The sequence below is a fragment of the Burkholderia sp. Bp8986 genome (assembly GCF_003854225.1).
GTDB lineage: Bacteria > Pseudomonadota > Gammaproteobacteria > Burkholderiales > Burkholderiaceae > Burkholderia.
Genome location: NZ_QTQM01000011.1, coordinates 56,932 through 166,372, shown reverse-complemented (window position 1 = coordinate 166,372; position 109,441 = coordinate 56,932). Strand labels below are relative to the sequence as shown.

98 protein-coding genes and 1 pseudogene are annotated in these 109,441 nt (G+C 66.2%); 39 read left to right on the top strand and 60 right to left on the bottom strand.

The features are described from left to right. Both DID99_RS13500 and DID99_RS13495 read right to left on the bottom strand, forming a co-directional pair. The coding region (locus tag DID99_RS13500; RefSeq protein ID WP_409362697.1) for a porin at window positions 1-359 on the bottom strand (359 nt) is incomplete at its 3' end. 677 nt (window positions 360-1,036) lie between these two features. Then, window positions 1,037-2,008 carry a LysR substrate-binding domain-containing protein gene (locus tag DID99_RS13495; protein WP_044847779.1) on the bottom strand — a complete coding sequence of 324 codons (972 nt, stop codon included), beginning with the start codon at window positions 2,006-2,008 and terminating at the stop codon, window positions 1,037-1,039. A 136-nt stretch (window positions 2,009-2,144) separates the two neighbouring features. On the opposite strand from DID99_RS13495, the gene DID99_RS13490 reads away from it, so the two are divergent. From DID99_RS13490 to DID99_RS13480, 3 genes are all read left to right on the top strand, one after another. Next, the gene (locus tag DID99_RS13490) at window positions 2,145-4,445 is read left to right on the top strand and encodes an NADP-dependent malic enzyme (RefSeq protein ID WP_124521810.1); all 2,301 of its coding nucleotides are present in this window, start codon (window positions 2,145-2,147) and stop codon (window positions 4,443-4,445) included. 124 nt (window positions 4,446-4,569) lie between these two features. Next, entirely contained in the window at window positions 4,570-5,298 is a 729-nt protein-coding gene (locus tag DID99_RS13485; protein ID WP_124666930.1) for a transporter substrate-binding domain-containing protein, read from the top strand. A gap of 403 nt (window positions 5,299-5,701) precedes the next feature. Beyond that, window positions 5,702-6,334, top strand: coding sequence for a hypothetical protein (locus tag DID99_RS13480; protein ID WP_124666929.1), 633 nt, complete (start codon window positions 5,702-5,704; stop codon window positions 6,332-6,334). Between the two features lie 59 nt (window positions 6,335-6,393). Here the strand turns inward: DID99_RS13480 and DID99_RS13475 are convergent, their stop codons facing one another. Together DID99_RS13475 and DID99_RS13470 are read right to left on the bottom strand one after the other, a co-directional pair. Further along, window positions 6,394-6,693 carry a hypothetical protein gene (locus DID99_RS13475; protein ID WP_124666928.1) on the bottom strand — a complete coding sequence of 100 codons (300 nt, stop codon included), beginning with the start codon at window positions 6,691-6,693 and terminating at the stop codon, window positions 6,394-6,396. 13 nt (window positions 6,694-6,706) lie between these two features. After that, window positions 6,707-7,789: pseudogene (locus DID99_RS13470) on the bottom strand (IS630 family transposase). A gap of 239 nt (window positions 7,790-8,028) precedes the next feature. Between DID99_RS13470 and DID99_RS13465 the strand changes: the two are divergent. Continuing rightward, window positions 8,029-8,586, top strand: a complete 558-nt coding sequence (locus tag DID99_RS13465) for a DUF6891 domain-containing protein (RefSeq protein ID WP_124666927.1) — start codon at window positions 8,029-8,031, stop codon at window positions 8,584-8,586. Between the two features lie 195 nt (window positions 8,587-8,781). Here DID99_RS13465 and DID99_RS13460 read toward each other — a convergent pair whose 3' ends face one another. Then, window positions 8,782-9,309, bottom strand: a complete 528-nt coding sequence (locus DID99_RS13460) for a 2'-5' RNA ligase family protein (RefSeq protein WP_124666926.1) — start codon at window positions 9,307-9,309, stop codon at window positions 8,782-8,784. Between the two features lie 79 nt (window positions 9,310-9,388). Then, window positions 9,389-9,955 carry a nucleotidyltransferase family protein gene (locus tag DID99_RS13455; RefSeq protein WP_124666925.1) on the bottom strand — a complete coding sequence of 189 codons (567 nt, stop codon included), beginning with the start codon at window positions 9,953-9,955 and terminating at the stop codon, window positions 9,389-9,391. Between the two features lie 106 nt (window positions 9,956-10,061). On the opposite strand from DID99_RS13455, the gene DID99_RS13450 reads away from it, so the two are divergent. Continuing rightward, window positions 10,062-10,835: a hypothetical protein gene (locus DID99_RS13450; protein WP_221623051.1), complete on the top strand. Its 774-nt coding sequence runs from the start codon at window positions 10,062-10,064 to the stop codon at window positions 10,833-10,835. A gap of 145 nt (window positions 10,836-10,980) precedes the next feature. Then, the gene (locus DID99_RS13445; protein ID WP_124666924.1) at window positions 10,981-11,988 is read left to right on the top strand and encodes a HEAT repeat domain-containing protein; all 1,008 of its coding nucleotides are present in this window, start codon (window positions 10,981-10,983) and stop codon (window positions 11,986-11,988) included. Window positions 11,989-12,314: 326 nt separating this feature from the next. Here the strand turns inward: DID99_RS13445 and DID99_RS13440 are convergent, their stop codons facing one another. From DID99_RS13440 to DID99_RS13410, 7 genes are read right to left on the bottom strand one after another with little or no spacing between them, the layout of a single operon-like run. Further along, complete coding sequence (locus tag DID99_RS13440) at window positions 12,315-13,193, bottom strand: alpha/beta fold hydrolase (protein WP_124521544.1); 879 nt, start codon at window positions 13,191-13,193, stop codon at window positions 12,315-12,317. Between the two features lie 14 nt (window positions 13,194-13,207). Continuing rightward, entirely contained in the window at window positions 13,208-14,461 is a 1,254-nt protein-coding gene (mhpT, locus tag DID99_RS13435) for a 3-(3-hydroxy-phenyl)propionate transporter MhpT (RefSeq protein ID WP_124666923.1), read from the bottom strand. A 58-nt stretch (window positions 14,462-14,519) separates the two neighbouring features. Then, window positions 14,520-15,542: a 4-hydroxy-2-oxovalerate aldolase gene (gene dmpG, locus DID99_RS13430; RefSeq protein WP_311767492.1), complete on the bottom strand. Its 1,023-nt coding sequence runs from the start codon at window positions 15,540-15,542 to the stop codon at window positions 14,520-14,522. A 15-nt stretch (window positions 15,543-15,557) separates the two neighbouring features. Then, window positions 15,558-16,505 (bottom strand): acetaldehyde dehydrogenase (acetylating), encoded by a 948-nt coding sequence (locus DID99_RS13425; protein WP_124485186.1) that lies wholly within the window; start codon window positions 16,503-16,505, stop codon window positions 15,558-15,560. Window positions 16,506-16,522: 17 nt separating this feature from the next. After that, window positions 16,523-17,311: a 2-keto-4-pentenoate hydratase gene (gene mhpD, locus DID99_RS13420; RefSeq protein ID WP_124666921.1), complete on the bottom strand. Its 789-nt coding sequence runs from the start codon at window positions 17,309-17,311 to the stop codon at window positions 16,523-16,525. 4 nt (window positions 17,312-17,315) lie between these two features. Continuing rightward, window positions 17,316-18,269 (bottom strand): 3-carboxyethylcatechol 2,3-dioxygenase, encoded by a 954-nt coding sequence (locus tag DID99_RS13415; RefSeq protein WP_124666920.1) that lies wholly within the window; start codon window positions 18,267-18,269, stop codon window positions 17,316-17,318. A 1-nt stretch (window position 18,270) separates the two neighbouring features. Then, window positions 18,271-20,118, bottom strand: a complete 1,848-nt coding sequence (locus DID99_RS13410) for a bifunctional 3-(3-hydroxy-phenyl)propionate/3-hydroxycinnamic acid hydroxylase (protein ID WP_124666919.1) — start codon at window positions 20,116-20,118, stop codon at window positions 18,271-18,273. A 163-nt stretch (window positions 20,119-20,281) separates the two neighbouring features. On the opposite strand from DID99_RS13410, the gene DID99_RS13405 reads away from it, so the two are divergent. Continuing rightward, window positions 20,282-21,094 (top strand): DNA-binding transcriptional regulator, encoded by an 813-nt coding sequence (locus DID99_RS13405; RefSeq protein ID WP_124485182.1) that lies wholly within the window; start codon window positions 20,282-20,284, stop codon window positions 21,092-21,094. A gap of 321 nt (window positions 21,095-21,415) precedes the next feature. Here DID99_RS13405 and DID99_RS13400 read toward each other — a convergent pair whose 3' ends face one another. The 5 genes from DID99_RS13400 to DID99_RS13380 all read right to left on the bottom strand — a co-directional run bounded on the left by DID99_RS13400 (window position 21,416) and on the right by DID99_RS13380 (window position 27,331). Then, complete coding sequence (locus DID99_RS13400) at window positions 21,416-22,543, bottom strand: aminotransferase class V-fold PLP-dependent enzyme (protein ID WP_124666918.1); 1,128 nt, start codon at window positions 22,541-22,543, stop codon at window positions 21,416-21,418. A gap of 188 nt (window positions 22,544-22,731) precedes the next feature. Continuing rightward, window positions 22,732-23,364: a LysE family translocator gene (locus tag DID99_RS13395; protein WP_124666917.1), complete on the bottom strand. Its 633-nt coding sequence runs from the start codon at window positions 23,362-23,364 to the stop codon at window positions 22,732-22,734. Window positions 23,365-23,540: 176 nt separating this feature from the next. After that, window positions 23,541-24,920, bottom strand: coding sequence for an epoxide hydrolase family protein (locus DID99_RS13390; protein WP_124521562.1), 1,380 nt, complete (start codon window positions 24,918-24,920; stop codon window positions 23,541-23,543). A 179-nt stretch (window positions 24,921-25,099) separates the two neighbouring features. After that, window positions 25,100-26,092: a carbon-nitrogen hydrolase family protein gene (locus tag DID99_RS13385; protein ID WP_044847772.1), complete on the bottom strand. Its 993-nt coding sequence runs from the start codon at window positions 26,090-26,092 to the stop codon at window positions 25,100-25,102. Between the two features lie 201 nt (window positions 26,093-26,293). Next, the gene (locus DID99_RS13380) at window positions 26,294-27,331 is read right to left on the bottom strand and encodes a GlxA family transcriptional regulator (protein ID WP_044847771.1); all 1,038 of its coding nucleotides are present in this window, start codon (window positions 27,329-27,331) and stop codon (window positions 26,294-26,296) included. A gap of 104 nt (window positions 27,332-27,435) precedes the next feature. Between DID99_RS13380 and DID99_RS13375 the strand changes: the two genes are divergently transcribed. The 6 genes from DID99_RS13375 to DID99_RS13350 all read left to right on the top strand — a co-directional run bounded on the left by DID99_RS13375 (window position 27,436) and on the right by DID99_RS13350 (window position 33,479). Next, a complete protein-coding gene (locus DID99_RS13375) occupies window positions 27,436-27,981 on the top strand; it encodes a tautomerase family protein (RefSeq protein ID WP_124666916.1) in 546 nt (181 codons plus the stop codon). Window positions 27,982-27,986: 5 nt separating this feature from the next. After that, entirely contained in the window at window positions 27,987-28,463 is a 477-nt protein-coding gene (locus tag DID99_RS13370; protein WP_124666915.1) for a hypothetical protein, read from the top strand. Between the two features lie 43 nt (window positions 28,464-28,506). Beyond that, window positions 28,507-28,845 carry a muconolactone Delta-isomerase family protein gene (locus tag DID99_RS13365; protein ID WP_124666914.1) on the top strand — a complete coding sequence of 113 codons (339 nt, stop codon included), beginning with the start codon at window positions 28,507-28,509 and terminating at the stop codon, window positions 28,843-28,845. An 82-nt stretch (window positions 28,846-28,927) separates the two neighbouring features. Continuing rightward, the gene (locus DID99_RS13360; RefSeq protein ID WP_124666913.1) at window positions 28,928-29,902 is read left to right on the top strand and encodes an alpha/beta fold hydrolase; all 975 of its coding nucleotides are present in this window, start codon (window positions 28,928-28,930) and stop codon (window positions 29,900-29,902) included. Between the two features lie 237 nt (window positions 29,903-30,139). Next, window positions 30,140-31,927: a SulP family inorganic anion transporter gene (locus DID99_RS13355; protein ID WP_124666912.1), complete on the top strand. Its 1,788-nt coding sequence runs from the start codon at window positions 30,140-30,142 to the stop codon at window positions 31,925-31,927. 25 nt (window positions 31,928-31,952) lie between these two features. After that, complete coding sequence (locus DID99_RS13350) at window positions 31,953-33,479, top strand: CYTH and CHAD domain-containing protein (protein WP_124666911.1); 1,527 nt, start codon at window positions 31,953-31,955, stop codon at window positions 33,477-33,479. Between the two features lie 37 nt (window positions 33,480-33,516). On the opposite strand, the gene DID99_RS13345 is transcribed toward DID99_RS13350, so the two are convergent. The 7 genes from DID99_RS13345 to DID99_RS13315 all read right to left on the bottom strand — a co-directional run bounded on the left by DID99_RS13345 (window position 33,517) and on the right by DID99_RS13315 (window position 37,991). Beyond that, complete coding sequence (locus tag DID99_RS13345; protein ID WP_044847766.1) at window positions 33,517-33,894, bottom strand: RidA family protein; 378 nt, start codon at window positions 33,892-33,894, stop codon at window positions 33,517-33,519. A gap of 133 nt (window positions 33,895-34,027) precedes the next feature. Then, window positions 34,028-34,510 (bottom strand): cytochrome c, encoded by a 483-nt coding sequence (locus tag DID99_RS13340; protein ID WP_185733771.1) that lies wholly within the window; start codon window positions 34,508-34,510, stop codon window positions 34,028-34,030. Window positions 34,511-34,551: 41 nt separating this feature from the next. Beyond that, the gene (locus DID99_RS13335; RefSeq protein ID WP_124666909.1) at window positions 34,552-35,055 is read right to left on the bottom strand and encodes a cytochrome c; all 504 of its coding nucleotides are present in this window, start codon (window positions 35,053-35,055) and stop codon (window positions 34,552-34,554) included. Beyond that, window positions 35,052-35,597 carry a methylamine dehydrogenase light chain gene (locus tag DID99_RS13330; protein ID WP_044847763.1) on the bottom strand — a complete coding sequence of 182 codons (546 nt, stop codon included), beginning with the start codon at window positions 35,595-35,597 and terminating at the stop codon, window positions 35,052-35,054. The genes DID99_RS13335 and DID99_RS13330 overlap by 4 nt, the downstream gene beginning before the upstream one ends. A gap of 39 nt (window positions 35,598-35,636) precedes the next feature. Further along, window positions 35,637-36,272: a methylamine dehydrogenase accessory protein MauD gene (gene mauD / locus DID99_RS13325; protein WP_124666908.1), complete on the bottom strand. Its 636-nt coding sequence runs from the start codon at window positions 36,270-36,272 to the stop codon at window positions 35,637-35,639. Further along, window positions 36,269-36,826 carry a MauE/DoxX family redox-associated membrane protein gene (locus DID99_RS13320; protein WP_124666907.1) on the bottom strand — a complete coding sequence of 186 codons (558 nt, stop codon included), beginning with the start codon at window positions 36,824-36,826 and terminating at the stop codon, window positions 36,269-36,271. The genes mauD and DID99_RS13320 overlap by 4 nt, the downstream gene beginning before the upstream one ends. A gap of 7 nt (window positions 36,827-36,833) precedes the next feature. After that, window positions 36,834-37,991 (bottom strand): amine dehydrogenase large subunit, encoded by a 1,158-nt coding sequence (locus DID99_RS13315; protein ID WP_124666906.1) that lies wholly within the window; start codon window positions 37,989-37,991, stop codon window positions 36,834-36,836. Between the two features lie 241 nt (window positions 37,992-38,232). Here DID99_RS13315 and DID99_RS13310 point away from each other — a divergent pair, with 241 nt between their 5' ends. The 5 genes from DID99_RS13310 (at window position 38,233) to DID99_RS13290 (ending at window position 44,281) form a co-directional block, all read left to right on the top strand. Continuing rightward, window positions 38,233-39,195, top strand: coding sequence for a helix-turn-helix domain-containing protein (locus DID99_RS13310; protein WP_124666905.1), 963 nt, complete (start codon window positions 38,233-38,235; stop codon window positions 39,193-39,195). 137 nt (window positions 39,196-39,332) lie between these two features. Continuing rightward, complete coding sequence (locus tag DID99_RS13305; protein ID WP_044847758.1) at window positions 39,333-40,277, top strand: GlxA family transcriptional regulator; 945 nt, start codon at window positions 39,333-39,335, stop codon at window positions 40,275-40,277. 473 nt (window positions 40,278-40,750) lie between these two features. After that, window positions 40,751-42,463 (top strand): M36 family metallopeptidase, encoded by a 1,713-nt coding sequence (locus DID99_RS13300; protein ID WP_124666904.1) that lies wholly within the window; start codon window positions 40,751-40,753, stop codon window positions 42,461-42,463. A gap of 76 nt (window positions 42,464-42,539) precedes the next feature. Continuing rightward, window positions 42,540-43,793, top strand: a complete 1,254-nt coding sequence (locus DID99_RS13295) for a M20/M25/M40 family metallo-hydrolase (protein ID WP_124666903.1) — start codon at window positions 42,540-42,542, stop codon at window positions 43,791-43,793. 119 nt (window positions 43,794-43,912) lie between these two features. Further along, window positions 43,913-44,281, top strand: coding sequence for a YbjQ family protein (locus tag DID99_RS13290; protein ID WP_124485163.1), 369 nt, complete (start codon window positions 43,913-43,915; stop codon window positions 44,279-44,281). An 18-nt stretch (window positions 44,282-44,299) separates the two neighbouring features. Here the strand turns inward: DID99_RS13290 and DID99_RS13285 are convergent, their stop codons facing one another. From DID99_RS13285 to betC, 7 genes are all read right to left on the bottom strand, one after another. Further along, window positions 44,300-45,010: a PepSY-associated TM helix domain-containing protein gene (locus DID99_RS13285; RefSeq protein ID WP_124666902.1), complete on the bottom strand. Its 711-nt coding sequence runs from the start codon at window positions 45,008-45,010 to the stop codon at window positions 44,300-44,302. Then, window positions 45,007-45,690 carry a Fe2+-dependent dioxygenase gene (locus DID99_RS13280; protein WP_124666901.1) on the bottom strand — a complete coding sequence of 228 codons (684 nt, stop codon included), beginning with the start codon at window positions 45,688-45,690 and terminating at the stop codon, window positions 45,007-45,009. The genes DID99_RS13285 and DID99_RS13280 overlap by 4 nt, the downstream gene beginning before the upstream one ends. 46 nt (window positions 45,691-45,736) lie before the next feature. Further along, entirely contained in the window at window positions 45,737-47,932 is a 2,196-nt protein-coding gene (locus tag DID99_RS13275) for a TonB-dependent siderophore receptor (protein WP_124666900.1), read from the bottom strand. A 587-nt stretch (window positions 47,933-48,519) separates the two neighbouring features. Next, a complete protein-coding gene (locus DID99_RS13270) occupies window positions 48,520-49,770 on the bottom strand; it encodes an MFS transporter (protein WP_124666899.1) in 1,251 nt (416 codons plus the stop codon). Between the two features lie 224 nt (window positions 49,771-49,994). Next, window positions 49,995-51,134: a porin gene (locus DID99_RS13265; protein ID WP_124666898.1), complete on the bottom strand. Its 1,140-nt coding sequence runs from the start codon at window positions 51,132-51,134 to the stop codon at window positions 49,995-49,997. A 256-nt stretch (window positions 51,135-51,390) separates the two neighbouring features. After that, entirely contained in the window at window positions 51,391-52,362 is a 972-nt protein-coding gene (choX, locus tag DID99_RS13260; protein ID WP_124485157.1) for a choline ABC transporter substrate-binding protein, read from the bottom strand. Window positions 52,363-52,405: 43 nt separating this feature from the next. Beyond that, window positions 52,406-53,941: a choline-sulfatase gene (gene betC / locus DID99_RS13255; protein ID WP_124666897.1), complete on the bottom strand. Its 1,536-nt coding sequence runs from the start codon at window positions 53,939-53,941 to the stop codon at window positions 52,406-52,408. 212 nt (window positions 53,942-54,153) lie between these two features. Between betC and DID99_RS13245 the strand changes: the two genes are divergently transcribed. Together DID99_RS13245 and purU are read left to right on the top strand one after the other, a co-directional pair. Continuing rightward, on the top strand, window positions 54,154-55,080 hold the full coding sequence (locus DID99_RS13245) for a choline sulfate utilization transcriptional regulator (protein WP_124666896.1): 927 nt from the start codon (window positions 54,154-54,156) through the stop codon (window positions 55,078-55,080). Window positions 55,081-55,480: 400 nt separating this feature from the next. Continuing rightward, the gene (purU, locus tag DID99_RS13240) at window positions 55,481-56,368 is read left to right on the top strand and encodes a formyltetrahydrofolate deformylase (protein WP_124666895.1); all 888 of its coding nucleotides are present in this window, start codon (window positions 55,481-55,483) and stop codon (window positions 56,366-56,368) included. Between the two features lie 150 nt (window positions 56,369-56,518). Here purU and DID99_RS13235 read toward each other — a convergent pair whose 3' ends face one another. The 11 genes from DID99_RS13235 to DID99_RS13185 form a co-directional block, all read right to left on the bottom strand. Beyond that, window positions 56,519-58,174 carry an APC family permease gene (locus tag DID99_RS13235; RefSeq protein WP_044844354.1) on the bottom strand — a complete coding sequence of 552 codons (1,656 nt, stop codon included), beginning with the start codon at window positions 58,172-58,174 and terminating at the stop codon, window positions 56,519-56,521. 180 nt (window positions 58,175-58,354) lie between these two features. Next, entirely contained in the window at window positions 58,355-59,218 is an 864-nt protein-coding gene (locus DID99_RS13230; protein ID WP_044844355.1) for a glycine betaine ABC transporter substrate-binding protein, read from the bottom strand. A 149-nt stretch (window positions 59,219-59,367) separates the two neighbouring features. Beyond that, a complete protein-coding gene (locus DID99_RS13225) occupies window positions 59,368-60,516 on the bottom strand; it encodes a hybrid-cluster NAD(P)-dependent oxidoreductase (protein ID WP_124521490.1) in 1,149 nt (382 codons plus the stop codon). A gap of 27 nt (window positions 60,517-60,543) precedes the next feature. Then, window positions 60,544-61,785, bottom strand: coding sequence for an aromatic ring-hydroxylating dioxygenase subunit alpha (locus DID99_RS13220; protein WP_044844357.1), 1,242 nt, complete (start codon window positions 61,783-61,785; stop codon window positions 60,544-60,546). A 52-nt stretch (window positions 61,786-61,837) separates the two neighbouring features. Continuing rightward, entirely contained in the window at window positions 61,838-62,623 is a 786-nt protein-coding gene (locus DID99_RS13215) for an electron transfer flavoprotein subunit beta/FixA family protein (RefSeq protein WP_044844358.1), read from the bottom strand. Next, window positions 62,620-63,789 carry an electron transfer flavoprotein subunit alpha/FixB family protein gene (locus DID99_RS13210; protein ID WP_124521487.1) on the bottom strand — a complete coding sequence of 390 codons (1,170 nt, stop codon included), beginning with the start codon at window positions 63,787-63,789 and terminating at the stop codon, window positions 62,620-62,622. The genes DID99_RS13215 and DID99_RS13210 overlap by 4 nt, the downstream gene beginning before the upstream one ends. A gap of 4 nt (window positions 63,790-63,793) precedes the next feature. Then, window positions 63,794-65,719 carry a (Fe-S)-binding protein gene (locus tag DID99_RS13205; protein WP_124666894.1) on the bottom strand — a complete coding sequence of 642 codons (1,926 nt, stop codon included), beginning with the start codon at window positions 65,717-65,719 and terminating at the stop codon, window positions 63,794-63,796. Window positions 65,720-65,722: 3 nt separating this feature from the next. Further along, window positions 65,723-67,786 carry an NADH:flavin oxidoreductase gene (locus DID99_RS13200; RefSeq protein WP_044844361.1) on the bottom strand — a complete coding sequence of 688 codons (2,064 nt, stop codon included), beginning with the start codon at window positions 67,784-67,786 and terminating at the stop codon, window positions 65,723-65,725. 72 nt (window positions 67,787-67,858) lie between these two features. Further along, window positions 67,859-68,392: a DUF5943 domain-containing protein gene (locus DID99_RS13195; protein WP_006488993.1), complete on the bottom strand. Its 534-nt coding sequence runs from the start codon at window positions 68,390-68,392 to the stop codon at window positions 67,859-67,861. 139 nt (window positions 68,393-68,531) lie between these two features. Then, window positions 68,532-69,503 carry a dipeptidase gene (locus tag DID99_RS13190; protein ID WP_044844362.1) on the bottom strand — a complete coding sequence of 324 codons (972 nt, stop codon included), beginning with the start codon at window positions 69,501-69,503 and terminating at the stop codon, window positions 68,532-68,534. Between the two features lie 43 nt (window positions 69,504-69,546). Beyond that, window positions 69,547-70,821 (bottom strand): serine hydroxymethyltransferase, encoded by a 1,275-nt coding sequence (locus DID99_RS13185; protein ID WP_124666893.1) that lies wholly within the window; start codon window positions 70,819-70,821, stop codon window positions 69,547-69,549. Between the two features lie 9 nt (window positions 70,822-70,830). Between DID99_RS13185 and DID99_RS13180 the strand changes: the two genes are divergently transcribed. Both DID99_RS13180 and DID99_RS13175 read left to right on the top strand, forming a co-directional pair. Further along, window positions 70,831-71,055, top strand: coding sequence for a hypothetical protein (locus DID99_RS13180; protein ID WP_124666892.1), 225 nt, complete (start codon window positions 70,831-70,833; stop codon window positions 71,053-71,055). 224 nt (window positions 71,056-71,279) lie between these two features. Beyond that, window positions 71,280-72,305: a GlxA family transcriptional regulator gene (locus DID99_RS13175; protein WP_124521481.1), complete on the top strand. Its 1,026-nt coding sequence runs from the start codon at window positions 71,280-71,282 to the stop codon at window positions 72,303-72,305. Window positions 72,306-72,361: 56 nt separating this feature from the next. Here DID99_RS13175 and DID99_RS13170 read toward each other — a convergent pair whose 3' ends face one another. After that, window positions 72,362-73,774: a discoidin domain-containing protein gene (locus tag DID99_RS13170; protein ID WP_044844365.1), complete on the bottom strand. Its 1,413-nt coding sequence runs from the start codon at window positions 73,772-73,774 to the stop codon at window positions 72,362-72,364. A gap of 284 nt (window positions 73,775-74,058) precedes the next feature. Between DID99_RS13170 and DID99_RS13165 the strand changes: the two genes are divergently transcribed. Together DID99_RS13165 and DID99_RS13160 are read left to right on the top strand one after the other, a co-directional pair. Further along, window positions 74,059-75,480 carry a PLP-dependent aminotransferase family protein gene (locus tag DID99_RS13165; protein ID WP_124666891.1) on the top strand — a complete coding sequence of 474 codons (1,422 nt, stop codon included), beginning with the start codon at window positions 74,059-74,061 and terminating at the stop codon, window positions 75,478-75,480. Between the two features lie 8 nt (window positions 75,481-75,488). Beyond that, window positions 75,489-76,307 (top strand): ATP-dependent serine protease, encoded by an 819-nt coding sequence (locus tag DID99_RS13160; protein ID WP_124666890.1) that lies wholly within the window; start codon window positions 75,489-75,491, stop codon window positions 76,305-76,307. A gap of 269 nt (window positions 76,308-76,576) precedes the next feature. On the opposite strand, the gene fdhA is transcribed toward DID99_RS13160, so the two are convergent. From fdhA to DID99_RS13115, 8 genes are all read right to left on the bottom strand, one after another. Beyond that, complete coding sequence (gene fdhA / locus DID99_RS13150) at window positions 76,577-77,773, bottom strand: formaldehyde dehydrogenase, glutathione-independent (RefSeq protein ID WP_044844368.1); 1,197 nt, start codon at window positions 77,771-77,773, stop codon at window positions 76,577-76,579. A gap of 421 nt (window positions 77,774-78,194) precedes the next feature. Next, window positions 78,195-79,385 carry an efflux RND transporter periplasmic adaptor subunit gene (locus tag DID99_RS13145; RefSeq protein WP_124666889.1) on the bottom strand — a complete coding sequence of 397 codons (1,191 nt, stop codon included), beginning with the start codon at window positions 79,383-79,385 and terminating at the stop codon, window positions 78,195-78,197. Then, window positions 79,385-81,256, bottom strand: coding sequence for an efflux transporter outer membrane subunit (locus DID99_RS13140; protein ID WP_260444572.1), 1,872 nt, complete (start codon window positions 81,254-81,256; stop codon window positions 79,385-79,387). Before DID99_RS13140 ends, DID99_RS13145 begins: the two co-directional genes overlap by 1 nt. Before the next feature lie 20 nt (window positions 81,257-81,276). Beyond that, window positions 81,277-82,215, bottom strand: coding sequence for a glycosyltransferase family 2 protein (locus DID99_RS13135; protein WP_124485141.1), 939 nt, complete (start codon window positions 82,213-82,215; stop codon window positions 81,277-81,279). A 10-nt stretch (window positions 82,216-82,225) separates the two neighbouring features. Beyond that, a complete protein-coding gene (locus DID99_RS13130) occupies window positions 82,226-83,812 on the bottom strand; it encodes a DHA2 family efflux MFS transporter permease subunit (RefSeq protein ID WP_124666887.1) in 1,587 nt (528 codons plus the stop codon). Next, complete coding sequence (locus DID99_RS13125) at window positions 83,809-85,092, bottom strand: glycosyltransferase (protein ID WP_124666886.1); 1,284 nt, start codon at window positions 85,090-85,092, stop codon at window positions 83,809-83,811. The genes DID99_RS13130 and DID99_RS13125 overlap by 4 nt, the downstream gene beginning before the upstream one ends. 17 nt (window positions 85,093-85,109) lie before the next feature. Next, window positions 85,110-85,679, bottom strand: coding sequence for an isoprenylcysteine carboxylmethyltransferase family protein (locus tag DID99_RS13120; protein ID WP_124666885.1), 570 nt, complete (start codon window positions 85,677-85,679; stop codon window positions 85,110-85,112). A 67-nt stretch (window positions 85,680-85,746) separates the two neighbouring features. Next, complete coding sequence (locus tag DID99_RS13115) at window positions 85,747-86,649, bottom strand: alpha/beta fold hydrolase (RefSeq protein WP_044844375.1); 903 nt, start codon at window positions 86,647-86,649, stop codon at window positions 85,747-85,749. Between the two features lie 719 nt (window positions 86,650-87,368). Here DID99_RS13115 and betI point away from each other — a divergent pair. Genes betI through betA form a run of 3 tightly spaced genes read left to right on the top strand, consistent with a single transcriptional unit; the run spans window position 87,369 to window position 91,178 of the window. Further along, on the top strand, window positions 87,369-87,953 hold the full coding sequence (betI, locus tag DID99_RS13110) for a transcriptional regulator BetI (protein WP_044844376.1): 585 nt from the start codon (window positions 87,369-87,371) through the stop codon (window positions 87,951-87,953). A 32-nt stretch (window positions 87,954-87,985) separates the two neighbouring features. Beyond that, on the top strand, window positions 87,986-89,455 hold the full coding sequence (gene betB / locus DID99_RS13105) for a betaine-aldehyde dehydrogenase (RefSeq protein WP_044844377.1): 1,470 nt from the start codon (window positions 87,986-87,988) through the stop codon (window positions 89,453-89,455). A gap of 22 nt (window positions 89,456-89,477) precedes the next feature. After that, entirely contained in the window at window positions 89,478-91,178 is a 1,701-nt protein-coding gene (gene betA / locus DID99_RS13100) for a choline dehydrogenase (protein WP_124666884.1), read from the top strand. A 76-nt stretch (window positions 91,179-91,254) separates the two neighbouring features. Here the strand turns inward: betA and DID99_RS13095 are convergent, their stop codons facing one another. From DID99_RS13095 to DID99_RS13070, 6 genes are all read right to left on the bottom strand, one after another. Next, window positions 91,255-92,385 carry a hypothetical protein gene (locus DID99_RS13095; protein ID WP_124666883.1) on the bottom strand — a complete coding sequence of 377 codons (1,131 nt, stop codon included), beginning with the start codon at window positions 92,383-92,385 and terminating at the stop codon, window positions 91,255-91,257. A 223-nt stretch (window positions 92,386-92,608) separates the two neighbouring features. Beyond that, window positions 92,609-93,112 (bottom strand): activator protein, encoded by a 504-nt coding sequence (locus DID99_RS13090; protein WP_124666882.1) that lies wholly within the window; start codon window positions 93,110-93,112, stop codon window positions 92,609-92,611. A gap of 123 nt (window positions 93,113-93,235) precedes the next feature. Next, window positions 93,236-94,060 (bottom strand): OmpW family protein, encoded by an 825-nt coding sequence (locus tag DID99_RS13085; RefSeq protein WP_124485133.1) that lies wholly within the window; start codon window positions 94,058-94,060, stop codon window positions 93,236-93,238. 72 nt (window positions 94,061-94,132) lie between these two features. Continuing rightward, on the bottom strand, window positions 94,133-95,386 hold the full coding sequence (locus DID99_RS13080) for a DUF2957 domain-containing protein (protein WP_124666881.1): 1,254 nt from the start codon (window positions 95,384-95,386) through the stop codon (window positions 94,133-94,135). A 71-nt stretch (window positions 95,387-95,457) separates the two neighbouring features. Continuing rightward, the gene (locus DID99_RS13075) at window positions 95,458-97,071 is read right to left on the bottom strand and encodes a DUF2957 domain-containing protein (RefSeq protein WP_124666880.1); all 1,614 of its coding nucleotides are present in this window, start codon (window positions 97,069-97,071) and stop codon (window positions 95,458-95,460) included. Window positions 97,072-97,693: 622 nt separating this feature from the next. Further along, a complete protein-coding gene (locus DID99_RS13070) occupies window positions 97,694-97,990 on the bottom strand; it encodes a cupin domain-containing protein (protein ID WP_044844384.1) in 297 nt (98 codons plus the stop codon). Window positions 97,991-98,407: 417 nt separating this feature from the next. On the opposite strand from DID99_RS13070, the gene DID99_RS13060 reads away from it, so the two are divergent. The 3 genes from DID99_RS13060 to DID99_RS13050 all read left to right on the top strand — a co-directional run bounded on the left by DID99_RS13060 (window position 98,408) and on the right by DID99_RS13050 (window position 100,975). Further along, on the top strand, window positions 98,408-99,352 hold the full coding sequence (locus DID99_RS13060) for an ABC transporter ATP-binding protein (RefSeq protein ID WP_124521457.1): 945 nt from the start codon (window positions 98,408-98,410) through the stop codon (window positions 99,350-99,352). Between the two features lie 5 nt (window positions 99,353-99,357). Beyond that, window positions 99,358-100,128, top strand: a complete 771-nt coding sequence (locus DID99_RS13055; RefSeq protein ID WP_044844386.1) for an ABC transporter permease — start codon at window positions 99,358-99,360, stop codon at window positions 100,126-100,128. 145 nt (window positions 100,129-100,273) lie between these two features. Then, window positions 100,274-100,975, top strand: coding sequence for an MBL fold metallo-hydrolase (locus DID99_RS13050; protein WP_124666879.1), 702 nt, complete (start codon window positions 100,274-100,276; stop codon window positions 100,973-100,975). Between the two features lie 56 nt (window positions 100,976-101,031). On the opposite strand, the gene DID99_RS13045 is transcribed toward DID99_RS13050, so the two are convergent. Continuing rightward, on the bottom strand, window positions 101,032-101,262 hold the full coding sequence (locus DID99_RS13045; RefSeq protein ID WP_044844388.1) for a hypothetical protein: 231 nt from the start codon (window positions 101,260-101,262) through the stop codon (window positions 101,032-101,034). 256 nt (window positions 101,263-101,518) lie between these two features. On the opposite strand from DID99_RS13045, the gene DID99_RS13040 reads away from it, so the two are divergent. Continuing rightward, window positions 101,519-101,965: a YciI family protein gene (locus DID99_RS13040; protein ID WP_124666878.1), complete on the top strand. Its 447-nt coding sequence runs from the start codon at window positions 101,519-101,521 to the stop codon at window positions 101,963-101,965. A gap of 241 nt (window positions 101,966-102,206) precedes the next feature. Further along, a complete protein-coding gene (locus DID99_RS13035) occupies window positions 102,207-102,638 on the top strand; it encodes a YciI family protein (protein WP_044844390.1) in 432 nt (143 codons plus the stop codon). Window positions 102,639-102,705: 67 nt separating this feature from the next. Here DID99_RS13035 and DID99_RS13030 read toward each other — a convergent pair whose 3' ends face one another. Further along, window positions 102,706-103,302, bottom strand: coding sequence for a TetR/AcrR family transcriptional regulator (locus tag DID99_RS13030; RefSeq protein WP_124485126.1), 597 nt, complete (start codon window positions 103,300-103,302; stop codon window positions 102,706-102,708). Between the two features lie 181 nt (window positions 103,303-103,483). Between DID99_RS13030 and DID99_RS13025 the strand changes: the two genes are divergently transcribed. From DID99_RS13025 to DID99_RS12995, 7 genes are all read left to right on the top strand, one after another. Beyond that, window positions 103,484-104,254 carry an alpha/beta hydrolase gene (locus tag DID99_RS13025; RefSeq protein ID WP_124666877.1) on the top strand — a complete coding sequence of 257 codons (771 nt, stop codon included), beginning with the start codon at window positions 103,484-103,486 and terminating at the stop codon, window positions 104,252-104,254. 92 nt (window positions 104,255-104,346) lie between these two features. Beyond that, entirely contained in the window at window positions 104,347-105,153 is an 807-nt protein-coding gene (locus tag DID99_RS13020; RefSeq protein WP_124666876.1) for a DinB family protein, read from the top strand. Then, window positions 105,150-105,881: an alpha/beta fold hydrolase gene (locus tag DID99_RS13015; RefSeq protein WP_124666875.1), complete on the top strand. Its 732-nt coding sequence runs from the start codon at window positions 105,150-105,152 to the stop codon at window positions 105,879-105,881. Before DID99_RS13020 ends, DID99_RS13015 begins: the two co-directional genes overlap by 4 nt. A 146-nt stretch (window positions 105,882-106,027) precedes the next feature. Further along, window positions 106,028-106,876 (top strand): alpha/beta hydrolase family protein, encoded by an 849-nt coding sequence (locus tag DID99_RS13010; protein WP_185500329.1) that lies wholly within the window; start codon window positions 106,028-106,030, stop codon window positions 106,874-106,876. Window positions 106,877-107,020: 144 nt separating this feature from the next. Then, a complete protein-coding gene (locus DID99_RS13005) occupies window positions 107,021-107,920 on the top strand; it encodes a LysR family transcriptional regulator (RefSeq protein WP_124666874.1) in 900 nt (299 codons plus the stop codon). 96 nt (window positions 107,921-108,016) lie between these two features. Next, window positions 108,017-108,343 (top strand): carboxymuconolactone decarboxylase family protein, encoded by a 327-nt coding sequence (locus DID99_RS13000; protein WP_059466882.1) that lies wholly within the window; start codon window positions 108,017-108,019, stop codon window positions 108,341-108,343. A 74-nt stretch (window positions 108,344-108,417) separates the two neighbouring features. Beyond that, complete coding sequence (locus DID99_RS12995; protein ID WP_124666873.1) at window positions 108,418-109,425, top strand: aldo/keto reductase; 1,008 nt, start codon at window positions 108,418-108,420, stop codon at window positions 109,423-109,425. The last annotated feature ends 16 nt before the right edge of the window (window positions 109,426-109,441 follow it).

Genomic DNA, 109,441 nt, shown 5'->3' with positions numbered 1-109,441 from the left:
AATTCCCACACGCCGTCGCTGTCGATGAACAGGTTGCGGCCGGCCTGCAGCTGGCCCCACGTGTCGCTCTTCAGGCCGACATACGCGCGGCGCGACCACATGCGTCCGCCGCCCGTCGTGCCGTTCATCACCTGGAACGCGGTTTCCAGGTTGAAGACCGTCGACATCCCGCCGCCGAGATCCTCGAAGCCCTTCAGGCCGAACATGCTGGTGCCCCAGTCGCCGCCTTCCGCGCTCCAGCGCGTCGAGCTGCCGCCGGGCGTCGCGATGTGGTTCAGGTATTCGACGCCGCCGTCGATCCGGCCGTACAGCGTCACGCTCGTCTGCGCGAACGCGGCCGCCGGTGCGGCGGCCACGATCAGCGATGCGAAATGTTTGAATGTGAGTCGCAAAATCAAGCTCGCCCCCTCCACGTCTCGACCGCCCGCTGCATGCCTCGCGAGCGCGCACGTTGTGTCCGCAATCGATCGAAAAAACATCCGGGCCCTCACCGCGCCAGGCGCGAGCAGGTTGCCCGACATCCCGATACCCTTCCTGCAAACGGCTGCTTGCCGATCGCACCGCACACGCCGGCGCATTATCGTTGGCCGGCAACCCATGCCATCACGGCAGCGATGGTGCAACGCATACCATACGAATCGACATGCACGCGCCTGACGTTGATAATCCGCCGAACTGCGACGGAACAAGTGACAAAGACGATGGAATCGATACGGTACGCGGCCGCCGCGAGCCTTCCTTGTGGACCGATTATGAGGGTAGGACAAGCACCGCGCGATGAACAACCACTATTTGGAAACTCACCCATGCCGCTCGTTTCTTGATGACGAAATCGAGTCGTGCCAGCATCGGACTTGCCGCCTCTGTTGCCGGCCATGCGCCGTGACGCTCCAGTGATGGTTGACGACGCAGTTGACGATGACGATCCATGCAATTGCAACACGCCCGCCACAGCACGCCATGTGAATCGGTGGACGATGAGAAGCGGGAATGACGCGGTTGCCGGCCGCGCACGTACCGGCCGCCACCCGAAGGCTTATCGCGGCGTTTCGACGTAGGTTTCCCTGCAGATCTCGCGCAGCGCCTGCACGAGCACATCCCGCGTCGGCGCATGCGATTCGGCGGCGCGGGTAAACAGCGCGATGGGCGGCAGCGTCCAGACCAGCGAGTAAGGCACGATCGCCACGCCGGCGATGCGCACCATTTCTTCCGCGATATCGGCCGGCACGATCGACACCGCGTCGTCGCTCGACGCGATCATTTCGCCGATCAGCTTCGACGAGTAGCTTTCGACGATCGGCACGGGCGGCGCGATGCCCGCCGACAGAAACAGGTCGGTCACCTGCTCCCGCATCGGCGTGTGGGGCGCGCCGAGAATCCAGTCCAGCGCGTGCAGCTTCTCCCAGTCGAGTTTCGTGCGGGCCAGTTTCGCGGCGAGCCGCCGGCTCGCGATCATGCGGGGCTGCTGCTGGTACAGGACTTCGAAGGAGACCTGCCCCAGATCGATCGCCGACGATGCCCGCCCGATCACGAGATCGACGCTGTGGTCCTTGAGCTGCAACAGCAGCTGATCGCTGGTGCCCTCGTGGATCGTCACGGTCAGGCGCCGTTCCATCCGGGACTGCAGGCGCTTGAGCGCCGCCGACAGCATCTGGCCCGAAATAAACGGAATCACGCCGATATGCAGGTGCGCCGCATGGCCGGCGGCGACCGCCTCCATCTCGCGGGCGAGATGGTCGAGATCCTTCAGCATCGCCTTGGCGCGCTCGAGCACGACCGAACCGAGCGCGGTCGGCCGCATCCCGCGCGACGAGCGCTCGAACAGCGGCGTGCCGAACATGCTTTCCAGCTCGGACAGCGCGTTCGTCACGGCGGGCTGGCTGCTGGCCATGTGCTCCGCGACGCGCGTCAGCGACCCGTGCTGCTGGATCTGCAGCAACAGCATCAGGTGCCGCATCTTCAGGCGCGCGCCAAGCCGCCTGACCACGTCGTTCGCGTCGAATGTCATTGCCGTACCGCCGCACCATCATGAAAAAGTGATGGACCGATATTAAAACAGAATCATCTCCTTATGGCTGATCCCTAGAATCACCTCCATGGATCGCGTCGGGACTGGCCTGACGCGCACGCCCGGACCCGACAACATGAAACAGACAGAGACCCAGCAGCAGGCCGCGTACGACTATCACGAGTTTCCGACCCCGGGGAAGATCTCCGTCGTCGCCAGCAAGCCGCTCGTGACGCAGCGCGATCTCGCGCTCGCCTACACGCCCGGCGTCGCCAGCGTCTGCGAGTCGATCGCCGCCGAGCCGCTGAACGCGCACCGCTTCACGAGCCGCGGGAATCTGGTGGGTGTCATCACCAACGGCACCGCCGTGCTGGGTCTGGGCAACATCGGCGCGCTCGCGTCCAAGCCGGTCATGGAAGGCAAGGCCGTGCTGTTCAAGAAGTTCGCGGGGATCGACGTGTTCGACATCGAGATCAACGAAACCGACCCGGACAAGCTCGTCGACATCATCGCCGGGCTCGAGCCCACCTTCGGCGGGATCAACCTCGAGGACATCAAGGCGCCGGAGTGCTTCACCGTCGAGCGCAAGCTGCGCGAGCGCATGAAGATTCCCGTCTTTCACGACGACCAGCACGGCACCGCCATCACCGTCGCCGCCGCGTTCATCAACGGGCTGAAGGTGGTCGGGAAGTCGATCAAGGAAGTGAAGGTCGTGACGTCCGGTGCCGGCGCGGCGGCGCTGGCCTGCCTGGACCTGCTCGTCGACCTCGGGCTGCCGGTCGCGAACATCTGGGCGACGGATATCGAAGGCGTCGTCTATCGCGGCCGCACCACGCTGATGGATCCGGCCAAGGAACGCTTCGCGCAGGAAACCGATGCGCGCACGCTGTCCGAAGTAATCGGCGACGCGGACGTGTTCCTCGGGTTGTCGGTCGGCGGCATCCTGAAGCCGGAGATGCTGAAGGCGATGGCCGCACGGCCGCTGATTCTCGCGCTCGCCAACCCGACGCCGGAGATCTTCCCGGAACTCGCGCACGCGACGCGCGACGACGTCGTGATCGCGACCGGCCGCTCGGATTTCCCGAACCAGGTCAATAACGTTCTCTGCTTCCCGTACATCTTCCGCGGCGCGCTGGATGTGGGCGCGACGACGATCACCCGCGAAATGGAAATCGCCGCGGTTCACGCGATCGCCGGCCTCGCGCAGGAAGAGCAGAACGATATCGTCGCGGCGGCCTACGGCGGCGACGAAGTGTCGTTCGGTCCGCAATACCTGATTCCGAAGCCGTTCGATCCGCGCCTGATCGTGCGTATCGCGCCGGCCGTCGCCAAGGCGGCGATCGAAGGCGGCGTGGCGACGCGCCCGCTTGCGGATCTCGACGCGTATGTCGAGCAGCTGCAGCAGTTCGTCTACCACTCGGGCGCGTTCATGAAGCCGCTGTTCGCGACCGCACGCCAGCTCGTGCGCGACGGCGGCAAGGCACGCATCGTGTTCACCGAAGGCGAGGACGAGCGCGTGCTCCGCGCGGTGCAGGTGATCGTCGACGAGAAGCTCGCGCGCCCGATCCTGGTCGGCCGTCCGGAAGTGCTGCTCGCGCGGATCGAGCGGTTCGGCCTGCGCCTGCGTCTCGGTCAGGACGTCGAGGTGACCAATCCGGAATACGACGAGCGCTTCCCGCAATACTGGACCACGTATTGGGAACTGCGCTGCCGCGACGGCATCTCGAAGGAAATGGCGCGCGTCGAGATGCGCCGGCGCCTGACGCTGATCGGCGCGATGATGGTGCGGCTCGGCGATGCGGACGGGATGATCTGCGGGACGGTCGGCGAGTATCACAACCACCTGCGCTTCGTCGATGAAGTGATCGGCAAGAAGCCCGATGCATCGACCTACGCGGCGATGAACATCCTGCTGCTCAATCAGCGGACGGTCGCGCTCGTGGATACGCACGTGAACGACAACCCGGATGCCGAGCAGATCGCTGAATTCACGATCGCGGCCGCGCGGCAGATGGAATGGCTGAACCTCACGCCGAAGGCCGCGCTGCTGTCGCGGTCGAACTTCGGGTCGGGCAGCGCGGCGTCGGGCGTGAAGATGCGCAAGGCGCTCGAGATCATCCGCGCGCACGCGCCGGATATCGAAGCCGATGGCGAGATGCATGGCGACTGCGCGCTCGATGAGGCGCTGCGTGCGCGGCTGCTGCCGATGTCGCCGCTGAAGGGCGCGGCGAACCTGCTCGTGTGCCCGAACGTCGATGCGGGGAACATCGCTTACAACCTGCTCAAGACGGAAGCCGGCAGCAACGTCGCGGTCGGGCCGTTCCTGCTGGGGGTCAATGCGCCGGTGAACATCCTCACGTCGAGCGCGACCGTGCGACGGATCGTGAACATGACGGCGTTGACCGTGATCGAAGCGAATCGGAACGTGGCGGGTTGAGTGCGGCCCAGGTAGTCGCATGATGGGGGCCGGCTGCGGCCGGCCCTGTCCTGCGAGCGGAGTATTAGAATCGTCGGCAATCGGCTGCCGATTCGGCGGCCGTCCCTGCTCGCGAGAAGACGCGATGAAGGTAACGATTGCATACCTCGACGAACCGCCATTTGGATGGACGGAACCAGATGGCACGGCAACCGGTGCCGACCTCGATCTCGCCGGCGAGATCCTTCGGGCGATCGGTGTCACGCGGATCGAACCTCACCTGACGACGTTCAGTGAACTGCTGCCCGGTGTCGCCGCAGGCCGCTGGGACATGAACGTTCCGCTCTTCGTTACGCCGGAACGCGCCGCCAAGGTCGCGTTCAGCGTACCCGTGTGGGGAATCGCGGACGGCTTTCTCGTTCGCGCCGGAAACCCGAAGCAACTGACCCGCTATGCCTCGCTTGCCGCGCGTCCCGATGCACGTCTTGGCATCATTACCGGACAGGTACAGCACGACTCGGCGAAAGCCGCGGGCGTGAGCGAGCATCAGATCACCCTGTTCGACCGGCAAGCCGATGCAATCGACGCGGTGCGCGCCGGCGCGGTCGACGCGTACGCGAGTACTGCGCTCGGACTTCGGATCGTGGCGAAGCGGATGGGCGGCGCATTGCTCGAGGCCGTCGCGCACGAACCGGTAGCGGACCGGATACACCACCGGCCTCCGTTGGGTGCCTTCTCGTTCAATCGACAAAACAGCGCGCTGCTCGATGCGATCAACCGGCAGTTGCGCTCGTATCTGGGCTCGCCGGAGCATCGCGCGCGCATGGCGGGATTCGGATTGAGCAGTGCCGAAATCGATCCTGCCCTCCGCTGAAACGGTGCCGCGACGATGAGCACCGGCAACTGGAGAAAGCGCATTCGACATGGTGATGCTGGAAGCTGCGCATTGCGCACGCTTGTACTCGTGCTAGTACAACATGCCGCAATTGCACTGAATAATTAAATGCCGCGGTTATCCTGTGAGGATGAGTTGAGGCCATCACGCAACTCTACTATTTTCTGCTCCGGGTGCTTCCCCTTCCCCAAGGTCGCGCCCACGTCTCGCGTGAAGTAGCAGATGGCGCGGAAACACGCGACCACGAGCGTCCTCGCCTTGCATATCACTATGCGGCCATCTATAGTCACTCTGCATCTTGATTACCGGTCGATATGCGGCGCCGGTCCTCGTGCGCTCGCGCATTTGCACAGCGACATGGGTCAGGGACAAGGGGGGAACCATGAAGAGCGCGCTGCCCGCCATGATCGTCGCGTTCACGCTCTCGGGCGCGGTATGGGCGCAAGATTCAGGTCTGGCGACCGATCCGCCTGTACTCAAGGTCGGCGACAGTTGGAGCTATACGCGCCGAGACCCCATCGACAAAGTTAAGGTGTCGCACTTCCAGTTAAAGGTCACCTCGGTATCTGGCGAGACCGTCATGGTCACCCGCACGCCGGACAACAGCGCGCCGAGCGATTTCCAGACTGACCGCTCCTGGTCCATGCCGACCGAAATAGACGGACAGAATGCCAGATATCGCTACCTCGACTTCCCGCTTACACCCGGCAAGTCATGGAAAGCCACCGTGGGCTGGAGCGATGGCAGCGGCGACCCATTCAAGAGCGAGCTCGAATTCACGGTTTTGGGACCGGAACGCGTGACCGTACCGGCAGGCACGTTCGACACAATCAAGATCGCGGCAAGCGGCATGTGGGAGAAGATCAATGCGCGCGCGCGCGGCGCGATTGCAGAGACACTGTGGTACGCACCGCAAGTCAAGCGTTTTGTCCGTTACGACGTGTTGAACAACGGCTACCTAAATGGGCCGTCGTTCGGCTATTCGCTACTGCTCGACCAGTATCAGGTGCAGTGACGTCGACGACGACTGTCGGTCGATCCGACGCAGGCTAGTACAATATCCTGCAAAGAGGTTTAATAATTGTCGGGCTGCAAGTACGGCAGCAGCAGCGTGACGACCACCTCGGTCATTTCGTCGAGCGTACCGGAGCCTGGCAGGGGTTCCCAACGTCCACTATTGCTGCGAAAGGCGGCGCCATAACGACTGCGGCCGAGTTCGGTCAGCCGAGCCACCACGGTCGGCTCCTCGTCGTCCAGACGTTTAATCAGCAGGTGACGCCCGTAGGCTTGCGTGACGATCCGCTCATGGCCGAGCAGGCTGCGCAGTTGTCGCTGCAGTTCAAGAGCGTTGTGTTTGGCGGGTAAAGCTGGCATGTCGGTCCCTCGATTACGATGCGCCGCCTTGTAGCGGATAGCCCCGGGAACTCCATTTGAATGGGCGCGCGGCCTGATTCCGTTCGTTGACGAACTGCTCGGTGCGCTCGCGCAGATGCGCGGTGCTGGTGTGACTGGCGTGCCGCAGCACCCGGCGCGTGTAGCGGGCAAACCAGAGTTCGATCTGATTGACCCAGCTCGCGTGCAACGGCGTGAAGTGGAAGTGAAACCGCTTGCCGTGCCGCGTGTTGAATGCCTGCCAGACGGTTTGGGCGCGATGCGTGTTCAGGTTGTCCCAAACCACGTGCACCTGTTTGCCCCGGTACGCGACTGCCACGCGCTCCATGAAGGCGACCAGATCGTCCCGGGTACGCCGATCACGGCGCTCTGCCAGCACCTGTCCGGTATGCACATCGAGCGCGGCAATCAACGCCTGGGTGCCGTGACGGATATATTCGAATTCACGACGACGCAGCCGTCTTGGTGCGGGCGAGCGTCCCGGGTGCTTGCGCTCGATGGCCTGAATGCCGGTCTTCTCGTCGATACTGAGCACCACCGCGTTTCGCAGTGCCTTGTGGTACAACTTGCAAATCCCGTTGACCTTCTCGCGAAAGACCGGATCTGGACTGTGCAGCCATTGCCGGACCCGGTGCGGGCGTACATCTCCGGCCTGCAGAATGCGCTGCACGTGGCTACGGCTGATCTGCTCGACGACGCCGCGCTCCACCGCACGCGCCACAATCTCGTCGAGCGTCGGCGTGACACGTCCCTCAGGTTCCTGCGCTTCACACGCCAGCGCAATCAACTGTAGTCGCGCTTCGTGCGTAATGCGTGGCGGACGGCCACCGCGCTCGCACTCGCGAATGCCTTGGACACCTTGCCGCGCTATGCGCTTGCGCCACAGGCAGACCGTTTGTACGGATACCCCAAGTTCCCGCGCAATCACCGTATTGGAGTGGCCCTCGTGGGCTCACAATGCGATGCGCGCGCGCATCACATCTCGCTGCGCAGCCGTCTTCCGCTCAATCCGCGAGGGCAGTTCCTGTCGTTCTTTATTTGCCAGCTTCACCGGCGTTGCATGGCGGCCTCGGCTCATCCCGTCATGATATCCGGGGCGATTAATTATTCAACCAATTTACGGGATGTCGTACTAGTGCTCGCGAAAGCGGGCGGCGCCGCTGGCGCGCGTCGAGACGCCGAACCGTTTTCCGGAGGGACGTTCGCCGCTCGACACGGTTTCAATACGCCGGTGCGAACTGTCGAGCAGGACTGTCGCTGACGGGTAACGGCCGGCAGCGGCGTTGAACGTCGAAGACGACACCTGGAGGCCATGACGTGACGGACACCGAAAAATACGTGATGGAGTGCATCACCAAATGGGTCTGGTCGGGCTTTAACGACCCCGATGATGTGCGGGAAATGATGGAGGACATCCTGGAGCCGGACTGCGACGCGGATCGGCCGGAAGGTTTCATCGAGTCGGAATTCGAGCGCAAGGCTGCGGCAGAACGGTCCTGGCCTTGGGAGACGGATTGCGATCGGCTGGATCGCGTGTTCGATGAACTGGACGACGACGGCATCTGCGCGCTGTCGAACGCCGGATACACGATGTCGGATGGCCACTCGGACGTTTCGGAAGCCGTGCAGGACGCGCCGCAAGGGCGCTATCACGGGTACTGCTTTTATCACGGACAGGATGTCGAAAGAGCGCTGGATGGACACGGCCTCACGCTCGCCTTCGGCGACCTCGCCGGCGACGACGCGCGTGGTGCGGTAGTGGGCCGCCGGGTCGCGGAAGCGCTTGGGCGGGCCGGGTTCGAAACGTCCTGGAACGGGTCTGTCGCCAGTCGTATCGAGCTTCCATCGTTCGACTGGAAGAGACGCCATCGGTAGCATCGGGTGTATAGGCCGGGATCTGACTGGTGGGTCGACGTCAGATTAGGTCTCGGATAATACGACTGTTCGTCGCCAATGGTGGTGATCGACCTGAAGCGGACGGTCAGCTTTCTACAAAGCAGCCATTCGCTTCAGATCGGCCAGACGCATAGTCCCATGGAACAGTTCAGACCGGACTGCGGTCGATCGTCACTACACGTAGACATTTGGAAGATCGATCACATACATCTTCCTCCAGCGGCCCGACGAGTTCCCCAGCAGAGCGACAGCGCTACAGCACGTTCGAATCGCCTCCCGCGCATACAGACGATGTTCGAGCTCGACGGCAGCCAAATGTGCTGTCGCAGCATCGCCGTGTGCGACAGTCAGATGTGGGACGATGCCATCGTGTCCGCCACCATAGGGGCGAAACATGGGGAATCGCTCGACCAGCGCAGTCGTCAAGGCGACAAACGGTTCTGGCGGATCGGGAGCAAGATAAGTGGTGACCGCAAACCGCTCGACCTTCCTCAACGAAAATTCGAACGGCCGCACGTTACTCAGCGCGCTTTGTGCCTGATGAAGGACATCGGGCGTAATTTCATCAGGCGGCATGAAGGGAAACAGGACCGTGATATGCGCCGGCACGCCCAAGTCAGAGGTAGCATCAAACCGGCTCCGAAGGTCCGCTACTGTTGACTCGGCTGCGGGAACCTCAACGACGAACGCTGTTGTGAGCATTCGGGAATCCTCTCGCGTCGATTGACCATTTATGGTCGACTTCCGTCGGTAACTCGCCCCTTGACTGCCTGCGGCATCTCTAAATGATGATGGTCACACGGGGCCAGCGGTCCTTGTATCTTTTCTGCTGGATTCGCTGAAGATAGGTATCAATGCTGACACGCGCTGGATTGCGTCGTACCACCATGGAAAAGAGGTCGTCGAGCCCGTATGGCGCGCAGACATCAATTGTCCCGTCACGAAGCAAAGTCAGCCCTACCGTCGTCGTGTACTCCGGCCACGACGCAATGGCTTCGGCCAGTGAACCGAAGGGGGGCACCGGATGCCCAAAGGCGCTCTCGAACCAGAGATGAACAGCGGCCTGATTCGTGACCTCCCACGGAATTTCGGGACACTGCGCCGTGAGGCTGCGCTGGATTTCGGCATCGCGAATCGACGACAAGTCGGACGGGTCGAAGTAGGCTAAATCGACGTCGGCTAGGCGTGTCGGAGTCACATATCCATGGAGCGAGTCCCAGACCAAATTGCGAATGGCCCCTGCGCCAATGCACCAGGATTTCAGGCCCATTGCACGTGCCGCCGACAGCGCCGACAGACACCAAGATGACTGTCGGGCTATTTCGACTAATCTTTCATTGAGATTCATCGCGGATCTACGCAGCCTAAACGAGCAGCACTGCTCAGATTGTCATCAAATCCGGCCACACTGTCGAGTGACCGGAACTGGCCGCCCGTCACCCGCGGAGGAAGCGATGATCGGCCCCACGAACGGCTGCCTGGGCGTGCAATTCGCCCCTCGTCCGAAAACACTTGACCTTGTCACAGTGACAAGGCGTCCACTGTCGGGCGAGGAGGCGTTCATGACCCGTCACTATCCCCCGACTTCCCGTCACGCACTGACCACGGCACTCGAGCATCCGGACGCTTCGCTCCGTCTTGCGGCTGCGCTGGGTGCCGGCACGGCTCCCGATCCAGGCCAGATCACGCTACTGGTGAAGCGTTGCGGTGTCGAACCGGATTTCTTCGTTCGCGACATGCTCACATGGGCGCTCACCCGGCATGCGCAGGATCTGACCTTGCCATTGCTGCTTGACGAGCTGCGCTCGCCGTTGGCGCAAGCGCGTAGCCAGGCGCTGCATACGCTCTCGAAGATCGGCGACCCCGCAACCTGGTCAGCGATCACGAGCGGGCATCTACATGACCCCGATCCTGAGGTGGCACGAACTGCGTGGCGCACCGCGGCAGGGCTGATGCCGACCTGGCAACGAGCCGCCCTGGCACGCGAACTGGTTCGCGAGCTGGGCCGCGGCGACAAGGACCTCAAGCGGAGTCTGAGCCGGGCCTTACTCATGCTTGGAGACGACGCCATGGCCCCGCTCGATGCGGCGGTACGACACACGGACCCGGCGGTTCGCGTTCATGCCTGCGCGAGCCTCAGGCTCATCGCGGACCCGGAGAGTGCGTTTGTGCTCGATCCATCCGATGCGTGGCGCGCAGGTGCACCGTTGCCCTACGCCGATGAATAGGCGGATTGACGGCGATCGATGTGATGAGCCACGTGTTGGCCGAGGTGATGGAAGCCGTTGGCGGTTTGTTAGAATTTTCGAGGCTCGATGGGAGCCAAGGCCGAGACACGACGCGGCGTGAACCAGATGACACCGGAGACAAGTGATGCGCATCAGCGAGTTGGCCAATCGTTCCGGCGTCAGCGCGCGCATGCTGCGGCACTACGACGCGATCGGACTGGTCAGCCCATCGGGACGTACGGAAGCGGGATACCGCGAGTATTCGCAAGCCGATGCCTTGCGCCTGTTCCAGGTGGAGAGCCTGCGCTCGCTGGGCCTTGGGCTGGCCGAGGTGCGTCAGGCGCTCAGCCAACAGGCGCCTCACCCCGATGTGCTCATTGACGCGCTGATGGTTCGCAGCCGCGAGCGGCTGGCCGCAGAGCAAGCGTTGCTTTGCCGGCTGACTTCTGTGTCCGCCACCTCTCCCGATGATTGGTCAGCAGTGCTTGATGTCGTGCATCTGTTGAAAGGACTGGAGTCGACGCATGCGCCTGAGAGACAGCGTGCTGCGTTTGACGCGGCGTCCAGCGATGCCCCGCTTGCAGCACTCATCGCCCACGCACTGCTCCAGGAACAAGAGCCGAATGTCGCAGGTGCGCTGCACTGGGCGCTTGGAAGAACCGTAGGCAGCGGCGCCAGCGTACTTGGCGCGGCGCTTCAACAGCCCGATCCGGCAGTACGCGAACGGGCCGTGCTCGCGCTGGCGAAACTCGGCGGTTCCGATGCGGTGGAGACCTTGCGTGGCTCGCTCCTCGACCCCGCGGAGCGCGTGCGGTATCGCGCTGCGCGGGTGCTGGGCGGATGGGGGATACGCGACGCCATTCCCCTGCTGATCGAGCAGGTTCTTGGCGGGACTCACGATGTCGAGGCGGCCGATGCGTTAGCCGATTTGGCGGAAGACCCCGCGATCGCAATGCAAATTGTGGAGCGCTTTGAAACAGCGATCTCGGACGGTCGAGCCGATGTCCCGACCCGTGTACGGATTTGTCAGGCGCTCGCCGAATTCAATGGCACGGCGTCGGCCCTGCTTGCCCGGCTGGCCGCCGATCCAGACCCGTCCGTGGCGCGCAATGCGCGTTACGTGATCGGTATTCGCAACGACGCGCCAACGTAGTCGAGTTTGAGTTTGATAGTCGGCCTATTCCTTGGGGGCGAATGCCCTCATTTCCTGTCTCTCCCGGATCTGTCGGCGGGGAAATAGTCTGCTCGCTTGCTCGGCAGCAGACGTGCGCTTGTCCGGGAGGATCTCATATCAGGAGCGGCCGGAGATAGCAGAGAAGCCAGCATTTCGACTTCAGACGCCAAATGTCAGCTGGTGGCCGGCTACCGCCGCACGCGGTCGACCGTCGCCGACCCATCTCGGTCGTGCGACGCCGGTGCCCGTCGACGGCCGCTTTCAAAGCACAGAAGCCGCCCGACGGAAGGATTGCGGAAAGCAGACTAAACGGCTTGTTGTTGGCGCAGGAACTCCAGCACCATCCGGTTGAATCGCTCTGCGTGCTCCCATTGCGCCCAGTGCCCGCAGCGCCCGAACACATGCAGATCGGCGTTCGGCATACCCCAAACGAGCCGCAGGCCGACATCCATCGGCACGAAACGGTCATCGCGCCCCCAAATCACGAGCGCGGGCGCCTTGATTTCGTTCAGCCGGTGACCGTAGTCTGGAAATTGCTTCGGATTGGCCGCCAGACTCTTCACGAAGTTCTCGAGATGATCGCGCCGCGCCAGCATATTATCGAGCCGCGTCTGCATCAGCTCTTCCGTCATCGTGCTCGCATCGTAGACGAACACATTGAGCATCTTCTTCAGGTTCTCGAGCGTTGGGTTGCGATACAGCCCTTGCAGCAGCTTGATGCCTTCGGTCGGCATCGGCACAAACTGGCTCGGACCGCCCGTGCCGCCGCCCATCAGCACCAGCTTGCCGACGCGCTCCGGATACGACAACGCGAAGGCCACCGCGCTATGCCCGCCCATCGAGTTGCCGACGAGATGCGCGCGTTCGATGCCGAGCGTATCCAGCACGCCTTTCAGCACGCGCGCGTTGAGGTCGGAGCGCGAGCCGGTGCAGACGATCGAATCGCTCTTGCCCCAGCCGGGACAGTCGACGAGGATCACGCGATAACCCGCGTTCGCGAACGCGTCCACATTGCGATGGAAGTTCGCCCAGCCGCTCGCGCCGGGACCAGAGCCGTGCAGCAGAACGAGCGTTTCCTTGCCCGCGCCGGTGTCGTTGTAGTGCACGCGCAGTTCCGTGCCGCCTTCCACCACGTTCACATACTTGCTGGTCGCGGCTTCGCTATGAGTCACAGTGTCAGTCATGTCGATATCCTTCGTCAGATTGATTCGGTTCCAAACGTGCGCGAGCCGTCGGCCGACTCGCGCGGAAATTTCCCGACCACCGCGAGCGCGCCGAGCGCCGCGATCACGATGAGCGGAATGCTGGAGATCACGAGCATCGACGCGCTCTGGCCGAGCGCAAACAGTTGCCCGGCGATCAGCGGGCCTACCATCGAGCCGACGCGGCCGACGGCCACCGCCGCGCCGACGCCCGTGCCTCGAACCCGCGTCGGATACGTTGCACCGGCGAGCGCGTACAGCACTGACTGCGTGCCGACGAGAAACAGGCCCGCCAGCAGGCCGCCCAATGCCATCGACGTGCTGCCGTTCGCGCTGGCGAGCGCAAGCAACGCAGTCGCGATGCCGGTATACATGCCGACCACGACCACGCGCTTGCCGATGCGATCCATCAGGCCGGCGATCACGATCGCACCGATGCCGCCACCGATGTTGAACATCATCTGCACGATGCTTGCCTGTACCGGCGTGAGGCCGTGCGAGAGCACCATCGACGGCAACCAGTTCATCAAGAAGTACAGCACGATCAGCGTCCCCAAATAGCTGACCCACAACGCGATGGTCGTCACCGCACGCCCGTCACTGAAGAGCGCGCGCGCGATGCCGTCCTTCGACTCATGGGTCGCACCCTGGCCAGCCGCGACGAAGTGCGTCGACTCCTTAATGAAAAGCGCCAGCAGCGGCAAGGTCAGCAGCGGGCCGATCCCGCCGACATAGAAGATATGCCGCCAGGCCTCGACGCTCGGGCTGACGATGCCGATTACCGCCGCGAGCGCCGCTCCGAAGGGCATGCCGCAGTACATCGCGCCGACCGCCGTGCTGCGTTGTCCGGGCGCTGCCGCCTCCGCACACAGCGCGATCAGGTTCGGCATCGCAGCGCCGAGACCGAGGCCCGTGAGAAAGCGCACGACGAGCAGGCTCTGCAGATCCCACACCTGGGTCGTTGCGATCGAAAATATCCCGAACAGTGCGACCGACATCATCAGCACGCGCTTGCGGCCGATGCGATCCGCGAGCCTGCCGCCAATCGCCGCGCCCGGCAGCAGACCGAGCGCGCCGATGCCGAATGCCCAGCCGAGCTGCGCGGCAGCGAGATGAAACTCGCGTGCCATGCGCGGCGCGGCGATGCCGGTGGATTGCAGATCGAGCCCTTCGAGGAGCGCGACTGCGAAGCACAGGCCGATGGTGATGGCGCTGCCGGCGCGCGGGGGGGAAGCCGTTGACGTTTTCATTGATGTCTCCAGGTTGAACGATGCAGCGCTCTTCATGGCGCGTGGCATACCGAATGGTTCAGGCGCGTGCTTCGCGCTTCTTCAGATCGAGCGCGACATCGACGATCATGTCTTCCTGACCGCCCACCATGCGTCGCTTGCCGAGCTCGACGAGAATGTCGACGGCTTTCAGGCCGTACTTCTTCGCCGCGATTTCAGAATGCCGCAGGAAGCTCGAATACACGCCCGCATAGCCGAGCGCGAGCGTTTCGCGGTCCACCCGCACCGGTCGGTCCTGCAACGGGCGGACGATATCGTCGGCCGCATCGAGCAGGCGATAGAGATCGGTGCCGTGATGCCAGCCAAGGCGCTCGGCCGCCGCGATGAACACTTCGAGCGGGGCATTGCCCGCTCCCGCACCCATGCCCGCCAGGCTCGCATCGATGCGGTCGCACCCCTCCTCGACCGCGACGATCGAGTTGGCCACGCCGAGGCTCAGGTTGTGATGGGCATGCATGCCCGTGTGGGTCTCGGGGCGAAGCACGGCCTTGAGCGCCCTGAAGCGCGCACGGATGTCGTTCATGTTCATCGCGCCGCCGGAATCGACCACGTACACGCAGGTCGCGCCGTAGCTTTCCATCTTCTTCGCCTCGATAGCGAGGTGGTCAGGCGTGGTCATGTGGCTCATCATCAGAAAGCCGACGGTATCCATGCCGAGGCTGCGCGCATATTCGATGTGCTGCTTGGAAATGTCCGCTTCCGTGCAATGGGTCGCGACACGTACGACACGCGCGCCCGCGTCGTACGCGGCCTTCAGGTCGTGAATCGTGCCGATGCCGGGCAGCAGCAGCGTCGCGATTTTCGCGTGCTTCACCACATCGGCTACCGCCTCGATCCATTCCAGATCACTGTGCGCGCCGAAGCCGTAGTTGAAGCTCGAACCCTGCAGGCCGTCGCCATGTGCGACCTCGATGCTGTCGACCTTCGCTTCATCCAGCGCGCGGGCAATGTCCTGAACGTTCTGAATCGAATACTGATGACGGATCGCGTGCATGCCGTCGCGCAGCGTCACATCGGAGATATAGAGTTTTTTGTCCATGATCGGGTGCTCCTTGCTTCAGGCGTTCACGAGCGACGCGGCCATGCGTTCGGCCGTTGCCAGCGCGGCGGAAGTCATGATGTCGAGATTGCCCGCGTAGGCCGGCAGATAATGGGCCGCGCCTTCCACTTCGATGAAGATCGAGGTCTTCAGGCCGCTGAAACGGCCGAGTCCGGGAATATGCAACGGCGCAGCGGAGGGGATGTCGTCGAACTGCACGGATTGCTTCAGGCGATAGCCGGGCACATAGGCCTGGACCGCCGCGGCCATCTGATCGACGGACGTTTCGATCAGCGTCCGGTCTGCCGCTTCGGACAGCACATAGACCGTGTCGCGCATCATGAGCGGAGGCTCGGCCGGGTTGAGCACGATGATCGCCTTGCCCTTGCCGGCACCGCCGACCGCTTCGATCGCCTTCGACGTCGTCTCGGTGAACTCGTCGATGTTGGCGCGCGTACCAGGTCCCGCCGACTTGCTGCTGATCGACGCGACGATCTCCGCGTAATGCACCTTCGCGACCCGCGACACTGCCGCGACCATCGGGATCGTCGCCTGTCCGCCGCACGTGACCATGTTCACGTTCGGCGCATCGAGTTGCGCGTCGAGGTTCACCACCGGCACGCAGTACGGGCCGATGGCAGCGGGCGTCAGATCGATCATGCGGATGCCTGGCTTGAGCGTGCGCAGGAACGCGTCGTTCGCCACATGTGCGCCGGCAGACGTCGCATCGAACACGAAGTCGATCTGGTCGAACACGGGCAGGCGCGCAAGCCCTTCCACGCCGTCATGCGTCGTCGCCACGCCGAGCTTCGCCGCGCGCGCGAGACCGTCCGAGGCCGGATCGATGCCGACCATCGCCGCGACTTCGAGATGCCGGCTGCGACGCATGATCTTTATCATCAGGTCGGTGCCGATGTTGCCCGATCCGATGATCGCGGCTTTGCACTTGGTGTTGTCTGCTGCCATGGAAATGTCTCCGTCCGTCATTCGCTGAAACTGGCGCGCACACCGCCGAGCCCTTCGATGTGTGCCGTATAAGTGCCGGCCGCGTTCACCGCGACCATCGGGCCGAGCGCACCCGTCAGCACGATGTCGCCGGCGCGCAGCGGCGTGCCGAGTCGAACCATCCGATCCGCGAGCCACGCAGCCGCATTCAGTGGATTGCCGAGGCACGCACTTCCATTGCCGCGTGAAAGCACTTCGCCGTCCTGCGTGAGCGTCATGGCACACGCGCTCAGCTCGATATCGCGCAGCAGCACCGGCCGGCTACCGAGCACGAACAGCGCGCTCGACGCGTTGTCCGCGACGGTGTCGAAAAACCGGATATCCCAGTCGCGGATGCGACTGTCGACGACCTCGATCGCGGCCACCGCATACGCGGTCGCCGAGATCAGATCCGCGAAGGTGTGTTTCTCGGCGGTCAGGTCGCGGTCGAGCACGAGTGCGATCTCCGCTTCGACCTTCGGCTGAATCAACGAGGCGAGCGGCATCGGCTGGCTGTCGCCGTAAGCCATCGACGCGAACAACGCGCCGAAGTCGGGCTGATCGACGCCGAGTTGCTTCTGCACCGCGGGCGAAGTCAGGCCGATCTTCCTGCCGACGACGCGCTCGCCGTTCGCCGCGCGCAAGTCGTTGTTGATCTGCTGGATCGCGTACGCGAGTGCCGGATCGCCTTCGGGACACGTATCGCGCAGTGGCGCGATCGTCCGACGCAAGGACTGCGCCTCACGCAGGCGCGCGGCCATCGAAAGAATGTTGCTGTCATCCGACATGGTTCTATCTCCTGGAAAGAGTCCGTTCTCGCGCGTGCATCGCGCCGAAGCCCGCGATCCATTCCGGAATCGCACGGTAGTAATCGATCGATGCCTCGTAGCGACCGCTCGCCGCAAGCGCACCGAATGCCGCAACCCACGTGCGGATCTCATGTGCGGACTTGCCTGCCTCGCGCGTGATCGCTTCGTTCGTGAAGCCATCGGCGGCGGTGAGTTCACCGCGTTCGAGCAGTTCGAGAAATTTCTGGTCCCATGCGGGATTGAGCGGATGCAGCCGGCTGTCACCCGCCGCGAATGCCTTGGCCGCCGCGACGGTGCGCGACTGCCGCGCATCGCGCGACTCCTGTGACGGGTTGCGCCCCGCGATCAACCGTTCCGCGACGACATCGTCCGCGCCCGAGATTTCCGGCACCGGCGGCTCATGCGAAATACCGCCCGAGCCGATCAGCAACACGCGCCGCGGCATGCGCGCGACGGCACGGCCGATCGCATCGCCGAGCAGCCGGGCGCGGCGGCACGACGCCATCGGCGGCGCAACCGAGTTGATGAAAACGGGCACTACTGGATAGCGATCGATGCCACCGGTGAGTACCTCGAGCGCCTGCGCGCAGCCGTGATCGACCTGCATGCGATACGAAACGGCTACGTCGATATCGCTCGCGATTGCGGCATCGGCGAGCGCGAGCGCCACATCGCGCGCGACGGGCAACGGGCCGGCCGCGCTGCCGAAATCGCCGATGGCCGTCGCACTCACGCCGATGCAGAACTGCGGCATCACGTCGTAGAAAAATCCGTTGTAGTGGTCCGGCGCGAACACGATCACCAGCTCCGGATCGAACGCATCGACCCGCTCGCGCGCCGCGCGCTGCACCAGTTCGACTTCCGCGACGACTTCCGGACTGGGGTCGAAATACCCGTGCAAGGGCGTGTGCGACATGCATTCGAGATGAATCGGCATCTCAGGCCCCTACCAGGTCGGCGGCGTGCGCGAACGTCGCGCCGTTGGCCGTCGCGCCCGTTGCCATCACAAGCGACAGCCGTTGCGCAAGCTGCGACACGCAACCCGATACACATTGCGGCGAGCACATGCCGGCCACGAAGCGGTCGGGCCGCAACAGCACGACCGATTCGGGCACGCGCGCGAACCAGTCGCGCAGGCGCGAGTCGACATCGCCAACGGCGATCACGTCGTCAGGCACGTCGTCGTGGAAGGCGAGCTGCGGGTCGGGCTTCGCGATCACGAAACACCCCCCAAGCGCGTTCCAGATGCGGCGCGCCTCGGGAGTCAGGCCGAAGGTCGGGTCCGTGCCCCACCCCACGATCGCGAAGCGGTTGCCGATCGCATCGTCGAGCCGGACGATGCTGCCATCCACCAGACGCACGCGTGGCTGGATGAACATGCGGCCCACAGGAGTGCCAGCCTGCGCATCGCGGCCGTGCACCATCCGCCCGATCAGCGATTCACGTTTCTCGCTCATCAAACCGACCAGCCTGCCGAACGCGCCGTGTCCGCGCTTCGCGATCATGCGCGGGAGCAGCCCTTCGGACCGCGCGCGTCGCGCCAGAAGCACGACGCCCTCTTCATAGCGCGGCATCGGCTTGAAGCGCATCTCGACGAAATAGCGCTTCATGGAGGGCAGCACATCGAAGCAGCGCACGAACGCGTCACGCACTTTCGATCCGAAGAAGCTCGTCGGCGCGAAGATATCGCCCGCGACCTCCGACAGGTGGATCATCGAGCGCGCATGGGCACGCCGCTCCGTCGTGTAGGTATCGAGCAGCGCGTCGTGCGCGGTGCCTTTCACGACCATCGCAAGCTTCCAGCCGAGATTGCTCGCGTCACGAATGCCGCTGTTGTAGCCCTGCCCCTGCCACACCGGCATGATGTGCGCTGCGTCCCCCGCGAGCAGGATGCGTTTGACGCGGAACGTGCTCGCGAGCCGCGCGTTGTGCGTATAGACCCGCCGGCGAATGTAGTCGACCTTGTCAGGATCGTCGACGACCCCGCGCACCAACGCCGCCATGTTCTCCGGTTTCGACAGTTCCTCCTCCGTCTCGCCCGGCATCACCATGAATTCGAAGCGCCGGATGCCGTGCGGCAGCGCTGCCGAAACGTACGGACGCCGCGCGTCGCAATGCAGATAGACATGCGGAGAGCCGATCGGGTCGTTGCGCACGTCGATCACGATCCATTGATTCGGCTTCGTGCGGCCTTCGAACGGCACGTCGAGCGCGCGGCGCACAAAACTGTTGCCGCCGTCCGCGCCGACCATGTACGCGGCACGGATCGTTGTCTTCGCACCGTTCGCGTCTGTCACGTCGAGGGTCACCCCGCTCTCGTCCTGCGCGAAGCTGTCGACACTGTGGCCAAGCAGCGTCGATACATTCTCGAAACGCCCGAGACCGCGGTACAGAATCTGGTCGGCGAGCGGCTGGATGAATGCATTGCGGCGTGGCCAGCCGAACTCGTCGGTGCGCGGCTCGATCGACGCGAAGCACTTCCCTTTCAGCGTGAAGCGCATCCAGTGATTCGGTGTGGTGTGCGGCAGCAGCTCGTCGACAAGGCCGACCGACTGGAATACGCGCAGTGCTTCGTCGTCGAGGCCGATGGCGCGCGGATAGTCGATGATCTGCGCGAGCTTCTCGATAACGACGACGCGCACGCCCTGCAGGCCGAGAATGTTCGCGATCATCAGGCCGACCGGGCCCGCGCCGATGATGGCGACATCTGCGTCGATCGAACGATGTGTCGTTTCGTGAGGATGAGCGCGGCCGTTGCCGGCCGCCGGTTCAAAGGCGGGGCGCATGCTTGTCTCCTGACTGGGCTTGTCCGATGTGCCGAACCGACGAAGCGCCTGGCTCTCGATCGTTCAGCTTATGGACGCAGTTTATGGATGGCGGAAAACACCCTCAACAAAATCTCCGGAATGTGCATAGAATGCACATCATTGATTTCAATGGGATTTTTCCGTGACGACCTACACGAACGTGCGCGGACTGGCGCGCGGCCTCCAGGTACTGCGGGCTCTGAATGCGATGGAAAACGGACGCGCGACGAGTCAGCAGATCGCCGATCTGACCGGCCTGCATCGCACTACGGTGCGCCGCCTGCTCGAAACGTTGATGGAGGAAGGATTCGTGCGCCGCAGCACATCGGACGACAGCTTCCGCCTGACGCTCGCCGTGCGTTCCTTGAGCGAAGGCTTCACCGATACCGAGCGCATCGCCACCGTGGCGCCGCCGATCATGGGGCAGCTGCTGCAGCGCGTCGCGTGGCCATCCGATCTGACCACGCCCGATGGCGACGCGATGATCATCCGCGAGACGACGCACCGCTTCAGCCGGCTGTCGTTTCATCGCGCGATGGTAGGGCGGCGTTTGCCGATGTTGCTGACGGCTGCGGGCCGCGCCTACTTCGCAATGTGCCCCGATGAGGAGCGCGAGGATATTCTGGACCTGTTGCGCTCCGGCGCGGGCGGTGAAGAACAACAGGCGTTCGCGAGAAACGATACGCTCGTGCGCAAGCTGATCCGGCGTGTGCGCGAAGATGGTTTCGGATCGAATCACGGCGACTGGACCGCGCAGGCGAAAATCGGCGCGGTGGCGGTCGCGATCAGCGCGGACGAACGCGTGATCGCCAGTCTCAATGTCGTCTTCCTGTCGCGCGCGGTAAGTCTCGAAGATGCCACTCGCCGCTATGTGCCCGAGCTGCAAAAGGCAGCATTGGATATTGCCGAAGCATTGAGGCAGGAACCAGCAACGCGTCCCCGTGCATCAACGTAGGCACCTGGACCGGCTGAATGTCGTGAACGGAGCCGAACGGTCACGCAAATGACTATGTGCCGACCGCGCCGGACGGCCGAGCACGGCCGAACTAAGTCAGCCGACCTGACGCCGCCTGTTTGACCCAGTCCAACCTTTTACACATCGGGTTCGCACGCGAGCGCTCGTAGCCAGTGCGTATCCGCTTCGACTCAGGCCCATCCATTCATCGGCCGATGATCAATCGCGGCGGCATTCGGAAAACGCGGCGCATCGGTGACGCGTGATCGGATCGATCTCGTCACGTCATGCGCCGCAACACATGCCTGGATCGGCAACACGCTACAGCACCCGCTCCAGCGCACTCGCGAACCGCACAACCGCCGCATCGACATCATTCAGCTTGTCGAGCCCGAACAAGCCGATCCGGAAAGTCTTGAAATCCGCCGGCTCATCGCATTGCAACGGCACGCCGGCCGCGATCTGCATGCCGACATCGGCAAATTTCTTGCCGGACCGGATATCGTCGTCATCGGTATAACAGACGACGACACCCGGTGCCTCGAAGCCTTCGGCCGCGACACTCCGGAACCCCTTCTCGGCGAGCAACGCACGAATCCGCGTGCCGAGCTCCAGTTGTTCCGCCCTCACCTTGTCGAAGCCGTACGCGTCCGTTTCCTTGATCACGTCGCGCAGCGTCGCGAGGCTATCGGTGGGCATCGTCGCGTGATACGCGAACCCGCCGCTTTCGTACGCTTCCATGATCTGCAGCCACTTGCGCAGATCGCACGCGAAACTGGTGCTCGTCGTCGCATCGATGCGCTCGCGGGCGAGCGCACCGAGCATCACCAGCGCACAGCCGGGCGACGCGCTCCAGCCCTTTTGCGGTGCGCTGATCAGCACGTCGACACCGCTCGCTTCCATGTCGACCCAGATCGTGCCGGACGCGATGCAATCGAGCACGAACATGCCGCCGACCGCATGCACGGCGTCGGCGACCGCACGCAGATACGCATCGGGCAGCATCATCCCCGACGCGGTTTCGACGTGCGGCGCGAACACCAGATCCGGCTTGTGCTCGCGAATCGCCGCAACGACTTCATCGATCGGCGCCGGCGCAAAGGCGGCCTGTCTGCCCGCTTCGACCGGACGCGCCTTCAGCACGATCGACTCGGACGGAATGCTGCCCATGTCGAAAATCTGCGACCAGCGGAAACTGAACCAGCCGTTGCGGATGACGAGGCACTTCCTGTTCGTCGCGAACTGCCGGGCCACGGCTTCCATGCCGAACGTCCCGCTACCCGGGACGATTGCGACCGCCTTCGCGTTGTAGACCTTCTTCAGCGCAGCGGAAATGTCGCGCATCACGCCCTGGAAGCGCTGCGACATGTGATTGATCGACCGGTCGGTGTACACCACCGAGTATTCGAGAAGCCCGTCGCGGTCGACATCGGGAAGTAATCCTGGCACGTTCGCCTCCGGTAAAGGACATGGGATGAGCGCGAGCGGTGTTCATGAGCGGATGCCGCTGCGCCGATGCAACGCTGCTTTTCTCTGATAGACGAACGATTCTAACGAAAGCTGTCCGCTCGTTGGAAATTTCGGCGCTTGTCTCATTCACCGCACATCCGGTGTCGTGCGCGCGACGGGTAGCCGCGCTATGGACGCGATGCCAGCAACCTGATCCCAGCGACCCCGAATACGACGGCCAGACACCCGTCCAGTGCCTTGTGGGTTCGCATGTAGATCCTTCGAACCGGCTCCATGGAAAACAGCCATGCATAACCGGCGAACACGCCGCACCCAATGGCCGCACAACCCACGACCAGTGCACCTTTTGACGGCCGGGTGCCGCCGGACGACAGCGCCACGATCGAAACCCACACGAGGATCGCCTTCGGATTGGTGAGATGAAGCATCGCACCGCGGCAATAGATGCTGGTCAACGTCGGCGTTCGCGCCGTTTCGGATACGGCGGGCGGCACCCGTCCGAGCGCATTGCGCGCCGACTTGAATGCAAGCCACAAGAGATACAGTCCGCCGAAAATCCTGATCGCGACGATGAACGGGGCATACGCGATCAGCGCAGCCGATACGCCCAGCACGGCCACACTCGCCCACAACATCGAACTCGACAGGACGCCAAGCGAGAACGTCAATGCCGCCTTTCGGCCGTGATTCGCCGCGATGGACATGATGGCGAGATTGCTCGGTCCGGGGCTCGCGGTACCGACGAAATAGATTGCATAGGCAAACAGCAGGTCGGTCGCGAGGTGGGCATTGGCCGTCATGTTCTGGATTCCGCAACGAAAAGTGGCCGGATGATCGGACACAGGCGCAGCCGGCGAAAGAGGCAATATCGCCATCTTCCGTTGAATTTCGGACAAGCCGGCGAGACCGCATCGATGCACGCTACCGCGCCGTTGTCGACGCGCTCCGCCGCAAACGAGGCGGAGCGCGTCGCCCGTCACGCGCGCAACGGTCTCAACCCGGCACGCACTTCATTCGCGAAGATCATCGGTTCTTCCCATGCCGCGAAGTGCCCGCCTGTTGCCGGTTTGTTGAAGTAAATCAGATTGTGATAAGCCCTCTCGGTCCAGCTCCGCGGCGCCTGGTAGTTTTCCCCCGGAAACGCGCTCACCGCCGCCGGCACGCCGACGTCGGCCGCTAGGAAGAAGTTCGCATGCGATTCCCAGTAGAAACGCGCCGCCGAGACGCCCGTGTTCGTGAGCCAGTAAAGCGTGATGTCGTCGAGCACGTCGTCCCGTGTCAGCGCGCCGGCCGAGTGGCCGTTGACCGGGCGACCCTGCACGGCCGCGCTCAGCGCTGCCGCCGGCTGGCCGTAACCGTCTCCGTGGTCGAGCAGCCACGAAGCCAGCGCGACGGGCGAATCGGCGAGTCCGTACAACGTCTGCGGGCGCGTACCCATTTCAATCGCGTAACCGCGCTTCCTCTTGAAATTGGCGCTCAGCTGTTCATATGCGTGCCGCTCTTCGTCCGACAAGCCGGCAGGTGCGGGATCGCCGGCCGTCAGCGACTTCAGAATTTCCGCCGGCACGGACGCCGGGAAATTCACATGAATGCCCATCAGCTCAGGCGGCGCCTGTTTCGCCATGATGTTCGTGACGATGCCGCCGAGGTCCCCGCCCTGCGAAGCAAAGCGCGCGTAGCCGAGCCGTTTCATCAGCGTCACCCATGCGCGCGCCGTGCGCTCCGGCCCCCATCCCGTCGTCGTGGGTCGCGCCGAAAAGCCATAGCCGGGCAGCGACGGAATCACGAGATGGAACGCATCCGACGCCGGCGCGCCGTACGCCGTCGGATCGACGAGCGGCGCGATGATCTTGAACTGCTCGATGATGGAGCCGGGCCAGCCGTGGGTCACGATCAACGGCATCGCATTCTCGTGCTTCGATCGCACATGGATGAAGTGGATGTCGAGGCCATCGATTTCGGTCACGAATTGCGGATACGCATTCAGCGTCGCTTCGCACTTGCGCCAGTCGTAGTCGCTCGCCCAATACCGCGCGAGCGCCTGAATGGTCGCAAGCTGAATGCCCTGCGACTCGTCGGCCACGGTCTCGCGGTCCGGCCAACGCGTCGCGTTGATGCGCTGCCGCATGTCGGCGAGCTGCGCGTCGGGCACATGCACCCGGAATGGCCGAATCGCCGATCTGTCGCCGCGTGCGGGTTCCGCGGTGCCGATTGCCGGGCTGGTCTGCGCGAGCGCCAGGCGGCTCAGCGAACCGGCCGCCAGTGCGGCGGCCGCGATACCGACAAAGCGCCGGCGCGACAACGACGTCGTCACGTTGCGACCGGCACCGGCAGGCGCGCTTTCGGCGCCCGACATCAGGAGCGGCCGATCATCGGCAGCGTTCGTTGTCATATCACACACCTTTCAAGGAAAGATCTCATCGCACCCTTACATGCATATGCACATGTTGCGATCAAAAAATGCGCGTTCATGCGACGACTGCCGGCCCCGATCGGCAAGCCGAATGTTCGGCAACGGCCGGGCAAGCCCGCGCATCACGCAGCCGCGGCACGCCAATCGTCCGCGCCCGCGTCATATCCGGCCACCGGCTGCGCGACGCGTTCGTGAACATGCGCGGTCGGCGTACGGTCGATCATCAGGCTCAGCAATTCCGAGCGGTTATAGTGACCGGCCGCGTCCATCAGCATCTTGCGACGGTCGATCAGCGAGAAGTCCAGATCGACGATGACCTCGCCCTCGCCCGATCGAAGCGGCTCGGCCATCAACATACCGTCGGGCGACACGATCGTCGTGAAGCAGCCGCCCGAGATCGGGCCGATCGCGCAGCCGGTGTCCTTCATGATTTGCGCCTGCTGGTCGGCATCCAGCCACGCCGTTGCATTGACGACGAACGCGCCGGACTCGAGCGCATGCTGCCGGATGTTGATCTCCATGCGCTGCGCGAAGCCTTCCCCGAAGGCCGAACCCGGATACATCGCCGAATGAATCTGTTCGCCGTCGGCAATCATCGCGTAGCGCGCGAGCGGATTGTTGTGCTCGAAACACGCGAGCTGCCCGATACGGCCGACGGCGCTGTCGACCGCGCGCAACCCCGATCCGTCGCCCTGCCCCCAAACCATGCGCTCGAAGTGCGTCGGCGTGATCTTGCGACGGCGCTGGATCAGTTGCCCGTCCGCGTCGAACAGCAACTGCGCGTTGTACAGCGTGCCGCCGTCGCGCTCGTTGACGCCGATGGACACGACCATGCCTGCCTTGCGTGCTGCTTCGCCGATCGCATCGGTCGCGGCGGACGGCACGGTGACGGCCTGTTCCAGCAGCCGGAGATGCTCGGTACCGGACAGCAGTTCGATGCCCGTCTGAACGGCCGCGAAATACGGGTAATAGGGGACGACCGTTTCGGGAAAAGTGGCGAATTGCACACCTTGCCGGCCAAGGTCGTGGATCTTCTCCACGACCTTGGCGACGGTGGCTTCACGACTGTAGAGCACCGGGCTGAACTGGACAGCGGCGGCCTTGACGACTTTCATGACACACTCCTTGGACAATGCGCGGTGCGGCACTCCGCTCGCGACAGGCGCATTGGAGCAGGCGAACGTATCCCGTTCTTGTCGGAAAGTCGGCGATATGTATGCGTACGTATCCGCGTCTGTTGCAGATACTTCGGGATACAAATGGAGCACCCGGAGCGGCGCGATTCCATTGCGATCGGTAACGCGACGTCGCGAAGCTCAATCGCGCCGATCGCGTGGTTCGGCTTGCACGCTCTTTGCCGCAGCACGCGAGAACTGCACTTGATATTCGCTCGGCGACAACCCCGTCTTGCGCTTGAACAATTGCCGGAACGTACTGACATCGCTGTAACCGACGCGCTGACTCACGTCCTCGAGCCCGATCGGCCGTGTTTCCAGCAGACGTTTCGCGACTTCGACCCGCAGATTCTGCAGATACGTCAACGGCGCGAGGCCGACCGCTTCCTTGAAGCGACGATTGAGCGTGCGTTCGCTGACGGCCAGCGATGCCGCCAGATCGCCGAGCCGGAATCCTTGCTGCAATGTCGCTTCCATCCGCTGCTGAGCGCGCGCCACGAGCGTGTCGGTATGCCCGTGTTCGTCGAGAAGCGTGGCAAAGGACGCCTGCGACGTCCGGTTCATGTCGATCAACAGCGCCTTCGCGGTCATCGTCGCGAGTTCTCCGCCGGCGCAAGCTTCGACGAGATGCACGGCGAGGTTCAGATAGGACGTGACGGAGCCGCCCGAGATGATCCCGTCTTGCGCGAGCAGCAGCTCGTTCGCGCGGACTTCGACACGCGGATAGCGGCGCGCGAAATCCGCCGCTCTCGCCCAGTGTGTCGTCGCGACGCGGCCATCCAGCAGGCCCGCCTCGGCAAGCAGGTAATTCGCCGTGCAATACGCGGCGAGCATCGCGCCGGCCTTGTGTTGACGCCGCAGTGCGGAAGTCAGTTCGCTCAACTGCTCGCGATGCCCGAGGAACTCGTCGATCCGCGAAAAGAAAGGTGCCGTCAGCAGCACGGCGTCGGCTCGTTTGCGCGGGTCGATCTTGCCGTCGACCGGAATGATCTGACCTGACGCCGCCTTCACCGGTTGCCCGTCGAGCGACTCCACGCGCCATGCGAACAACGGCGCGGACGACGCGCCCGGTTCCGCCCGGCGCGCATGGAACTGATTTGCAGCGCTGAAGACATCGACCGGGCCCGCGACGCCGGACGCCAGGATTCCGTCATAGACCCAGATGCGGATGATCGCCATTGCGTGTCCGAATTTCCTTGAATAGTGGCGATGCTGCCACTTTCCTGCGCCCGCGTAAACCGCGACGATGGCGCCATCCGATCAACCGAAAACAGGAGCATCCCATGCCGATGATCGATGCGATGTGGCCCGACCACGCACTGACGCCCGATGCTGAAGCCCGCCTCGTCAGGGAACTGACCGATATCCTCATCGAAGCAGAAGGGTACGATCCCGCGAGCCCGGTCGTTCAGCGCGTGACCGTATTCCATCTGCACCGGCCGGCCGCGATCTACATCGGCGGCGAACGTACCGATACGGTGCGCTACCGGATCATTCCTTCGGTTCCCGAAGGGCAATACACCGACGAATCGCGCCGCTCGCTCGTCCGACGCGTCACGGAAGCCGTGGCACGCGCGGAAGGCCGGCCGTTCGACGATGTCGCACCGCGCGTCTGGATCTTTCCGACCGAGATACCGGACGGTGCGTGGGGAACGCGCGGCGCGATCTGGACGCTGCCCGATATCCACGCGCTGCTCGCGGGCGAACCGGAGCGCGACGCGGGCGCCGAGCGCCTTGCGCGACGGCGCCGGGAAAAGGCACGCGTTGCGCTCGCGGCAGCGCTCGATGCCGCAAACGCAGGTGTCACGCGCAACGCGTGCAAGGAGTAACCGCCATGAAATTCAACGACACGGCCCCGATGATGGCACCCGCCGACGGTCCGCCGCGGTGGCTGGCGCGCCTGGCCGAAAACGCGACGCTGGAAGCCACCGTGCTGAAGCGCCCGATCGACGGGCGAGCCGACATTCTCTCGGTGATCAAGCACGCGGTCTCGCTCTACGAGTTCCAGCAGCATGCTTACAAAGGCATGATCGGCAACGATCTTTATCTGGAATCCTATCGTTCACGTATCAACGGTGTGCCGATCGAGACGGTGGTCGTCGCCCATATGAACGAGCAAGGCGATACGGATTCCGTCGTCATCAATCATCGACCGCTCGATGCCGCACTACTCTTCTCGCAATTGATGCGCGAGCGCGTGGACGAGCGCTTTCGCGCGTGTTATCTGTCGGAACGGGAAGCCGCCGCGCTCAATGCGGCAGCCGTCCCGCCACCGGGTCCGGGGCCGCAGGATGAAACGCCTTCTTCTTGATTTGACGGCAGCTTGCTTGCTGCTCGCTTTCGCAGGAGTCTCCATGGCACATTCCGCTGCGTTGCCGACCACGCCCATCACGAAGATACTGGCGATCGGTACGTTTCCTCCCGGCACGGACATGCAGCACGTCCAGACCATTCTTCCGACCGAAGTCCGCGAGACGACACAGCTGTATCTCGCAGGCAAGATCGATCAGTGGTATTCCCTGCAGGACCGGCCCGGGGTCGCGTTCGTCCTGAACGTGACGGACGCGGGTGAAGCGCATGAAATGCTGGAACGACTCCCGTTGGGGAAGGCTCACCTCATGACGTTCACGCTGCTCCCGATCGGCCCGCTCAAGCCATTGAGCAAGCTCTTGAATCCTCCGGCGGCTCAGTAGAAACCCCTGCACCCCGCCATCTTTCTAAACAGCGAAGCGCACCGTGTGCCGCGCGATGTCGCACCGAACGAGATCCTCGATCATGACTCGACCCGTAACGAAAACACCCGCCTCTCCCGCCGCCGCTGCGGGTTCTTCAACGTGCCCGACCGTGCCGGCGCCGTCGTCGCCGGAACCCACGGTCGACGTCGGCGACGTGCAGGTCAATGCCGACATCACGCTGCGCCGCATGGTCTACCGCCCCGCACGATCGAAGGGCATCGTGCTGTTCCTGCACGGCTTCCCCGAGACGATGTATGCGTGGAAGCCGATTGCCGAATCACTGTCCTCCGACTACGAGGTGCATGCGTTCGACTGGCCAGGCTACGGGCAATCGTCGCGTCCGCGCGCCGATCGCTTTTCGTACGCGCCGAGCGACTATGCCCGTGTGCTGAGAGACTACATCCGTACGTCGGGCATCGATGGTTCGAGACTGTTGATTTATGCGACGGATATCGGTGCGCTTCCGGCGCTGCTGGCGGCGTTGGAACAACCGGATATCGCGCGGGAAATCATCGTTGGCGACTTTGCCCCGTTCAACCGGCCGCAATATATGTACGAAAGCCTGCAAGGCCTGAAGTCGAAGCCTTCATCGGATATCGTGCGCGCCGCCATGAACAGGAATCGCGACGAAATCCTCGCAAACACGTTCTTCCGGGGCATGGAGGATGACGAGCGCTACACGTTGCCCGAGGAATTCATGGACGACGTGGCGAAGGGATGGGACGGTGACTTGACCGCGGCCGACGCCTTTTTCCACTACTACGCATGCTTCACCCGGGATCAGGACTACTTCGAAGCCAATATGGCAAGGTTGAAAGTCCCCGTTAAGGTTGTGTGGGGCGGGAAGGACATCTATATCAAGAAGGAAATGGGCATCGAGTACGCGGACCGAAACGGGGTGAACATTTCGATTCTTCCGGAACTGGGCCACTTTCCGCATCTGCAGGCGCCCGCCCGGACGGCGAACGAAGTTCGGGCTTCGTTCGACGAGGCGAGCGATCGCGCGACCAAGTAGCGGACAACGGGGGACGGCTCCGCTCCCGCCGGGCGATTCAATCGCACCGCCGATCACTTCGGCCATCGCCAGCCGGGATCGGACCGGCGTTCGGCGAAGTAGCCGGACTGTCAGGCCGGCGCGTCGAAACGCAACATCGTGAAACCGGGCTTGCGCTCCGAGGGCACGGGAACATAATCTTTAACGATACCGGCGGACGTAACGAACGATTCCGCCCGGGTTCCCTGACGTCCTGCGATGAACATCAAAAGCCGTGCCCGCCAGCACACGGCCCGCCCGCCCCGCAAGCCCGATGCCGGCCTGCTGCAGTGGATCAACGGACTCGCCGCGGCGCGCACGTATCGATTGCATTGGCTGCCGCACGATCTGCTTGCCGGCGTCACGCTCAGTGCCGTGCTCGTGCCCGCCGGCATGGCGTACGCGAACGCAGCGGGCCTGCCCGCCGTCAACGGGCTCTATGCGTCGCTCGCCGCGATGCTCGCGTACGCGCTCTTCGGCCCCAGCCGCATCCTCGTGCTCGGCCCCGACTCCGCGCTGGTTGCGCTGATTGCCGCAAGCATCACGCCGCTTGCTCACGGCGATGCCGCGCATGCGCTGGCCCTTGCCGGCGCGCTCGCGATACTCGCGGGCGCGATCTGCATCGCGGTCGGAGTGCTCAGGCTCGGATTCGTCACCGAGCTGCTGTCGCTGCCCATCCGGTACGGTTTTCTGAACGGCATCATGCTGACGATCAGCATCGGACAATTGCCCAAGCTCCTCGGCTACAAGGGCAACGGCGAATCGTTCATCGAGCAGGTGCGCGACGTGGTCGCAGGCATCGCGGCATCGAAGGTGAACGCAACGTCGTTCGCACTCGGCGTCGCCGCGCTCGCGCTGATACTCGCGTGCAAACGGCTCTGGCCCAGGATGCCGGGTGTGCTGCTCGCCGTGGCGGGCGCGACGGCGGTGGTGATGTGGTTCGATCTGTCGACGCGCGCCGGCGTTGCAACCGTCGGTGCGGTCCCGCAAGGCCTGCCGGTGCCGCGCATCCCCGACGTGAGCTTCGACGACTGGCTGCATCTCGCGGGCAGCGCAGCGGCGATCGCGCTCGTTTCGTTCACGGATATCAGCGTGCTGTCCCGCACCTACGAACTGCGCAACGACACCAGCGTGGACCGGAATCACGAATGCATCGCGCTTGGGCTGTCGAACCTCGCCGCCGGCCTGATGCAAGGGTTCGCGGTGAGCGCGAGCGGCTCACGCACGCCCGTCGCGGAAGCGGCGGGCGCGAAGACGCAGGCGACGGGCGTGGTGGCTGCCGCCATCGTTGCCGCACTGCTGCTGTTCGCGCCGCGCGCGCTTGCACACACGCCACAATCCGCGCTGGCCGCCGTCGTGATCGCGGCATGCGTGAACATGATCGAGGTGCGCGGCGTCGTGCGGCTTTATCGGCTCCGCAAAAGCGAGTTCGTGCAGGCGGTGGCGTGCTTCGTCGGCGTTGCAGCCGTCGGGGTCGTGAACGGCATTGCGCTGGCGCTGTTGCTCACCGTCCTGTCGTTTCTATGGCGCGCGTGGCGGCCTTACGATGCCGTGCTCGGGCGGGTCGACGGCAGGAAGGGCTATCACGACGTGTCGCGCCATCCGGACGCGCGGCGCGTGCCCGGGCTCGTGCTGCTGCGCTGGGATGCGCCGCTCTTTTTCGCGAATGGCGAAATCTTTCGGGAACGCGTGTTGCGCGCCGTCGATGAATCGCCGGAGCCGGCACGCTGGATCGTCATCGCGGCGGAGCCCGTGACCGACATCGACCTCACGGCCGCCGATGCCCTCGAACGGCTGCATCTCGAACTTGCCGCGCGGCAGGTCAAGCTGGTCTTCGCGGAGCTGAAAGGCCCCGTCAAGGACAGCCTCAGGCATTACGGCATGTACAGCATGTTCGGCGACGACAACTTCTTTCCGACGATCGGCGAAGCGGTAAGTCGTTATGTGGGCATGCATCGAATCGAGTGGCACGACTGGGAAGACTCCCGGGGATCGGCGGGGGACTGATGGTCGGCAACATATCGGAGGCGGTATGGAACGAGAGCTGAAGCTGCGGGTTTCCGCAAAGAACCTCGACAAGTTGCGCCACGCGCCGTTGCTTGCACAGTCCAACGGCGCCGGTGCGACTCAACAGCTGACGAGCACGTACTTCGACACTGCCACGCTCGCATTTCACCGGTGCGCGGCTTCCCTGCGGGTGCGTGCGGCAGGAAACCACAGAGTCCAGACGTTGAAACTGGAAGGATCGGCCCGGGCCGGCCTGTTCGAGCGGGACGAATTCGAGACGCCCGTCGACGGCGACGTCCCCGATCTGACACGGCTGCGGGACACGCTCCCCGATGACACCGAGTGTGGCCGCCTGGTTCGCGACCAGGCCACGGCACCGGATCTTCAGCCCGTGTTCGTCACGCGAATCAAGCGGCGGGTTCTACCGCTGCGCCTGCCTTCCGGCGACGAAGTCGAGGTCGCGCTCGACAAGGGGACGGTCGACGCGGATTCGAAGTCGGTCCCGATCGCCGCGATCGAACTGGAACTGAAACGCGGCCGCCCCGAAAACCTGTACGGCATCGCACTGGAATTGCTCGACATCGCGCCATTGCGCATCGATCACGAGAGCAAGGCCGATCTCGGGTACGGGCTGCTCGTCGCCGAGCACCAGCCGGCCGTCAAGGCGCGACCGGTGCAGCTGAAGAAGCACGATTCGATCGAAGACGCGTTCTGCCGGATCGTGCGCAACTGCCTGGACCAGATCCGCGCCAACGAACGCGGTGTCGAGTCCGGTCATGATCCGTCGAGCGTGCATCAGATGCGGGTGGGGCTGCGTCGCCTGCGTTCGGCGCTCGACCTGTTCGCGAAAGTGATTCCCGCGTATCCCGGCCTTGACGACGAACTGCGCTGGATCGCCGGCGAGCTCGGCGCCGCGCGCGACTGGGAAGTGCTTGCCGGAGCGACGCTCGACCATGCCGGCACGAACGGCAATCCGGACGAGATCCGTTCAGTGCGGAACGCCTGCAAGCGCATTGCCGCCATCAATCGCCAGCGCGCGGCCTCCGCAGTCGGATCGGTTCGCTACACGCGGCTCGCGTTACAGCTCGCGTCATGGGTGAACCGAAAGGGCTGGCGGGACGGGATGCCTGACGAACGGCGCGATGCCATCATGCAGCCGGCGAGTCCGTTTGCTCACGAAGTTCTGCGTCGCCGGCACCGGAAACTGATCAAACGCGGCAAGAGGCTGGCCGATCTCGACGATCACCGGCGTCACCGTGCGCGCATCGCGGCGAAGAAAGTCCGGTACGCCACCGAATTCTTCGCGTCGCTGTGCCGCAAGCAAGCCGTCCGCTCGTACGTCGACGCGCTGTCCGAACTTCAGGATGATCTGGGCTGGCGTAACGATGCCGTGGTCGCCGAGCAGTTTCTGAAAGCGCTGCCTCGCACGTCACCCGACGCCGCGCCGGGTGCGGGCTTTGCTCGCGGCTTTCTGGCCGCGCGTGCCGCGGCCGATCATCAGACGTTGAAGCAGCTGTGGAGCCGCTTCAAACGGCTGTCGCCGCCGCACTGAAGCGGCACGCGGCCGCATCGACGTTGCGCGATGGCACTCAGGGCTTGCACGCGATCGCCTCGATCTCGATCCTGGTGCCGACCATGTTCGTCGCCTGCAACGTCGAGCGTGACGGCTTGTTCTCGGGGAAGAACTCCGCATAGACGCGATTGAATTCGGCGAAGTCGCGCGCGTCTTCGAGCCAGACGGTGGTTTTCACGACGTCGCCGAGCGTGCATCCTGCCAGCGCGAGTACGTGTGCGACGTTCTTCAACGTCTGACGCGTCTGCGCTTCGATCCCGCCGGCAACGATGCTGCCGTCTTCGTTTCTCGCCACCTGACCGGATACGAATACCAGATCGCCGGCTTTGGTCGCCAACGACCGAGGCAGGTTTCGCGTGACGGGGTTGCTTTCTGCGAAGTATTCGATTGCCATTTGAACCTCCGTTCGATCCGCCTGGCGCCTGCGCCGGCCAATGACGACGAGCGTAGCGCGGAACCCGCGCGCTGCCAATCCGGTGTTCGCGACCGAAGCGCCGCGACATGCTGCGTCGCCCCGTCGTCGCCAATCAATAGCGCTCGGACACACCGTCGATCCCGCGCTCGTGCAATTCGCGCACGAGCCTCGCACGCACCGTCGCGACATCGGAAAACGCGGGCCGTCGACGCGCGGCGATTTCGTCAGCCGTATAAGGCTTGAAATCGCGCGGCAGCGCATCGCGATTCATCGTCGTGAGCACCCAGTTCAGTACGTCGGCGAGATCCTGGTCCGACAGCGCCGAGTTCGACGCGCCGGGCACGCGCATCACGTATTCGCGCCCGGCCGGCAGATGCGTGAAATAGCCGAGCGAGTTCGCGAGCGGCGGCACCTTGCCCGGAATGCCGCCGCCCGTCGCCGTGTGGCAGCCCATGCAGTTGAGGACCCAGTGCTGCCGCGCGAGCGTCGCGTCGGCCGCGCCATCGGCATGCGCGGGAGCTGCAATCGCACATGTCGCGACAGCAACCACCAGCGCCGAAGACAGACGGCGTGTCACGAACGAGCCGATCCGCAACGCCGCCGTACGCCCGCCACGACGCCGAATGCCGGCCGCATTCACAGCCCCAGCCCCTTCGTCACGATCGCCCGTTGCGCGTGAACGGCCGTGCCGTCCATCTCCTTCGCCCGCGCCGCGCGAATGTCGGCCGCCGTGAACGGCTTCGCGTCGCCGTGCCGGTCGTTGAGATCGAACACGACGTAGTTGAGCACATTCGCGATGTCGTCATCGCTCGCGCTCGCGAACGACGGCATCTTGAAGTTGTAGCGCTTGTCGTACACCTTGATCTCGCCGAACATCCCGTGCAACAGCGTCGCGACGAGTTGCGCGCGGCCCGCGTCGGCCGTCGCGTACTTGCCCGGATACTCGGTCAGCGGCGGCGCGAGGCCGTCCTGCCCCTTGCCGCCCGCCTGGTGGCACACCGCGCACTGCGCGTCGAACAGGCTCTTGCCCGCCGGGTAATGAACGGCCTGCTGCGCACCGGCCTCGCCCGGCAGCATCAGAAACCCGGCGGCAGCCGCCACGCACGCGGCCACGATCTTTCCAGCTTGCTTCACTTTCATTGCTTTGCCGCTCCCAGCAGGACCGAAACCGAACAGTGGTAATTCGAATTACCGTTCGCCATGCACCAGTTGATGTCGTTGTTCAGCGACAGCTTGTACAGCGGCTTCTCGCGCTCGTTGCGATTGCAGAAGCACTTGCCGCACGACGTCTTGCCGCAGCAGTCGTTGTACGACACGATGTAGTCCGAACCGTCGTGCGGATTGCGGCAGGTGCCGATCCACGTGATCGGCGACGGTGTGGTGCCCGGCGGGCAGCTGCTCGACGTACCGCCGCAGCAGCTGCACAGCCAGCCGTCGATCGCGCAGTATTTCCAGTAGTCGCAGCTCATCGGATCGTCGCTCGCGCCCGATGCGGCGGCACCGGACGCCGCCGATGCACCCGAGGCCGCGTCGGCCGCATACGCGGTTCGATCGACGGGCAACAGCGGCAGCATCGCCGATCCCACCAGCACCTTGCCGAGCTTCGCCATCGCGCTGCGCCGCGAACTATGCTGCGCGACGCCACGCGCCGACCGTTCGAACCATGAATCAAACAGGCCCATTCCGTTGTTCTCCGTTGACGTTGAAGGAAGGTCGGTCGATCACGCGTGCTGCGCGTGCTCTTGATGGCCGTCGTGGTCGTGATCGCCGTGCACGAACTGCTGCAGCGATGCGACGCCACGCTCTTTCGCTTCGAACAGGCTCTCGAGATGCTCGCGCGTATTGACGAGCCCCTTCGCGCGCACGGTGCCGGTGTCGTCGAGCAGCACCGCGTACGGCAGCTTGCCGATCTGGTACGCAAGGCCGAGCTCCTGCGACAGTACGTACGGGAAGCGCGCGAGGTCGTGCTTCTGCGCGAAGCGCGTGTGTTCGTCGGGATCGCCGTCGCTCGCGAGCACGATGTTCACCGGCGTCGACTCGCTCGCCTGCAGCGACGGCAACAGCGGCAGCAGCTTCTTGCAGACCGGGCACGTCGGCGACAGGAAGAACAGCAGCGTCGCCTTGCCCGCTGCATCGATGCCGCCGACCTTCACCTGCGAGCCGCGAATGTCGGTCAGCTCGAAGGCGGGCGCGATCGCGCCGACCGCCGGCCCCTTGTCGATCATCAATGCGCCGGCCGGCATGATGCGTTCGTACAGGATGCCGATCTGGCGCACGAGCGCGAGGCAGATCGCGCCGAGCGCGAGCACGGCGACCCACAGCAAGGCGGTGGAAACGGTGAGAGCGGTTTGCATCATGAATTCCTCAGGTGGGAAAGGCGCGGTACGTTGGCGAGCAGCACGTCGACGGTGAGCAGCGCGCAGACGATCAGCAGCACGGAAGAGAACAGCGTCAGGTAGTCGAACCACACGACCGCGCGGCTGCCCGGCTCGACGAGCGCGGTCGCGGCCAGCACGACGAGCAGCAGCACGCGCGCGACATGCAGCCAGCCGATCCCGCGCGGCGCATTCGTGCGCGCGGCCGCGGCAAAACCGGAACAGCCGCAGTCGATGTCGGTATGGCCGCGCAGGATGTTGATCGTCATCCCGGCCGCGAACACGAGCAGCAATGCGATCAGGCCGAGCGCGCCGGTCATGCGTGTATCGGGAAACAGCAGCGCCGCGGCGCAGACGGCTTCGGCGAGCGGAATCGCGAACGCGGCGGGCGCGGTGAGCGCATCGGGCAGCAGGCGATAACCGACGAGCGCCTGCCGGAACGCCCCGGGCCGGCGCATCTTCGCGAAGGCGCCGAGCAACACGACGACGGCCGCGCCTGCCTGCGCGCTGGTGGCGAGTACGGGATCGAGCATCATCGCGACCTCACGGGTTCACGAGCAGCGTCGGCGTACTGCCGATCTGCTTCTCGACGTGCTGCAGCTTGCCGCTGTGCGCGTCCATCACGACGAGATCGGACGTGCCCGTCAGCCCGTAGAACAGCGGCTTGTCGTCCTCGCTGACCTGGATCGACACGAGCGGATCGACCTTCTGCTGCGCGAGATCCCAGCGCGCTACGCGCTGTTTCGTCTTCAGGTCGTAGATCCACACCTGCGTGCCGGGATCCTTGTGCGTGCCGTCGCCACCCTTGTGCATCAGCACGTAATAACGGTTCTGCCTGACCTGCACGGCCGTCTGCTGCATGCCGCCCGGGCGCCAGCCTTCGGCGCGCTCGGCGTCGGTCAGCAGCGACCACGACTTGCCGAACGCGGGCCTGGCGCCGTTGAAATCGGCGCTGCGCACGTTGCCGTGGTAGGTCGTGAACAGATAGCCGCCCTGGTAGCGCGACGCGTTGATGAAGGCCGGATCGTTGTCGACGTCGATGAATGCATCGGACATCGTGCGCTTCACCTCCTTGCCGTTCGCGTCGAGCGTGACCGTGAGCGCCTTGCCGCTTTCGCACAGCGCGGTGAAGCGGTCGTTCCCCGACGGATACGCAAGCACGCATGCCGCGGTGTCGATCTCGGACAGCACCTGCTTCGACACCGCGTCGATCACCGTCACCGACGCGGCCGGCGTGATGTTCGCGACGTACAGCCGCTTGCCGTCCGCGCTGAACGCGGTGTTGTACGGCGACGGCACGTGCTGCCCGTGCTTCGCCGGAATCACGATCTCTCCGGTGTGATCGAGCGTCGTGTTGTCGGTCATCTCGACGACGTCGGTGCGCGTGCCGTGCGAGCCGCGCGAGAAATAGGTCGTCGCGATGAAGCTGGTCCTGTGGTCGGGCGAGATCGCGAGGCCGGGCGCGAAGCCGCCGTCGATCTGGCCGAGCAGCTTCTTCGCGTCGGCGTCGTACACGAAGATGCGCCCGTCGGTCATCGTCGGCATCGCGATGTCCACGACGTACACCGCGTGCGGATGCCACGGCGGCATCTTCTGCACGACCAGTTCCTCGGGCTTTTCCGTCGCGTCCGCGCTGCCGGCCCACGCCGCCGCGAACGCCAGCGTCGCCGCGAAAGCCGCGGTGCGTCGCCTTGTTCTCATGTCGCCTCCAGTTGGGATTCAGGTAATGTGGGGCGACTGTAGTTCGACAATAAATCGGTTCAGCACCCGGACCGGCAACGCGTGCGTGCCGATTCGGGATATTGGAAAACCGCCTGAAAGGCACCTGCGGCGCGCCCCATCCGACCCCGCCAGAACCCCTGCCGGAATAGCGCTCATCCGTATTGCACCGACCGCCCGGTCGGTTTAATCTTGCGCGGTCCGAACGACCGCCGGAGGCGCCGTGCTCGTGTTTCACCAGATGTTCGACGACGCAGACCGGCATGCCGAGGCGCTGCGCGGCTGGGATCAGCGTTACGACCAGATCGGCTGCGGCTCGTATCGCAGCACGGTCAAGCACGTGGAGCTCGACGGCGTGCAGTTGTTCCAGGAAGCGGCGAACGTGCGCGTCATCCAGCGCGGGCGCCTGCCGGCTGGCCATACGGTATTCGGAATGCCGCTCACCGGCTCGGGTACCTTCGCCTTCGGCGATGCGCGCATCGAGCGCGGCACGATCGTGATGGCGCGCGGCGGCTCGCCGTTCGAACTGCATTCACCCGACGACATGTCGCTGATCGGCGTGGTCGTCGACGCCGAGCTGATGCAGCAAATCGAGGATGCCGCCGACGTCCGGGTCGACGAGCGCGCGCTGCGGCGCGGCGTCGTCGACGTGCCGGTCGCCGCACGCGAACGCGCGAGCCTGCAGTTCGCGACACTGCTCGAACGCGTGCTGTCGGCACCCGCCACGTTCGATGCGGCGCGTGCGCAGTCCGAGTTGCGCGGCGAGGTCGCCAACGTGCTCGTCGATCTCCTGACCTACCGGATGCCCGAGCCGCCGAACCGCCTCACGCACGCGTGCCACGCCGATATCGTGCGGCGCGTGCACGACTACGTGATCGGGCACCCGGAAGCGCCCGTCGACATCCTGAGCCTGTGCACGCAGCTGCGCGTGAGCCGGCGCACGATGCAGAACAGCTTCCAGTCGGTCGTGCAGACCGGTCCGCTGAACTACACGCGCTCGCTGCGCCTCGCGCAGGTACGACGCCTGCTGCTCGACACGCGGCAGTCGGACCTGCCGATCAGCGAAGCGGCCGCGCGCTGGGGCTTCATCCACCTCGGGCATTTCGCGAACGCGTACAGGGCCCAGTTCGGCGAACTGCCTTCGACGACGGCGCGCCGGACGGTGCGCGGCGCAAAAACGCGCTGAGCGCCGGCAAAAACCGCGATAATCGTGCGTTGAACGTCCGGCTTCCGCGAGCCGGGCGCGGCGTGCGCGGGCCTGCCCGCTCGCCGTGCCGCGCCCGCGCAGTACGTGACGACCACCCGCTTCCACCCCACGCCCCGATGCCAGAGGATTTCCACTTCCTGTTGCTGCCCGGCTTCTCCGCGCTCGGCTTCATGTCGGCGGTCGAACCGCTGCGCGTCGCGAACCGCTTTCGCACCGAGCTGTACCGCTGGCACGTGATCAGCGCGGACGGCACGCCCGTCGCCGCGAGCAACGGCATTCCGGTCGCGGCCGAAGCCGCGTACGCGGACGTCGCGCAGGTCGAGACGGTGTTCGTCGTCGCCGGCTTCGATCCGCTCGTGTGCTACGACCGTGCGCTCGCGGACTGGCTGCGCCGCCAGAACCGGCACGGCGCGACGCTCGGCGGCATCGACACCGGCAGCTTCGTGCTCGCGGAAGCCGGGCTGTTCGACGCATCGCAAACGCTGACGCTGCACTGGGAAGCGCTCGCCGCGTTCCGCGAGCGCTACCCGGGCCTGAACGCGACGCAGGAACTGTTCGAGATCGACGACCGGCGCATCACCTGCGCGGGCGGCACCGCGTCGATCGACATGATGCTCGACCTGATCGGCCGGCGGCATGGCGCCGATCTCGCGGCGGCCATCTCCGAACAGTTCGTCGTGAGCCGCATCCGGCAGCGCTCGGACAGCCAACGGCTCGAGATCGCCGCGCGCTATGGCGTGCACAACCGCAAGCTGATCCAGGTGATCGACACGATGCAGCGGCACATGGAAACCCCGCTCGGCTCCGATGCGCTCGCGCAGGACGTGGCGATCACGCGGCGCCAGCTCGAACGCCTCTTCAGCGCGACGCTGAACGACACGCCGACGCGCTTCTACCTGAACCTGCGCCTCGATCGTGCACGCGAGCTGCTGCAGCAGACCGACATGAGCATCACGTCGGTGTGCGTTGCGTGCGGCTTCGAATCGCCGTCGCATTTCTCGCGCACGTATCGCTCGCGTTTCGGCGTGAGCCCGCGCAGCGACCGCCGCGCGACGCGCTGAACGGCGCCGCTTTTGCGTACAATCCGGCGCGCTATTGCACGCGCCGGCAGCGTTTCCCGCCATTCGCTCAACAATGCCGCCGATTGATCGACGGACCGAAGCGGCCTTCGAAAATAAATTGCAAAGTTGCCGAAAATATTCTGTAACATACCTCGCAATTAGATAGGCAGCCCTAAGGAGATGAGAGCCCGGGCCCGACGCATGTCGCGCCACGCAGGCTGCCAGACCGATATCAATTCCGAGGGGTATGACATGACGATGCTCGCCTCACCGTCGCCGCACCTGCCTGCCGTTCGCTTCCCCGCCGCCATTCCGTTCCGATTCGTTTCGACCTGACGCTTAGTTGTCCTCAGTCAGTCGAACTCCCAGCACCGCTTCGCCGCACCGGTTCCATCGAGCCGGCGCGCGAGCCGTGTCGTGCCTGCTCGCCACGAGCGCGCGGGCGTGTCCAACCGTTGAGATGAGGATCACCCATGCAGACATCACGCAAAGCATTGCCGCTCGCCCTGGGTCTCGCGCTCGGTTTCGGCATCGTCGGCGGCAGCGCGGCCGATACCAAGGTCGCGAACCCGCAGGCGTCGAGCCTGCGCGAAAGCCTGACGCGCGGCGTGGCACCGGCCGCGGCCAAGGCCGATACCGCCGCGGGGCAATTCCGCGCCGACGGCGTCGCCGTCACGCTGTACAACCCCGCCTATCGCGCGAACAAGGCGGCCGCCACGCCCGCGGCCGCCGCGCGCGATTTCGTCGCGTCGCAGGCGACGCAGCTCGGGCTCGACCCGGCCGCGCTCGCGAGCCTCGCGGTGACGTCGGAGCGCAGCGATGCCGACTTCACCGTCGTGCGCTTCCAGCAGCAGGCGGCCGGACTGCCCGTGTACGGCAGCGACATCGCGGTGACGGTCGCGAAGGACGGCCGCATCCTGTACGTCGCGAGCAACACGATCAACGGCGTGGTCGTCACCGCGCGCAAGACACAGGCGGTCGACCAGCAGCAGGCGCTCGACCGCGCCCGCGCGTATCTCGGCGTCAGCGGCTTCACGAACCTCGACGCACAGCGCGTCGCGTTCGTCGACAAGGCCGGCACGCATACCGCATGGAAGGTACGCGGCCGCCCGCAGGACGGCCCGAAGGGCGACTGGGAACTGTTGATCGACGCGGACAGCGGCGAAGTGCTGCGCGCCGAGGACAAGGCGTTCTATGCGACCGACGGCACCGGCTTCGTCTTCCGGCCCGATCCGCTTTCGTCGACGAAGAGCAGCTACGGCAGCACGGGCTACAAGGACGGCAACGACGCCGATTCCACCCAGCTCACGGCCGCGCGCGTGCGCGTGACACTGAAGGATCTCGCGCAGTCGAACTCGCGCTACGTGCTGTCGGGCCCGTATGCGTCGTGCGTCGACTTCGATGCGCCGCGCGACAACGCGTGCCCGGCGCAGGCGACGCCGACGTTCGAGTTCACGCGTGGCAACCTGTATTTCGAGGCGGTGAACACGTACTACCACATCGACACGTTCCTCCGTTACGTGAACCAGACGCTCGGCATCAAGGCGCTGCCTTACCAGTACACGGGCGGCGTGCAGTACGACCCGCACGGCGAATCGGGCGACGACAACTCGTCGTACTCGTCGAGCAGCGGCCGGCTGACCTTCGGCCAGGGCGGTGTCGACGACGCGGAAGATGCGGACGTCGTGATCCACGAGCTCGGCCACGGCATCCACGACTGGGTGACCAACGGCGGCCTGTCGCAGCAGGAAGGCCTGTCGGAAGGCACGGGCGACTATCTCGCCGCCGCGTACAGCCGCGACTTCAATCAATGGAGCCCGTCCGACGCGCAGTATCACTGGGTCTACAACTGGGACGGCCACAATGAATACTGGGGCGGCCGCGTGACGAACTGGAACGTCGGGCGCACCTACGCGCAGGCACGCGGCGCCGAGATCCACACGGCCGGCCAGTACTGGGCGTCGTGCAACCTCGTCGCGCGCGACGCGATCGGCGCGCAGGCGATGGACAAGGCCTTCCTGAAAGGGCTGTCGATGACCAACAGCTCGACGAACCAGAAGGCCGCCGCCCAGGCGGTGCTGACGGCCGCCGCCGCGCTCGGCTACAGCAGCGCGCAACTCACGGCGATCGGCAATGCATACAACAAGAGCTGCACGTACGGCGTGACCGTGCCGCAGAAGTCGTAATTCCGCAGCAGGCGGGGGCGCCGCACGACCTGCGCGCGCCCTCTTCCTCGACATCGCCATCCTCACGAGATCGAACATGCCTACTCTGACATTGACCCGCCTGAGCGCCGCGCTGGGCGTCATGCTGCTGACCGCCGCCGCGCACGCGACGCCGGTGTGGATCACGCTCGGCGACACCGCGTTCCGCCAGCTTCAACGCATCGATGCGAGCGCAACCGCCCAGTACAGCACGGCGGTCGACGCCGGCAAGACGGCCGACGGCGCCGTGCGCCGCGAAACCGTGCATATCGTCGAGATCGACGATTCACGACTCGGCGAACTCGCCCACGCGGTCCACCACGTGCGCGGCCATGGGCCCGGCTACATCGTGCACGACTCGTTCGACGACGCACGGCAGGCATTGCAGCCGGTACCCGCGGCACTCGCGAAACAGGCGGCCGTGCCCGCCTACCCGGTATCGAACGCGCCGCAGATCAAGACCTGGATCCAGCAACTGCAGGCCAGCAACATCGTCGGCACGATCACGTCGCTGTCCGGTTTCACGAACCGCTACTACACGACGTCGCACGGCGTCGCCGCGTCGGACTGGCTCGCGCTGCAGTGGCGGCAACTGGCCGGCTCGCGCACCGACATCGCCGTCGAGCAGTTCACGCATGCGGGCTTTCCGCAAAAATCCGTCGTCCTGACGATCCGCGGCAGCGATCCGGCCGCGGGCACGATCGTGCTGGGCGGCCACCTCGATTCGACGGTCGGCCGCACGACGGAAAACACGCGCTCGCCCGGCGCCGACGACGATGCGTCCGGCATCGCCAGCCTGACCGAAGCGCTGCGCGTGCTGCTCGCGAACGGCTACCGGCCGAAACGGACGATCAAGTTCGTCGGCTATGCGGCCGAGGAAGCCGGCCTGCTCGGGTCGAAGGCGATCGCGAAGCAGTTTCGCACGCAGAACGCGAACGTGGTCGGCGTGCTGCAGCTCGACATGACGAACTACCAGGGCGATCCAAAAGACATCTACCTGATCACCGACTACACGAACGCCGCGCAGAACACCTATCTGACGAACCTCGCGAAGACCTACCTGCCCGAGCTCGCGATCGGCACGTCGCAATGCGGCTATGCGTGCTCGGATCACGCGTCGTGGCATGCGCAAGGCTATCCGGCGTCGTTCCCGTTCGAGGCCGACCAGAACGACAGTCCCTATATCCATACCGTGAACGACACGCTGGAGAATTCGGACCGGCAGGCGAACCACGCGCTGAAGTTCGGCAAGCTGGCGCTTGCGTATGCGGTCGATCTCGGCGGCGACGGCAGTACGACCGTCAAGCGCTGACCGGCCTCGGCCGGCGCGAGTCGCACCGGGCGCGCATGCGTCATGCGCGCCCGGTCGAGCGCGTTTCCCGTTCCGGATAGAATCGTCGTTCGACCACTTCCGCACCACGGTGCTCCGCCATGACCGATTTCTCCCGCTCCGTCGACGCCCTCTCGCCCGAGCACGTCACGAGTGCATTCGATTTGCCCGGCCACACGATCGTCCGCTCGCTCGGCGTCGCACAGGGCATCATCGTGCGTTCGCGCTCGATCGTCGGCTCGTTCGGCGCGGCGCTGCAAACCATCTTCGGCGGCAACATCACGCTCTATACGTCGCTGTGCGAGAAGGCGCGCCAGCAGGCGTTCGACAAGATGCTCGCCGACGCGCGCAAGCTCGGCGCGAACGCGATCGTCGCGATGCGCTACGACTCGACCGAGATCGGCTCGGGCGTCACCGAAGTGATCTGCTACGGCACGGCCGTACAGGTCGCGCGCGACGCCGGCGTCTGACCGTCAGCCGTTATGCGCTTATGCGCCGGCCGCACACACAATCGCGACGATCGAGCCGATCACGAGCACCACGCCGATCGTCTTGCGCTTGTTCAGCTCCGTCCACAACAGCACGCCGGTGAGCGACAGCAGGACCAGCGCGCCCGCGAGCGTATCGACGAGCAGCACCCAGCCGATGCTCGTCCCGACGCCCTTGTGCAGGTTCGTCAGCCATGCGAGCGTGCCGTTACCGGTACGCTTGAGCGTCATCGTGTCGCTGCCGACCCAGTAGTCGACCGCGACGTTTTCATGCGGCGACGCGAACACGAGTTGCCAGTGCTCGGGCTGCACGGTTTCGCGGTCGCCCCATGCGACCGGATGCGCGGGCTCCTTCTGCACGCGGCCCATGCGTTCGGGCAGATGCAGATCCGGTTGCGCACGCAGCCATTGCTCGAGCTCGCGCGGTGACGCGGGCCGCGGATCGGGCACGCCGAGCCGCAACGTCTCGACGCGCGGCGCGCCGGTCTGGATGCGCAGCGGCGGCGCACGATGATTCAGCAGGAAGCCCGTCGTGCCGAACAGCAGCCCGAGCGCCGCGCCCCACAGGCCGATCCAGCCGTGCACCTTGCGCAGCCATTTGATGAAGGTGCCGCGGCGCGAACGCGTGCCGCCGGAGCCGGCCGGGCGCACGCCCGGCGCGATGCGCGACGCGGATGCCGCGTCGATGTCGATGGAATCGGCAACGCTCACGTCTCGCTCCAGATTCTCAGAAGATTGTGGTAGCAGCCGACCAGGCTGCGGCAAGCCTGCGTATCGGCGCCGCCGGCGTTGAGCCGCTGGATCGCCGTGTCCATGTCGAACAGCAGCGCCCGCTGTGCATCGCTGCGCACGAGGCTCTGCACCCAGAAGAAACTCGCGACGCGCACGCCGCGCGTGACCGGCGTGACCTGGTGCAGGCTCGTCGCCGGATAGACGATCATGTCGCCCGCGGGCAGCTTGACCTGCTGCACGCCATACGCGTCCTCGATCACGAGTTCGCCGCCGTCGTATTCGTCCGGCGCGGACAGGAACAGCGTGACCGACACGTCGGTGCGCAGCTTCACGCCGTTCGGCAGCACGCGCACCGCGCCGTCCACGTGACTGCCGAACGTCATCCCGCCTTCGTAGCGGTTGAAGAGCGGCGGATAGACCTGGTTCGGCAGCGCCGCGCTGATGAACAGCGGATTGCGCTCGACCGCGGCGAGGATCGCGTCGCCCAGTTCGCGCGCAATCGGCGCATGCTCGGCGATCTGCTGGTTGCGCTTGACCGGCGCGCCCGTGTAGCCGGCCGTCGCGCGGCCGTCGACCCACGCGTCGCCCGCCTGGTCGAGCCGGTCACGCACCGCGCGCACCTGCTCGGGTGTCAGCACGTTCGGGATGTGTACAAGCATCGTTCCACCTTTTTCATCGAATGACGCGGCGATCGCACGCGTGCGGTCAGAACCGGTAGTCGAGCGTCGCGAGGAACGTGCGTCCGACGCCCGGCACCGCGCGGCCGCCGTCCGACTGGATCAGCGCATCGTAATAGAACTTGTCGGTCAGGTTCAGCAGGTTCAGGCGCAGGTCCCACTGCTTCGCGTGATACGCGGCCGTTGCATCCCAGCGCGTATAGCCGCCCACCTGCACGTAGTTCGTGTTCGCCGCGTAGCGACCCGACATGTAGGTCGGACCGCCGCCGATTTCCCAGTGCGGCGTGAACGCATACGTGGTCCACAGCGTGAACGTGTTGCGTGGCGTATTCGCGAGCGTCTTGCCCTGGGTGCCGTCGAGCGCGCTCAGGATCACGCCGTTCATGTACGTATAGCTGCCGAAGACCTGCCACTTCGGCGTGATGTGGCCCGTCACGCTCGCCTGGAAGCCACGCACGCGAATGTCGCCCTCGAGCAGGTATTCACCCGTCGACGTCAGCGTGCGCGCGTTGCTCTTCTCCTGCTGGAACAGCGCCGACGTGACCGACAGGTTGTCGTTCAGCAGATCCCACTTGGCGCCGACCTCGTACGACTTCGTGTGTTCCGGCGACAGGTTCTGCGTGTTGTTCGTGACCGTCAGCGTCTCGAGCGACGGGTTGAACGACGTGCCGTACGAGAAGTAGTACGACTGCGATTCGGTCGGCTGGTAGATCACGCCGGCCCGCACGCTCGTGAAGTAGTTGGTCTGCGACGCGTAGCGCGGCGCGCTCACCGTGTTCGCGAGATGCGCCTGGAAGCGATCCCAGCGCAGCCCGCCGACGAACTTCCAGTCGCGGCCGATCGATACCGTGTCGTTCATGTACGCGGCGAGCGTCGTCGCGCCCGATTCAGCGTGATTGGCCGGCGTCTGCGTCGCGTTGGACGCGCTCGACGACAGATAGGCCGGATCGATCAGCGACAGGATCGGCAGGCCGCTGCGCGTGTACGCCTGGTTCGTGTAGCTGTCGTGCCCGACCTCGACGCCCGCGATCAGGTCGTGCTTCACGAAGCCCGTGTCGAACTTGAAATGCGCCATCGTGTCGTTGTCGACCGAATGGTTTTCGATCACGCGATCGTGACTCGCGAGCTTCACGTACAGCGCGGACATCGGCAACGACGTGTAGTTGCCGTTCGCGAGCGCGGTGCTCGACGCGAGCGGCCCGGTCAGCACCGCGTTCGCGGCCGTCTCGCGCGCATCGGTCATCGAGTGCGAGAACGACGTGCGGTTGCTGATCGTCAGCGCGTCGTTGACGCGATGATCGATGCGCGCGGACACCGTCTGCACGTCCTGGATCGTGCGGTCGTCGGTGAGGCCGTAGAACGTGTGCTTCGACACCGGCGCCGGATGGCCGTTGACCGCGAGCACGCCGTAGTCCGGCATGTCGTAGTTGTGCTGGATCAGTGCGGACAGCGTGATCTCCGTCGGCGTGCCGATGCCGAAGCGCAGCTCCGGCGCGATTCCGTAGTCCTTGTTCTTCATCACGTCGCGCGTCGAGCCGAGCGACTGGCCGAACGCGTTGATGCGGAACGCGGAGGTCGCGCCGAGCGGCCGGTTCAGGTCGACGCTCGCGCGGTAGTGGTCGTCGGTGCCGATCGTCGTCGACACTTCGGCGGACGGCTTCAGGTTCGCCTTCTTCGACACCTGGTTGATCACGCCGCCCGTCGAGCCGCGCCCGAACAGCATCGACGACGGGCCGTACAGCACCTCGACCGAATCGAGATCGAACGTGTCGCGGTAGTACTGGTTACGGTCGCGGAAGCCGTCGAGATAGATGTCGTTCTGCGCGGTGAAGCCGCGCAGGTTGATGTTGTTGCCGATCTGCCCGCCTTCCGCGCCGCCGATCGTGATGCCCGGCGCATTGCGCAGCGCGTCCTGGAACGACGTGAGCCCCTGCGATTCCAGCAGCGCCTTGTTGATCACCGTGACCGACTGCGGAATGTCGCGCAGCGCGGTGGGGGTTTTCGCGCCGACGCTCGAACGCTCGGCCTGGAAATCCTGATGCACGGCCTGCCCCGACACGTTGACCGTCGGCAGCGTGTCGCTCGCGGCCGGCGTCGCACTGCCCGGTTTCGCGGTGACGGCCGGCGCCGATTCGGCGCTCGTGCCCTGCGCGAATACAGGCGAAGCGATAGGCAAAGCAAAGGCCAGCGCGAGCGCACTCGCGAACGGGGTCTTGTTCGGCATGAAAATCCAGTCGGAATTTGAAACCGCCCCGCGTGGACGCGCGGCGACGCGCGCACGAGGCACGGATACGCTGGCTCGCTGGCCGCCGACGATCAGACCGACGGCGACACTAGCTGGCTACGGTTGACGAGTGACCGGCAGCGCAGTCGTGGCCGCGGTCATGAAAATGAGAATCGGTATCATTCCAGATATTTCTTTTCGTTTCAATCGATACCCGCTTCGTCATACGGAAGAACGATGTTTCGAAAAATTACGGAAAGTTTGATGTAATTATATGAATGGATTTTGTAATTGATCGGGATATTCAGTCTGACAAATTCAGGGCTAGGAGCCTTGTGCAGCAAGGCACTGAAGTATCAGCCTCTTTTCGGATTCCCACCGCGGTGGGCTCGATGATGCCAGCACCGCTTTCAGCTCCGGTACCCCGCATCGCGAGAAACGACAGCACCGGATTGATTGTTCAGACGATTATCCGACCCGAATGCCGTTTGGAATTCGATTGAAACAGGAAAGCAATTTGAAATGAATTACGGCGAATGAGGCCGGTTTCCCGTGAACGGCAAACGCATCGCCCCGCTGACGTCGACTCAATGATCGCGTTCCAGCGACGTCATGTTCCGCAAGGTCGGGAACAACCGCATCCATGTCAGCGCGACGGCGATCGTCGCCGCGCCGCCGACGACGATCGCCACCGGCGCGCCCCACCACGCAGCCGTCACGCCGGATTCGAATTCGCCGAGCTGGTTCGACGTACCGATGAACAGCGAGTTGACCGCGCTCACGCGGCCGAGCATGTCGTCGGGCGTGCGCAGCTGCACGAGCGACAGGCGCACGACGACGCTCACCACGTCCGATGCGCCGAGCGCCGCCAGCGCGACGAGCGACACCACGAAATTGCGTGACAGCCCGAACACGATCGTCGCGATGCCGAATGCGATCACGCCGCCGAACATCGCGCGGCCCGGCCGCCCTTTCAGCGGAAAGCGCGTGAGCCACAGCGTGCCCGCGAGCGCGCCGACCGCCGGCGCCGCGCGCAACGCGCCGAGCCCCCACGGGCCGACCTGCAGGATGTCGCGTGCGTAGATCGGCAGCAGCGCGGTCGCGCCGCCGAACAGCACCGCGAACAGGTCGAGCGACAGCGCGCCGAGGATCGCCGGTTCGCGCCGGATGAACGCGATGCCGGAAAACACCGACCGCAGCGTGACCGGTTCGCGCGCCGGCGGCGCACTGCGCAGCGGAATCGTGCCGCTCAGGATGGCCGCGATCGCGAACGCCACGACGCTCGCGCCGAACGCCGCGGGCGCGCCGACGCCATACAGCACCCCGCCGAACGCGGGCCCGAGAATCTGCGCGGCCTGGTTCGCGGACGTCGACAGTGCGGTCGCGCGCGGCAGGTCGCCGCGCGGCACGACGGCCGGCAACAGCGACGACACCGACGGCGATTCGAACGCACGCGCGGTGCCGACGATCGCGGCCAGCGCATACACGCCCGGGGCGGTGAGCCCGCCTTGCGCCGCGCCGAACAGGAATACGCCGGCGGCCAGCGCCTCGACGCCCTGGCAGATCGTCGCGATGCGCCGGCGGTCGTAGCGGTCGGCCACCTGCCCGACGACGAGCGTCAGCGCGAACATCGGCACGAACTGCGCAAGCCCGACGAGCCCGAGCGCGAATGCGCTGTGCGTGAGCGCATAGACGTACCAGCCGATCGCGACCGACAGGATCTGGAAAGCGAGCGACGACATCACGCGCGTGCCCCAGAAGCGCTGGAACGGTGTGTGGCGGAACAGGTTGGCGGGTAACGGCGACGGCGAAGTGGATTCGGGTAACGGGGTGGTCATCGGCGAGACGTCATCGGAGGAAGGCCGGCGATCGCCGATACGCGATGCGGCCAAAGCGCGATGATAGCTTCAACCAACGAGACCTTGCCGAATGCTCGCCGGACGCGGGCAAGGACGGCGCATACCGCACGACGTTGCATCGCGCCAAAAAAAAAAAGCGCGAACCACGGTTCGCGCCAAAGAGAGACCTCGCTGAAGACGTCGAAAAAACTACCTCACCCCGCTCAGAACGAATGCCGCATCCCGATTCGCACGTCGGCCTGCGTCTGCGTCGTCGACGGCGTGAAGCTGTAGCCGATCACCGCATCGACGCCGTTCGACGCGCGCAGGTAATCGCCGGAGATATACACGTCGGTGCGCTTCGACAGCAGGTAATGGAGCCCCGCCGTGCCCATGTTCCAGTGATGGCCTTCGAAGCGCGTGTGCTGGTAGCCCGCGATCAGGCTGAGCGCCGGCGTGAACTGGTACAGGCCGCCGCCTTCATACGACTGCATGTGCGACGACTGGCCGAAGCCCTTGATCGTCGTGTACGAGTAGTTCGCATCGAGCGTCAGCTTGCCGATCGTGTAGCTCGTGCCGACGCCGAACGTGCCCTGGCTGTCGACGTTCATCGGCGTGTCCGCGAACAGGTCGGTGCGCGCGCCGGTCGCCGGATCGACGGTGACGGTCTGCTGGCCGAGGAACGTGTGCGTGCCGATCATCGCGTACGGGTCGAACGCGTAGATGCCGTGCGGATTGTTCAGGCGCGTGTACGCGGCGCCGATCGAGAAGTCGCCCTTCGTGAAGCTCGCGCCCGCGCTCCATGCGCTGTCGCGGTGGAAGTTGCCCGCGACGTTGCCGAACGAGTACATCGCGCCGAACTTGAAGCCGCTGAGATCGTTTGACAGGAACTTCACCGAGTTCGGCAGGCGGTCGCCGTTGAAGCGGTCGAAGTCGCCCTGGTGGATCGCGTAGCCGCTGCCCCATGCCGAGATGTTGTAGATCGACACGAGCTCGTTGGTGATGTCGAGCTGGTTGCCGAACGACAGCGTGCCCCAATCGTTCTGGAGACCGACATAAGCCTGCCGCCCGAACTCCGCCCCGCCGAAGCCGAGCTGCCCGTTGCCGAGGTGGAAACCGCTCTCGAGCGCGAACACGGCCTTCAGGCCGCCGCCGAGATCTTCCGTGCCTTTCAGGCCGAAGCGGTTCCCGTACGAGACGCCGTCATCGAACTTGACCACGTGCGAACCGCCCGTGTTGTTCACGTACGTGATGCCCGCGTCGAGAATCCCGTACAGCGTCACGCTGCTCTGCGCGTGGCCGATGGCGGGAATACAGGCCGCGCATGCCAGCGCGGCGGCTACGGCAACTTTCTTTTGCTTCATTGTCGACCACCCTCCCTGAACCCTTCGATGGAAAGAACCGTGGCCTGGCGCGCACAGCAATACGCCGGCTGATTCGAATTCGGTACGTCCGCTGGCTTCGGCATTTCGTTTTCCGCAATAACGCAGCCATTGGCGAAAAATACAAACCCATATTTCAGGTCACCCGTCTGAAGGCGACACCAAATGGTCTCGATGCGACCGTTCGGGAAAACACGGAGGCGGGCGGCGCGGCGAAAAACCGGCCGCCCGGAGGCGGTCAGCGGGCGTCGAGGGCCGCGCGCACGGCCGGCAACGCGGGAGCGCCGGCCGCCGTGGTGACGCCGTCGAGCCACGCTTCGACGAGCGCTGGATCGGCCTTCAGCGCATGCTGGGCCGCGAGCGCGGGCGACGTCTTGTGGTCGAGCATGTCGGCGATCATCCGGTTCTCGACGTCGACGGAGAACGTCATCTGCCTGAACAGCCGCGCGAGGTTCGCGCACTGGCCGGCAAAGCCCGCGCGCGTGACCGTGTTGACCGTCGCGCCGCCGTAGTTCGGGCCGAAATACGCGTCGCCGCCCGACAGGTAGGTCAGTTTGAACTTCGTGTTCATCAGGTGCGGCTCCCACGCGAGAAAGACGATCCAGCGCTTGTCGCGCACCGCGCGCTCGACCTGCGTGAGCATCCCCGTCTCGCTCGATTCGACGAGCGACCAGTTCGCCGCGCCGAGCGCATGGTCGGACAGCATCCGCTTGATGTTCTGGTTCGCGGGCGCGCCGGGCTCGATCCCGTAGATCTTGTCGCCGAAGCGGTCCGCGTAGCGCGCGAGGTCGGCGAACGTGTGCACGCCGGCCGCCGCGACGTAGTCGGGCACGGCCAGCGTGAACTTCGCGCCGTTCAGGTTCGCGTGCAGCACGTCGATCGACTTCTCGTCGACGAACGGCTTCACGAGCGGCGCCTGCGCGGGCATCCAGTTGCCGAGGAACACGTCGACCTGCCCTTTCTTCAAGCCCTGGTACGTGATCGGCACCGACAGGTTCGCGACGTCCTGCCGATAGCCGAGCGCCTTCAGCACGACACCGGCCATCGCGTTCGTCGCGTCGATGTCGGTCCAGCCGGGCGCCGCCATCTTCACGTCGCGGCACGTCTGCGGGTCGGCGGCGCGCGCGGGCTGCTGCATCGCCACCACGCACGCGGCCGCGGCGAGCGCGGTGCCCATACTCCGGATTGCTGCATTGCATTGCCGTTTCATGATTCGCTTCCTCCGTCGTTCGTCAATGTCCGCTGCGGCCCGTTCAGCGCCCGACGCGCGGAAAGCGCGCCATCGCTTCGAGCGTGTCGAGTTCGATGTGATTGCGCATGTAGCGCTGGCTCGCGTCGGTGAACGGCTGCCAGTCCCACGCCTGGATGCGGCCCTGCGTCGTCGCCGCGTAATGGAAGCGGCGCCGCCGCTGGCTCGCTCGCACCTGCGCGTCGAGTTCCGGCAGGTTCCAGCGGCGCGCGGCCTCCTCGCGGAATGCGGCGAGCACGCCGGCGGCTGCCGGCAGGCCGGCCAGGTTCGTGCGCTCGCGCGGATCGTCGGCGAGGTTGTAGAGCTGGTCGGGATCGGCCGGGCAATGTACGTATTTCCAGTCGCCGCGGCGGATCATCACGACCGGCGCAACCGCCCCTTCCGCGAGGTATTCGCCGAGCGCGACGTCGTGCGCGGGTGCGCCTTGCAGATGCGGCACGAGGCTCGCGCCGTCGACCGGGTCCGGCCAGCCGCCGGCCGGCGCCGCGCCGGCGAGGTCGACGAGCGTCGGCAGCAAATCGACGTGCGACACCGGCCCGCGCACGCGGGCGGCACCGAAGCGGCCCGGCGCGTGGACGATCAGCGGCACGCGGCAGCCGCCTTCGAAGAACGTCATCTTGTACCAGAGTCCGCGCTCGCCGAGCATGTCGCCGTGGTCGGACGTGACGATCACGATCGTGTCGTCGGCGAAGCCGCATTGCTCGAGCGCGGCCAGCACGCTGCCGAACTGCGCGTCGACATAGGACGTCGCGCCGTAGTACGCGCGGCGCGCGGCGCGGATCTGCGCGTCGGTCGGCGGCGTGCGGTCGTTTTCGCAGACGAAGCGCAGCCGCTGCGAATGCGGATCGCTCTGCTGCGCATCGAGCCGCACGGCCGGCATGTCGATCTCGTCGTCGCGGTACAGGTCCCAGTATTCGCGCGTGATCGCGTACGGATCGTGCGGATGCGTGAGCGACACGACCATGCAGAACGGCCGCGCGTCATGACCGGCCGCGCGCTCGCGCGCAACGTCGTACAGCTTCTGCTTCGCCGCGAACGTGACTTCGTCGTCGAAATCGAGCTGGTTCGTGCGCACGCACGGGCCGGCCTCGAGCACCGAACTCATGTTGTGATACCAGCTCGGCCGCTCGGTCGGGCGGTCCCAGTCGGGCACCCAGCCGAAGTCGGCCGGATAGATGTCGGTCGTGAGCCGTTCCTCGAAGCCGTGCAGCTGGTCGGGTCCGCAGAAATGCATCTTGCCGGACAGCATCGTCCGGTAGCCGCCCGCGCGCAGGTAGTGCGCGAAAGTCAGCGTTTGCGCCGGCAATTCGGCGGCGTTATCGTAGGCGCCGATACCCGACGGCAGCTTGCCGGTCAGCAGCGAGAAGCGCGACGGCGCGCACAGCGGGCTCGCGCAATACGCGGCGTCGAACACCACGCCTTGCGCCGCGAGCCGGTCGAGCGTCGGCGTGCGCGCGACGCGGTTGCCGTAGGCCGGCAACGCGAACGGCGTCAGCTGGTCGGCCATCAGGATCAGGATGTTGGGAGTCGGGTTCGTCATCGGCGGTCTTGGGGAAATCGGTGTTCGAATGGAGCGGCGCGACGCTCGGGCGGCGACACGGCCGGCATGACGGACGCAGCCTGAAGAAAGTGCCGCGCGCACCGGCCGCGACTGGCTAGAATCGCGGAAGGCCTGGCGCGGCGCCGTTCCGTGCCGTGCCGTCCGAAGCACTATCCCCCGCCCGAATTCGCGCGGGAAGGCGTCCGGCCCTTATGAGGCCATTAGAGAGACTTATGTCGAAATCCGAACCGTTACCGTCGATGCAGGCGCTGCGCGCGTTCGAATCGGCCGCCCGTCTCCAGAGCTTCACGGCCGCCGCGCGCGAGCTCGGCTCGACGCAACCGGCCGTGAGCCAGCAGGTGTTCCAGCTCGAAGCGGAACTCGGCGTGCCGCTGTTCGAGCGCAGCCCGCGCGGCGTCACGCTGACGAGCGACGGCCAGTGCCTGTACGAAGCCGTGCGGCTGAGCCTCGACACGCTGCGCGGCGCCACCGCGACGCTGCGCGCGCGCCGCGAGCACGGCGCGCTCACGATCGTCACGGATTTCGGTTTCGCGACCTACTGGCTGATGCCGCGCCTCTCCGGCCTGAAGCGCGTGATGCCGGACGTCGACGTGCGGGTCGTCACCTCGCAGGATTACGACGCGCAGCGCGACCACGCCGACATCGCGGTTCTGTTCGGCGACGGCCACTGGCCGTCGTGCACGGCCGCGCGACTCTTTCCCGAATCGGTCACGCCCGTCTGCTCGCCGGCGTTCCGCGCCGCGCACGCGCACGTCGCGCGGCCCGAGCACCTGCAGGCGCTGCCGCTGCTGCACGTGCAGGCGACGCGCCCCGAACGCTGGCTGTCGTGGGCCGGCTGGTTCGACGCGCACGGCCTCGACGCGCCGGCCGCCGCGCGCGGCGTGACCTTCAACAGCTATGCGCTGGTGATCCACGCGGCGTTGCTCGGCGACGGCGTCGCGCTCGGCTGGTCGCCGCTCGTCGACGAGCTCGTCGCATCCGGGCAGCTCGTGAAGCTCGTCGACGCACCCGTCGTCACGTCGCGCGGCTACTTCCTCGTGCGGCCGCCGCAGCGGCCCGAGCCGGACGCGACACATGTGTTCCGGCGCTGGCTGCTGGACGCGTGCACGCCGGCTTGAGCGGGCGGCTGGCCGGCGGAGCGCTGCCTGACGCTTGCTGGAGCGGCTGCGGCTGTCCCATCTGACGCGCGCTGGACTGGCTGCGCCTGCCCCACCTGACGTCCGATGGAGCGGCTGTGCCTGCACCGCCTGACGCCCGCTGGAGCCACTACGACTGCGCCGCCTGACGCTCGCTGGACCAGCCGCGCCCGCCCCGACACCCCGCCCCGCGCTCCCCAAACCCCCTCCTCGAGCCTCGCCACCGCCCCGCCGCGCTGGCGCCCCGATACCAGCCACACGGCGGGTTGGTTCTATCCGCGCCCAAATCGTCCTGATTTACTTGAGCCTCCCGCTACCCGCTCAGCGTGGCGCCCCGTCGCGCCACCGCGCGCGTTGCGTTCCCTGACATCCGAGGAATCTCATGACCGCCGACTCACGCCCCGATCAATTCGTCCTGACGCTGTCGTGCCCGAGCGCGGCCGGCCAGGTCGCCGCCGTCGTCGGCTTTCTCGAGCGCCATCGCTGCTACGTCGATGCGCTGAACGTGTTCGACGACGATCTCAGCAACCACTTCTTCGTGCGCTGCGTGTTTCATCCGACGGATGAGACACTGCAGATCGACGCGCTGCGCCAGGAGTTCGGTCCGATCGCGACCGCGCTCGGCGGCGGCGGTAACGGCGACACGCAATGGGCGATCCACGACGTGAACGCGCGCCCAAAGGTGCTGATCATGGTGTCGAAACTCGAGCACTGCCTCGCGGACCTGTTGTTCCGCTGGCGGATGGGCGAACTGAAGATGGACATCGTCGGCATCGTGTCGAACCATCCGGACTTCGAACCGCTCGCCACGCAGCACGGGCTGCCGTTCCGCCACTTCCCGATCACGGCCGACACCAAGGCGCAGCAGGAAGCGCAGTGGCTCGACTTCTTCGAGTCGAGCGGCGCCGATCTCGTGATCCTCGCGCGCTACATGCAGGTGCTGTCGCAGGAAACCAGCGCGAAGCTCGCGAACCGCGCGATCAACATCCATCACTCGTTCCTGCCCGGCTTCAAGGGCGCGAAGCCGTATCACCAGGCGCATGCCCGCGGCGTGAAGCTGATCGGCGCGACCGCGCACTTCGTGACCGACGATCTCGACGAAGGCCCGATCATCGAGCAGGTGGTCGAACGCGTCGATCATGCGCTGCGCCCCGAGCAATTGCTCGCGGTGGGCCGCGACGTCGAGTGCATCACGCTCGCGCGCGCGGTGAAGGCGTTCATCGAGCGGCGCGTGTTCCTGAACGGCGACCGGACGGTGGTGTTTCCGTAAGCGCATCCGTTCGGCGCGCAGCCAACAAAAAACCCGACCGGCAGCACCTGCCGGTCGGGTTTTTTATCGCGTTACGTTCGACGCGTCGCGCAACGGCCCCGGGTGCGGTGTCCGGGTTCGTCGCGCGATGCGCGTGCCGCGTTCAGATGCTTACTTCACCCACGCGAAGTAGTACGACAGCCAGATCGTCAGCGCAGCACCGACCAGCGCCGCATACGGCATCAGGTTCAGCCACATCGCGCGCTTCGGCACTTCGAGTTCCATGTCGCGCTGCATCTGCGCGGGGAAACGGCCGCGATCCTGCCAGTAGTGACGATAGAGAAACACCGGCACGATCAGCAGCATCGCGATCAGCCCGTTGCGCAGCGTGCCTTCGCCCTGCAGGTTCGCGCCCGCGCCGACATAGACGAGGTTCGCGTAGCCGCAGACCGAGCCGGCGACGAGCAGCCAGGTCGGGCAGCGGAACGGCCGATCCCAGTTGCCGCGGTCCATCCGGTGGATCCAGCCCGACTGAAGATTCAGGAATACGAACAGCATGTAGCAGACGTTCGAGATCGCCAGCACCGTCATGTAGTCCGACATCATCAGCAACACGAGGTTGAAGCCGAGGTCGGTCCACATCGCGCGCGTGGGCGAGCCGTGCTCGTTCACGTGCGACAGGTACTTCGGCAGCCAGCCGTCGACCGATGCCTGGTACAGCGTGCGCGACGAGCCCATCATCGACGTCATCACGATCAGCAGGATCGACAGCATCAGCATCACGACGACCGCGTTCGCGACCCACGCGCCGCCACCGACGATCTTCGCCATCGCGGCCGCGACGCCGGTGCCGTCGCCGATCGCCGGGTCGAGCATCGCCTGCGTGCCGAGCGCGCCCTGGAACGCCATCGGCACGAGCGTCATCACGACGAGGCACAGCGCGCCCGACCAGAAGATCGCCTTCGCGGTGTCGCGACGCGGATCCCGGAATTCGCGCGTGTAGCAGACCGCCGTTTCGAAGCCGTACGACGCCCAGCCGGCCATGAACATCGCGCCGAGCGCCATCGTCACGCCCTGCCCGTTCCACGAACCGAAGGTCGCGGTCGTGAGGTTGCCTTGAGCGTCATGACCGAGCGGCAGCAGCGGAAGCAGGTTCGACATCGGCACGTCGCCGGTGACGAACGGCACGATGCCGACGATCAGCAGCGGCGTGAGCGACGCGATGCCGAGAATGCGCTGCGTGCGCGCAGCTTTCGATGCGCCGCTGTGCTGAAGCTTGAACGTGATGAGAAGCAGAATCGTCGCGATGATGAACGTCGCGTTGATCCGCAGTGAAAGACCGGACTTGATGAACCCGAGATCCGCAACCTTGAACTGCCAGTGCAGCACCGCCGCGTCGGCGGGAAAGAGACTCGTGAGCGCATAGCTCGCCGCGAGGCCGCAGCCGAGCGCAAGCATCGGCGACCACGCGAGCCAGTTGCACCACACGGAAACCGGGGCAATCAGCTTGCTGTAACGGACCCAGCCGATCGCGCCGTATACCGACGCGCCGCCCGATTTATGGGGAAATAGTCCCGATATTTCCGCATAAGTCGCGCTTTGAATCAGCCCCATCGTGATCGCGGCGATCCAGATCGCCCACGCGGGCTGGCCGATCGTCGCGCATACGCCGCCGATCGTGAACAGCACGCCTGCCGGCACGCCGCTCGTCACCCAGAATGCGTCTTTCCAAGTCAGGCCACGATGCAGCGTGTGGCCCGTCGAATCATGTGAGATGGTTGCCTCAACGTCACTGGTGCGATTAGCACGCAGTCCTGCTTGACTCATCCAATTCCTCCTGTGATGACTCCGCACAAGGGCGCTAGTGTAACAACTTACGCGCTTTTTTGCAGAATCAGTAAAAGAAAGCCGGGATATGGCCGCATGAATTCACGATTGTTTCGGATTCCTGCATGCCATTCCCGGCGTATTTATTTATGATGATTCGCGCGACGAATCGCCGCGGTTTTACTGCGCGCCTTCAGTCCACGAATTCACGCGGTCAGCATGCGCGGCAATCCATGCATCGGCGGCCGCTTCCGGCTTCGAACCGTTCTGGATCGCGAGCATCACGCTGTCGATCTCGCCCGGCTTCCACTGGAACTTCTTCAGGAACGCGACGACCGGCTTGGCCTTCGTTTCGAGCTGCGGGTTCGCGACGCTGTCGACGTGCTCCGCGCCGCCGAACACCTTCTTCGGATCCTCGAGGAAGCGCAGCTTCCACTTCGCGAACATCCAGTGCGGCGCCCAGCCGGTCACGATCACCGGCTTGTTCGCGCCGACGGAGCGCGACAGCTCGGCCGTCATCGCGCTGCCCGAACTCGGCATCAGCGTGTAGCTGAGGCCGTAGCTCTTGATCGCTTCGTCGGTCTTGCGCATCACGCCCGCACCCGCATCGATGCCGACGATCCGGCCGCCGAAGCTGCTTTTCTCGGCATTCAGATCTTCGATGCTCTTCGCCTTCACGTAGTCGGGGACGATCAGGCCGATCTTCGCGTCAGGGAAGTTCGCACCGAGATCGACGACCTTCGACTTGTATTCGCCCCAGTAGGAGCCGTGCGTGACGGGCAGCCATGCGGACAGCGTCGCGTCGAGGTCGCCGCGCGCCACGCCCTGCCACATGATCCCGGCAGCCACCGGCACGAGCTGGACCTGGTAACCGAGCTTCTTCTCGATCACGCGTGCCGCGACGTTCGACGTCGCCACACTGTCGTCCCAGCCTTCGACGTAACCGATCTTCAGCGTAGGCTTCGTATCCGCGAGCGCCGACGCGCTCAACGCAACCATCGCCGACAGTGCGCCGGTCCACAGCAGTTTTCCGAACAACTTCATGGTCGATCTCCTTGAAATGCGCACCGTGCGCGTTGTCTCTCTAGGTTCTTCAACCACAAATCCGCGGTATCGTTGTTTTCCGACGGATGCTTGTCCGGAGGCGACGCAACGCGACGCGACGCGCCCGGACCGGCGATGGCTCGATACGACTACTTGTCGATCACGAGATCCGACAGCGGCTTGCTGCAGCACAGCAGCACCATCCCCTGATCGATCTCGCGCTGGCGGATGCCGCCGTTGTGCTTCATCTCGACCTGCCCCGACACGAGCTTCACCTTGCAGGTGCCGCACATGCCCTGCGTGCACGACGCCGGCAGCCGCACGCCGGACTGGCGCGCCGCGTCGAGCACGTGCTGCTCGGAGCCGCACGAAATCTCGCGATTGCTCTTCGCGAAGCTGACCGTGTACTGCTTCGTCGCGACGTCGCCGTCGTTGGCCGCCGGCGCGAGTTCGGCGATCACCTCGTCGCTCGCGGTCTGCGCGAGCGTCTCGAACGAGAAGCTTTCCTCGTGATACTGCTTGCGGTCGAAGCCGGCTTCGTCGAGCAGGTCGCGCACGGCCTTCATGTACGGCGCGGGGCCGCACGTGAAGATCTCGCGCTCCATGAAGTCCGGTGCGATCAGCTTCAGCAGCGGCAGCGTCAGGAAGCCCGTGACGCCCGGCCAGTTGGTGCGTGCACCGACGCGCTCGACGACGAACGACGTGCGGAAATTCGTATGGTTCGACGCGATCAGGTCGAGCTCGCGCGCGAAGATGATGTCGTCCGGCGTACGTGCGCTGTGCACGAACAGGATGTCGCGATCCTCGGCGAGATCATGGTGCGCGCGGCTCATCGACATCAGCGGCGTGACGCCCGAACCGGCCGACAGGAACAGGTACTTGCGCGCCGGATGCCGCGCGCACGTGAATTCGCCGGCCGGGCCGAGCACGCGAACCGACGCGCCCGGCTGCAGGTTGTCGTGCAGCCAGTTCGACACCTTGCCGCCCGGCACGCGCTTCACCGTGATCGAGATCGTGTGCGGCCGCGCGGGCGACGACGAGATCGTGTAGCACCGGTTGATCGTCTCGCCGTCGATGTCGAGTTCGAGCGTGATGAACTGCCCCGGCTCGAAGGAAAACGCACGGCCTTGCGGCGAACGGAAGAAGAAACTCTTCACGTCGTGGGTTTCCTGACGCACGTGGCAGCACACCAGCGTTTCCTCGACGTCGCTCGTCCAGCGCTCGGGCAGCGCGCTCCAGAACGCCGGGTGCGTCACCCGGCTGTCCACCGGCTCGAAATTGGCCGAATCTCGCATCATGTGTAGCTCCACTTGCTGTCTGCTGTACTACGCGCCGATTTTTTCGGCGAGCCGGCCGATGTACCAGGCCGAGAATTTTTCGACGAGACCTTCCGTGTACGGCGAATACGGGCCCGGCTCGTATGCGCTGCTGGTCGCGCCGCGCTGCGAGAATTCGACGAGCGCGCGATCCTGGTCGTTGGTCGCGTTCCACACGGCCGTCAGGTTCTTCACGTCGTAGTCGATGCCTTCCTTCGCATCCTTGTGGACGAGCCACTTGGTGCGCACGAGCGTCTTGCCGGCCGACAGCGGAATCACCGAGAACGTCACGATGTGATCGCTCATGAAGTGATGCCACGAGTTCGGCTGCGTCCAGAACGACAGGCCGCCGAGGTCGGCCTGGTCGAACTGGCCGAGCAGCTTCTTCGATGCGACCTTCGCGTCGAGCGTCTGCGATTCGCCGTGGCGGTCGAGCGGCAGGCGCTGCGTGCGGAAGCCCGTCACGTCGAGCAGCTTTTCGATTTCGGCGGACGGCAGGCCCATCTCGGCCCACTCCTTGCCGCGGCGCACGCAGGTTTCAGCGAACGCGTCCATGCCTTCGGCGTTCGCGTCGGAGCGCTGGTAGCCGAAGCCGTATTCGTACAGCGAGATCGTCAGCTCGGGATGGTTCGCGACGCAGTGATAGCACTCGCGGTTGTTCTCCATCGTGAGCTTCCAGTTGCCTTCCTCGATGATGTCGATCTGCGCGGCGATCTTCGTGTTCGGCAGATCGTGCGGCAGCAGATACGGCTCCATCTGGGCGCGCAGCTGCGCGAAATCGACCGGCGGCTCCTCGGCGAGGCAGATGAAGATCAGGCCCGCGAGGTTCTGCACGTGCACCGACTTCAGGCTGTGCTTGCAGCGGTCGAACTTCTCGCCCATGTGCTCGGCGAACATCAGCTGGCCGGTCAGGTTGTAGGTCCAGCTGTGGTACGGGCACACGATGTTGCCGACCGAGCCCTTATCCTCGTTGCACAGGCGCGCGCCGCGGTGGCGGCACACGTTGTGGAACGCGCGGATTTCCATGTCGTCGTCGCGCACGATCAGGATCGAGTCGCTGCCCAGTTCCACGGTCACGTAGTCGCCCGGCTCGGGAATGTCCGGTTCGACCGCGACCTGGATCCAGTGCTGGCGGAAAATCGCCTCCATGTCGAGGGCGAAGATGTCCTCGCTCGTGTAGAACGGCGCCTCGAGGCTGTAACCTTCCTTGCGTCGCTCGATCAGTGCACGAATGTCTGCCGATACTTTCATCGTTTGCTCCGGATTCCTTGCGTCCCAGTGTGGTTGCCGACAGGCATCAAAATCAGTAGTCGATGAGCTGATGCTCGCGCAAATACGCGAGGATCACTTGTGCTTTTTCGACTGAACTCCCTTCATTTACGACGTTGCCGCCGCGGCTTTCGGTCGTGGTCGCGGACAGCATCCGGGCATGCCCCGAGCGCTTCTCGGCGGCGACCAGCTTTACGGGTTTACGCTCGATCGGGCCGACCTTCCAGGCCGCCGCATCGGCGTCCGCGCCGGTCGACGTGAGTGCCGGGCGGATCGCGCCGGCGCGCAGCCGCGCATACGCGTAGCGCGGCGCCACGTTGGCGAGCGGATGGACCGCGACGACGGCCGGCAGCGCCGCGTCGACGCGCCGCCGCAGCCCTTTCGGCAAGAATTGCCGGACCGCCGCGCGGCCGCCGTCGACCGTCACGTCGACGGCCGAGCCGACGAGCGGATAGCCGAGCGCCGCGGCGACGCGATACGGCAGCATCCCGGTGTCGTACGCGCCCTCGGCGCGCGTGCCGGTCAGCACGAGGTCGTAGCCTTCGACGCGCGCGGCGAGCGCATGCGCGGCATCGTCGCCGTCGTGGCAGGCCAGCACCTCGACCTGCCGCGCGCCGAGCGCGAGATATTCAGCAAGCGCTTCATTCGCGGGATCGCCCGCATGGATCACGTCGAGCTGCGCGCGATGCCGCTCCGCGAGCTGGCGGCCGACCTCGAGCGCGGCCGCGTCGTTGCGGCTGTAGCGCGCGGTGCCGCTGACGGGGTGCCGGCCGACGGACACGAGCACCGCGATGCGTTGCAACTGGCGGGGGGCGTTCATGCTGCGACTCCTTCGGTTTCACGCGAGCCGACCGCGGCCGGCGATTGTCCGCGCGACGCGCGCGCGGCCTGCACCTGTTCGATCAGCGCGGCGATCGTCGCCTGCGCGTCGCCCACCACCGTCAGGTTCGCGCGCTTCGCGATCGGCGCGCTGCCGTCGAGGTTCACCGCGATCACGTGACGGCAGTCCTTGATCCCCTGCAAGTGCTGCACCGCGCCCGAGATGCCGAACGCGATGTACACGCTCGCCTCGACCGTCTTGCCGGTCGCGCCCACCTGCTTGTCGCGCGTGAAGTGACCGTTGTCGACCGCGACGCGGCTCGCGCCGATCGCCGCGCCGAACGCGCCGGCCAGTTGCTCGAACGCGCCGATGTCGGACACGCCGTTGCCGGCCGACACGATGAAGTCGGCTTCCTCCAGCGCGACCTGCGCCGCGTCGATTTCCTCGAGGCCGAGATCGCGGTACGGCTGCGCCGCGTCGCCGGCCGGGCGGATGAAGTCGGCGGCCAGGCGCTCGCCGGCGCCGACGAACGGCAGTTTCGCCTCGACCGCGTTCTGCGCGAGCAGGATCACGTCGGGCAGCCCGCGCGTCGCGAACGCGCGGCCGGCCTGTGCATACGCGCCGACATGCTTCGCGTCGATCTCGACCACGTGGGTCGCGACGCTCGCGCCGGCGGCCGCCGCGTACCGCCGGCCGAGATCGCCGTCGCCGGTCGCGTTGTCGGGCACGAACACGTGCTTCGGCGCGAGCGCCGCGGCGCATGCCTGCAAGGCTTGCAATTCGCTTTCGGGCGCAAACGCGCGACGGTCGAAGTCGGCCAGCTCGATCAGCTTGTCGACGCCGAGTTCGGCGGCGTCATCCTTCAGTTCGCCGAATGCCAGCAACGCAACTTCCGTCTGCGCGTCGGCGAGCACCGCGGCAGCGGCAATCGCCTGCCGCGCATGATCGTCGAGCGCGCCGCGCTCGGCGTGCGCCACCACCAGCATCACGTGCTTCGGGTCCTGCACCGCGCGGCGCGGCTTCGCGGCCGCGGCGCCGTGGCCGTGCGCGGACCACTGCGCGGCGCTCGCGTCGGCGCTGCCTTCCTCGCCGAGCGTGATGCGCTTCAGGCCCGCGGCCGTGATGATGAACGGCCGGCGCGGATCGATTCGTTTGATCGTGTTCATCGATTCACTCCAGCGAGGCGGCAACGAGTTCGGCCACGTCGAGCACGTCGGGGCGCGGGCCCACGACGCCTTCGAGCATCGCCGTGCAGTTCGGGCAACCGACCGCGACCACGTCCGCGCCGATCGCGCGCGCGTCGGCGATGCGGATGTCGGGAATACGCTGCTTGCCCGGGATGTCGGTCAGCGGCGCACCGCCGCCACCGCCGCAGCAGCGGCCGCGCATGCCGTTGCGCTCCATCTCGACGACCTGGATGCCGATCGTCTTCAGCAGCTTGCGCGGCGATTCCGTCTCGCCGTTGTAGCGGCCGAGGTAGCACGGGTCATGATACGTGGTGCGCTTCTCGCGCAGCGACTCGACCGCCTTCGGCGCGATCTTGCCGCTGTCGGCCAGCTCCGCGAGGTAGGTCGTGTGATGCTTGACCGTCACGCGCAGCCCGAGCGCGCGGTATTCGTTGCGCAAGCTGTGCATCACGTGCGGGTCGGCCGTCACGATCTGCTTGTACGACAGCGAGCCGAGCGTGCCGATCAGGCGCTTCGCCATCTGCTGGAACGTCGCTTCGTCGCCGAGGCGGCGTGCGACGTCGCCGGTGTCGGTCTCGGTCCCGCCGAGCACCGCGTAGTCGACGCCCGCCTTGTTCAGCACCTTGACGAACGCGCGCAGCGTGCGCTGGTAACGCATGTCGAATGCGCCTTCACCCGCGACGAACAGCACGTCGACCGGCTTGCCCGGTTGCGCGACCGGCGCGTTCAGGTCGACCGACCAGTCGTAGCGCGCAGCCGCGTCGTAGCCGCCCATCGTGCCGGTCTCGCGCAGGTTCGCGAGCACTTCCTGGCCCTTGCCCGGCACCGTGCCGTGCACCAGCGTGCGGTTGCGGCGCATGTCGACGATCGCGTCGACGTGCTCGATCAGCATCGGGCACTCCTGCACGCATGCGCGGCAGGTGGTGCACGACCACAGCGTCTGCTCCTCGATCAGGCCCGACACGATCGGGCCGTTCGGCTCGCCGCGATGCTGGCCGACCGCGAGGCCCGGCGTCGGGCTGCCGGCGTACGCGGCATCGGTGCCGCCCGCCATCCCGACGACGAGATCCTGGATCAGTTTCTTCGGGTTCAGCGGCTGGCCCGATGCGAACGCGGGGCACGCGGCTTCGCACTTGCCGCACTGCACGCACGCGTCGAAGCTCAGCAGCTGGTTCCAGCGGAATTCGACCGGCTTCGCGACGCCATACTCCTCGTGCTCGATGTCCGGCAGCTTCAGCGCGGTCGGCGGCGTGGCCGTGCCATTGCCCGTGAACGATTCACGGGTGGCCGCGAAACGCTCCTGGCGCGGGTGGAACGCAAGGTGCAGCAGACCGGCGATCGCGTGCTTCATCGGGCCGCCCTTCGCGGCGCCGACGGTCATCGTGAAGGCGCCGGCGCCGATCAGCAGCGCGCAGAGCACCGCGAACGCACCCGACATCGCGCCGGTCGGCACGACCATGAACAGCACGAGGCCGAGCGCGAACGAGCCGAGCAGCCAGGGCAGCGCGTTCCACGGGCCGCGCGACAGGCGCGCCGGCACGTCCTTCGCCGCGCGGCGGCGCCAGACGAACACCACGCCGACGAGCATCGCGAGCGCCGCGAGGAAGATCAGCTTGTCGAGCCACGGCGAGTAGATCGCGAGGCCGTAGTTGACGAACACCAGCGCGAGCGCGGCGATCGCGCCGCCGGCGGTCGCGACGTGGGTCTTCGCGATGTACGGATCGCGGGCGACCACATGATGCAGGTCGACGAAGTAGCGCTTCGGGATCGCGAACAGGTTCGCGATGCCGAACGAGCCGGGCGCCGTCGCGCGCCCGAGACGCCAGTAGGACGAGCGCTTCGCGACCGCGAACGCGAGCCCCGCCACCGACAGCCACAGCAGTGCGGTAATGAGGAAAGCCGGATTCATTTTTTAGAAATCCTTGACGAGACGCAGCGAGTCGTAGATCGCACCGTGGACGTTGTGCATCGAGATGCAGTCGCCGACACGGAACAGCAGGAAGCGGCCGTTGCCCAGTTCTTCCGACAGGCACGGCTGCGGCTCGGCCGCGAACAGCGTGTGCGGATCGATCTGGCCGCGGTTCACCGACTCCGGCTTGAGCTTCCAGTACAGCTCGTCGTTCGGCGACGAACCGTTCTCGATCACGACCTGGTCGACCGCGCGCTCTTCCAGCTCCTCGGTGTATTCGTTGCGCAGCACGGCGATGATCTTGCCGTCTTCCTCATACACGCGATCGAGCATCGTGTTCGGCGTCGGGATCACGCCGAGCGCGTACAGGCGGCGATAGAAGATCGGGAACGTCGTGCCGCCGCAATCGTCGGCCACCTTCACGTCGGGCGTCACCACCTCGACCTTCGAGCCGCGGCTCGCCATGAAGTCGGCCACGCCGGCGCCCGCATGCGTGCTCACGCCGTCGAACAGCAGCACGTTCTGCTTCGGCTCGACCTTGCCGGTCAGGATGTCCCACGAGCTGACGGCGAGACCTTCGGCCACGCCCCACGCCGGCACCTGCCACGTGAAGCTCGAACCGCCGGTCGCGAGCACGACGATGTCCGGCTTCTCGGCCATGATCATCTTCTCGTCGGCGGCGACGCCGAGGCGCCGGTCGACGCCGAGACGCTTGGTTTCCATGTCGAACCAGCGGATGATCCCCGACATCTGTTCGCGCTGCGGCGCCTTCGCGGCGATCATCACCTGGCCGCCGACTTCGGCGTTCTTCTCGAACAGCACGACGTCGTGGCCGCGCAGCTTCGCGACGCGTGCGGCCTCGAGCCCCGCGGGGCCCGCGCCGACCACCACCACCTTGCGCTTCGGGCCGCGCGACTTCTCGATGATGTGCGGCATCGTCGCTTCGCGCGACGTCGCGGCGTTCTGGATGCACAGCACGTCGAGGCCGTTGTACTGGCGGTCGATGCAGTAGTTCGCGCCGACGCACTGCTTGATTTCGTCTTCGCGGCCGTCGCGGATCTTGATCACCATGTGCGGATCGGCGATCTGCGCGCGCGTCATGCCGACCAGGTCGATCATGCCGTTCGCGAGCAGGCGCTCGGCCTGGCCCGCATCGCGGATGCTCTGTGCGTGCATCACGGGAATCTTCACCACCGACTTGATGCCGGCCGCGAGGTGCACGAACGGCTCCGGCGGCAGCGCCATCGGCGGCATGCAGTTCGCGATCGTGTTGTGCGTGTCGCCGCCCGAGCCGACCACGCTCAGGTAGTCGATCAGGCCCGTCTCCGACATCGCCTGCGCGATTTCCTTCAGCGCTTCGTGATCGAGGCCGTCCTCGTGGAATTCGTCGCCGCACATGCGCAGGCCGACGCAGAAGTCCTTGCCGACCGCTTCGCGCACGGCCGTCAGCACTTCGATGCCGAAGCGCAGACGGTTCTCGAGGCTGCCGCCCCATTCGTCGGTGCGGTGGTTCGAACGCTTGCTCCAGAACTGGTCGATCAGGTGCTGGTGCGCGGCGGAGATTTCGATGCCGTCCATGCCGGCTGCCTTCACGCGCTTCGCGGCGGCCGCGAAGTCGCCGATGATGCGGCGGATTTCCTCGATCTCGATGATCTTCGCGTTACCGCGGTGCACCGGCTCGCGCACGCCCGACGGCGACATCAGGTGCGGCCAGTGCTCGCCGTGGAACGACGAGCGGCGGCCCATGTGCGTCGCCTGGATCATGATCTTCGCGCCGTGCTTGTGCATCGTGTCGGCGAGACGCGTGAGCGGGTCGATGATCTTGTCGTTCGACAGGTTCACCGACTTCCACCAGCCCTGCGGGCTGTCGATCGACACGGGGCTCGAGCCGCCGCAGATCGCGAGGCCGACGCCACCCTTCGCCTTCTCTTCGTAGTAGCGGATGTAGCGGTCGCCCGGCAGGCCGCCCGGCTCGGCATACACCTCCGCGTGCGCGGTGCTGACGATCCGGTTGCGCAGCGTCAGCTGGTTCAGCTGCATGGGTTTGAACAGGTGGGGATAACGCATCGCAGGCGACCTCTGGCGTTCGAATGTCTCGTGTTGCGGGTGTTGTTTGTTGCTGTGTGTCGGGTCGGCGCGTCAGTGCGCGATCGGCGACACTTCGAAGACGCAGTGATCGTGGTGCTCGGCCGCACACTGCACTTCCTTCGACTGCGCGCGCGGCGCGCCCTTGCCTTCCGGCGTCGTGTCGTTGACCCAGTCCATCGCGCCGGCGAACCAGCCCGCGAACATGTAGCAGAGCTTGCCTTCCTTGCCCGGCTGCTGGAGCACGAACGACGAGTGGCGCAGCTCGATCTTCGCGCGTGCGCTGGCCGGATCGGCCTCGATGATCGAGAACAGGCCCCAGCCGCGTTGCGACAGGCGCTTCAGGTAGTGCTCGAACACCGCCATGCCGGTGAGGCCGTGCAGCTTCGCTTCCTTGTCGCACCAGTGGTACGCGGACTTGTAGCCGGCCTTGTAGAGGATCTCGGCATACGCCTCGACGCCGAGCGCTTCCTCGACGGCGACGTGGTTGTTCGTGAAGAAGTGGCGCGGCACGTACAGCATCGGCAGCGCGTCGGTGGTCCAGACGCCGGTATCGGGATCGACGTTGATCGGCAGTTGCGGTTGCATCGTGGTGACTCCGTGAGGAAAATTGGCCGCGCGGCTCAGGCGCAGGCACGACATCGTCCGCGTGCCCGCGCGACAGGCGCCGGCACGTCCCGATTGTTCTAGTGTTGAATCGCGGGTGGCGGTTCGGCTCGGCGGACGCTTACGCGCCCCATACGTCCTTGAACACGCGCACCCAGTTCTCGCCCATGATCTTGCGGATGCGCGACTCCTTCCAGCCGTGGCGTTCCATCGCCGCGGTCAGGTTCGGGAATTCGCCGATCGTGCGGATGCCGTCCGGGTTGATCACCTTGCCGAAGTTCGTCAGCTGGCGATAGCGGCCCTTGTCATGCGTCAGCATGTCGAAGAATTCCTTCGCGAAATCCTGCGTGAAGTCCGTGCCGATGCCGACCGCGTCTTCGCCGATCAGGTTCACGACGTAGTCGATCGCCTCGATGTAGTCGTCGATGTTCGCCTCGATGCCGCGCTTCAGGAACGGCGCGAACATCGTCACGCCGACGAAGCCGCCGGCGTCGGCGATTTCCTTCAGCTGCGCGTCGCTCTTGTTGCGCGGATGTTCCTTCAGGCCCGACGGCAGGCAGTGCGAGTAGCACACCGGTTTCTTCGAGAACGCGATCGCTTCCGACGACGTGTTGCCGCCCACATGCGACAGGTCGACCATGATGCCGACGCGGTTCATCTCGGTGATCACTTCGCGGCCGAAGTCCGACAGGCCGCCGTCGCGCTCGTAGCAGCCGGTGCCGACCAGGTTCTGCGTGTTGTAGCAGAGCTGCACGACGCGCACGCCCATGTCGGCGAACGCCTCGATGTAGCCGAGGTTGTCCTCGAACGCGTGCGCGTTCTGGAAGCCGAGGATGATCCCCGTCTTGCCTTCCTTCTTCGCGCGGAAGATGTCGTCGGTCGTGCGCACCAGCGTCAGCAGTTCGCCGTTCTCGCGGATCTTCTGCTTCATCACGCCGATGTTGTCGACGGTCTTGGTGAAGTTCTCCCACACCGATACCGTGCAGTTCGCGGCCGTGATGCCGCCCTTGCGCATGTCCTCGAACACCGGCTTCTCGAACTTCGAGATGTTCAGTCCGTCGATGATGATGCTGTCCTGATGCAGCGTGCTCATATCTGCCTCTCGCTCCAGTCTCTGCTGTATGTGGGGTCGTCGATCAGTAAATCGGGAAGCGCTCGCAAAGCGCGAAAATCTCGCGGCGCACGCGCTGTTCGGTCGCGTGGTCGCCTTCGGGGTTCGCGCGCAGCGCGTCGAACACCTCGAGAATCAGGCGGCCGACTTCGCGGAACTCCGCGACGCCGAAGCCGCGCGTCGTGCCGGCCGGCGTGCCGAGTCGGATGCCCGACGTGACGGTCGGCTTCTCGGTGTCGAACGGAATGCCGTTCTTGTTGCAGGTGATGCCCGCGCGTTCGAGCGCCTGCTCGACCGGCGCGCCCTTCAGGCCCTTCGGGCGCAGGTCGACCAGCAGCAGGTGGTTGTCGGTGCCGCCGGTGACGAGGTCGACGCCGCCCGCCTTCAGCACTTCGCCGAGGGCCTGCGCGTTCGCGAGCACGTTGTCGATGTAGGTCTTGAAGTCCGCATGCAGCACTTCGCCGAACGCGACGGCCTTGCCGGCGATCACGTGCATCAGCGGGCCGCCCTGCAGGCCGGGGAACACGGCCGAGTTGATCTTCTTCGCGATCTCTTCGTCGTTGGTCAGCACGAAGCCGCCGCGCGGGCCGCGCAGCGTCTTGTGCGTGGTCGACGTGACGACGTGCGCGTGCTCGACCGGATTCGCATGGCGGCCGGCGGCGATCACGCCCGCGATGTGCGCCATGTCGACCATCAGCTTCGCGCCGACGCTGTCGGCGATCGCACGGAAGCGGGCGAAGTCCAGCGCGCGCGGGTACGCCGAGAAGCCGGCGATGATCAGGCTAGGCTTGTGGTCGTGCGCGAGTGCCTCGACCTGGTCGTAGTCGATCCGCATCGTGTCGCGGTTCACGCCGTACTGCACGGCGTTGAACCACTTGCCCGACAGCGCCGGCTTCGCGCCGTGCGTCAGGTGGCCGCCGGCGTCCAGCGACATGCCGAGCACCGTGTCGCCCGGCTTCGCGAGCGCGAGCATCACCGAACCGTTCGCCTGCGCGCCCGAGTGCGGCTGCACGTTCGCATAGCCGGCGTTGAAGATCTGCTTCACGCGCTCGATCGCCAGCGCCTCCACCTCGTCCGCGAACTCGCAGCCGCCGTAGTAACGCTTGCCCGGATAGCCTTCCGCATACTTGTTGGTCAGCACCGAACCCTGGGCCTCCAGCACCGCGCGCGACACGATGTTTTCCGACGCGATCAGCTCGACCTGCGACTGCTGGCGCTCGAGTTCCTTCAGGATGGCGCTGCGCACCGGCGCGTCGCGCTCGGCGAGGGGCTGCGAGAAGAAAGGCTGGGTGTTCGACATAGTGCGTCCGTGACGAAGAATAAAGGGCGTGAAACCGAAGCTCGAGGCCCGCCATACCTGGGTTTCCAGCGCATCCAGTGCAAGGCTGCCGACGGCTCTATTCTTGTCGTTCGGATTTTCGACGGATTGATGAATTTAGACGCGTTCTTTACCTTTTCCGCCATGCGCGTCCGTTTTGTACAAGTGACCGGTCGTGCTTTTCGGGATGACGAGGCAAGCCGGCGTGTGCGGTGAATTCGCGATTCACCGATGGACAGGCACTTCGGCGGTGCCTGTGCTGTGCTTCCCGGGTGCAGCGCGGCCCGCTTACGGTGCAGTGCAGCATCCGCCCCGCGCCCATACAACGTATGGAGCTAGGGTTTAGCCGTATGGCACGGTTGTTGCGCTCGCTCCCACAATACGGCAGCCCGATCCGCGCCTCGGGCTAAAAGCTATTAGAGATTCAAGGAACGCTCCCCATGTCGCCCGACCGCACAGCGTCGCTGTCCCACTTCGCGTTCATGCCTTTACCGAACTTCACGATGATCGCGTTCACCAATGCGATCGAGGTGCTTCGGATGGCGAACTACCTGAGCGGCCAGCCGCTCTACCGCTGGTCGATCATCAGCCCGGACGGCGGCCCGGTCACGGCGAGCAATGGCCTCACGGTCGACACGGGCCCGGCCGAGTGCGTCGGGCAGCCGGATATCGTATTCGTGTGCGGCGGCGTCGACGTGCAGCGCGCGACCACGCCCGCCCATCTGTCGACGCTGCGCCGCTTCGCGCGTTCGGGCATTCCGCTCGGCAGCCTGTGCACGGGCACCTATGCGCTCGCGAAGTCGGGGCTGCTCGCGGGCTACGCGTGCGCGATCCACTGGGAAAACATGTCGGCGCTGAAGGAAGAGTTTCCGGACACGCGCTTCCTGAAGGAACTGTTCGTGGTCGACCGCGATCGCATCACATGCACGGGCGGCGTCGCGCCGCTCGACATGATGCTGAACCTGATCGCCGCGCGGATAGGCACGCCGCGCGTCACGCAGATCGCCGAGCAGTTCATCGTCGAACACGTGCGCGACACGAGCGCGCAACAGCGGATGCCGCTCGTCGCGCGGCTCGGCTCGGCGAACAAGTCGCTGTTCGAAGTGATTTCGCTGATGGAGAACAACATCGAGGAACCGCTGTCGCGCGAGGAACTCGCGCGGCTCGCGAACATGTCGCAGCGGCAGTTGCAGCGCCTGTTCCGCGAACACCTCGGGATGACGCCCACGCACTATTACCTGACGCTGCGGCTGCGCCGCGCGCGCGAGCTGCTGCTGCAGACCGACATGTCGATCATGCACATCACGATGGCGTGCGGCTTCCAGTCGGCATGCCACTTCAGCAAGAGCTATCGCGACGCGTTCGGCGTCGCGCCGACGCGCGAACGCCGCAAGCAGGTCGCGCCGCTCGCGCAGGGCGCGGCGACATCCGCGCCGGCATTTCCGGCGCATGTGATTCATGCGTGACGCACGAGTTGCGCGATAAAAAAAAAGCGGCCTCGAAGGCCGCTTTTTGCTGGTGCTTACGATCCCCACACCTGCATTTCGTCGAGCGAATACCCCCACTGCGTCGCCCGCTTCGTACCGAGCATCCGCACGTAGCGCCCCTGCGCATTCAGGTTCGGCAACGTGACGTGACCGTACGACACGCCGTTGTTCGTCGAGTAGACCGTCGTCCAGTTCGCGTTGTCGTTCGACGTCTGGATCTGGTACACGAGCGCGCCCGCGTCCCAGTAGAGATCGACGCTGCTGATCTTCTTCACCGCGCCGAGATCGACGGAGATCCATTGCGGATCGACGCCCGCCCCTTCCGGCGAATCCCAGCGCGTGCTGGTCGTGTTGCCGTCGAACGCCTTGTCCGCCGTCAGCGATGTGTTGTAGCTCGCCGACGCGGCAGCCGGCCGCCCTTGCGACAGCAGCGTCGGCTGCGCGGCGGCCGGGCCGCCGTAGTAGCTCGAGCCGAGCTTCGCCTTGGTCGTGTCCGCGTTCACGCCGAACTGCGACAGGCTCCAGCGCTGGCCGGTCGTCACGTCGCCGACGTAGAGCTGGTAGCCGCCCGCCGTCGTCGACGAGAAGAACACGTAGTTCGTGCCGGTCACCGGCGCCGGGTCCGAGTTGTTGCTCACGCAGTCGTTGATCGGCAGCGCGTTCGGCGTCGATGCCGGGTCCGCGGTCTTCGTGTAGATCTGGTCCGCGCCGCCGCTATCCTTCCAGCGTGCATAGAACACCATGCCGTCGCCGCGTACGATCGGATAGTAGGTCTGCAGACCGGCCGGATGATCGAACGTGGCGGTCGCGCCGGTCGCGATCGTGCGCTTCATCAGCCCCATGTTCGAGCCGGTGCCCGTCGCGTAGTAGACGGCGCTCGCGTCCGGCGCGAGGAACGGCATCGAGTATTCGGCGCCGGCCGGTGCGTTCGTCAGGCTCACGACCGACGTGAACACCGGGCCCGCGCTCGTGTACGACAGCGTGCCCTGCTTCACGTCGCCGTTCTGCTTGAACACGAGCGTCTTGCCGTCGGCGCTGAATTTCGGATCTTCGTTGCGCGTCGCGCCGGTGCTGTTCGTCAGGTTCACGGGCGGCGTGCCGGCGCCGAGCTGCAGCATGAACACGTTCCATGCGCCGTTGCTGATGCCCATGAACGCGAGCCACTTGCCGTCGGGGCTGAACACGCCGTTCATCGGATCGGTGATGCCCCAGCTGCTCTTGCTCAGCTGCGTGAGCGTATGGGCCGAAAAATCGTACAGGAACAGCTGGCTCGTGCCGTCGCCGTAGTTGACGTAGCTGTGATAGACGAGCTTGCCGGTCAGCGCCGCGGGAAACGACGCGTTGGATTGAGTCGGAGGATTGCTGATGCAGGCCGCTTCGGCGGCACCACTGGACAGGTTGAGAGCGATGCCGGCCACGAGGCCCGCAGCGAGGAACTTCGATTTCACGCTGATTGCTTCCGGGAAAGATAGGGACGGAGCGGCCCGGGTCCCGCACACGGTGCACGGGGATCAAGGGTCCGCCATCGGAGGGCGCGAACTCGGTATCGATCACGCATCGGGAATGAAACTTGCGCAGGATGCCTGCTCGCTCGTCTGAAGAAAAGGCTCAAAGTGAGTCGAAAACAACCGGATCAGCGACAGGCGCATCAGCGTTTGAGGGCGGGATTGAACGCGGCGGAGGCCGTGCTACTCTTTTTTTCACGACGGCCGCGATCGGCCGGAGGGCAGGCATGAAGCGTTATGCGGCGCTGGCTCAGACGATTGGCGACGCGATCCGGCGTGGCGACCTCGGGCCCGGCGCGCGTATCCCGACCGTGCGCGCAGCGTGCCGCGCTTACCGTGTAAGTCCATCCACCGTGTTTCGCGCGTACTACAAGCTCGAAAGCGAGGGCCTGATCACCGCGCGTGCGCGCTCCGGATATTTCGTTGCGAACGTGGATGACAAGCGCGTGCGCGCGGGTCACGACACCCCGCGCAAACCGGCTGCGCCGCAGGCAGGCGACAACGATGTGCTGTTCCGCTTGCTCGACTCGCTCAAATTCGACGACATCGTGCCGCTGGGTTCCGCATTCGCGAGCTATTCGCTGTTTCCGATGAGCAGCCTGTGGCGGTATGCGGCGGCGGCGGCCCGCAACATGGACCGCGCGAAACTGCTGGCCGGACTGCCGCCCGGCCATGAAGCGCTGCGCCGCCAGATCGCACTGCGCTACCTGAACGCGGGCGCGTCATTGCCGATGGAAGAGATCGTCATCACGACCGGCGCGGCCGAAGCGCTGACGCTGAGCCTGCAGGCGCTCACGCGCCCCGGCGACATCGTCGCGATCGAACGTCCGGCCTACCACGCGGTACTGCAGGCCGTGCGGCGGCTGCATCTGAAGGCCATCGAAATCCCGGTGGATCCGCGCACCGGCCTCGATCTCGATGCGCTCACCGACGCGCTCGACACGCATCCGGTGCGCGCCTGCTGGTTCATGACCTCGTTCCACAACCCGACCGGCGCGACGCTGCCCGACGAGCGCAAGCGCGCGCTGATCGAGCTGCTCGCGTCGCACCGCGTGCCGCTGATCGAGGACGACGTGTTCGGCGAACTGCACTTCGGCCCGACGCCCACGCGGCCCGCGAAGCTGTACGACGAAAGCGGGCTGGTGCTGCATTGCGGTTCGTTCTCGAAGTGCCTCGCCCCCGGTTTCCGGGTCGGCTGGGTCGCGGCCGGACGCTACGTGAAGCAGATCAGGCAGGTGAAGAACGCGAGCGCGCCGGCGGCCGACGTGCCCGCGCAGATGGCTGTATCCCGCTACCTGCTCAACGGCGCGTACGACCGCTTCCTGCGCAGGCTCCGCCGCAACCTGGCGGCGCACCAGGCACAGATGCTGGCGGCCGTCCGCGCGTACTTCCCGCCCGACACGGCGGTGCATGCCCCGCGCGGCGGGTATTTCCTGTGGATCGAATTGCCGCCGCACGTGGATGCGATGCGGTTGTTCGGCGACGCGATGAAAAACGGCGTCAGCCTCGCGCCCGGGCCGATTTTTTCCATGACGGGCGCCTTTCACCGCTACGTCCGGCTGAACTACGGCCGGCCGTGGACCCCTGCCGTCGAGGACGCGATGCAAACCCTCGGGACGCTCGCGGGGCGGCAACGACAGACGAGGTAGCAACGACCATGCAAGTCCTGCCCATCCGGAAAGTCCGCACGCGCGACACGTTGCGCGGCGCACTGAACCTGCGCGCCGAGCCGCGCGATGCCGTCAGCCAGCGCTGCCGGCAATGCGGCTTCATGGCATTCCGCGCCACCGAGCAATGCCCCGTCTGCGGACTCGGGGACTGGCCGTTCGCGCCGCTGCGCGAATCGAGCGAATCGAGCGACCAGAGCAACCGGAGCGACGAAGCGCAGGCCGCTCCTCCGCACGACGCGCCCCCCGTCCCGACATGGTCGTCGCGCATCGGCGCCGCGGTGCGCAGCGCGGCGATCCGGCGGCCGAGCGCGTCGAGCGCGCCGCTGCTGAGCATCCTGACCCTCGTGCTGCTGGTCGGCGGCTATGTGACGTTCGACCGGACGTGCAAGGCCGACCCGGTCTGCCGCGGCCAGGGGGCGCCGGCGCCAGCGGCAAACGACGCCAGTCTGCATGCGGCCGACGCGCAGACGTTGCCGGTCGTGCCCGCGCCCGTCTATGCATTTCATCCGGCCGACCACCCGGCGCTCGACACCGACCGGCTTGCCGCCGACGACCGGCTGGACGCAACCGATCGAGCAGGCTATGCCGGCACGAGCCGGCACATGACCGGACGCACGGCAACCACGGTCGCACGGCACGCACCGGCGGTGCGCGCACGCAGCGGTACTCGCGTCGTCAACTGGAAAGGCGGCGCTACCGCGACGCGACATGCGCACGCGATCCGCCGCGTGAGCCTGCATACGCGCCACGGTCGGCGCGCGACGGCAAGCGCGACCCAAGTGGCCATGGTCTATCGCGCGCACTGAGCGCCGGGCGCGCCGGAATTCGGCGCGATCGCGGCCGCGATGCTGTCGTACGGGATCGCCGCATACGACTCGACGCGCAAGCCGGCGAGCGTCCGGCCGTTCGTGTCGGCGTTCGGCAGCCGGTTGGCCGCGGCGATCGGTCTCGTGCCGCACGCCGTATCGCAGCAATCGCGGGCCGGGGTTCGCCTGCGCCGGCAGCACCCGGCCACAGCAAAAACGGGCGGCACCGTTTCCGGTACCGCCCGTTTCATGTTCCGCCCGTTCGTGCGTCAGGCCGCCAGCAAGCCGTGCGGATCGATCACGAATTTGCGCGGCGCGCCGCCGTCGAACTTCTTGTAGCCTTCCGGCGCCTGATCGAGCGAGATCACCTCGACGTTGACGATCTTCGCGATCGGCAGACGGTCGAACAGGATGGCCTGCATCAGGTTGCGGTTGTACTTCAGCACCGGCGTCTGGCCCGTGAAGAACGAATGCGACTTCGCCCAGCCGAGGCCGAAGCGGATGCTCAGGCTGCCGTGCTGCGCGGCCTTGTCCTTCGCGCCCGGATCGTCCGTCACGTACAGGCCCGGAATGCCGATCGCGCCGGCCGGACGCGTGATTTCCATCAGCGAGTTCAGCACCGTCGCGGGCGCTTCCTCCGAGTGGCCCGACGAACCGTGGCCGTGCGCCTCGAAGCCGACGCAGTCGACCGCGCAGTCGATCTCCGGCACGCCGAGGATCTGCTCGATCTGCTCGCCGAGCGACGCGTCCTTCGACAGGTCGACCGTCTCGAAGCCCATCGCCCGCGCGTGCGCGAGGCGTTCCGCGTTCATGTCGCCGACGATCGTGACCGCCGCGCCGAGCAGGCGCGCCGATGCGGCCGCCGCCATCCCGACCGGGCCCGCGCCCGCGATGTAGACCGTCGAGCCCGGCTTCACGCCCGCGCTCACCGCACCGTGATAACCGGTCGGCAGAATGTCGGACAGGCAGGTCAGGTCGCGGATCTTCGCCATTGCCTGGTCGCGGTCCGGGAATTTCAGCAGGTTGAAGTCGGCGTACGGCACGAGCACGTACTCGGCCTGGCCGCCGATCCAGCCGCCCATGTCGACGTAGCCGTATGCGCCGCCGGCTCGCGACGGATTCACGTTCAGGCACACGCCCGTATGCGTGTCCTTGCACATCGCGCAGCGGCCGCACGCGACGTTGAAGGGCACCGACACGAGATCGCCGATCTTCAGCGTCTCGACGTCGCGGCCCACCTCGACCACTTCGCCCGTGATCTCGTGACCGAGCACGAGGCCGATCGGCGCGGTCGTGCGGCCGCGCACCATGTGCTGGTCGGAACCGCAGATGTTCGTGCTGACCACTTTCAGGATCACGCCGTGGCCGATCGCGCGGCCGGTCGGATCGACCATCTTCGGATAATCGATCTTCTGAACTTCGACCTTGCCCGGCCCAAGATAGACGACACCTCGATTGCTGCTCATCGTATTGTCTCCATGTCTCGTTGGATGGCGCTGCTGTGCGCCGGCAGATGCGGTGCTACGCAACGTGCTGTTCGAGAGTAGTCCCGGAGGTGGGGGCGTCGATGTCTCAAACGCGACACGCGTTTGATCGGTGCCGACATCGGTGGCGGAAATGCGAAAGTCGGGCCGGAAAAGGGGTTCGGGGTGGGGGCTGCAGGAGATGCAGGCCGCGAGGCCGCCGGAGCCGCCGATCGGCGCGAACGACCCGCCAATCCGTGCGTGGGTCGGGTGCGTTGATTGGTACCTTGATCGGGGCCTTGATCCGGGGGCGCCGATCGGGTGCCCTATTCGGGCGCGTCGGTCGGATGCACCGGTCACCCGCCCCCGCCATCTGTCACCCGGATTGGTTCGTGCGTTTTCTGCGTGCGTCGGCGTCGGAAACTCACCCGCCCTGATTCTCGCGGACGATCGCGGCAGCAGCCGCTTCCGCGTCGCTCGCGATGCCGTCGTGCACGCGCGTGCTGACGGCCGGCGTCGGCGGTTCGCTGTCGAGCGCATGGCCGTCGCGGTTGCGCGTATCGACCGTCGCGCGCATCGACAGCCCGACCCGCAGCGGATGCGCGGCCAGATCGCGTGGATCGAGCGCGATCACGACCGGCACGCGCTGCACGACCTTGATCCAGTTGCCGGCCGCGTTCTGCGACGGCAGCATCGAGAACGCGCTGCCGGTGCCGGCCGAGAAGCCCTGCACGCGGCCGCGATAGACGACGCGCGACCCGTACAGGTCCGACACCACGTCGACCGGCTGGCCGACGCGCATGTGGCGGATCTGCCCTTCCTTGAAATTCGCCTCGATCCACAGCCGGTTCAACTGCACGATCGACATCAGCGGCACGCCGGGCCCGACTTGCTGGCCCGCCTGTACCGAACGCTGGCCGACCGTGCCGTCGACCGGCGCGACGATCGTCGTGCGCTTCAGGTTCCGGTACGCGAGCTTGAACTGCGCGGCGGCCTGCACGACGGCCGGGCTCTCGTCCACCGGCAGCTTGCTGCCGAGCGCGCGTGCGGCGTCGAGCTGCGCCTGCGCGGCCGCGAGGTTCGCCTGGGCGCCGGCGACGGCCGCGCGGGCGCGCGCCAGCTCCTCCGGCGCGACGATCTCGACCGACGCGCCCGAACGCGCGGCAAGCGCGCGCTGCGCGAGCGACAGGTCGGCCTGGCGCGCGCTCACGGCTGCCACGTACATCGTGTTCGAGATCTTCGCGTTCGCGACCTGCCGCACGGCCTGCGCGAGCTGCGCCTTCGCCTGCGCGAACGCGACGGACGCTTCCGTATCGTCGAGCCGCACGAGCGTCTGCCCGGCGCGCACGGGCTGCGTATCGGCGACCAGCACGTCGGTCACGGCGCCCGGAATCTGTGCGGCGACCTGCACGATGCTGCCGGCGACGTACGCGTCGTCGGTATCCTCGTAATAGCGGTCGCGTAGCAGCCAGAACGCGATCCAGACGAGCGCGGCGAGCATCACGATCGCGAAGAACAGCATGAAGCGCTTGCGACGCGTCGCGCGGCGCGCGTCGAGTGCGAGGTCGTTCAGAGTGGCCGGCTGCGCCGCGGTGTGAAGGTTGTCGTGGTGCATCAGTCGCTTTGCGTAACGATCAGGCGGTCATGCTGGAACAGGGGGAGCGCGGACGTGCGCGTGTCGGCGGCAACGGTGGGGGGCGCGCGGCGCGAGCCGACGCCGACGCTCGTGCTCGTGCTGGTATTTGCACTGGCGCTCGTACTCGCGCCGGTACTCACACTCACATTCGCGGCATCGACAGCCGGACTACGCGGCGCGACCGACACCGCCGGCGGATCGATCCGCGCGGCACGCGGCGCGGCGCCGCTACCTGACACCGCCGCGCGCCGCACTTGCGCGCTGGTGTCCGCCGAGCTACCGCGGGCAGCGGCGTTCACCGTCGCGCCGCGTTTCGTCCGCGCGCCTTGCGCGGTACGCGCCGCGGGCATCGCCGCACCCGCAGTCGTTGCGCTCGCATCGAACCCGCCGCCGAGCGCGCCGACCAGCCCGACGCACAGCGTCCGCTGCCGCCCGAGCAGCGCGATCAGCTGCGCGCGCTCGTCGATCAGCGTGAGGTCCGCGACATCGACATCCTTCTGCATCAACACGCCGCGCCGATGGCGATCAGCCGCGATCTGCACGATCTTCTGCGCGGCGGCGACGGCATCCTGCTGCTGCACGACGAGCGTCTGCGCGGTCTGCAGCGACGTGACGATTTGCGCGACCTGCCCGAGCGCGTCGTCGACGGTCTTGTTGTACAGCCCGATCGCGACGTCGGCCTGCGCGACGTCCGCGCCGAGCTTCGCCTTCAGCCGGCCGCGATCGAACACCGGCAGCGAGATCGCCGGGCCGACGGAGCCGGCGAGCGAATCGCGCGAGAACAGCGACGCGGGCGTCAGCGCGAACACGCCGCCGAGCGCGACGAGGTTCACGTCCGGATAGAACTGCGCGCGCGTCGAATCGGCATTCGCGAACGCGGCTTCGACGCGCAGCCGCGCGGCGACGATGTCGGGCCGGCGGCCGAGCAGATCGGCCGGCAGCCGCGCGGGCAGCGCGCCGCCGGCGAATGCGCCGACGCGCGGCCGCTGCAACGCGAGCCCGCGCTCCGGCCCGCGGCCGGACAGCACGCCCAGCTGCAATTGCGCGAGCTTGATCTGTTCGTCGTTCAGCGCGATCTGTGCGAGCAGGCGGCTGCGCTTGATCGACGCGTCGCTCGCGTCGTACGCATTGTCGAGGCCGCGCGCGGTGCGCTCGCGCAGCACGGCCGTCACGCGCTGGCTGATCTTCAGCTTCTGCTGCAGCAGGTCGCGCACCGCGTACGCCTCATCGAGCTGGCAATACACGGTGACGATCGCGACCGCGAGCGTGAGCCGCACCTGCTCGGCCTCGACACCGGCCGCGTCGCGCAGCGACATCAGGCTCTTCGTCGCCGCGCGGTTCTTGCCCCACAGGTCGAGCTGGTAGTTCAGCCCGACGAACACCGACGACGGCGACACGACCGGATCGCCGAAGATCTCGACCGGCACGCGATAACCGCCCGCCGTCACGTCGGCGATGTCGCCCGGCTTCGGCATCCGCGCGCGGCTGACCGTCGCGCCGGCCGTGCCGGTCAAGCCCGTCAGCGAATCGAACTGCTGAAGCTGCGACTGCGCGATCCGCAGCCGCGCCTGCGCGACCTGCAGATTCGGATTGTTCTGCGATGCCTCCACGACCAGTTCGTCGAGCTGCGGATCCTGCAACTGCTTCACCCAGTCGGGCGCGGGCCATGCGCCATCCGCGCCGGGCCCCGCGGTGCGAGCGAGCGCGTCGCCGGCCGGTGCGCGCAGCGACAGCGACGGCAGGAACCCCGACGGCACGCAGCCGCCCAGCGCCAGCAGCGCGGCGGCCGCGACGATCGCCCAGCCGCCCTGCCCGCGCCGCGCCGGCCGAGCGGCTCGCGCCGCTTTCATGATGCGTTCCATCGCCGCCCTCATCCCTGCTGGACGCGCCGCGCGCGCGCGGCGAGACGCGGCCGCGTGCGCTCGAGCGGACCGAGCCGCCCGAACAGGCCGTCGGCGATGCCGAACGCGATGCCCGCGAGCTTGGCGCGCTTGTCGCGCTCGACGAGCGCGATCTGCACGACCTGCCACACGGTCAGCAGGTTCGGCACGATCGCCACCGGAAAGCGCAACCCGTACTGCATCCCGAGCTGCACCGCATTGCGTGCGCTGTAGTAGCGCCGTTGCCACGAGTGATTCATCGACGTCATTTCGAAAGGGCCGAACGCGTGCCGCTGCTTCGCGCCGATCCGGTGCGGCAGCACCAGCGACGGCACGACGTAGAGCGGCACGTTGCGCGCAAGCGCGCGGAAGCTGTACTCGGTATCGACGTGATCGATGAACAGCGTCTCGTCGAAGCGGCCGAGCACGTCGAACGCGGCGCGCGACACGACGCAGCCCGACGAGATCAGGAACGCGCAGCGTTGCGGCGGCGCGTCGGGCGCGAGATGCAGCCGGCGCAACGCGATCCCGTCGGTCGCGAGTTCGGGCAGGAAGCTGCGCGCGTTCTCGTCGAAGATGCGCGGGCCGGCCAGGAACGCGCGCCCCGCGAGCCCCGTGCAGGCGTCGCGCATCGTCGCGAAGTAACCGGCCGGCACCGACGAATCCTGGTCGAACAGCGCGACCGCGTCGACGTCGTCGCGAAACAGCGCCGCGAGCCCCGCGTTGTAGGCGCCCGCGATTCCGCCGCGATTGCCGTGATGCAGCAGCGCGATGCCGTCGCGCGCGCACACGTCGCGAGCGCGCGCATCGGGCTGCGGCGTGTTGTCGACGACCAGCAGCGCGTCGCACGCGTGCCGCCACGCGCCGAGCGCCGCGAGCTGCGCGTCGCTCGGGTGATACAGGATCACGAGTGCGCCGAGTGTCGTCATGCCGCTCTCCTCAATGTCCGAACGAAGCGGCCGCGCCGCGCTTCGGCCGCGTGAGCCACATCATCGCGGCGAGCATGAGGCACGTCATGCTCGCCATCCAGAACATGTCGCCCGTCGCCATCATGTACGCCTGCTGCATCACGATCTGGTGCAGCATGGACAGCTCGCGCACGCCGTCCACGCCCATCGCGTTCAGCGTGTGCACGAAGCGCTGCGTGTTCGCCGACGCGTGCGTGACCGATTGCGACACGACGTCGTAGTGATAGGTCGCGCGGTTGTCCCACAGCGTCACGCTCATCGCGGTGCCGAATGCGGCGGACAGCGTGCGCAGGAAGTTCGACAGGCTCGACGCGGCCGCGAGCCGGTCGTCCGGGATGCGCGACAGCGTCGCGGCCGTCAGCGGAATGAAGAAACACGGCAGCCCGATCCCCTGGATCAACCCGGGCGCGGCGATCTGCACGAACGTCATCTTCAGCGTGAAATGCGCATCCCATGCGAGCACGGCCGCAAATATCAGGAATCCGAACGTCGCAAGCACACGCGCGTCGAAGCGATGTGCGTGCACGCCGACGAGAATCGAGAACACCAGCGCGAGCACGCCGAGCGACGCGGTGGCGAGCCCCGCGTGGAACGCGTTGTAGCCCATCACCGCCTGCATCCACAGCGGGAACACGACGCCCACCACCGAGAAGCTCATCATCCCGAGCGAGATGATCAGCACGCAGAACGAGAACGTGCGGTCGCGAAACAGGCTGAGGTCGACGACCGGATGCGCGTCGCCGGCTTCCCAGATCAGCAGCGACACGATCGCGAGCCCCGCGACCACCGCGAGCGTGACGATCAGCGGCGAATCGAACCAGCCCTTGTCGTGACCGAGATCGAGCATCGCCTGCAGCGAACCGACGCCGATCACGAGCAGCACGATGCCCGGCACGTCGATCGGGCCGGCCGCGCCGCGCTGCGCGTCGGGGCGCAGCATCGCGGTGCAGACGGCGAACGAGAACAGCCCGATCGGCAAATTGATCAGGAAGATCCACGGCCACGAGAAGCTGTCGACGATCCAGCCGCCGACCACCGGCCCGAAGATCGGCGCGAGCAGCACCGTCATCGCCCACAGCGCGAGCGCGACCGTGCGCTTGTCCGGCGGGAACGTGCGCAGCAGGATCGTCTGCGACAGCGGCACCATCGGCCCCGAGCACAGCCCCTGCAGCGCGCGGCAGACCACCAGCACGTGCAGGTCGCGTGCGAGCCCGCACAGCAGCGACGTCAGCGTGAACAGCAGCACCGCGCCGACGAACAGCCGCAGCTCGCCGACGCGCCGCGCGAGCCAGCCGGTCAGCGGCACCGCGATCGCGGCCGCGACCGAATACGAGCTGATCACCCACGTACCCTGGCTGTTCGACACGCCGAGACTGCCGGAGATCGCCGGCACCGCGACGTTCGTCACGGTCGAGTCGAGCACTTCGATGAAGGTGGCGAGCGACAGCGCGAACGTCAGCAGCGCGAGCCGCGCGCCGCGCACCGGCGGCGCGGCGGGTGCGGGTTCGCGTGCATCGACGGCGGCGGGCGCGTCCTGAAGCGGCGCTGCGGTACTCATGCGCCCGCCGTCGCGAGGTAGGCCTGCACCCGCGCGCGTCCGTGGTTAGGCGCGAAGCGCTCGATAAAATCGGCGGCGCGCTCGCAGCCGTCCGGCGCCGCATCGATCAGCGCACGCGTGCGTTCCGCATGCACCGCGAATTCCGGCTCGTCCAGCGCGCGCGCGAGCGCCGCACCGAGACGCGCGCCGTCGACGGGGCCGTCGATGCGCACGCCGGCGCCGCTCGCCGCGACGCGCTGCGCATTGTCGAACTGGTCGTGCGCGAACGGCGTCACGACCTGCGGGATCCCGGCTTCGAACGCGAGCGCTGCGGTGCCGATCCCGCCGTGATGCACGAGCGCGCGGCAACGCGGCAGCAGCGCGCGCATCGGCACGAAGCGGCGCACCAGCAGCCGGTCGCCGGCCGGTGCCGCATCGTGCGGGCTCAGCAGGATGCCGCGCGCGCCGGTGGCATGCAGCGCGTCCGCGACCGCGCGCGCATACGCGGCGTGATCGACCCGTGTCGACCCGGCCGTGAACACGACGGGCGGCTCACCGGCCGCGAGGAACGCGTCGAGCGCGCGATCGTCGTCGGGCGTCGCGATGTCGTTGAACAGCGGAAAACCGCTTTGCAGATGACCGGCCGGCCAGTCGCGCTGCGCCGGTGCGAACCAGTCGGGAAACAGGCACAGCACGCCGTCGGTCGAATGCAGCCAGCGGCCGAGCACGCGCCGCGCGGGCGCGAGCCCGAGATCGCGGCGCACCGCGTTGAGCGCCGGCCCGCACACGCGGTCGAGCACCTGCCGCTCGATCAGCGTCATCAGCGCCGCCTTCACCGGCAGCGGCCAGCGCGCGGGAATCGTCAGGCGCGGATGCGTCGGCGGAACGTGCGCGGACAGCAACGTCGACGGCGACACCTGCACCGACACGTACGGCGTGCCGTGCAGTTCCTGCATGAAGCGCGCGGAAAACGCCCACAGCGTGCCGACCAGCACGGTATCGCGATCGGTCAGCGCGCGCAGCGCGTCGTAGTGCGGGCGCAGCACGGGCGCGATCACCTGCCACAGCGTGCGGAACGACGTGCGCGGATCCCACAGCGCCGGGTTCGCCATCGCGGCCTCGTACTCGGCCGCGGTGCCGACCGGCACGAACGTGAAGCCGCAACGGCGCGCGGCCGCCTCGAACGGCGGATGCGTGCAGAACACGACGTCGTGGCCGCGCGTCGCGAGCGCGCGCGCGACGCCGAGCAGCGGATGCACGTCGCCCGCCGAGCCGATCGCGGTCACGATCACCTTCGCCATCGCGCGCCTCGCGGGAGTCAGTAGAAGCCGGGGATCAGCGCCGCGACCTCGCGGCGATACTGCGTGTACGCCGGCCCGAAATGGCCGGTCAGCCAGCTCTCCTCGACACGCACCTTGTACGCGAGCGACGCGAACACGAGCGCGACGCCGAGCGCGCCGCGCCACTCGCCGCCGATCAGCGCGGCGCCGGCCAGCGCGATCAGGCAGCCGGTGTAGATCGGATGACGCACGAGGCCGTACGGCCCGGTGCGAACGAGTTCGTGGTTTTCCTTCAGCGTGACGGACACGCTCCAGTTCGTGCCGAGATGCAGCCGCGCCCACACGGAGAACAGCAGCCCCGCGACGAGCACCGCGAGCCCGCATTGCGCCTGCAGGCCGAAGCACTGCCAGTCGGGCACGAGCGCCTGCCACGACGGATCGGGCAGGATGATCAGCGCGCCGCCGACGATCAGCGGAATCGACTGCAGCGTGCGCGAGCGCGACGCCTCCTTGCGCACGGTCGTCTTCACGGCCTGCGACGTCGCGATCCAGTAGGCGAGCCAGATGGCCCACGGAGCGACGATGGCGATGGTCTGAACGATATTCACGGCTGGCCTGCCTCGTGTGGATGAGAATTCGGATGCACCCGGCGTGCCCGGTGCGCGACGTGCTGCGTCACGACGACAGCGCCGGCATCGGCGCGGACACGCACGCATGCGCGGCGCCGAGCGCGATGCCCGCGGCAACGGGCGGCGCGTCGCAGAAGTAGTCGAGCAGCGCCGCCCGCGTGGCTTCGCGCTGCGCGCGGCCTTCGATGTCGAGGAAATGGCCGGCGTCGGGAATCGTCGCGAAGCGTGCGCGCGGCACGTGCGCGGCCAGCTGGCGAACGTCGGCCGGCGTCGTGTATTCGTCGCGCTCGCCGTTCAGGAACAGCAGCTCGCAGCCGATGTTCGAGAACTCGCTCAGGTAGCGCTCCGGCTGCAGCGACAGGATCTGGTCGACGTGGAACGCGACCTGGTCCTGCTCGTCACGCGGCAGCCGCGTCAGATACCGGTAGTTGTACAGCTTCATGATGCGCGGCAGGTAGCGGCCGACCGTATCGTTCAGCAGCTGCGCGGCCTTCAGGTTCTCGCCGGCCGCGATGTGGTCGCGGGCGCGCGTCACGTAGTCGACCATCGCGTCGTTCAGGAACGGCGAGAACGAGCAGATCGCCGCGCGCCGCACGCTCGGGCAGCCGCGCGCGAGCGCGAACAGCGACGCGACGCCGCCCCACGATACCGACACGAGGAACGCGGGCGCGAAACGCTCGACCAGATGCTGGAGGATCGCGGCCTCGTCGTCCTTGGTCAGGATGAAGCAGCCGGGGTTGTGCTGGCGCGACTGCCCCGCGTACGGCAGGTCGAAGCAGATCGTGTTCATCCGCTCGCCGAGATACTGGACGGTCTGCCCGAACGAGGCGGTCGTCGCGAGCGCGCCGTTGACGAGCATCGCCGTGTCGAACGACGGATCGAACACGTTCCGTTCGACGTAGACCTTCAGACCATTCGGTAGCGGGACCACGTATTTTTCGGTCGGCATCGTCGTTCTCCGGTGGATGCGGCGTCTCGGCGTCGCGGCATGCTGCAGGTGCGCAATGGCGGGCGCCGGCCCTGTCGCGGTCGTTGGCCGCGCCCATTGCCGACGCACCGCGGGAATAACCCGCGGCGCCGATTCATTCCTTGTGGTGCGGCGCCATACTAATACGGGCAATATTACTTACTCAAGTCATTCCAACGATCCCCTCTACTCCACCTGGAAATACGCCAGATTCGAATATTTTTGGCATTTTTTATGGTATGCGGAATCGATCCGAAGGTGGCGGCAATCGTTTGCGAGCGAGCCTTCAATCAATGGCGCCACCAAATCATTTCCTTTAAATTCAAATAGATAAAATGTTTTAATCGATCGATTGAAGCGAGTTTTCAGAAATTTCCGTTAGAGGCGCCGGGCATTCGAATTTCCGGATTTACGAGAATTTCACATAGCTCGACATTCTTTCGATCAGTAATAAATCGAATACGGAAACATTCGCGGCCATTGCACCGTCTTTACCGAAACCGTTTTAAACAAACTTCAAATTATTTAACCACCTTTCAATCGGTTTTTCCGCACCTGCACAATCGCGGCGGCATCATCGGCTTGGTTCCTCCACCCTTCCATCTACCGTCGGACCCCGATTTTTTATTGATTGAACGGTCAATAAAAAACCGCTAAGCTCTCGGCTTCCAGGAACGGCCCGTCCGGGCGAAGGAGTCGCGATGCCGAAAGTCGGAATGCGGGAGATTCGTCGCGCGCAGTTGATCGACGCGACGCTGCGCTCGATCGACGAAGCCGGCCTGCCCGGCACGACGCTCGCCTCGGTCGCGCAGCGCGCGAACATCTCGACGGGTATCGTCAGCCACTACTTCGGCGACAAGGACGGCCTGCTCGAAGCCACGATGCGGCACGTGCTGCGCGATCTGTGGGCGGCCACCACGCGCCGCCGCGTCGCCGCCCGCAAGGACCCGCGCTCGCGGCTGCGCGCGATCGCCGCCGCGAACTTCGACGTCACGCAGGTCAGCACGCCCGTGATGAAGACCTGGCTCGCGTTCTGGTCGCAGAGCATGCACGACGCGATGCTCAAGCGCCTGCAGCACGTGAACACGCGGCGCCTCCATTCGAACCTGTGCGCGGAATTCGCCAAGGCGCTGCCGCGCGCGAAAGCACGGGAAGCCGCCAGCGGCCTCGCCGCGCTGATCGACGGCCTGTGGCTGCGCGGCGCGCTCGCCGGCGGCCCGATCGACACCCGGGCTGCACTGAAGCTCACCCACGATTACATCGACCTGCTGCTCGCGTCCGACTGACGCGTCGCGCACTCGCCCTCAAGGAGATCCTCATGTCCGTATACGGTTTGCAGCGCCTCTACATCGGCGGCGGTTACGTCGACGCCACCAGCGGCAAGACTTTCGACACCTTCGATCCCGCCACCGGCGAACTGCTCGCGCAGGTGCAGCAGGCGAGCGCGGCCGACGTCGACCGCGCGGTCGCATCGGCGCAGGAAGGCCAGCGCGAATGGGCCGCGATGACCGCGATGCAGCGCTCGCGCATCCTCCGGCGCGCGGTCGACCTGCTGCGCGAACGCAACGACGAACTCGCGGCGATCGAGACGCGCGACACCGGCAAGCCGATCGGCGAGACGCTCGCGGTCGACATCGTCACCGGCGCGGACGTGATCGAGTACTACGCGGGCCTCGCGACCGCGATCGAGGGGCTGCAGGTGCCGCTGCGCGCCGAGTCGTTCGTCTATACGCGCCGCGAGCCGCTCGGCGTGTGCGCGGGCATCGGCGCATGGAACTACCCGATCCAGATCGCCTGCTGGAAGACCGCACCCGCGCTCGCGGCCGGCAACGCGATGGTGTTCAAGCCGAGCGAAGTCACGCCGCTCACCGCGCTGAAGCTCGCGGAAATCTATACGGAAGCCGGCGTGCCGGCCGGCGTGTTCAACGTCGTGCAGGGCGACGGTTCGGTCGGCGCGCTGCTGACGGGCCATCCGGACATCGCGAAGGTGTCGTTTACCGGCGGCGTCGAGACCGGCAAGAAGGTGATGTCGCTGGCCGGCGCATCGTCGCTGAAGGAAGTGACGATGGAGCTCGGCGGCAAGTCGCCGCTGATCGTGTTCGAGGATGCCGACCTCGACCGCGCCGCCGACATCGCGGTCACCGCCAACTTCTTCAGCTCGGGCCAGGTCTGCACCAACGGCACGCGCGTGTTCGTGCACGGCTCGGTGAAGGACGCGTTCACGCAGAAGGTGCTCGAACGCGTGAAGCGCATCCGCGTCGGCAAGCCGACCGATGCCGACACCAACTTCGGCCCGCTCGTGTCGGCCGCGCAGCTCGACAAGGTGCTCGGCTTCATCGAGAGCGGCAAGGCCGAAGGCGCGAAGCTGCTGGCGGGCGGCACGCGCCTGACCGACGGCCACTTCGGCAACGGCCAGTACGTCGCGCCGACCGTGTTCGGCGACTGCCGCGACGACATGAAGATCGTGCGCGAGGAGATTTTCGGGCCGGTGATGAGCATCCTCGAATTCGCATCGGAAGACGAAGTGATCGCCCGCGCGAACGACACGCACTACGGCCTCGCGGCCGGCGTCGTGACCGAGAACCTGTCGCGCGCGCACCGCACGATCCACCGCCTCGAAGCCGGCATCTGCTGGATCAACACGTGGGGCGAATCGCCGGCCGAGATGCCGGTTGGCGGATACAAGCAATCCGGTGTCGGACGCGAGAACGGCATCACGACGCTCGAACACTACACTCGAATCAAGTCGGTACAGGTCGAGCTCGGCCGTTACAACCCGGTGTTTTGAGAACGAGAGGAGATTCCCCGTCATGACGACACGCGAATACGACTACATCATCTGCGGCGCGGGCTCCGCGGGCAACGTGCTCGCGACGCGCCTGACGGAAGATCCGAATGTCACGGTGCTGCTGCTCGAAGCGGGCGGCCCCGACTACCGCTTCGACTTCCGTACGCAGATGCCGGCGGCGCTCGCCTATCCGCTGCAGGGCCGTCGCTACAACTGGGCCTACGAGACCGACCCCGAGCCGCACATGGACAACCGCCGGATGGAATGCGGCCGCGGCAAGGGGCTCGGCGGCTCGTCGCTGATCAACGGGATGTGCTACATCCGCGGCAACGCGCTCGACTACGACAACTGGTCGACGCACAAGGGGCTCGAGAACTGGACGTATCTCGACTGCCTGCCGTACTTCAAGAAGGCCGAGACGCGCGACGTCGGCCCGAACGATTACCACGGCGGCGACGGCCCCGTGTCGGTCACGACCAGCAAGCCGGGCGTGAATCCGCTGTTCGAGGCGATGGTCGATGCGGGCGTGCAGGCCGGTTATCCGCGCACCGACGACCTGAACGGTTATCAGCAGGAAGGGTTCGGCCCGATGGACCGCACCGTCACGCCGAAGGGCCGTCGCGCGAGCACCGCGCGCGGCTACCTCGACCAGGCGCGCGCGCGGCCGAACCTCGAGATCGTCACGCACGCGCTCGCCGACCGCATCCTGTTCGACGGCAAGCGCGCATCGGGCGTCACGTACCTGCGCGGCAGCGAGCGCGCGACCGCGCATGCGCGCCGCGAAGTGCTCGTGTGCAGCGGCGCGATCGCATCGCCGCAACTGCTGCAGCGCTCGGGCGTCGGCCCCGGCGCGTGGCTGAAGGAACTCGACATCCCCGTCGTGCTCGACCTGCCCGGCGTCGGCCAGAACCTGCAGGATCACCTGGAGATGTACATCCAGTACGAGTGCAAGGAGCCGGTGTCGCTGTATCCGGCGCTCAAGTGGTGGAACCAGCCGAAGATCGGCCTCGAATGGATGCTGAACGGCACCGGCCTCGGCGCGACCAATCACTTCGAGGCGGGCGGCTTCATCCGCACGCGCGACGACGACCTGTGGCCGAACATCCAGTATCACTTCCTGCCCGTCGCGATCAACTACAACGGCTCGAACGCGATCGAGATGCACGGTTTCCAGGCGCACGTCGGTTCGATGCGTTCGCCGAGCCGCGGCCGCGTGAAGCTGCGCTCGCGCGACCCGAACGATCATCCGAGCATCCTGTTCAACTACATGGCCGAAGCGCTCGACTGGCGCGAGTTCCGCGATGCGATCCGCGCGACGCGCGAGATCATGCGGCAGCCCGCGCTCGACCGCTATCGCGGCCGCGAGCTGAACCCGGGCGCCGATTGCAGGACCGACAAGGAACTCGACGCATTCGTGCGGGCCCGCGCTGAAACCGCGTTCCATCCGTCGTGCTCGTGCAAGATGGGTTACGACGACATGGCCGTGGTCGACGAGGAAGGCCGCGTGCACGGGCTCGACGGGCTGCGCGTGGTCGACGCGTCGATCATGCCGATCATCACGACCGGCAACCTGAACGCACCGACGATCATGATCGCGGAGAAGATCGCCGACAAGATCCGCGGACGCAAGCCGCTCGCGCGTGTCGACGTACCTTACTTCGTCGCGAACGGCGCGATGGCGCGCAATGTCGCGAAGGCGGTGCGGCAGCCGGAAACGGCGTAACCGCGCAAGCGCCCTCCCCGGGCGCAGCAGCAACCTGCACGGCTCGCGGCGTTCTCGCCGCGAGCCGTTTTTCATTTCATCGGGCGCGCTCGCCGCCCGTATTGAACCGCGTGGTCGCAGCCGCCCTCGGCCGCACGCGTTTCGCGCGCACGATCGGATTCGTTCGCGACATCAGGCTCATCGCGCCGCGCAAGCGATCGAACGCGACATTCTCCGTCGGTCCGAAGCGGCCGACCGCCGGCCACGCGAGCGCTTCATCGAGCCACGTCTGCCACTCGTCGCCGTGAAAGCGCCGCGCGAATTCGCGCACGATGCCCGGCGCCGCGATCACGATGCCCGCCAGCAGGTAAAACGCCCAGAAGCTGCCCGCACCGACGAGCCGGTCGAGCCGGCATACGGACACCGCCGCGAGCAGACCGTCCATCGACGCGAGATCGGTGCGCCGTTCGCGAATCGCGCGCGCAACGAGGTTGTGCCGACCGCCGTACGCAGCGAAGGACACCCCGTTGCCGGCGGCAAGTTCCGCGCAGAACATCGCGAGCGCGGCCATCTCGTCGACGCGCGCGGCATCGTCGCGCGGCCCGCAGACGCGCAGCACGATCGCGTCGATGATCGCCCCGGGCTGCGCCGACGGCGCCACGCAAGCTGCCGCGACGGCCGCGCGTCGTTCTCTCAGGTTCTTCGCGGGCGGTGCTTCGCCGTTCGCGGATGGTTCCCGTACTTCGTGCTCGCCGCCATCGTCACCGCCGGGTTCGACACCGCCGGCAATCCGCTCGAGCGCGGCCCAGCCGTCGTCGGGATCGTCGAAAGCCCATGCATCGACGAAGCCGTGCGCCGAATCGAATACCGCGCGCGATCCGCGGCAGCGTCGCTCGGCATGCGCGAGCTGTGCCGTGTCGGGAATGTGCAGGCAGGCACCGAGCGGATCGCTCGCGTCGCACGCGCAACCGCCGCCGTCCGTTGCAATCCACGGCGCGAGTTCGTGCAGGACGGCGATCGCTTCGCGCGACAGGTTCACGCCGGCTCGCCCGCGGGCTGCGCGCGCCGGCAGGACGGCCGTTGCGTCAGCGCCAGCGTCGGCGTCGGCCGTCGCCACGCAAACCGCTTCGTTCAGGTGTTCGATCAGATACTGCAGCCACGCGGCCGTGCGCAGCCGGTCGAGCGTCGCACCGCGGGCATCGCCATACTTCGCTGGGTCAGTAAGCATGGGGGGTCCGGAATGGTTGTCTTGTATCGGCCGAAGCAGGCGGCACGATGCGCCGCACCGGCCCCCTGCACGGCCGCCCGCCTCGGATCACGAGGCAGGCGGCCCGCCGGCCGTCGCGCCGCTACGCGCGACGACGCGGATGCATCGCGAAACCGGAACGCCCGCCGCGCATCCCTGCACGGCCCTCATTCATCGCGGGCGTCCGGCCTCGATCAGGTGCCGCTTACTGCACGTGGAACTTCGGCGACGTGGCAACCGTGCCGCTGACCGTGCAGTCCGGCGTCAGCACCGCGTTGTTGAACGTCAGCGACGAGTTCGGATCGCTCCACGTCGTCACGATCTTGCTCGGCCCGCAGGTACCGAGCAGCGTCACGGTCACCTTCGCGTTGTTGATCGTCAGTTGCGTCGTGCTGTCGGCCTGCCCCGTCCACGGCGCCGCGCTGGTCGCGCTGCCGCTGATCAGGCCGCACGTCGCGCCGCCCGCGAACGTCGTCGACGTGATGTTGACGATGCCCGTCGAGCTGATCGTGCCGTTGAACGTCGCGTTGCAGCTCGCGTTGATCGCCCCCTTGGCCAGGACCGTGAGGCCCGTCGCGGAGAACGGTTCCCCGTTCGGGTTCATCGCGTGCCCGTCGACGCGCGAAACGGTCACGGCGAAAGCAGGCGCGGCCGAAACCACGGTGAATACCACTGCAGCAACAAGCGATACGAGTTTGCGAATGCTCATTTGAACTGCCCCCTCTCTCTTCACAATTGGCGGCACGCCGCCAGGAACGCGACACGCCGGCCGGATTCGCCCGGCCGCGCGGTCGCAGGAAGCCGCCGGCGTGCGCGATGCACGCCGGACGGCTCAGAACCTGTAGGAAACACCGACGAACGTGATCAGCGGGTCCGCCTTCAGCCGCGTGCGCGTGGTCGCGAGCGTCGAACCGTCGGCGGCCTTGATCACGAGCGACGAGTAGGTCTTCAGCGGCATGTAGGTCAGCGTCGCCGTGAGCCCCCAGTGCTTGTCGATCGCATAGCTCGCGCCGACGTTGTAGACCGGCGTGAACGACGACGACGCCTTGCCCTCCACCGACGTCGGCCCCGGCTTGCCGGCGCCGGCCGCGAGCACGCTGCCGAGGTTCTCGTTGATGTCCTTCGCGAAGTTGCCGTTCAGTTCGATGTTGCTGAACCAGCTGTAGGCCACGCCGATCCCGACGAACGGGCGGAACTTCGCGGTCGGTGCATTGAAGTAGTACTGCAGAATGATCGTCGGGCTCCATTGCCGCGCGTTCTTCACGGCCGGCTGGTTCGCCGGCTTGTCCATGTCGACGTTGCCGAGCGAACCGGCCGGACCCGGCGGCCTGATCACGCCGTGCCCGGTCAGCGTGAACTCGGGCGGCACGCCGAGCACCGACGTCACCGCGATGTGGTCGGTGAAGAAGTGCGTGAGCGTGAGGCCGACCGTATCGGCGTTGTTGACGGTCAGGCTCGTGCCCGGCGACGTGAACGAACCGGGCAGCCGCAGCGGCCCGTTGATCGGCATGCTCGCGAGATTCGTCGTCAGCCCGTTGGTCGAATCCTGCGGCATGATGTGCAACCAGCCCAGCGTCGCGACGTTGTCGCCCGCCTGCTGGGCCGATGCGAGCGTCGACACGCCTGCGACGACACCCGCGACAATCAGCTTCTTCATCAAGTCTCCCCTCGTTTCGTCCGGGCACCGCGCCGTTGCGCGCGGCACCGCCGTGTCTCCATCCATGCGCGGTTACTGCACGAACGCACCGACCGTGAAGTACGGATTGCGCGTATCGGCCATGTCGAGGAACCCGAACACGCCGCCGGTGAACACGAACTTGCCGGTCGCCGGCCCCGACGCCGCATCCGCGTGCACGGTCGTCACGACGCCCGGCACCTTCTGCGTGTAATCGAGGTTCAGCGCGCGCGTGAGCACGGCCTGCGATGCGTTGAACGGATCGAGCAGCGTCGCCTGCGCACCGACGAGCGCGGTCGCGCGATAGTTGAACGCGCTGTCGACACCCGTGTACTCGCCGTTCTGCGAGCCCTGCGCGATCGCCGCCTGCGGGCTCAGGAACGAGATGCCCGACTCGTCGTCGGCGCTCGGCGGGCCCTGCGTCAGGTCCGCGTTCGCGGCGCCCGTGCGGATGAAAACCGGCACGAGCTGGTTGCGCAGCTTGCCGACGATCAGGATCCCCTTGCCGGCCTTCGCCGGATCGAGCGCGGCGAGCGTCGGCGCAATCTGCGGCTGGTAGTTCAGCGACTGGAACGCCGGGGCGTCCGCGCGCAGCGTGAATGGCTGGTTCACGGTCGCGCTCGACGCGAGCGGCTGACCGCCGTTCTTCTTGCCGAAGTTGTCGGTCTCGACATAGCTGCCGTCCGCGTGGATCGTCACCTGTTGGTCGAGCGCCACCGGCTGGAAGTTCTGCGACGGCACCTGGTGGTAGCCGAGCTGGTTGTACGTGCCGACGATCTTCGACAGATCGGTTTCGAGCGAGGAGAAGCTGATGAACGGGTAGTACGGGAATGTCGTCTTCGGAATCCTGCCGACACCGATCACGCCGTCGAACTGGATCGTCGCGCCGGGAATCGCGCCGCCGAGCACACCTTCGCCGAGGAACAGGCGCGCCGGACGGCTCGGGTCGAGGCTCGCGTTCTGCATCCGGAACGTGCACTGGTTCAGCTTCACGGTCGGCAGGCCCGTTTCGTCGGCCAGCGTGCCGTCGACGACGTTGGCCGGCGCGGTGTCGCGCGTCGGTTGCACGGTGCCGGTGGTGGTCGGCACCGGCGATGCGAGGTAGGTCATCCGGTACGTCATCTTCGTCGTGTCGAGCTGCACCTTCACGAGTTCGCCCGAGCCGGAGCCGCCGACGAACACCGTGCCGTAGTCGATGGCCTGCGGGCACAGCCGGACCACCGGTGCGGGCGGCGGGTCGCCATCACCGCCGCAGGCGGCCAGCACGGGCGCGAGCGATGCCGCGGCCATCCAATGCTTCACATTCATAGGAATCCTCTTGAATTTCGATTCGCCGGCGGCGACGCGTGTGCCGCCGGTGCTCCGGGTTCAGTCCGCGGTTACTGGACGAACGCGCCGACCGTGAAGAACGGATTGACCTTGCTGTTGTTGACGACCATCGCGTACACGTTGCCGGCCGTCACGAGCCAGCCCGTGTCACCCTTGCCGAAGATCGCCACGTTGCCGTTCGCCCCCTTCGCGTCGAAGTCCTGCGAGGCCGTGACCTTGATCTTGCCGGGCGTCGCCTGCGTGTAGTCGAGCGCGAACTGCGACGTGACCGACGACGTCTGCGGATCGATGAACGCAGCGGTGGCGCCCTGGAACAGCGTCGACGTATAGTTCGCGGCCATCGTCGACACGGCGGTGCCGTCGTTGCAGTTGCCGGCCTGCGCCAGGAAGAAAGTGCCGTCGAAGGTGCCGGGCAGATCCGGATGCGGGACGTTGTTGTTGAAGCTCGGCCCCGACGTCGCGATCGCGAACGTCGCGGTGCTGGGTGCCACGACGCCGCACGCGGACGCGCTCGTTGCGCCGATGAACCCGCCTTTCAGCGAATTCGCGCCGACGGCCGTGGTCCGCGACAGCATCGAGATCCCCACCTCGGCATCGGCGACCGACGCCAGCAGGTTGCTCGCGTCGATATGCGTGTAGCCCACGCGAATCACGATCGGCACCAGCACGCCGTTCAGCTTGCCGACGATCATGATGCCCTTCGCCTGACTCGGCGCGACGATGACGATTGCCGAGCCCTGCCCCGCGAACGGATAGATGAGGTTTCCGCCCGCCTTCGCCACCGGGTGGCTCACGAACACGTTGTCGGACGAACCGTCCGTATTCTTGCGCAACGCCCACGGCGTCCCGGTGGTCTGGCAGGAGTAGTCGCTGCCCGCCGTGATGGTGCACGAGCCGTCGGCATTGAACGTCTGGTTCCAGTTGACGACATCGGGTTGCCAGCCGACGGCGCCCGTGCTGCTCTGCGCGCTGCCGCCGACCGGCGACAGGTGGATGCCGAGTTCGTTGTAGTTGCCGGCGACCTTCGAGAAGTCGGTTTCGGTGTCGGTGAAGCCGATGAACGGATAGAAATCGAAGGTGCGCGACGGCACGGTGCCGAGCACGACGCCCGGGAACGGCTCGAGACCGGCGAACGCGATCGTCGCGCCCGGAATCCCGCCGCCGACCACCCCGTTGCCGACGAACAGCATCGGCGGGTCCGCGCGATTGATCGTCACCGCATACGCGCCGTCGCTCGTCGCGCCGCTGTCGAGCACGAACGCGCAGCGGTTCTGCTCGGCGGTCGGCAGACTGGCCGGATGGTGAAACGCGCCACTGATCGTCAGGCCCGCACGCGTGTCGTTGACCTGCCCCGCCGACGTCGGCACCGACGACTCGATGAACTGCATCTGATACGTCAGCTTCGTCGTGTCGAACTTCACCTTCACGTATTCGCCGCTGCCGGCGCCGCCCGTGTAGGTCGTCGTGTAGTCGAGCGAATCCGGACACAGCTTCTTCACGACGGGCGGCGTCGTCTCGGCGCCGCTCGGCCCGCATGCGCTGCCCGAGCACTGCGGCACGTTGATCGGGCCCGGATCGTCGCCGCCGCCGCAACCGGCGACGAACGGCAGCGCCAGCACGGCGCACGAAAGGATCGCCTTCCGCCATTCAGGAATGCAAAGCATCAACCCCTCCTTTTGAGGTACGACAAGTCTCGTCCGGACGGGCTGCGTGGCCCGCCGGTTGGTATCGCGCCGCCGCGACGGCGCGCGGCGCATGACGATGCGCGCAATGCGCGCCGCGTTGCCGGTCGGGCAAAGGTGATCAGGACCGCCGCGGCAGGCAAGCGCTCTCCGGCGGCGCCGTCATGCGGCACGGCACCGTCGGAGCAATCGAAACGGGAAGTGGAGCGTCGCTACAGCGGCAACGCGATGTGATGACGCAGGCACGCGACTCGCGTCGCGCCCGCATCCGGCGAAAAGCAGCAAAACGGCCGTCCGGCCGGCCCCTCGGAAAGGCGTCTCATGGTGTGGTCTCCATACGTACGCTTGATTCGTTATCGTGATGCGTCGTTGGTCGAGACTATGATCGGACGATACGCACAAGTAAATGGATGCAGAGTTCCAAACGCGCCGAAGCGCGCGCGCCTAGTGCGAGCAGGGCGTTTGACAATTTTTCAAACGGCCTTCATTTTATTTGCTCAGACAAATACCGGGGCTGTACAACGCGCGTTCGAACGAGGGCGCCCGACCCACGCGAGGCCCGGCGTGCGGGCCTCAGGCGGGCCGCACGCACGAGGGCGCACGCTCACACGTCGATGATCGCAAGCGTGCCGTGGCTGCCCGGCAGCACCGCGTGACGCGTGCCGGCGACCGCGAGATACATCTGTCCGGCCTCGACCACGACCGTCTGCGCGTCGACCTCGAGCATCAGCCTGCCGTCGAGCACCAGCAGCCCCTCGTTGTAATCGTGCACTTCCGCTTCGTACGGCTGCGCGTCCATGCGCAGCACCTTGATCCGGGCCGGGCCGACTTCGCCGACGATCGTGGATTGCCATGCGACGGCCTGAGCCGCCGCGACGGACTTGAAATCGATCAAAGACATGCGCACCGCTCCTGGGACGTGAGAGGAACGCATTATCGCGAGCGCGGCGCACGCCGTCCCGGTACGGCGCGGCGTCGACCGGGCAGCACAGTCGTGCCGGCCGCCAAGCGCTCACGCGAGCGTCATCCGATTGCCCGAAAATCGCGCGCATTGTTCACTCGAGTCCAATAAAGCATCGCTTTGTTGAGCCAAACGCGCGCATTTCACGCAAATCGCGCACCGGCATCGCATGTCCTTGCCGTCGAAATGCATTTCCATCTTCCGATTGCTAATATGGCGGTCCTGCGATCCCGCACCACAACGCCGTTCGACATGACGCCCGTTCGCCATGCCGCCCCCGCCCCGCCGCTTCGCTGCGGCGGCTCCGGGCACGCGCGGCGCGCAGCGTCGGACCGACCGGCCGTGCCATCCGTGAGCATGCAACCGATCCTTTCCGTCTCCGACCTCTCCAAGACATACGCGTCCGGCTTCCAGGCGCTGAAGCACGTGACCCTCGACATCCGCCCCGGCGAGATCTTCGCGCTGCTAGGCCCGAACGGCGCGGGCAAGACCACGCTGATCGGCTCGATCTGCGGCATCGTCACGCCGACCGAAGGCCGCGTGACGGTCGGCGGTCACGACATCCGCGATCAGTACCGCGCCGCCCGCGAAATGATCGGCCTCGTGCCGCAGGAGCTGACCACCGACGCGTTCGAAACCGTCTGGGCGACGGTATCGTTCAGCCGCGGCCTGTTCGGCAAGGCGCCCGATCCCGCGTACATCGAGAAGACGCTGAAGGCGCTGTCGCTGTGGGACAAGCGCGACAACAAGCTGATGACGCTGTCGGGCGGCATGAAGCGCCGCGTGATGATCGCGAAGGCGTTGTCGCACGAGCCGCGCATCCTGTTCCTCGACGAGCCGACGGCCGGCGTCGACGTCGAGCTGCGCCGCGACATGTGGAAGCTGGTCGACTCGCTGCGCGAAAGCGGCGTGACGATCCTGCTGACCACGCACTACATCGAGGAGGCCGAGGAAATGGCCGACCGGATCGGCATCATCCTCGGCGGCGAGCTCGTGCTCGTCGAAGAGAAGCGCGAGCTGATGCGCAAGCTCGGCAAGAAGCAGCTGACCGTGCAGCTCGAGCATCCGCTCGCGACCGTGCCGGCCGATCTCGCCGCGTTCGGGCTCGAACGCGCGGATGACGGCAACGCGCTCGTCTACACCTACGACTCGCAGCGCGACGACGCGAGCATCGCGACGCTGATCAACGCGCTCGGCTCGGCCGGCATCGGCTTTCGCGACCTGCATACGACGCAGAGCTCGCTCGAGGACATTTTCGTCAGCCTGATCGACAACCGCCGCAACGGCGCACAAGGGACCTAACGCACATGGCGAACATGAATTTGCATGGCATCCGCGCGATCTACCGCGCCGAAATGGCCCGCACGCGCCGCACGCTGATGCAGAGCATCATCGCGCCGGTGATCTCGACGTCGCTGTACTTCGTCGTGTTCGGCTCGGCGATCGGCTCGCGCATCAGCGACGTGAACGGCATCGGCTACGGGTCGTTCATCGTGCCGGGCCTCGTGATGCTGTCGCTGCTGTCGCAGAGCATCTCGAACGCGTCGTTCGGCATCTACTTCCCGCGCTTCACGGGCACGATCTACGAGATCCTGTCCGCGCCCGTGTCGTACTGGGAGATCGTGATCGCCTATGTGGGTGCGGCCGCATCGAAGTCGCTGCTGCTCGGGCTGATCATCCTCGCGACGGCCGGCCTGTTCGTGCCGCTGCACATCCTGCATCCGTTCTGGATGGTGCTGTTCCTCGTGCTGACGTCGATCACCTTCAGCCTGTTCGGCTTCGTGATCGGCATCTGGGCCGACAGCTTCGAGAAGCTGCAGCTCGTGCCGCTCCTGATCATCACGCCGCTCACGTTCCTCGGCGGCAGCTTCTATTCGGTCGACATGCTGCCGCCCGCGTGGCGCATCGTCACGCTATTCAACCCGATCGTCTATCTGATCAGCGGCTTCCGCTGGTCGTTCTACGGGCTGGCCGACGTGCACGTGGGGATCAGCCTCGCGGCGACCTCGCTGTTCCTCGCGATCCTGCTTGCAGTCGTCGCGTGGATGTTCCGCACCGGCTACAAGCTGAAGAACTGACGCGGCTCGGCCAAGGGGGCGCCGCGGTTCGCGGATTCGGGGCCGCGCTGCTAGACTGGATCGGAAGATCGACTGCTGCCGTCTGCCGCGCCGCAACCCGCGACGCGCGGACGGCCCGGCTCCCTTCCCTGCGCGAGGATCCCCGATGAGCGCCTCCCGAATCGACGTCGTCCGCGACGGCCTGTTTCGCGCCACGTCCTACGTCGAAACGCTGAACCTGAGCTTCAGCCAGTTCTTCGTACGATCGACGCACGGCGACGTGCTGTGCGTCGAAACAGGCACCCGTTCCAATTTCACCCAACTGAGCGCGGCACTCAACACCATCGGCATCGCGCCGTCGATGGTCAGCAGCGTGATCGTCCCGCACTTCGAGGCCGACGAAATGGGCGCGCTGCCCGACTTCCTCGCGGCCAACCCGGCGCTCGTCGCGTACGGGCATCCGATGTGTACCTGGGGGCTTGCCGACGTGTTCGGCGTGCATGCGGTTCCGCTGACGGACGGTGAACCGAGGACGCTGTCGGGCATCGACGTCGTGCCGGTCTTCACGAAACACGTGCATCAGTGGGATTCGCTCGTCGTGTACCTGCCGGCGTACAAGGCGCTGCTGTCGTCGGACATCCTGATGCGCTTCGGCCGCGAGGATGCCGACGATCCGCTGCCCGCGATCCTCGACGCGATCACGCGCTCGGACTACCTGCCGTCGCTCGCGCACCTGGCGAGCGCGCTGCGCCGCATCCAGGCGCTCGATCTCGACATCATCCTGCCGATGCACGGCCCGGCGATCACGCACGACATTGCGCGCGTGATCGCCGGTGTGATCGCGCATTGCGACGCGACCGCGGCATAGCGCACGCGCTGTCGCGTGCGGCAGCCGGCAGCCGGCAGCCCGTCGCCCGTCGCCGGTCAGGCGCCGGTCACGACGAATTCGGCGGACGCCTTGCTCTGGACCGCGGCCATCACCGCGAGTTCGCGCTTGCTGCGCGGCTCGCCGGCCACGACGCCCGTCGCATGCTTGGCCTTCGCGCCGAGCGGAAAGAACACGAACGACGCGCCGGCCGGCGCATCCGGCTCGGCCCGCAGGCGTTTGTTCAGAATCTTCAGGTACTTTTTCTTCGAGACTTCCTTCGTTGCCATGGCGCCCTCCGCATGAACGTAATGCAGACCAGCATACCAGTTTTGACCGGCGGCTCCAGCGGGCCGCGGCACGATCGCCCCGTACCGGAATCAACCGGCTTGCGCGACTCGCCGCGTCATCGGGCATCGAGATTTTTTTTCGCCCGATGTCGATTCGCGCGATCGTCGCGCGTCGTAGTGTCGTAACCGATCGATTTGCCGTCCGCATGGCCGGCCGGTCGCGGATCTTCCCTTTCCCGTTCAAGGAGTCACAACGATGCGCGTCATGGTAATCGTCAAGGCAACGGCCATTTCCGAATCGGGCGCGATGCCCGATACCGAACTGCTGGCCGCGATGGGCCAGTACAACGAGGAACTCGTGAAGGCCGGCGTGATGCTGGCCGGCGAAGGGCTGCACCCGAGTTCGCGCGGCAAGCGCGTGCACTTCTCCGGCAAGGACCGGACCGTCATCGACGGCCCGTTCGCCGAAACCAAGGAACTGATCGCCGGCTACTGGCTGTGGCAGGTCGACTCGATGGAAGAAGCCGTCGAATGGGTCAAGCGCTGTCCGAACCCGATGCCGATCGAATCGGACATCGAGATCCGCCAGGTGTTCTCGCCCGAGGATTTCGGCGCGGAATTCACGCCCGAGCTGCAGGAGCAGGAAGCGCGGCTGCGCGCGCAACTCGGCGACTGCCCGAAGGCGCCGCCGGCCGGGAACTGACGGAGCGCACTGACCTGCCCGCCGGGCGGGCCGCCTCGCAGCCGTGCGCGGCGGCCCGCCCGGAAAGTCTCGGGTCGATCGCGCCCCGGCACCGCGCCACCCGCCGTTCCAGCCTGCCCTTCGGCGCTTTTTTTTCACCTCCGTTGTCGATTTCCCTGCTTGCCGGCCGTCCTGATGTCGTAAGCCCCGTTCGCCTTCCGGCGGACGGTCATCCGACCACCCACCCCAAGGAGATACGACCATGCGCGTCCTGGTAATCGTCAAGGCCACCGCCGATTCCGAATCCGGCCGGATGCCCGACCCTGAAATGTTCGCTGCGATGGGCCGCTTCAACGAGGAGCTGGCGAAGGCCGGCATCCTGCTGATCGCCGACGGCTTGCAGCCGAGCATGCGCGGCAAGCGCGTCCACTTTGCCGGCAAGAACCGCACCGTCATCGACGGCCCGTTCGCCGAAACGAAGGAGCTCGTCGCCGGCTTCTGGCTGTGGCAGGTGAAATCGATGGAAGAAGCGGTCGAATGGGTGAAGCGCTGCCCGAATCCGATGCGCGGCGACTCCGACATCGAAATCCGCCCGCTGTTCGAAGCCGAGGACTTCAGCCCGGCATTCACGGCCGAACTGCAGGCGCTGAAAGCGACACTGAGCGCGCAAGCCGAGGCCGGGAAGCGCACGTAAGCCGTGCGGCGTCTGGCGACTCCACATGACCGCCGGGCGCCTTCGCTACCCGCCGACGCGGCACGGCTCACGCGCGGTTGCGCGGCACCGCGAGCCGCTCGACCGCCCCAGCGGTCACGTCCCTGAACATCCCGGCATTGCCGTACGCCCGCGCGGCAAGCATCGCGCCATAGACCAGCGACACGAACGTCGCGGCCTCGGTCTGCACCGACACGCCCGGCTGCACGACGCCGTCTTTCACCCCGGTGTCGAGCACGCGCACCAGCCACGCCGCAAGGTCGTCGAAATGCGCCTTCACCGCCCGCGCGACTTCGTCGGGCAGCGCCGGCAACTCCGCGCCGAGCATGCCGGCGACGCAGAACGGCGCGCTGTCGTCCGCGATGCAGCGTTCCCAGTAGCCGATGTATGCGCGCATCTGCACCAGCGCGTCGGCACCGCTCGCGTCGAGCAACGCCATGTCGGCATCGAATTTCGCCTGCGACTGCTGCAGCACGGCGACCGCCAGATCCGCCTTCGTCGGAAAGTGGTGGTGAATGCTCGCCTTCCTGATGTCGATCGCGTCGGCGATGTCGGCATAACTGAACCCGCTGTAGCCGCGCCGCATGATCAGTTGCCGCCCGGCTTCGAGTATGCGGCCCGCCGTACTGTCCCCTGATACCGTCATCTTGCCTACCATCTAGTCGGATGAAAAAACACGGATAGTTTACCTCCCTGAGATACTCTTTTCCAGCCGGGATTTCTTCTTGCACATCATCCTACCTACTAGTAGGATGACTTCATCGACGGAACAAGACGCCTGTCGATATCCGACGGTTCCTACCCTGTCTTCCTTCTGGAGAATGAAAATGAAGCGCTTTTCCCAAGTCCGCCAGATCGCCGCGGCACTCGCCCTGACCGCCGCCGCACTCGGCTCGCATGCGGCCGTCGCGGCCCCCGTCAAGAACGTCGTGCTGGTTCATGGCTACTTCGCCGACGGCTCTGGCTGGCAAGCCGTCTCGAACATCCTGACACGTGACGGCTACAAGGTTTCCGTCGTGCAGCAGCCGGAAACGTCGTTCGACGACGACGTGAAGGCAACCCGGCGCGTCGTCGACGCGCAGGACGGCCCGAGCATCCTCGTCGGCCATAGCTACGGCGGCGCGGTGATCACCGAAGCCGGCAACGACGACAAGGTCACGGGTCTCGTCTACGTCGCAGCATTCCAGCCCGACACCGGCGAAAGCCCGCTCGAACTGACCAGGAAGACGCCGCCCGCGACAAAGGCGATCAAGGCCACCGAAGACGGCCATCTGTATTTCGACGAAGCGTCGTTCCATGCCGACTTCGCGGCCGACGTGCCGGCCGCCCAAACGAAATTCATGGCGATCTCGCAAGTCACGCCGGCCGCGCAGTCGTTCGGCGTTCCGATCACGCACGCCGCATGGCGGACGAAGCCGAGCTGGGCGGTGGTCGCCACCGCTGACCGCGCGATCAACCCCGAGCTCGAACGCTTCATGACGCAACGCGCCGGCAGCAAGACGATCGAACTCAAGTCGAGCCATGTCGCCTACATCTCGCATCCCGCTGAAGTCGCGAAGCTGATCGAACAGGCAGCCCGGGGCACCGGCAAGGAGTAATGCAGCGCGTTGCCCGAAGCGCCCGGGTTGACGCCGCCGGTCCAGTAACGTATCGTTTTGACACGTTACTGGACCGACAAACGCTTTCCATCATGCATTCCCGTTTCGACCGTTTTCGCGCGACGCCGCTCGGCGCGCAACTCGAAGCGCTGATCGCGCGGCCTGAGCGCTATGTCGAATTCGCGGCGCTGTCGCGTGTCGGCGTCGCCGCGATCGGCGCGATCCAGCACGAAATCGCGCACAAATTTCCCGAAATCGAAGCCGATACGACGGCCCGGCAGTTCTGCGGCGCGATGGTCGCCGACGTGATGCGCCGCCACGGGCATGACGTCGTGCAGGCGCGCGGCCGGATCGGCGGCGCGCTGTTCAGCTACGGCGCGGTATTCAGCGCATTTCCGCGGGTGCTGCCGTTCGCCGACGTCGTCGTCGAGCTGGCCGCGATGCCCGCGCGGATCGCCGCGTATGCCGCGCACTTTCCCGCCGTGCTCGTCACACGCCGCCCGGCCGGCACGGGCTTCTCGCTCGTCGAGCACGCATGCCACCTGCGCGACCTCGACGCGGTATTCGCCGAACGCATCGAAGTCGTGCGCGCGCACGAATTGCCGGTGATCGCCTCCGTCGACGGGACGGCACTCGCCGCGCAGCGCGACTACCTGGCGCAGCCGCTCGACGACGCGCTTGCCACGTTCCACGCCGGGCGCGCCGCGCTGTGCGCGACGGCCGCCGCGCTGCAACCGTCGGAACTGGCGCGCTGCGGGCTGCGCGACGGCATCCGCCGGATGTCGCTCGACGAACTCGTGCGCGAACTGCTCGACCACGATCGCACCCACGTGCTCGAACTCGACGAACTGCTCGCCGAACTCGAATTGCCGCCCCTTCCGTCGTCGACCGCCCAATGAGCCAGCCCGCCCCGCCCGTCGTCTTCGTCCACGGTTTCATCGGCACGTTCGACGTGCCCGCATGGCCCGGCCCGCATCTCGCCCCCGACCTGCTCGGCTACGGCATCCATCGCGACGCGCCATTCGATGCGATCACGCTCGCCGCGCAGGTCGAGCATCTGCGGCAGGCCATCGACACGCACTACGGCGCGCAGCCGGTCGATCTCGTCGGTCACTCGATCGGCGGCGCGATCGCGATGCTGTTCGCCCATGCCCACCCGGCGCGCGTGCGCCGGATCGTCAACGTCGAAGGCAACTTCACGCTCGACGACGCATTCTGGTCGGCGTCGGTCGGCCGCATGTCGCCCGCGCAAGCCGACGCGATGCTCGACGGCCTGCGCAGCGATCCATCCGGCTGGCTGCGCGGCGCGATCGACGAACCGTCGCCGCGCCAGCTCGACGACGCGCGCCGCTGGCTCGCGCATCAGCCGGCGTCGACGCTGCGCGCGACGGGACGCTCGGTGGTCGCGACGACGGGCGAACCCGGCTATCTGCAGCTGCTGGCCGAAGTTTTCGAGCGCCATCCGGTGTGGCTCGTCGCCGGCGACCGCTCGCGCGCGGGCTGGCATGTGCCGGACTGGGCGCTCGCGCGCTGCGCCGGCTTCGAGACGATCGCCGGCTGCGGGCACCTGATACCGGCCGAGCGGCCCGCCGCGTTCCGGGAGGCGCTGGCGCGCTGCCTCGGCTGACGCGCGCGGCCGCCGGACTGGGCGCCGGCCACCTGACAACTCGTAGGATTCGCCGAAATTTGGCTGAAAGGCACGGTTGCTAGAGTCGCCAAACAGGGTTTTCCCGATGCCCGACTGCCGAACGGAAACGACACATGCGAGGCTCCATGAACCTGATCCGCACGTTCTGGCTACTGCTGCTGCTCGCCGTCGCGGGCCCGGCCCTCGCCTTTCAGACGCGGGTCGTCGCGATCCCGAGCGCGGCGATGAACGAGACGCTGAAGGCGACCGTCGTGCTGCCGGACGACTATGCGCGCCTGCGCCACGGGCCTGAACGCGCCGTCGAGCGCTTTCCGGTCGTCTACCTGCTGCACGGCTCCGGCGGCGACCACACCGACTGGACCGCGAACACGCGGATCGCCGCGCTGGCCGATCGCCATCACGTGATCCTGGTGATGCCCGACGGCGGACACGAAAGCTGGTACATCGACAGCCCGTTCGACTCGGGCAGCCGCTACGAAACCTTCGTCGGCGACGAAGTCGTGTCGTATGTCGACATGCACTTCAGAACCATCGCGACCAAGGGCGCACGTGCGATCACCGGGCTCAGCATGGGCGGCTTCGGCGCGCTGCGCATCGCGCTCGACCGGCCCGACACGTTCGGCGCGGTCGGCAGCATCAGCGGCGCGGTCGATCCGCGCTGCTGCGAGGACGAGCCCGGCATCGACCACGTGTTCGGCGATCCCGTCCGCCATCCGTCGTTCTGGAACCGCAACGCGATCGTCGAAAGCGCGCGCGCGTTCGTCCGTGCGCATCTCGACCTGACGATCGACTGCGGCCGCGACGACTCGTTCGTCAGCTCGAACCGCACGCTGCATCAACGACTCGTCGCACTCGGCGTGCCGCACGACTATGCGGAGCGTCCGGGCGGTCACACGTGGGACTACTGGGCGCACGCGATCCGCTACCAGATGCAGTTCTTCGCGACGTCGTTCCAGCACGGCGGCTACGCGTAGGATCCGCCCACCCGCGTCGCGCGCCATCCGGCCGGCGTGACACGGGCAGCCTGACGCGCATCGCGCTGCCGCGCCCGTGGGTCGTCGCAGCGCGCGACGGACCCGATGGTAGGATGCGCAGGCATCGACCACTCGACTTCCTCCATGCCGCGCGACAACTTTGCGGACCTGCTCGCCTTCATCGCCGTCGCGCGCGAGCGCAGCTTCACGCGCGCGGCCGCCCGGCTCGGCATGTCGCAATCCGCACTCAGCCATACGATCCGCTCGCTCGAGACGCGTCTCGGTGTGCGGCTGCTCACGCGCACGACGCGCAGCGTGGCGCCGACAGAAGCCGGCGAGCGCCTGCTGCTCAACCTCGCGCCGCGCTTCGACGAAATCGAGGCCGAACTGTCGGCGCTCGCGGAACTGCGCGACAAACCGGCCGGCACCGTGCGCATCAACGCAACCGACTACGTGATCCGCACGCTGCTGTGGCCGAAGCTGTCGCCGATCCTGCGCGACTACCGCGACCTCAAGGTCGAGTTCGTAACCGACTACGGGCTGTCCGATATCGTCGCGGAACGCTTCGACATCGGCGTGCGACTGGGAGACCAGGTCGCGAAGGACATGATCGCGGTGCGCATCTCGCCCGACCTGAAAATGGCGATCGTCGGCGCGCCCGCGTATTTCGCGCAACGCGAGCACCCCGCGACGCCGCAGGATCTCGTCGCGCACGACTGCATCAACCTGCGTCTGCCGACGCACGGCGCGCTGTACGCGTGGGAACTCGCGCGCGGCGACGACACGCTGCAGGTGCGCGTCGACGGCCAGGTCACGTTCAACGGCACCTATGAAATGCTCGACGCGGCGCTCGCAGGCTACGGCCTTGCGTACGTGCCGGCCGAACTCGCCGCGCCGCACGTCGGTACCGGCAGGCTCGTCAGCGTGCTCGACGACTGGTGTCCCACCTTTCCCGGCCACCACCTGTACTACGCGAGCCGGCGGCAATCGTCGCGGGCTTTCGCGCTGATCGTCGACGCGCTGCGCCATCCCGGCCATTCATGAACCGGTTCGATAAGTGCATGCGCATTCCTGGGGATTATCGATAGGCGCGTCGGTGGCTACCATCGTCGATGTCTTCCACGTCCTCCGGAGCCCTCGATGTCCGAACCGACTTCCGCCGCGCGCCAGGCCTTCGGCGCAATCGCGCCGGCTCTCGCCGACTACACCGACAACGTGCTGTTCGGCGACGTGTGGCAGCGCCCCGGCCTGTCGCCGCGCGATCGCAGCCTGATCACGGTCGCGAGCCTCGTCGCGCTGTATCGCGTGAACGAACTGCCGTTCCATCTGAAGAAGGCGCTCGACAACGGCATCACGCGCGACGAGCTGATCGAGGCGATCACGCATCTCGCGTTCTATTCGGGCTGGCCGACCGCCAGTTCGGCGCTACCGATCGCGAAGCGCGTGTTCGACGAAGCAGGCGTGTGAGCGCCGCATCCGGACCGCACGCTCATTCAACCGACTTCAATCGACGCGGGCGCTCGCCCGCATGGAGCCTCACCATGGATTACCGCTATCTCGGGCGCAGCGCGCTGAAAGTGTCGCCGCTGTGTCTCGGCGCGATGATGTTCGGCGGCGAGACCGACGAAGCGACGTCGACGCGCATCATCGACAAGGCGTTCGATCAGGGCATCAACTTCATCGACACGGCCGACGTCTATCACGCCGGACGCTCGGAACAAATCGTCGGCCGTGCGATCGCGCGGCATCGCGACAGCTGGGTCGTCGCGACGAAGTTCGGCTTTCCGGCCGGTCCGGACGCGGGGCCGAACCGTCAAGGCCAGTCGCGCAAATGGATCTACGAATCGGTCGACGCGAGCCTGAAGCGGCTCGGCACCGATTACATCGACATCCTCTATTTCCACCGCGCGCTGACCGATGCGCCGCTCGAAGAAGGGATGCGCGCGGTGGCAGACCTGATCCGGCAAGGCAAGGTGCGCTACGTCGGGCTGTCGAACTTCAAGGGCTGGCGCATCGCCGAGATCGTGCGCCTCGCCGACCAGCTCGGCATCGATCGCCCGGTGGCGAGCGAACCGTTGTACAACCTCGTCGATCGCACGGCCGAGGTCGAACAGTTGCCGGCGGCCGCGCATTACGGCATCGGCGTCGTGCCGTACAGCCCGCTCGCGCGCGGCGTGCTGACCGGCAAATACACGCCCGGCGCGCAGCCGCCCGCCGATTCGCGCGCGGGCCGTGGCGACCGGCGCATCCAGCAGACGGAATGGCGGCCCGAGTCGCTGCACATCGCGCGGCAGGTAGCCGAGCACGCGGCCGCGCGCGGCACGACGTCGGTCGCGTTCGCGCTCGCATGGGTGATGAAGAACCGCATCGTCAGCTCGACGATCGCCGGGCCGCGCACCGAAGCGCACTGGGACAGCTACATCGATGCGTTGACGCTCGAACTCGGCCCCGACGACGAACGCTTCGTCGATTCGCTGGTGCCGCCCGGACATGCGTCGACACACGGGTACACGGATCCCGGTTATCCGGTCGAAGGGCGGAAGGTTTGATGTTCGTCTGCTGAAA

What these genes read in the sequence shown, in the direction of transcription:
- DID99_RS13495 (WP_044847779.1), bottom strand. Translation starts at nt 2,008, where the DNA reads ATGACATTCGACGCGAACGACGTGGTCAGGCGGCTTGGCGCGCGCCTG.
- DID99_RS13490 (WP_124521810.1), top strand. Translation starts at nt 2,145, where the DNA reads ATGAAACAGACAGAGACCCAGCAGCAGGCCGCGTACGACTATCACGAG.
- DID99_RS13485 (WP_124666930.1), top strand. Translation starts at nt 4,570, where the DNA reads ATGAAGGTAACGATTGCATACCTCGACGAACCGCCATTTGGATGGACG.
- DID99_RS13480 (WP_124666929.1), top strand. Translation starts at nt 5,702, where the DNA reads ATGAAGAGCGCGCTGCCCGCCATGATCGTCGCGTTCACGCTCTCGGGC.
- DID99_RS13475 (WP_124666928.1), bottom strand. Translation starts at nt 6,693, where the DNA reads ATGCCAGCTTTACCCGCCAAACACAACGCTCTTGAACTGCAGCGACAA.
- DID99_RS13460 (WP_124666926.1), bottom strand. Translation starts at nt 9,309, where the DNA reads ATGCTCACAACAGCGTTCGTCGTTGAGGTTCCCGCAGCCGAGTCAACA.
- DID99_RS13455 (WP_124666925.1), bottom strand. Translation starts at nt 9,955, where the DNA reads ATGAATCTCAATGAAAGATTAGTCGAAATAGCCCGACAGTCATCTTGG.
- DID99_RS13450 (WP_221623051.1), top strand. Translation starts at nt 10,062, where the DNA reads ATGATCGGCCCCACGAACGGCTGCCTGGGCGTGCAATTCGCCCCTCGT.
- DID99_RS13445 (WP_124666924.1), top strand. Translation starts at nt 10,981, where the DNA reads ATGCGCATCAGCGAGTTGGCCAATCGTTCCGGCGTCAGCGCGCGCATG.
- DID99_RS13440 (WP_124521544.1), bottom strand. Translation starts at nt 13,193, where the DNA reads ATGACTGACACTGTGACTCATAGCGAAGCCGCGACCAGCAAGTATGTG.
- mhpT (WP_124666923.1), bottom strand. Translation starts at nt 14,461, where the DNA reads ATGAAAACGTCAACGGCTTCCCCCCCGCGCGCCGGCAGCGCCATCACC.
- DID99_RS13425 (WP_124485186.1), bottom strand. Translation starts at nt 16,505, where the DNA reads ATGGCAGCAGACAACACCAAGTGCAAAGCCGCGATCATCGGATCGGGC.
- mhpD (WP_124666921.1), bottom strand. Translation starts at nt 17,311, where the DNA reads ATGTCGGATGACAGCAACATTCTTTCGATGGCCGCGCGCCTGCGTGAG.
- DID99_RS13415 (WP_124666920.1), bottom strand. Translation starts at nt 18,269, where the DNA reads ATGCCGATTCATCTCGAATGCATGTCGCACACGCCCTTGCACGGGTAT.
- DID99_RS13410 (WP_124666919.1), bottom strand. Translation starts at nt 20,118, where the DNA reads ATGCGCCCCGCCTTTGAACCGGCGGCCGGCAACGGCCGCGCTCATCCT.
- DID99_RS13395 (WP_124666917.1), bottom strand. Translation starts at nt 23,364, where the DNA reads ATGACGGCCAATGCCCACCTCGCGACCGACCTGCTGTTTGCCTATGCA.
- DID99_RS13390 (WP_124521562.1), bottom strand. Translation starts at nt 24,920, where the DNA reads ATGTCGGGCGCCGAAAGCGCGCCTGCCGGTGCCGGTCGCAACGTGACG.
- DID99_RS13385 (WP_044847772.1), bottom strand. Translation starts at nt 26,092, where the DNA reads ATGAAAGTCGTCAAGGCCGCCGCTGTCCAGTTCAGCCCGGTGCTCTAC.
- DID99_RS13380 (WP_044847771.1), bottom strand. Translation starts at nt 27,331, where the DNA reads ATGGCGATCATCCGCATCTGGGTCTATGACGGAATCCTGGCGTCCGGC.
- DID99_RS13375 (WP_124666916.1), top strand. Translation starts at nt 27,436, where the DNA reads ATGCCGATGATCGATGCGATGTGGCCCGACCACGCACTGACGCCCGAT.
- DID99_RS13370 (WP_124666915.1), top strand. Translation starts at nt 27,987, where the DNA reads ATGAAATTCAACGACACGGCCCCGATGATGGCACCCGCCGACGGTCCG.
- DID99_RS13365 (WP_124666914.1), top strand. Translation starts at nt 28,507, where the DNA reads ATGGCACATTCCGCTGCGTTGCCGACCACGCCCATCACGAAGATACTG.
- DID99_RS13360 (WP_124666913.1), top strand. Translation starts at nt 28,928, where the DNA reads ATGACTCGACCCGTAACGAAAACACCCGCCTCTCCCGCCGCCGCTGCG.
- DID99_RS13355 (WP_124666912.1), top strand. Translation starts at nt 30,140, where the DNA reads ATGAACATCAAAAGCCGTGCCCGCCAGCACACGGCCCGCCCGCCCCGC.
- DID99_RS13350 (WP_124666911.1), top strand. Translation starts at nt 31,953, where the DNA reads ATGGAACGAGAGCTGAAGCTGCGGGTTTCCGCAAAGAACCTCGACAAG.
- DID99_RS13345 (WP_044847766.1), bottom strand. Translation starts at nt 33,894, where the DNA reads ATGGCAATCGAATACTTCGCAGAAAGCAACCCCGTCACGCGAAACCTG.
- DID99_RS13335 (WP_124666909.1), bottom strand. Translation starts at nt 35,055, where the DNA reads ATGAAAGTGAAGCAAGCTGGAAAGATCGTGGCCGCGTGCGTGGCGGCT.
- DID99_RS13330 (WP_044847763.1), bottom strand. Translation starts at nt 35,597, where the DNA reads ATGGGCCTGTTTGATTCATGGTTCGAACGGTCGGCGCGTGGCGTCGCG.
- mauD (WP_124666908.1), bottom strand. Translation starts at nt 36,272, where the DNA reads ATGATGCAAACCGCTCTCACCGTTTCCACCGCCTTGCTGTGGGTCGCC.
- DID99_RS13320 (WP_124666907.1), bottom strand. Translation starts at nt 36,826, where the DNA reads ATGATGCTCGATCCCGTACTCGCCACCAGCGCGCAGGCAGGCGCGGCC.
- DID99_RS13315 (WP_124666906.1), bottom strand. Translation starts at nt 37,991, where the DNA reads ATGAGAACAAGGCGACGCACCGCGGCTTTCGCGGCGACGCTGGCGTTC.
- DID99_RS13305 (WP_044847758.1), top strand. Translation starts at nt 39,333, where the DNA reads ATGCCAGAGGATTTCCACTTCCTGTTGCTGCCCGGCTTCTCCGCGCTC.
- DID99_RS13300 (WP_124666904.1), top strand. Translation starts at nt 40,751, where the DNA reads ATGCAGACATCACGCAAAGCATTGCCGCTCGCCCTGGGTCTCGCGCTC.
- DID99_RS13295 (WP_124666903.1), top strand. Translation starts at nt 42,540, where the DNA reads ATGCCTACTCTGACATTGACCCGCCTGAGCGCCGCGCTGGGCGTCATG.
- DID99_RS13290 (WP_124485163.1), top strand. Translation starts at nt 43,913, where the DNA reads ATGACCGATTTCTCCCGCTCCGTCGACGCCCTCTCGCCCGAGCACGTC.
- DID99_RS13280 (WP_124666901.1), bottom strand. Translation starts at nt 45,690, where the DNA reads ATGCTTGTACACATCCCGAACGTGCTGACACCCGAGCAGGTGCGCGCG.
- DID99_RS13275 (WP_124666900.1), bottom strand. Translation starts at nt 47,932, where the DNA reads ATGCCGAACAAGACCCCGTTCGCGAGTGCGCTCGCGCTGGCCTTTGCT.
- DID99_RS13270 (WP_124666899.1), bottom strand. Translation starts at nt 49,770, where the DNA reads ATGACCACCCCGTTACCCGAATCCACTTCGCCGTCGCCGTTACCCGCC.
- DID99_RS13265 (WP_124666898.1), bottom strand. Translation starts at nt 51,134, where the DNA reads ATGAAGCAAAAGAAAGTTGCCGTAGCCGCCGCGCTGGCATGCGCGGCC.
- choX (WP_124485157.1), bottom strand. Translation starts at nt 52,362, where the DNA reads ATGAAACGGCAATGCAATGCAGCAATCCGGAGTATGGGCACCGCGCTC.
- betC (WP_124666897.1), bottom strand. Translation starts at nt 53,941, where the DNA reads ATGACGAACCCGACTCCCAACATCCTGATCCTGATGGCCGACCAGCTG.
- DID99_RS13245 (WP_124666896.1), top strand. Translation starts at nt 54,154, where the DNA reads ATGAGGCCATTAGAGAGACTTATGTCGAAATCCGAACCGTTACCGTCG.
- purU (WP_124666895.1), top strand. Translation starts at nt 55,481, where the DNA reads ATGACCGCCGACTCACGCCCCGATCAATTCGTCCTGACGCTGTCGTGC.
- DID99_RS13235 (WP_044844354.1), bottom strand. Translation starts at nt 58,174, where the DNA reads ATGAGTCAAGCAGGACTGCGTGCTAATCGCACCAGTGACGTTGAGGCA.
- DID99_RS13230 (WP_044844355.1), bottom strand. Translation starts at nt 59,218, where the DNA reads ATGAAGTTGTTCGGAAAACTGCTGTGGACCGGCGCACTGTCGGCGATG.
- DID99_RS13225 (WP_124521490.1), bottom strand. Translation starts at nt 60,516, where the DNA reads ATGATGCGAGATTCGGCCAATTTCGAGCCGGTGGACAGCCGGGTGACG.
- DID99_RS13220 (WP_044844357.1), bottom strand. Translation starts at nt 61,785, where the DNA reads ATGAAAGTATCGGCAGACATTCGTGCACTGATCGAGCGACGCAAGGAA.
- DID99_RS13215 (WP_044844358.1), bottom strand. Translation starts at nt 62,623, where the DNA reads ATGAACGCCCCCCGCCAGTTGCAACGCATCGCGGTGCTCGTGTCCGTC.
- DID99_RS13210 (WP_124521487.1), bottom strand. Translation starts at nt 63,789, where the DNA reads ATGAACACGATCAAACGAATCGATCCGCGCCGGCCGTTCATCATCACG.
- DID99_RS13205 (WP_124666894.1), bottom strand. Translation starts at nt 65,719, where the DNA reads ATGAATCCGGCTTTCCTCATTACCGCACTGCTGTGGCTGTCGGTGGCG.
- DID99_RS13200 (WP_044844361.1), bottom strand. Translation starts at nt 67,786, where the DNA reads ATGCGTTATCCCCACCTGTTCAAACCCATGCAGCTGAACCAGCTGACG.
- DID99_RS13195 (WP_006488993.1), bottom strand. Translation starts at nt 68,392, where the DNA reads ATGCAACCGCAACTGCCGATCAACGTCGATCCCGATACCGGCGTCTGG.
- DID99_RS13190 (WP_044844362.1), bottom strand. Translation starts at nt 69,503, where the DNA reads ATGAGCACGCTGCATCAGGACAGCATCATCATCGACGGACTGAACATC.
- DID99_RS13185 (WP_124666893.1), bottom strand. Translation starts at nt 70,821, where the DNA reads ATGTCGAACACCCAGCCTTTCTTCTCGCAGCCCCTCGCCGAGCGCGAC.
- DID99_RS13175 (WP_124521481.1), top strand. Translation starts at nt 71,280, where the DNA reads ATGTCGCCCGACCGCACAGCGTCGCTGTCCCACTTCGCGTTCATGCCT.
- DID99_RS13165 (WP_124666891.1), top strand. Translation starts at nt 74,059, where the DNA reads ATGAAGCGTTATGCGGCGCTGGCTCAGACGATTGGCGACGCGATCCGG.
- DID99_RS13160 (WP_124666890.1), top strand. Translation starts at nt 75,489, where the DNA reads ATGCAAGTCCTGCCCATCCGGAAAGTCCGCACGCGCGACACGTTGCGC.
- fdhA (WP_044844368.1), bottom strand. Translation starts at nt 77,773, where the DNA reads ATGAGCAGCAATCGAGGTGTCGTCTATCTTGGGCCGGGCAAGGTCGAA.
- DID99_RS13145 (WP_124666889.1), bottom strand. Translation starts at nt 79,385, where the DNA reads ATGCACCACGACAACCTTCACACCGCGGCGCAGCCGGCCACTCTGAAC.
- DID99_RS13140 (WP_260444572.1), bottom strand. Translation starts at nt 81,256, where the DNA reads ATGAAAGCGGCGCGAGCCGCTCGGCCGGCGCGGCGCGGGCAGGGCGGC.
- DID99_RS13135 (WP_124485141.1), bottom strand. Translation starts at nt 82,215, where the DNA reads ATGACGACACTCGGCGCACTCGTGATCCTGTATCACCCGAGCGACGCG.
- DID99_RS13130 (WP_124666887.1), bottom strand. Translation starts at nt 83,812, where the DNA reads ATGAGTACCGCAGCGCCGCTTCAGGACGCGCCCGCCGCCGTCGATGCA.
- DID99_RS13125 (WP_124666886.1), bottom strand. Translation starts at nt 85,092, where the DNA reads ATGGCGAAGGTGATCGTGACCGCGATCGGCTCGGCGGGCGACGTGCAT.
- DID99_RS13115 (WP_044844375.1), bottom strand. Translation starts at nt 86,649, where the DNA reads ATGCCGACCGAAAAATACGTGGTCCCGCTACCGAATGGTCTGAAGGTC.
- betI (WP_044844376.1), top strand. Translation starts at nt 87,369, where the DNA reads ATGCCGAAAGTCGGAATGCGGGAGATTCGTCGCGCGCAGTTGATCGAC.
- betB (WP_044844377.1), top strand. Translation starts at nt 87,986, where the DNA reads ATGTCCGTATACGGTTTGCAGCGCCTCTACATCGGCGGCGGTTACGTC.
- betA (WP_124666884.1), top strand. Translation starts at nt 89,478, where the DNA reads ATGACGACACGCGAATACGACTACATCATCTGCGGCGCGGGCTCCGCG.
- DID99_RS13095 (WP_124666883.1), bottom strand. Translation starts at nt 92,385, where the DNA reads ATGCTTACTGACCCAGCGAAGTATGGCGATGCCCGCGGTGCGACGCTC.
- DID99_RS13090 (WP_124666882.1), bottom strand. Translation starts at nt 93,112, where the DNA reads ATGAGCATTCGCAAACTCGTATCGCTTGTTGCTGCAGTGGTATTCACC.
- DID99_RS13085 (WP_124485133.1), bottom strand. Translation starts at nt 94,060, where the DNA reads ATGAAGAAGCTGATTGTCGCGGGTGTCGTCGCAGGCGTGTCGACGCTC.
- DID99_RS13080 (WP_124666881.1), bottom strand. Translation starts at nt 95,386, where the DNA reads ATGAATGTGAAGCATTGGATGGCCGCGGCATCGCTCGCGCCCGTGCTG.
- DID99_RS13075 (WP_124666880.1), bottom strand. Translation starts at nt 97,071, where the DNA reads ATGCTTTGCATTCCTGAATGGCGGAAGGCGATCCTTTCGTGCGCCGTG.
- DID99_RS13070 (WP_044844384.1), bottom strand. Translation starts at nt 97,990, where the DNA reads ATGTCTTTGATCGATTTCAAGTCCGTCGCGGCGGCTCAGGCCGTCGCA.
- DID99_RS13060 (WP_124521457.1), top strand. Translation starts at nt 98,408, where the DNA reads ATGCAACCGATCCTTTCCGTCTCCGACCTCTCCAAGACATACGCGTCC.
- DID99_RS13055 (WP_044844386.1), top strand. Translation starts at nt 99,358, where the DNA reads ATGGCGAACATGAATTTGCATGGCATCCGCGCGATCTACCGCGCCGAA.
- DID99_RS13050 (WP_124666879.1), top strand. Translation starts at nt 100,274, where the DNA reads ATGAGCGCCTCCCGAATCGACGTCGTCCGCGACGGCCTGTTTCGCGCC.
- DID99_RS13045 (WP_044844388.1), bottom strand. Translation starts at nt 101,262, where the DNA reads ATGGCAACGAAGGAAGTCTCGAAGAAAAAGTACCTGAAGATTCTGAAC.
- DID99_RS13040 (WP_124666878.1), top strand. Translation starts at nt 101,519, where the DNA reads ATGCGCGTCATGGTAATCGTCAAGGCAACGGCCATTTCCGAATCGGGC.
- DID99_RS13035 (WP_044844390.1), top strand. Translation starts at nt 102,207, where the DNA reads ATGCGCGTCCTGGTAATCGTCAAGGCCACCGCCGATTCCGAATCCGGC.
- DID99_RS13030 (WP_124485126.1), bottom strand. Translation starts at nt 103,302, where the DNA reads ATGACGGTATCAGGGGACAGTACGGCGGGCCGCATACTCGAAGCCGGG.
- DID99_RS13025 (WP_124666877.1), top strand. Translation starts at nt 103,484, where the DNA reads ATGAAGCGCTTTTCCCAAGTCCGCCAGATCGCCGCGGCACTCGCCCTG.
- DID99_RS13020 (WP_124666876.1), top strand. Translation starts at nt 104,347, where the DNA reads ATGCATTCCCGTTTCGACCGTTTTCGCGCGACGCCGCTCGGCGCGCAA.
- DID99_RS13015 (WP_124666875.1), top strand. Translation starts at nt 105,150, where the DNA reads ATGAGCCAGCCCGCCCCGCCCGTCGTCTTCGTCCACGGTTTCATCGGC.
- DID99_RS13010 (WP_185500329.1), top strand. Translation starts at nt 106,028, where the DNA reads ATGAACCTGATCCGCACGTTCTGGCTACTGCTGCTGCTCGCCGTCGCG.
- DID99_RS13005 (WP_124666874.1), top strand. Translation starts at nt 107,021, where the DNA reads ATGCCGCGCGACAACTTTGCGGACCTGCTCGCCTTCATCGCCGTCGCG.
- DID99_RS13000 (WP_059466882.1), top strand. Translation starts at nt 108,017, where the DNA reads ATGTCCGAACCGACTTCCGCCGCGCGCCAGGCCTTCGGCGCAATCGCG.
- DID99_RS12995 (WP_124666873.1), top strand. Translation starts at nt 108,418, where the DNA reads ATGGATTACCGCTATCTCGGGCGCAGCGCGCTGAAAGTGTCGCCGCTG.